Origin of the sequence: Segatella salivae F0493 (assembly GCF_000477535.1) — a bacterium.
GTDB classification, from domain to species: Bacteria; Bacteroidota; Bacteroidia; order Bacteroidales; family Bacteroidaceae; genus Prevotella; species Prevotella salivae.
The window spans coordinates 1-112,855 of sequence record NZ_AWGW01000019.1 but is presented as its reverse complement, the minus strand read 5'-3'; the positions used below and the strand labels follow the sequence as shown (position 1 = coordinate 112,855).

Here is a 112,855-nt window from a genome sequence, read left to right as displayed (position 1 = left end):
AGAGAGAGAGAGAGAGTAGCAAATTATTTGGAACTACCAAATAATTTGATGACTTTTTTGCAAAAAAGTCACTCTTTTTTTGAGCCATAAATCCACGCTCAAAATGAGCATTAGATTGCTGCAAAATAATATGATTCTCTGTTAATCTCAACTTCTTATCTGTTTAGAAACTGGCGCAAAGGTAGAGATAATTTTCTAAATGCCCAAAATTAAATAGGAAAAATAGAAAAACAGGGGTAAAAAATAAAGAACCAAACCGAAAAATTGGCGGTTTGGTTCTCTTTCGTTAACGATTTATTGCCGTTATTTATCTTGATTCATCAGGAAATGTTTGAATGTTTTGAAGTCATTTTGCATTTCAACACTTTTCTTTTTCCCTTTCATGAATGCCTGTAAGCACTGTGGAATTGCAATGTTTGTGGAAAGGATTTCGTCAACTCTCTCTTTGAATTTTGCAGGATGAGCCGTCTCAAAGAATAGTCCTGTTTCGTTGGGTTGCAGTTGTTCTTTCAGTGCCTTGTAGCCACACGCACCATGCGGATCGAGGACATAGCCTGTGGTTTCGTAACATTGACGCATGATGTTTTGAATTTGATTGTCCGTGTAAGTGGCTCCACTGATATGCTGCTTGATGTTGTCGTAGCTTTCATGATAGAGCGCATAAATGCGTGCGAAGTTCGAGGGGTCGCCCACATCCATTGCGTTGGCAATAGTTTGTTTGCTGGGCTGAGGATGATAGAGCCCTGTTTTTAGAAAGTTGAAGAACACATCATTGGCATTGTTGGCAGCGATGAAGCTCTTGATTGGTAATCCCATTTCTTGTGCAAATAGGCCTGCGCAGAGATTGCCAAAGTTTCCACTGGGAACAGAAACCACTAAGTTGTTTGCCTTTCCTAACTTTTTGAGTTGGGCATAAGCATAGAAATAATAGAAAGATTGCGGGAGGAAACGTGCCACATTGATGCTGTTTGCTGACGTGAGTTTCAGTTGCGCATTGAGTTCATTGTCCATGAAAGCCTGTTTCACTAAAGCCTGGCAGTCATCGAAAACCCCATTGACTTCTATTGCAGTGACATTCTGACCTAACGTGGTAAACTGACTCTCTTGGATGTGGCTCACCTTGCCTTTGGGGTATAGCACATAAACGTGGATGCCCTCAACACCGAGAAAGCCGTTTGCAACTGCCGAGCCCGTGTCGCCGCTTGTTGCCACGAGGACATTGATTGGTTGCTGTCCTTTGCGTCGAATAAAATATTGCAGCAGGCGTGCCATAAAGCGTGCGCCAACATCTTTGAAAGCCAAGGTTGGGCCATGGAAAAGTTCGAGAGAATAAATATTGTCTTCAACATGCACTGCTGGTATATCAAAAGAAAATGTTTCTTGGATAATCGTTTGGAGGACATCAGCCTCTATATCCTGCCCAAAGAGCGAGTTGGCCACAGTAAAGCTTATCTCTTGGAGACTGAGCTGGTCTAACTGTTGGAAAAACTCGGCTGGCAATTTCTGAATTTCTTCTGGCATATATAGGCCGCGGTCGGGGGCTAACCCATGGATAACCGCGTCTTCAAGTGAAGCTTCAGGAGCTGTTTTATTTGTGCTGTAATATTTCATTGTCATTGAATTTTCATAAACGTTTCCATGAATTGTTGTAGAGAAAGCATTCCATAACCTCCCTCACGACAACTCACTTCGTCGTAGGTAGACACGTTGTCGGGCAGGATGTTCGGATGCCAGATGACGAAGGGAACAGGCTCTTTTACATGCGTTCGAATCTCAACAGGAGTAGGGTGGTCGGGAAGAAGGGCGATGCACACGGGCTCTTGCCATTTACTTATCGTTTCATACAAAGGCTTGACGACCCTTGTATCAAGATTTTCGATGGTTTTCAACTTCAAGTCTAAGTCACCATCATGTCCAGCTTCGTCGCTGGCTTCGATGTGAAGATAAACAAAGTCTTGTTTTTCCAAAGCCTCAATGGCTGCCTTAACCTTTCCTTCGTAATTAGTGTCTGCCAATCCAGTGGCTCCGTTGACCTTGATAACATCAAGCCCAGCATAATGGCCTATGCCGCGAATTAAATCGACCGCCGAGATGACACTACCGCTTTTTATTTCGGGATAAAGTTGCATTAGGGTAGACATTGATGGTCTGTAACCGCCACTCCAGGGCCAAATGCTGTTGGCTTTGGCCTTTCTGTGGAGGTTGAAAGGATGATTTGCAAGCAGCGTTTGGCTTTTAATGATTAACTCATTAAGAAGATTAGCCGTTGCTTGTGGACTCATTCTGTGGTCATCTTTCATGTGATACCCTTCTTCAGGTTGTACAAGAAGGGACTTCCATTCTTCATTAGGATGGTCGTGAGGAGGCGCACATGTAATATGTTTGTTTCCGCCTTTAATCACCAATAAGTGCCGATATTGTATACCAGTGATAAATTTTATCTGTTCGTTTCCTAACTTATCGTTTAAGAATTGAATGAGCATGTCGCCCTCTTCGGTAGTTAAATGTCCTCCGTGATGATTCTTAATGCAATCGTCTTCTAATTCAATAATATTACATCTTAATGCCAAATCATCGGGTTGCATGTCGTATTCAATCGATGCAGCCTCTAAAGGACCACGTCCTTCGTAGACTTTATTCAAATCATAACCAAGGATGGCTGTGTTAGCAACTTCTGAGCCGGGAAGGAATCCTTCGGGGATAGTGTTGAGCATTCCCGACCTTCCTTGTTTAGCCAATAAATCCATATAGGGAGTATTGGCATATTGAAGCAGCGTTTTATCTCCTAATCTCTTTACAGGATGATCGGCCATGCCGTCACCTAAAATGATGATATGTTTCATATAAAATCAGATGTTTGCCACTGACATTATATTGGCAAAGACACCTGCTGCGGTAACGCTTGCGCCGGCTCCATAGCCTTGTATCAACATAGGATACTCCTTATAACGTTCAGTTGTCAATAAAACAATGTTGTTGCTCCCTTCAAGATTATAGAAAGGATGATTTCGGTCAATAGCTTTTAAGCCTACGTTTACATGATGACCATCAAGTGTTGCCACGAAGCGCCAACGCTTGTTCGTCTTCTCTAATGCCTGTCGTTTGCGTTCAAAGTCTGTGTCTAAATGGGGTAATCGCTCCCAAAACTCTTCAACACTACCTTCGAAGTAGTCTTGGGGAACAAATAAATGTTTCTCTACATCGCTTTGTTCTATTTGATAACCAGCCTCACGGGCCAGGATAACTAATTTACGCACAACATCAGTTCCGCTAAGATCAATGCGGGGATCTGGCTCGCTATATCCTTCTTCTTTGGCCCTCTTTACAGCTTCAGAGAAGGGGACTTCAGCACTGATTTCGTTGAAAATAAAGTTAAGCGTACCACTTAACACAGCTTCAATCTTCAATATCTTGTCTCCTGAATTGCGTAGATCGTTAATGGTTCCAATGATTGGTAGTCCTGCACCAACATTGGTTTCAAATCTAAACTTGACACCACGATAGAGTGCAGTCTTCTTTAGTTGTATATATTTCTCGTATGGGCCACTTGCTGCAATCTTATTCGCAGCTATGACACTGATGTTATGGTTGAGAAAGCTTTGATATAATGCAGCGATTTCTTTGCTTGCCGTACAATCAACAAACACGCTGTTGAAGATATTCATCTCGATGATTTGGTCGCGCAATTTCTCTGGAGTACTGGGCTCAGAACTTTTTAATGCTTCACGATAGTCAGACAGATTGAGACCATCGCGGTTAAAGATAGCATTCTTCGAACTTGCGATTCCAACAACATTAAGTTTTAGTTGGTTGCGCTCTTTTAGTTCATGATACTGCTTGCGAATTTGTTCTATCAGCCTACCTCCAACAGTTCCTATACCACAAATGAATAGGTTGAGCACCTTATATTCAGAAAGGAAGAAGGAATCATGAAGCACATTGAGTGATTTTCTGAGTGAATCACTCTTGACAACAAAGGATATATTGGTCTCACTTGCACCCTGTGCACAAGCAATAACGCTAATACCACTGCGCCCTAATGTGCCAAAAAGTTTACCTGAAATACCAGCGGCGTGCTTCATTTTCTCACCAACAATGGCAACCGTTGCTAATCCTTTCTTTGCATGCATAGGGAACATTGCACCATCTTCTATCTCTGATGAGAACTCTTCGTTAAGCACTTTAACAGCTTCATCGGCATCTTCTTCTCTCACACCAATACTCGTTGAGTTCTCTGAAGAAGCTTGGGAAACCATAAAGACGCTAATGCCTTCGTTGGCAAGGGCTGTGAATATGCGTCGGTTAACGCCAATAACGCCGACCATAGAAAGGCCTGTTACTGTAATCAGTGCAGTTCCGTTGATAGAACTTATACCTTTAATGAGTTTGTTGTGATCCTCAATTTTATTCTTGATAATCGTGCCCGGTAGACTTGGATTGAATGTGTTTTTAACCCTAATGGGGATGTTCTTAACACATACAGGATAGATTGTCGGGGGATAAACAACCTTTGCTCCGAAGTTACAAAGCTCCATTGCTTCAATGTAACTAAGTTCGTTTATCGTATAAGCAGACTTGATAACGCGTGGATCTGCTGTCATAAAGCCATCTACATCGGTCCATATTTCAAGGACTTCTGCATTGAGTGCAGCTGCTAAAATGGCAGCAGTGTAGTCACTTCCGCCACGGCCAAGGTTTGTAATTTCATCTGTTTCACGATCTCTACTGATAAAACCTGGAACGAGAGAAATGCGTGGAAGGTCTGCGAAGGTATTGCAAACAAGTTGATTTGTCAATTCACTGTCGAGCGTGTTCTTGTGATTTATCCTTTCTGTTTTTATGAAATTGCGGCTGTCAAACCATTTAGCGCCACGGATTAATGTGGCTACAATGACACTTGAAAGTTGTTCTCCATAACTCACAATGGCATTTTCTGTTTTCTCGCTAAGGTCATGAATGAGATAAACTCCAAAATAAATACTTCGTAATTGGTCAAATAAAGCGTCTACTTTATTAAATAATGTAATACGCTTTTTGGCATCCGTGATAATGGTATCAATCATCTTGTAGTGACGCTCTACCATCAGATTAAACTCTGTCTTCCATTGTTCATCGTGTTGAAGTGCTAATTTTGCTGTGGCAATCAATTTGTCTGTAATGCCTCCAAGGGCACTAACAACAACGATGATACTGTCTTTTTTAGCCTCGTTTTCTACAATCTCTTTTAAGCTGAGGATGCTTTTTACAGAACCAACAGATGTTCCGCCGAATTTTAATACTTTCATTTTGTTGACAATTTTGGATTTAACCATCCACTCGACAATAGTGGCTTATCACAATAGATGAATTAAATGGTGAGATTTATAGCGTATCCCATTCTCTTCTTTCCACACGACAACAGAGGTAAATGAAAACAAAATGCGATATAAAACTTACGATTTAATCGAATCTTTAGGCAAAAATACGAAGATTTATTATCTTGACCAACAAAATAGAACATATTTTTCTGTTTATCAATTAAATTGGGTATCTTTGCGAATATGATACAAGAATACCAAATACGTGTAACGCCTCAGGAGGCTTTTACAGAAGAAAATATTAAAAGATACATTGCAACGGAGAAAGGACTTGACGTTAGAACACTAAATCAAGTGAGGGTGCTTAGGCGCAGTATTGATGCTCGTCAGCGACAGATTTACGTTAATTTAAGCGTTAGAGTCTATATAAACGAGTTTCCACAAGACGAACAATTCATCCGAACAGAATACCCAAATGTGGAAAATGGTAAAGAGGTCGTCGTCGTAGGAGAAGGACCTGGTGGACTCTTTGCTGCACTACGATTAATAGAGAAAGGTGTACGCCCCATTGTAATTGAGCGTGGTCGCAATGTGCGTGAACGCAAAAAAGATCTTGCTTTGATAAAAAAGACTCAGCAAGTAGATGAATTAAGCAATTATAGTTTTGGTGAAGGAGGTGCCGGAGCTTATAGCGATGGTAAATTATATACGCGTAGTAAGAAACGTGGTAATGTCGAAAAGATTCTGAATGTGTTTTGCCAGCATGGCGCATCTCCCTCTATTTTAGCTGATGCTCACCCACATATAGGGACAGATAAGCTTCCAAGGGTCATCGAAAATATGCGTAATACGATTATCCATTGTGGGGGAGAGGTTCACTTCTTGACAAAAATGACGGAGTTACTCATAAGGGAAAATCAGGTCATAGGAGTCAAAGCTGTAGATTTATCGACACAAAAAGAGTTGGAGTTCCATGGGCCTGTAATCCTCGCAACGGGTCATAGTGCCCGAGATGTTTATCGATATTTGAATGCAACAAAAGTTGAACTTGAGGCTAAAGGTATTGCAGTAGGTGTACGATTAGAGCATCCCAGTGAACTCATTGATAAGATACAATATCACAATAAGAATGGAAGAGGAAAGTATCTTCCTGCTGCAGAATATTCTTTTGTGACTCAAGTGGATGGGCGAGGAGTATATAGTTTCTGTATGTGTCCGGGTGGATTTGTTATACCGGCAGCAACAGATAAAGAGCAAATTGTAGTCAATGGAATGAGTCCAAGCAATCGAGGGACAGCATGGAGCAATAGTGGAATGGTTGTGGAAGTACGCCCTGAAGATTGTGTTCAAATGTCAACAGATAAACAAGATGACTTGTTGAGCGTTATGAGGTTTCAAGAACAATTGGAGAAAACCTGTTGGATGCAGGGGAATATGAAGCAAACTGCGCCTGCACAACGCATGGATGATTTCGTCAACAATCGTTTAAGTTACGATTTACCCCGTAGCTCTTATGCTCCAGGCTTAATTAGTAGTCCTCTTCATTTCTGGCTTCCTGACTTTATAAGTAAGCGATTGCAGGCTGCATTTAAGGTCTTTGGAAGAAATGCTCACGGCTTTCTCACAAATGAGGCAGTGATGATTGCTGCAGAAACCAGGACCTCCAGCCCTATAAGAATCATTAGAAACCGTGATACCTTGCAACATATTCGTTTGCAAGGGCTTTTCCCTTGTGGCGAAGGTGCTGGTTATGCTGGCGGTATAGTGTCTGCAGGTATTGATGGAGAGCGTTGCGCTGAGATGGCAGCCTCGTATGTGGAAAGCCTTAATGTGTAGCTTTCCACCATTCAGATTGCTGCTTTGTGTCATATACTGTGGAATTCCTTGTTGGATCACTGATGGTTATTCCACAGCATTTATTTATCTTAAAAGTGTTTTCTGAATTAGTAGTGTCACCATGTCGATAGTAGTTTTTATATATCGTATATATATAAGGTGTACATGCTTTATAGGGAACTAAAGCTTGTAGTGCCTGATTAAAAGTGACACTTAGAGGTGGAAGCACTCCTAATTCATCAATGTATGAGCTTAAATCAAAGAATACATGACTATCATATCCATCAAGGAATTGCAGATTGTTTAGCCTACTATTGTTGAAAGTATAACTTTGATTGATTGATTTCATGACAGAAGCCATCTCTTCGATATACTTTCCACATCGAATGGCAGAAAGCTCTCCATAGGGATATTTGTAGTTTATGTAGAATTGATAGAAGCCATCTACCCATTTCTCATAGTCTGTTTGACCTAAGATATAGCTAAAAACTTTGTCATAAGGAATACCTTCTGCCATGACTTCACTCGTTGAAGCGACCAACATTTCGGTTACATCCTTTAAGGCATATGCCGTTTCTACATTTGCCATATAGCAGTCATCGAAGCAGATAAAGCTTACTTTCTTCATCTGAGATTGTGCAATTGCATTGCGAAGATCGCTAATATTATATTGCATATCAATATCACTTCCACCAAAAGCTCTACTCATAGCCTTAGGCATAGTGCTGTCGCTACCTCGTGGAGTCCAGCCACTCCCATGACAACCAATAAGTAAACTATATTTACCTGTATTGCTATACGAAACAACCTGATTGAACAAATTTCTTAAATTAGATTCTGAAACACTCACAAAACCTGCATTTCGCTTTAAGGTATCAAGCTCACAACGTTGGCGAGTTGTGTTATACTTCATGCGGAAAATAACACTACGGGTTTGATTTTCTGCGACAAAGACGATAATATCTGTTTGTTTTACCCCTTTATTCTGGTCTATATTCTGGCGCATTGCAGCAATATTCTTATCGAAATAAGCTTTAAGATTATTCTCGGAAGTATTTTTTGTGCCCGTCCATGGCATATAAACAAAGAGTGTTTGGTTTGTATTCTCATATGCATCAATGATAGGAATTTCATCATGGCAGGACGAAAATAGCAATATAAAGAATGCAACTAAAGGGAGATTCCTTAAAAAATGGGTTGTTGAATCACACAAAAGGTTAGTTGTTATTTTGCGATTCTCTTCACAATTAGCCTTCACAAAGAAGCCAATTATATGTTGTAAATATGAAACTCTCTTTCTAAACATATTATCTTGTTATCCTATTTCTTGAAACAAATGAGTAAAAAACAACCCCATTCTCCCTCTGTTTATGTAAAAGGAAGAATGAGGTTACTTTGTGTTTATTTCTTCTTCAGTTCTTCAATTGTCTGTTTCAATGCTGCAATCTTCTCTACCGAGTCACTCTCTTTCTTACGTTCGCGAGCGACAACAGCCTCTGGTGCGTGTACAACGAAGTTCTCATTACCAAGTTTTTTGCGGATACCCATGAGGAAACCTTCCAAATGTTGCAGTTCTTTTTCAGCCTTTTCAATCTCTGCTGCAACATCTATCAAATCGCCAAGTGGCACTGCATATTCGTTGGTTCCTACCATAAAGTTGCTTGAGTCTGTACTCTTTTCAGCAACGACCTCAATAGATTTGAGATTGGCCATCTTCAAAATAATGCTGTTATAAGCACTCATTTCGTTCTCACCTATAGCCTGTAACACCAGCAACTCTTTGGGAGCGATGTTCTTTTGATTGCGAACAGTACGTATACTTCCAACAATTTGTTTAACAACCTCAATATCGTTGATGATTCTTTCTTCATTACTTTTCGGCGTCTCTAATTGCAGAGTTGCACGCATAATGCTCTCACCTTGCTTTCTTTCTGTGATATGTTGCCAAAGCTCTTCTGTGATAAATGGCATAAATGGGTGAAGCATCTTGAGTAGATTATCAAAGAATCCTATCGTTGCCTCATAGGTCTTATGATCTATAGGCTGTGCTTCGCCATTGAGATATGTTGGCTTTATCATTTCAAGATACCAGCTTGAGAACTCATCCCAGAATAGTTTATACACGGTCATCAGGGCTTCTGAGATGCGATATTGCTTGAATTGTTCCTGTAGTTCAACGTTTACCTGCTTCAGTTTTGCATCAAACCATTCTACTGCAAGCGCGTTACTTTCAGGTTGTTCGATATCTGCAGTCTTCCAACCTTTTACTAATCTAAACGCATTCCATATCTTATTGTTGAAGTTACGACCTTGTTCACACAATGTTTCATCAAACAAAATGTCGTTTCCTGCAGGTGCACTTAGCATCATACCCATGCGTACTCCGTCCGCGCCATACTTCTCAATGAGCATCAATGGGGCAGGAGAGTTGCCCAAACTCTTACTCATCTTGCGGCCCAACTTATCGCGAACAATACCTGTAAAGTATACATGTTTGAAAGGATAGGTCTTTCTATACTCATAGCCGGCCATGATCATGCGAGCTACCCAGAAGAAGATGATGTCAGGACCAGTAACAAGATCTGAAGTGGGGTAATAGTAATCAATTTCCTTGTTGTTAGGGTTGTTGATACCATCAAACACAGAAATAGGCCATAACCACGAAGAAAACCAAGTGTCAAGACAGTCACTTTCTTGCTCCAAGTCTTTGAGTTCAAGGTTACAATTCTTTGCTTTTGCTTTTTCCAATGCAGCTTCTTCTGTTTCTGCAACGACACAATCGCGCTTACCATCAGCATTCATAAAGTAGTAGGCTGGTATGCGGTGACCCCACCATAACTGTCGAGATATACACCAATCCTTGATGTTTTCAAGCCAGTGGCGATAGGTGTTCTTATATTTTTTAGGGTAGAACTCAATCTCATCGGACATCACAGGAGGAAGTGCCAAGTCTGCAAAATGTTGCATCTTCAAGAACCATTGCGTTGAAAGTTTAGGCTCAATAGGAACGTTTGTACGTTCAGAGAAGCCAACTTTGTTATCATAGTCCTCTATCTTTTCCATCAAACCAGCAACTTCTAAATCTTTAGCAATCTGTTTGCGCACGTCCATTCGGTCTTGACCTACATAGAGACCTGCTGCTTCACTGATAGTTCCATTATCGTTAAAGATGTCAATCGTCTCTAAACCATGTTTCAAACCAAGTGCATGGTCATTGATATCGTGGGCAGGAGTAACCTTCAAACAACCTGTACCAAATTGGATATCAACATACGTATCTTCTATAACTGGAATCTCACGGCCAACGAGTGGTACGATGACATGTTTGCCTTTGAGCCATGTGTTCTTTACATCTTCAGGATTGATACACATTGCGGTATCACCCATGATTGTTTCAGGACGAGTTGTTGCCACTACAGCATAGTAGCCTTTCTCATCTTTATGCATCACGTTTCCTTCGTCTACCTGCTTGCAATCGGTTTCAACAACACAATATTTCAAGTAATAGAGCTTTGAGTGCTCATCTTTATAGATTACTTCTTCATCAGAAAGAGCTGTCTGAGCTTGTGGATCCCAGTTCACCATTCGAACGCCACGATAAATCAATCCCTTATCATAAAGGTCACAAAAGACCTTAATAACACTCTTGCTTCGAGTCTCATCCATGGTGAAAGATGTGCGGTCCCAGTCACAAGAACAACCTAATTTACGAAGTTGTTTCAGTATAATTCCGCCGTGTTCGTGTGTCCAATCCCAAGCATGTTCAAGGAACTTCTCACGACTAAGATCAGTTTTTTTGATTCCTTTTTCAGCCAATTTGCCAACTACTTTCGCTTCGGTGGCAATGCTGGCATGGTCAGTTCCTGGCACCCAACAAGCGTTTTTACCTTCCATTCGGGCGCGTCTTACAAGGATATCCTGAATCGTATTGTTCAGCATATGACCCATATGAAGTACTCCTGTTACGTTTGGTGGAGGAATAACTACAGTATATGGTTCACGTCCATCAGGCTTACTGCTGAACAATTTATTATTGAGCCAATACTCATACCATTTTGACTCCACAGCCTGTGGGTCATACTTACTTGCAAGTTCCATTATTTTTAATCTTTTGTTTACTTTATATTAAACGTTGCAAAATTACAAATAATATTCGAAATTTCACTATCTTATAAGGTGGAATATAGTTTATGGATAAAAATCGTCACCAGACAGGCTGTGTGATTGATATATTGTTGTATTGTAATTTGCCTCATTTTGAGGTGTAATCTCTATTAGATTGTGTGGTCAAATAAAGCTCTTTATGGTTCGATTTCAAGCGTTTTGTTTTTAGATTTATAAGATTTTGTTTAATGCAATGATTATAAGTGTGTTATAATAATGCACTAAATAAAATATTTAATCTTATGAATACCTCAAATAATCATGTTGTTCTATGGTCTGTTTATAGTTTATTTGTTGTTGAAAAAGTGTTTTTTTATATCAGAATGCTTTTCAAATAAGAAAATAAAATAATGGTAAGATGATTGATTTTCCCTTCAACTTTTGTTTCGTTTAAGTATTGCAGAGTTCTTTAATCATAAGCCAAAGAAACATTTTTCATGAAGTGTAGGCCAAAGAAAAAGAGGATGAACGAATGTAGTCGCGCATCCTCTTGCTTATAAACGTATTCAAAAAGTTTGCTTAGTAACTTCTCGCAATGATAACACGATGTTTAGATGGTTTACCCGAAACCATGTCAATACCTTCTGTTTGCTCGTAGTCAAAAGGCACACAGCGGATGGTTGCCTGTGTATCTTCTTTGATTTTGGCTTCAGTTTCAGCTGTGCCATCCCAATGACAAAGGAAGAAACCACCATCTTTCACACGTTCCTTAAACTCGTCATAATTGTCACATTCGAAGATATGTGCATCGCGATAAGCGCGTGCTTTCTCAAATAAGTTGCGCTGAATATCGTCAAGTAGCGTTTGAACTTGCTCGACAATGCCATCAAAACTAACGTTCTCTTTCTCCAAAGTATCACGTCGCATGATTTCTATTGTGTTGTTTTCGAGGTCACGACCACCCATGACTAAGCGCACAGGTACACCTTTTAATTCATAGTCAGCGAACTTAAATCCTGGCCGCTTATTATCCGAATCATCGAATTTAACGCTAATACCTAACTCCTGCATCTTCGTGATAACAGGTTGCAATTTGTCGCTAATGGCTTTACGTTGTTCGTCACCTTTATATATAGGAACAATAACAACTTGGATAGGAGCAAGCTTTGGTGGAAGCACAAGTCCATTGTCGTCACTGTGTACCATGATAAGCGCCCCCATCAAACGTGTACTGACTCCCCATGAAGTTGCCCATACATAATCAGGCTTGTTCTCTTTGTTGAGGAACTGAACATCAAAACTTTTGGCAAAGTTCTGGCCCAAGAAGTGACTTGTTCCACTTTGTAATGCTTTACCATCTTGCATCATTGCCTCAATAGTATAGGTGTCAAGTGCGCCTGCAAATCGTTCAGTTTCGCTCTTAACGCCTTGCAAAACAGGTACAGCCATCCATTTTTCTGCAAAGTTGGCATATACCTTTAACATTGTTTGTGCTTCTTGTTCAGCTTCCTCTTTCGTTGCATGTGCAGTATGACCTTCCTGCCAAAGGAATTCAGAAGTACGCAAGAAAGGACGTGTACGCATTTCCCATCGCATCACGTTACACCATTGATTGCACATGATAGGGAGGTCTCTCCAAGAATGAATCCATCCTCTATAGGTGTTCCATATTATTGTTTCAGAAGTAGGACGGATAATTAACTCTTCGTCAAGTTTGGCTGCTGGGTCTACAACAACACTGTTTCCGTCTTCACTTGCTTTAAGACGATAGTGGGTAACTACGGCGCATTCTTTTGCAAATCCCTTTACATGCTCTGCCTCTTTACTAAGGAAGCTCTTTGGAATAAGCATTGGGAAATAAGCATTTTGCACCCCCGTCTTCTTAAATTCTTTATCAAGTTCAGCCTGCATCTTTTCCCAAATAGCATAGCCATAGGGTTTAATGACCATACAACCACGTACAGGTGACTGTTCTGCTAAATCTGTTTTAACTACCAAATCATTATACCATTGGCTGTAGTTTTCAGCCCTTTTGGTAAGTTGCTTTAGTTCTTTTGCCATTATATAGATATTTTATTATTTGTCGTTTTATTCCCCGATGTTTAGGGAATCCCCTATATTCAAATAGGTTTTTCCTTTTTCTTATGTTGTGAGAAACGTGTTATTTTGTGGCAAAATTACAAAAAATAAATGGTAATCTGCATATAATGATGGAAAAACGACTATCTTTGCAGAGAAATAATAAACGTATTTAAGAATAAAAATTATGAAGAATTTGAAAATGGCAACGATGGGATTGTGTGTTCTTTCAGTATGTAGTTGCGCAACAAAACAGGGTACAGGTACGTTGATTGGCGCTGGTGGTGGCAGCGTTTTAGGTGCAATCGTTGGTAAAATAGCAGGTAACACGGCTGTAGGCGCAGCCATTGGTGGTGCTGTAGGCGCAGGTGCAGGTGCACTGATTGGTCGTCATATGGATAAAGTTGCAGCTCAAGCAGCTCAGATTCGCAATGCAAAGGTTGAAGAAGTAACTGATGCCAATGGTTTGAAGGCAGTAAAAGTTACCTTTGATAGTGGTATTCTCTTTGCTACAAATCAAGCAACTTTGACAGCATCTTCTAAGAATGATTTAGTTAAATTCTCTAAGGTCTTGAAAGATAATTCAGATTGTCATGTTGACATCTATGGTCACACAGACAATACAGGCAATGATGCAATCAATATTCCATTGAGTAATCGTCGTGCAGAGAGTGTTGTAAACTATCTTAAATCTTGTGGTGTTTCGAGTTCACAATTCCAGAATGTTGTTGGAAAGGGTAGTTCAGAACCCGTTGCAGACAATTCAACAGCAGCCGGACGCAAGCAGAATCGTCGTGTGGAAGTATATCTATATGCTTCTCCCGCAATGGTTAACGCAGCAAAGTCAGGTACTCTTTCAGAGTAATTAAAAATAAACAAATTAAATTATGGGAGTGCACTGTGTAGGCAGTGTGCCCCCTTTTCCATTAATGAAAACCATAGTTTGGAAAGTTATCAGATGGGCTTTTGTGCTCTTTTTGGCTTCATCTGTCTTTGCGGTTGTACTCCTTCGGTTTGTGCCTGTATATTTTACACCGCTGATGTTCATTCGTTGTTTTCAACAGTTAGGCGCTGGTGAGAGTGTAACACTACATCATCATTGGATACCTTTGGATGAGATATCTCCTCATTTGCCTGTGGCGGTGATGGCGAGTGAAGATCAACGTTTCCTTTTGCATCATGGTTTTGATTATGATGCAATAGAAAAGGCAGCCAAACGGAATTTAAAAGGCGGGAAACGTAAGCTCGGAGCAAGCACTATAAGTCAGCAAACGGCAAAGAATGTATTTCTTTGGCCCGGGAGGTCTTGGACGAGAAAAGGTTTTGAAGTTTATTTCACGGCATTGATAGAACTGCTTTGGAGTAAGCAGAGAATAATGGAAGTGTATTTGAATTCCATTGAAATGGGAAATGGAATCTACGGCGCTGATGCTGTTGCTGAATATAATTTCGGGAAACAAGCTATCGATCTTTCACGTTCTGATTGCGCTACAATTGCAGCCACGTTGCCTAATCCTCGTGAGTTAAGTAGTAAGCATCCAGGACCTTATGTCATGCGACGTCGGAGACAAATTTTAGTCAATATGCGTTACATTCCGAGTTTTCCAAAGCCCGGAGAAGATTATGATCCACACACCGCTTCAGGCGGAGTATATGCCCATTGATTATTATGAATTTAGAGTTAAATGATGGACAGCGTGCTGCTGTGGAATATTGCGATGGACCTCAGCTGGTGATTGCTGGTGCAGGTTCGGGCAAAACGCGTGTACTTACGTATAAGATTGCCTATCTGATAGACGAAAAGCAGTATGAGCCTTGGAGTATTCTTGCGCTTACGTTCACAAATAAGGCCGCCAATGAGATGCGCAATCGTATCGCGAGAGTCGTGGGCCAAGATCGCACGCGCTACCTCTATATGGGAACATTCCACAGCATTTTCTCAAGAATTCTTCGTGTCGAAGCTGAGAAATTGGGCTATTCGAAGCAATTTACTATCTATGATGAGTCAGACAGCCGGTCGTTGTTGAAAAGTATCATCAAAGAAATGCAGCTTGATGATAAGGTTTATAAGTCGGCCAGCGTACATGCAAAGATTAGCATGGCAAAGAATCATCTTATCCTGCCGAATGCCTATGCAGTGGACCAGGCTACTTTGAAACGAGACGAACAAAGCCGCCAAGGGCAAATTTATCAAATCTACCAGACATATCAACAGCGTTTGCAGACAGCCAACGCAATGGACTTCGACGATTTATTGGTTCTCACATGGCGCCTCTTTAAGGAGCATGATGATATTCGAATCAAGTATGCGGAGCGATTTAAGTATGTGTTGGTTGATGAGTATCAAGATACAAACTACGTGCAGCAATGTATTGTTTTGCAGCTGACGCAAGAGCATCACCATGTGTGTGCGGTAGGAGATGACGCACAGAGTATTTATGGCTTTCGGGGTGCAAATATTGATAACATTCTTGATTTTCAGAAGATCTACCCTGAGACAAAGCTCTTCAAACTCGAACAAAACTATCGCTCGACGCAGAATATTGTACAAGCGGCCAATAGTTTGATTCTCCACAACAAGCGACAAATACACAAAGACGTTTACAGCCGAAATGCCAAGGGCGAAAAGCTGGTGCTCCGTCCGGTCTATAGTGATAAGGAGGAGGCTGCTGTCGTTTGCCGATATATCAAACAATTGCAGCTGAAAGAATACTTTAATTACAGCGATTTTGCCATTTTGTATCGCACCAATTCGCAGAGTAGAATCTTTGAGGAAGAGATGCGACGGCAGACCATCCCATATCGCATTTTTGGAGGAATGAGCTTCTATCAACGCAAAGAAATTAAGGATGTTCTGGCTTATTTTCGCGTTGTCGTAAACCCTGAAGACGAGGAGGCCATTCGCCGAATCATCAATTATCCCACACGCGGAATTGGTGCTTCGACGATTGAGAAGATTATCGCCTGTGCCCATTTAAATCATGAAAGCTTCTGGTCAATCCTCAATTCGCCCGTCAAATTTGGTCTGAAAGTTAATAATGGAACCCTAAATAAGCTCCGTTCTTTCACCGAACTGATGTCTTCGTTCATCGAAAAGGTCGAAACAATGGATGCCTATCAGTTGGGCGTCAAAATCATTCAAGAAAGTGAAATTAATAAAGATATTTTCTCCTCAACCGACCCCGAGGCTATTTCGCGCCAGGAGAATATTGAGGAATTTGTGAATGGTTTACAAGATTTTGTTGAAAGTCGATGCGAAGAAGGGCGTGAGGAATATTCGAAACTTACGGATTTCCTCCAAGAAGTTTCATTGCTGACCGATGTCGAAAGCGACGATGACAAAGAGGGCGAAAAAGTGAGCTTAATGACCATTCACGCTGCAAAAGGCTTGGAGTTTCCGACGGTTTTCATCGTCGGAATGGAAGAAAATATCTTTCCCAGCCCAATGTCTTCAAACAGCGCGCGCGAATTGGAAGAGGAGAGAAGATTGTTGTATGTTGCAATCACGCGTGCAGAACAATACTGCTTTCTGACCTGTGCTAAAAACAGATGGCGGTTCGGAAAATTGGAGTTCGGCACACCAAGTCGTTTCCTCAACGAGATTGACCCCGCTTTTATGGAGATTTTTAGTGACGATTTCGTTTCAGAGCGACCTTCGCGACCTGTTTCTCCGAAGCCTACTTTCACGGCTGCATCGATTCGTCCGGCGAAATTGAGACCAGTCAAAATTCCGCCTGTCGTCTCAAAGAATCATGCAGAACAATCCGCATCGCAAACAATTTCTACGGCCGACGGACTGAAAATAGGCAGTGTCATCGAGCACCAGCGGTTTGGAATCGGAACGGTGGTGAATATTGAAGGGATGGGAGAGAATCAGAAGGCAACTGTCAACTTTAAGAATACGGGGCAGAAGGTTCTTTTGTTAAAGTTCGCCCGATATAGCATTATAAAGTAGGCGATAAACACAAAAAAGGCAATATGTGATGTTTGGCGCATTCATATTGCCTTTTTTATGCCTTTTTCTGGCTGTTGGCCGTTGTCAACGCGCAGCGCCGACCGCTGTTCTGCTTTTTGCCAACAGCTTTTAATCAGTCCTTAAACAAATTCTATAATTTCGTCTAAGGTTTTTCTCTGTTTTTCCTTTCCGACACAATCTTGTGCCGCATATCCCATCGGAACAATGGCCACGGCTTCATATCCGGGTTGGCCGAAAAGCGCATTGAGCCGTTGAGGATCAAAATTACAAACCCAACAAGTCCCAATTCCACATTCGGCTGCACTCAAACAAAGATGTTCTATCGCAATGGCAAGGTCGATATCTCCGTGTGGCTTGTCATCAAACGCACGAACCCAATTATTTGTCGTATCCTTCATGCAAATGACATAAAGTGGAGCCGAGCGAAACCATTGTCTGTCGTAACATTGCACAAGTTTCTCTTTTGCTGATTCAGAACCCACGACAATAAACTTCCAAGGCTGTCGATTTACTGCCGATGGAGCTATTCTTACACACTCCATGATATGTTCTAATGTTTGCTTATCAATTTTCTGCGCGCTGAATTTGCGGGTGGAAAACCGCTTTTTACAAAGTTCTAAAAAATCCATAAGTTTATATTTTGTCCGCGTCAAAGATAACAAAATTTATTGATTTTGATAATGATTCCAAAGTTTTTATGTAAGTTTGCAATGAATTATGAGTATTAAAACATTAAGATTATGATTAAAATTTATGGAATGAAGTCCTGCCCCGATTGTTCGTTTGTAGACGAGCAGGTTAAGGGCAATGGCCGTTACGAAGTGATAGATATTGGTGAGCATGTGAGGAATTTAAAAGCTTTTTTGGCATTGCGAGACAACAATCCGGTGTTCGACGACGCTAAAAAACATGGTTATGCAGGCATTCCGTGCTTCGTCTTAGAAGACGGACGTGTGACGCTCTCACCGGAAGAAGCTGGCTTGAAATCTCGTCAGAATGAGGCTCCAAGCTGCAGTATTGACGGAAAGGGCTGTTAGTTTTAAGCGAAAAACTTCTTTTCGATTTTATTATTTTATCGGTTTTTCATGAAAAACTGCCTGGGAACGGGTGTAAATTTTCAGTTTTTCATGAAAAACTGCTCGGGGACGGGGTACATTCATCAGATTTCATGAAAAACTGCCTGGGAACGGGTGTAAATTTTCAGTTTTTCATGAAAAACTGCTCGGGGACGGGGTACATTCATCAGATTTTGTGAAAAACTGCTCGGGAACGGGGTACAATCATCAGATTTTGTGAAAAACTGCTCGGGAACGGGGTACAATTATCAAATTTCGTGAAAAACTGCTTGGAGACGGGTGTAAATCATCAGATTTTGTGAAAAACTGCTCGGGGACGGGTGTAAATCATCAGATTTTGTGAAAAACTGCTTGGGAACGAGTGTAAATTATCAGTCTTTGATGAAAAATGTTCATACACCCGGGGTAGATGAGCAGAAATTGCCAATTTTTGATAAAACACCCGGGGTAGATGAATAGAAATTGCTGATTTTTTATAAAACACCCGGGGGAGATGAACGAAAATTGCGTGATTTTGATAAAACACCCGGGGTAGATGAGCAGAAATTGCCGATTTTTGATAAAACACCCGGGGTAGATGAATAGAAATTGCTGATTTTTGATAAAACACCCGGGGTAGATGAGCAGAAATTGCGTGATTCTGACAAAACACCCGGGGTAGATGAACGAAAATTGCGTGATTCTGACAAAACACCCGGGGACAATTACTGAAAATTGTGTGATTCTGATAAAACACCTGGGGATATGGCCAGTTTTTTAATGAGAATTGAATAAAAAACTCGGTTTTTTGTTAAAATAGGGCTTCAAACAGAAGTTTGGCTGTGGTTTCTGTTCAGTTTTTTGTTTGTTTTTGAATATAAGAAAAGTCTCCTTTCCAAATCAGACTATTATTGTGATTGGAAAAGAGACTTTTTGTTCAGTTTATTTTGTGCGCCTGAGGTTTGTCTATCGACGACCGAACCGCAGGCTTATTGAGTTACGCTCTACTGCTGTTTACACCCAGAATGAGCGCCTTTTTTGCAGTCATTCTAACTCAGAATGAAATTGAGGAGGAACAAGACGGATAAAATCAGTAGCGTGGGATTAAGCACCTTGTATTGTTGGGTGCATAACTTGAGGATAACATAACTTAGGATGCCCATGTAGATTCCGTCCGCAATAGAATAACAAAGCACCATCGTAATCATGGTGATAAACGCGGGGAAAGCTTCACTTACTTCTGTCAGTTCGAGTTGTTTCACGCTGTCGAGCATGAGCACGCCGACAAGGACCAACGCGCCGCTTGTCGCTGCGCTGGGAATCAACATGAATAGGGGAGAAAGGAAGAGCGAAATGATGAACAGCAGTCCAACGACAGCAGAAGTCAGTCCACTTCGTCCGCCTTCGGCAATTCCTGACGCGCTCTCTACGTAGGTAGTCAGTGTGCTTGACCCGAGGAAGGCTCCGCATGTGGTTCCGATGGCATCGCTCATCATGGCTTCCTTAATATGGGGGATAGAACCATCTTTGCCAACGATTCCGGTCTTATACGCCAGTCCCACAAGAGTTCCGACCGTGTCGAAGATGTTTACCATGAGCAGAGAAATAACCACTAAGCCCGTTTTGAGCGTAAAGAGTCCGGTAAAGTCAAAATGAGCAAAGATTGGGCTGATATCCTGTGGCATATCAACAGGCAGCCAGCCAGTAGGGAACTTTGTTACGCCCATCGGAATGCCGATAAGCGTTGTGATGATGATGCTCAGGAACAATGCTCCCTTTACGCGGCGGGCCATTAAAACACCGCTGAGGATGATTCCAATGACACCTAAAATTGCAGTGGGCGTGAATTTTCCAAGCCCAACATAGGTCGCGCTGTTAGCGACAATGATTTCGGCGTTCTTTAATCCGATAAAAGCTATAAACATTCCGATGCCGGCGGATATCGCATAGCGTAGGTTTTGTGGGATTGCATTGAGAATATGCTCCCGTATGTTCAAGAATGTGATGAGCAGGAAGACAATACCCTCAGCGAGCATAATGGCTAAGGATTGCTGCCAGGTGTAGTGCATCGCTTGGCATAAAGTGAATGCGAAAAATGCGTTTAGACCCATACTCGGCGCTTGGGCGAAAGGAAGCTTCGCCATAAATGCAAGCAGCAGCGTAGCGATGGCAGAAGCAATTGCAGTTGCTGTAAAAAGCGCGCCTTTGTCCATTCCTGTCGTGCTCAGAATGTCAGGATTGACTGCAAGGATGTAACACATGGTGAGAAAAGTGGTAGCTCCGGCCACAATTTCTGTGCGAGCCTTCATCGTAGAGGAATTAAATCCTAAAGCTTTTTGTAAGAACATTGTTTTTTAGTTTGATTGCGACAAAATTACGAAATAACTATAAATTGATTAAAACATTTTACAAGAAAAATGAAAGAGAGCCTCACCTTTTTACAAGGAGAGGCTCAAAATGTGGATTTATTTATGATTAGAAAACACCTAATTTAGAGAAAAGAGCCAATGCACCGATGCCTAAAATCAAAGTGACGATACCGACTGACACTCCGACTTTGAGCATATCGTTCTGCTTGACTAATCCTGTTGAGAAAGCTATGGCATTTGGTGGCGTACTGATTGGGAGGCACATTGCTGCACTTGCAGCGATTGCAATACCGACTAAAACGGTTACTGTACCACCGATCATATTCAAACCATCGCCCATTCCTTTACATACAACGGCGAGGATAGGCACAAGTAGGGCTGCTGTTGCGGTATTGGAAATGAAGTTACTCAAAAGATAGCAAATGAGACATGCGATAACGAGGATTACGACCGGATTCCAAGCTCCGAATGGAATACTCTTAATGGCATTCTCTGCCAAACCTGTTCCGTTCATTGCATTACCCAAGGCAAAGCCTCCCGCAACCATCCAGATGACTGACCAATCTATTTCTTGCAAATCTTTTGCTGTGATTACGCCACAAAACGCAAATACAGCGATAGGAAGCATCGCCACCGTGTTTGCATTGATGCCAAATAAATCTTTTCCTTTAATCCATAAGAATATTGTGAGCAGGAAAGTGATAGCCACAACCACTGTGCGCCAATTGTGAGAGACTTCTCCTGCAATTTCAATCTTAATTGTCTTTTGTGTGAATGGGAAGAAATGAAGAATCAGTCGCCATGCAATAATAAGGAGGATAATAACTAAAGGAACCATTACCATCATCCAATGTGAGAATGTTATTCCAGTATTTAGTCCTGCTGGGTCGTTTAGATACTTCAGCGCAAATACATTAGGGGGCGTTCCGATTGGAGTACCCATACCACCGAGATTAGCACCAACAGGAATGGCCATCGTAAGCGCAATTCTTCCTTTCCCATTTGCAGGGAGTGCTTTGAACACGGGAGTTAAGAAGGTGAGCATCATGGCTGCCGTTGCCGTGTTGGAAATAAACATGGAGAATACTCCTGTAATGAGAAGGAAACCTAAAAGCACATATTCACTCTTCTGACCGAATGGTTTCATTAGTATTCTTGCCATAAGAACATCAAGCCCACTCTTTGTTGCTGCGATAGCTAATATAAAGCCTCCAAGGAACAAAATAATTGTAGGATCAGCAAAACATGCCATTACTCCTACATGATCAAGCATCGTTCCATATTGATCTTCTGTGCCTTGAAAGAAGGAGAACGACGAGTCACTGACGCAAAAGAGCAGTATGAAGATAATTGTAATAGACGTTGCCCATGCAGGGATAGCTTCTGTTATCCACAGCAAAACGGCCATAACAAAAATAGCAATGACACGTTGTTGGACAATAGTAAGGCCATCAATGTCAAAGAAACTACTTGGAAGATTCCACACGATTACGGTCAAGAGCGCCGTAATCAAACACATCAGGAATTTCTTTTTATTGAAATCACCCGATAAAACAGATTTGATTGAGTCTTGCATAAATTATTAATGTTTTTATGGTTATAAGAACTTTTTATATAAATTCGGTTGACAAAATTACATTAAAAATATGAATATAGCAAATAAGTAACTTTGTTTTTTCATATTAGATGCCTTCAATAGTTATAAATAATCGTCTGTTAGAAAATAAAAAAGAGATGCTGTTGCATCTCCTTTCGTACACCCTTAGGGATTCGAACCCTAGACCCACTGATTAAGAGTCAGTTGCTCTACCAACTGAGCTAAGGGTGCAATTTTAGTTTTTCTGCTTTTATCAACTGTACACCCTTAGGGATTCGAACCCTAGACCCACTGATTAAGAGTCAGTTGCTCTACCAACTGAGCTAAGGGTGCAATTGATATTTACAATGAGAATGTGCTCCCGAATTGCGTGTGCAAAGGTACATTCTTTTCATTAAACAACCAAATAAATGATAGTTTTTTTCAAAAAAAATAGTTTATGGATATTGGTGATGCACATTTGCTCTGTAGTTTCACAAACTTTATAATTGTATGTTAGTCTTGAATAAAATATATTCCAGTATTCAATTGACAGATATCAATATATGTAATGGGGAAAATAGGAATAATATCTTTGCGTTTATTATCAGAGATACATATATAATTAATAGGTGTATTAGGTTGGTCTCTGCAGACCAATGTCTCTTTATCATAAATTTTGCTAATCATACCGATGAGAGATTTGTCTAATCCTCCAATACAAGATAACTTAATCATGGATTTTTTTCATAGGTTAAGAATATATATTATGTGTACAATTGTACAATACAATAACAATATTAATAAGCATTGGATGCTAAATAAAAAGACTCGGATCGATTAACGATAATGTTTTCTTGGATTAAAGAGAAAGTCTATGAGCGGAATACGGGAGTCGAACCCGCCTTTCAAGCTTGGGAAGCTCGCGCACTACCGATGTGCTAATTCCGCAAAAGAGCCGATACCGGGACTCGAACCCGGGACCTACGCATTACGAATGCGTTGCTCTACCAACTGAGCCATATCGGCAATTCTACTTATGCTTTTCGATGTTTGCTGTGCAAAGGTATAGCATTTTTTTTGAAAAACCAAATTTATTCTTTCTTTTCTTTTGCATACAAAGCTTCGAATTTAGCACGTAAGATTGTTTTATTATCAATAGTTTCTTGTATATTCTTGAGCTTCTTTGCATTAGGACTTCCTGGAATCCATAAATGGATATAGCCGTTGCGTGAATATTTTTCATTCATGTGTGCTTCAAATCGTTTCCATTGTTGCTCTTTGTTTAATTCTGGATAATTTTCTAATCCATATTGAATAGCTCGACTAAACACAACATCGAGTTCTAAGTCTCTATCTGCTTCAGCAACAATCTTACCATATATTGTCCGCGGTGTATGACTGGAACTTGCGCGATGGTCTTCAACAGCCTCTTTCATAATTTTCAATTGATCGGTATTGAACCATCTTTTTAATCTGCTGTCATTACTTAAAATCTTGCCACCTGTAAGATGATGAATTGCGCGTGGTCCAGACATTCCTAAGTCATGATAGGCTGCTATAACATAAACCATGTTGATGTCTGCACCTGTATAATTGGCTAATTCTATCGAATTTTTTATCACTCGATTAACATGTTGTAGCCCATGACTTTTTCCAAACGCAGTATATTTGGGGAGAATATTATGTTCTATAAACTCCATTATCTCTAATGAAACTTGTTGCACCATTATATTAAAATTGAAACAATTGATAGAATGCCAAAAATCATAATGTTACGAGCTGTTATTCCCAATATGTAGTTAAGTTCTTTACCGCGTTTTATCTTTTGCATTTTTTCATACGTAATAAAATGTAGTAATAAATAAACCATCAAAAGAGTGGGGGAAAGCATATTTTCTGAATAGCTCTTAGAAACAAATAGCATTAAGAACTCTCCAACAAGACCTGATATAAGATAGAGTCTTAGCCCCCATTTCTCTCCAATGTATACCACAAGTGTTGTTTTTCCTGCTTTCTGATCGTTGTCTCTATCTCGATAATTATTAACAACAAGGAGGGTGTTGATAACAAATCCACATGCTAACGAAGCGATGAATACCTCAAGAGGTATGTTCCTTTCACTTCGGGGCATAGTGACATAATAAGATAAGCATGTAGGAACAATCCCAAAGAATATGAGTACTAATAGGTCACCTAAGCCTAAATAAGATAACTTAGTTGTATATAAGAAGCAGAAGGCCACACATAGAATTCCAACTAAAACCATTTCATATCCACCATATATTATAAGAGGTGAACCTATGGCGCATGCAAGAATTGTTGTGATAATAATAGCTTTTTTCATCGCAGAAGATGTAATCCATCCTTCTGTACATGCCCTTTTGGGGCCTAATCGAACTTCAGATTTATCATTACCCCTCTTATAATCAAAATAATCATTAATAAAGTTAGCATCTATTTGCATGATTGAAGCAAATAAAAGGCATAGTATTGCAGGAGTAAAAGAAAACAACTCAATGCCTGTTTGATTAAAGGCTAAGCTTACTCCAATAGCAACTGGCACTATAGCTCCAATCAATGTTTTCGGTCTGGATGCTAAGAACCAGGCCTTAAATGAGTTTATTTTAATATTGTTTTCGTCCATTTTAATTAAAGAAGTTCCAACTTAAGCCGAATCTTAGAATGCTTTGATTAAGTGGATAATGAGGAGTAAAGAAATAATTCTTCCTTCCTGTGCCAGCATTGAAGTGGCTTAGCATAATAAAAAAGCGAGTATGTTTAAGGTGGAAATTAGCATAAACATTCGCAACGGGATAATTTCCAATCTCTATACGATTATCATTTCCATTTGTATCTGTGTTTGTTTGTATTGCATATTGTCCTAAGATTGGAACATAATCAGGTGCATAATATTTTGTGAAATACCTCACATCAGCACCAAAATCACATCGCAATACATGAGCAATCTTAAATCGAAGATACAGATTACTATAAATATTGAGTGCAGGAACAGGTAAGACGGTCTTATTACTTGAATTCTGATAAGTAATCATATTTTCCCAATTTATGGGACCAAATGTGAAGTCTTGTGATATCGACGCCGTTAAAAGATGAATTAATCCATTGTTTTGTTTGACAACAATAGCATGATTTACGCGATTATCATTAACTGTATTATACGATGAAGCGAAGTAAGTATAGTTTTTAATCTCATCTATTTCGACACGTAAAGTGGTTCTCGTTTTCTGATAATTAAGTATCCCTTGTATCCTCGAATGAATGATTTTACTTAGGTTATCATTATCCCACCATGCATGACGACTATGGAAGTGGCGATAATAAAAAGTCGGATTAAGACGGTATAGAAAACCATTGGCAGACAGAGTCAACGTGTCTCCGAATAACTTAAAGTTGAGATCCGCATTCACATCGAGTTTCATTTGTCCTACATCACTACCAGTTAGCCAGGTTTCTGCTATTGCATCATAATGTAATAGCTTTCCTTGTGTTTTGCTTAATTGTGCTCCTATACTTAAATTATGCTCATTATAAGAATCAATTCCTGTAGTGTTAGGGAGTGTAAAATGTCTGAGATCTGATGTGATAAAAGCCTTAAGGCCTGCTTTTGCCCATTTATTAAATCCCTCTAATAATGATAAAGCAAACGTGTTTTTGAGACTATAATAACGCGTTTTATCATATATAGAATCGCCAGAGAGATACTCTTGAACATTATAATTGTTTGCATAATAGTTTGAAGGAGTATTATATGCTTGATAGATACGCCTATAATTGTCGAATTGTATGGTATGAATGAAACTTGTAACAGGAACAAATTCTTTTTTCATCCACATTGAATCTGCTTGTTTTTTGCTCTCTATCGATAGTAAACTATCAGCAGTATGTTTGTCCAAAGCCAATCGATCATTTGTTTTTTTCTGACCACCTGGTTCTGTTCCCATAATTTTTGCATTGTCAGGTCTACCTTCTATAGGCTCATCTTTTTTGTTATTTCGAGAAGTTTCTTTTTCCTGTTTAGAAGATTCATTATCTTTTTTTGATGCCATTGCAAACTTCTTAGCTTTTATTTCGTCGGCAGTCATAGGTACTTTTCGACTGAATCCCAAGTTATATCTGTGTGTAAAGAATATATGCTGGTTGTCGTTTCTATTCCAGTTTTGAGATAAAACAGTTGGAATTTCACTTGTAGTATACTTGTCACTATAACTTTCAGGATGGATGATATAGTTATCATTTGCAATACCTCCATTCTCTGTAACTTTCTGATGGTTTGTAGAAAGAAGTAAATGAGCTTGATAATGGTCTCCTATGTAAGAGCCATACATCGTATAATTGAAATGAGCCGTGCTTTGATCTTGATAATATCCCCTTCCATAAAGATAGTCAAATTTGAATCCTACGCCTAATTTCTTTCCGGCATTAACACCAAATTTTGTTGTTAAATGATCTTCACCATTCAGTCGATTGCCTGCAGTGTTGTAGGTAATATTGGTAAATGGCGATAATGTATTAGTGAAATGAAATTGTCCAATAGGTGTAATGAAGAAGTCAAATGGCTGTGTGAATATGAATTGCCCTTCATTTTGCCGGTCTGTAAAAATACGATTGATTCTTGGTGCACCTAAGTTTCCGGTTGTATTATACTCTCCACGTAAGCCTGTTGTAAAGACTGTGTTCATAAACATGTGTGAAAGTGTGTCGGGAACAGCAGCTTTTCGGTCACCAAAACGACTGTCTATCGTCCATACTTTGATTCCTTCTGGAATTTCTTTTTCGTTCTTTAATGAGTCTTTCCTATTTGTTTTATTGCGTGAGGTCATGTTGCCTTCTGCATCAATCTGATTGTAGTTGTCATCAAATTGTGCAAAGCTAATAGAAGGAAATATGAAGAAGAGAAGGGTGAATATCTTTGCTTTCATTATTTAAACATTCGTAAAGCAACTTCAATGAATTTCAAAACAACAGCAATAATCAAGATGATTGTTGCAATAATTCTATGTTCTGTTTGTGTAAAAATAACGACTCCTATAATTGCAAGTAACATAAACACAATATTAAGTATATTGCGGTATTTTAGCATATGATTGTCGTTATCAATCAATCTTTTTTGTTTGTGATGAGGCCTTACTGCATACTCTGTCTCGTTTGTATTTTTTTTGTCTTCTTGATTGATATCCATCATATTTTATTTTATATTTAATTCTTGTTTGATTTGATTAAAAATCTCATGTACTCGATCAACTGTTTTTATCCTGAATTTAGCGTTCATACGTTGTAATTTAGTACCAGTCTTGTTGAGAGAAGCCTTATCTGAGATTAATTCTTCGGCGTTAGCTTTAAATCCAGACGGGCGATTTTCCTCATAACTATAGTTTATTCGATTCAATGTTAAATCCAAAATACCATTATTACATTTTGCTACTATCGTATAATTAAACTTTGTTCGATCCAAAGAGAGAATGTTTTGTGAGAAAACCAACCATTCTTCATAACGTGCAGCAATGGTATGTTCAGCTTCGTTCACTAAAACAATCCTACTATTTCCTGCTTGATGATCATCATGTGCCAATCGATCTAAGATGGCATAAACGCGTTTGTATAATTCGTTTGCATTAATATCACTAATCGGTTCCTTAAGTTCAAATACCACTTTTCCATCCTTTTCGGGTACAGCACCTGCCAAATAACCTTCATACGGATTGTTGTTTTTTGTTGTTGAAGGCTTCTGTTCTGGTTTTGTTTGTTGTGGTATTGTCCAACTATCTTTTTGTGGTTGCGATGTTTGTGTTGCTTGTTCTGCAGCTTCTGCGGCTTTCAAGGCTTCTTCTGCTGCCTGTTTTGCTTTCTCCGCAGCTTCCTTTGCTTCTTTAGCTTTCTTAGCTGCTTCAGCCTTTAAGATTTCGACTTGTGTTGCAGGAACAGTGCCAACAGTTTGTGCATTGACAGACCATGGCAATAAAAAAAGTATTGAAAAGAGTAGATGTTTCATAAGTTTATCAAATATATTATGACAAAATTAATAAAAAATTCTGAGAGTTCCTGTTTCAACATGTTTGATTTTTCAAACTTAACGATAATTAATAAAAAGGACTTCTCATTGAATTTTATCCTTCATTTAATATTTCTTCTCTTTCAATTGGTTTTGTAAACGTATAATTTCATCACGATATTGGGCCGCTTGTATAAAGTCTAAGTCCTTCGCCGCTTGCTTCATTAGGGCTGTTGTGTTAGCAATGCTCTTCTCTAATTCGGCTTTTGACATGCGTTTAACAATTGGATCTGCTGCAAAAGCACCAGCTTCCGGTTCCAAATAAACATCCTTGTATTTGCTGTTTTGACGGATATCTTCTTTCCCATTATTGTTTGTTTGTGAAGAAACTGCCAATGTAGAACCAATTTTTTTCTCTATTTGCTTTGGAATTATATGGTGTTCTTCGTTATATTTCAACTGAATACTGCGCCTTCTTGCAGTCTCATCAATTGTTTTTTGCATACTTTCTGTTATGGTGTCTGCATACATAATAACTTTTCCATTGACATTTCTTGCAGCACGTCCTGCCGTTTGTGTCAGGCTTCTATGACTACGTAAAAAGCCTTCTTTGTCTGCATCGAGAATAGCAACCAAGGATACTTCGGGCAAGTCGAGCCCCTCACGAAGGAGGTTTACGCCAACAAGCACATCATAAACTCCTGCTCTTAAATCATTCATTATTTTCACTCGGTCAAGTGTTGCCACATCACTGTGAATATAATTTGCTTTTATTTCATGGTTTAGGAGATACTCAGTGAGTTCCTCTGCCATGCGCTTTGTCAAAGTCGTAACCAACACTCTTTCATGCCGATTGATGCGCGTTAGAATCTCATCCATGAGATCGTCTATTTGATTTTCAGAGGGTCTGACCTCTATTTCAGGGTCCAATAGTCCCGTAGGACGAATAATTTGTTCAACCACTACACCTTCTGCTTCTTCTATCTCATAGTTGGCTGGAGTTGCACTGATATATATCACTTGGTGCATGAGGTCATGAAATTCTTCAAATTTCAATGGTCGGTTGTCAAAAGCTGCAGGTAATCGGAAGCCATATTCCACAAGATTCTGTTTTCTTGCACGGTCTCCACCATACATTGCATTAATCTGTGGTACACTAACGTGGCTTTCATCTATCACCATTAGATAATCTTTGGGAAAGAAATCAAGTAGACAGTAAGGACGTTCTCCTGGATTTCTGCCGTCAAAATAACGTGAATAGTTCTCTATTCCGCTACAATGTCCGAGCTCTTTTATCATTTCCATGTCATACTCAACGCGTTCTTTAATTCGCTGAGCTTTAATAGAATCACCAATTTCATTAAAGTAGTTCACGCGGTCGACTAAGTCGTCTTGTATCATGCGTATAGCCTGTTCTGTTTGCTCTTTGGATGTTACAAAAAGGTTTGCAGGGTAGATTTCGTAAGTTTCAAAACGTTCGATAGTATGAAAAGTGATATTATCAACCTCTTCAATACTATCAATTTCATCATCCCACCACGTCACTCTTAGGATGTTATCACTATACGCCATCGATATATCTATCGTGTCTCCTTTTACTCTGAAGGTCCCCCTTTGCAGGTCAATATCATTTCTTACATAAAGTGCATCAACGAGTTTACGCAAGAAAACGTTTCTATCAATGGACTGGCCACGTTTGATTTTGATGATGCTTTCTTGCATAGCAACCGGTCCTCCCATACCATAAATACATGAAACTGACGACACAACAATGACGTCTTTGCGTCCAGAGAGTAGGGCAGATACCGCTCCAAGTCTCAGCTTGTCAATCTCATCATTTATTGCAAGGTCTTTTTCTATGTAGGTATCTGAGGTTGGTAGGTAAGCTTCTGGCTGATAGTAATCATAATAAGAAACATAATATTCTACTGCATTATTAGGGAAAAAGCCTTTCATTTCTTCGTAGAGCTGAGCGGCTAATGTCTTATTATGGCTCAAAATTAGCGTTGGCTTATTCACATTTGCAATAACATTCGCTACCGTGAATGTCTTTCCCGACCCTGTAACTCCTAACAGCACTTGAGCCGGAACCCCATCTATGATACCTTCAGTTAGTTCTTTGATGGCTTCAGGTTGATCCCCTGTAGGTTTATATTTCGATGTAAGTTTGAAATCCATTTATTTATATTATCCTTTCTTTTCGCTGCAAATTTACAAAATCTAATGTGAATCTGCAACGTTCATTTAGAATAAAACCTCTTATTTCTTATGTGATTTCAACCATAGTTCCTTGTTGAAGTTTTGATTATGACCAACTTTCTCTCTGCATATAACTATATTCTTATTGCATTAATGATGTTTTTTAGGATTCTCAAAGAACATAATTTGTCTTTTGAATCATAATATTTAATTTTTCGTTTTTATTCAACCGTTATAAAGATTAATATTTTACGAAAAAGTGTATCATTTACTTTGTAAATCATAGAAAAGTCAGTATCTTTGCAAATCAAATGTTTGATATGAAGAAAAAGATTTTGATTCCTATATGCGTTACATTGCTTTTCACAAGTTGTGCGCAAGAATTCAATAAAGTATATAAGACTGATAATTATCAGTATAAATACGAATTCGCCAAAGAATGTTATGCAGAAGGGAAATATACTCAGGCAATTACGTTGCTGACCGACCTCATTAATATTGAGAAAGGAACAGACAACGCTCAGGAAAGTCTTTATATGTTGGCCATGGCTGAATATGGAAGCATGGACTATGAGGGCGCATCTCAGGCTTTCAAACGTTACTATCAATCTTATCCAAAAGGCTATCTTGCAGAGATGGCTCATTATTATGAGGGGCTTGCTTTATATAAAAGCACACCTGAACCTCGATTGGATCAGTCTATGACGATTTCTGCAATTAACGCTTTTCAAACGTTCCTTGATCTTTATCCTGATGCTAAATTAAGGCCCGAAGCACAGAAATATTTGTTTGAATTACAAGATAAACTTGTTTTGAAAGAGTTGTACTCAGCTCGTCTTTATTATAATCTCGGCCCTTATTTTGGCAATTGTTCTGATGGTGGAAATAACTATGAGGCTTGTATTGTCACCTGTCAGAATGCATTAAAAGATTATCCTTACACTTCTTTGAGAGAAGAGTTTTCTCTACTTTTGATGAAAAGCAAGTTTGAACTTGCCGAACAAAGTGTTGAGTCAAAGCGTTTGGAACGTTATCAGGATGCAGAAGATGAGTGCTATGGCTTTATGAACCAGTATCCCGATTCAAAGGATAAGGCTTTAGCTGAGAAATATATCAAGCGCTGTAAAAAGTTCACTGGGGAGAATTCTTCTGACGATCAGTCTACAGAAAACAATAATAAATAAATATAATTAAACGTATAATGGATTACAAGAAATCAAAAGCGCCGGTAAACACCGTTACCCGTGATATCATGGAGCTTTGTCAAGAGACTGGAAACATCTATGAAAGTGTTGCAATTATTGCAAAGCGTTCTAACCAGATTTCTGTTGAAATTAAGCAGGATTTGAATAAGAAGCTTGCAGAATTTGCTTCATATAACGATTCACTTGAGGAGGTTTTCGAGAATCGCGAGCAGATAGAGATCTCACGTTACTATGAGAAGTTGCCGAAACCAACATTGCTTGCAACAGAAGAATTTGTTGAAGGTAATGTTTATTGGCGTGACCCTTCAAGAGAATCTAATATCGACGACTAATGATACAGCGTAAACAAACTCTGTATTTACTTGCTGCACTGATTGTAACGATTGTGTGTCTCTGTCTTCCGATAGCATCATTAAAGGCATCGGGAATGGAGATTGATAGTATTGTTACTAATCTTTGGATTCATGACAATACGGGTTATTCTTTCAAAACCAGTCCTTTGTTCGTACTGCTTCTTTTGACATGCCCACTCACTTTGTTATCAATCTTCAAGTATCATCAACGTTTGTTCCAGGCAAAGTTATGTGTAATCAATGCTGTGCTTATCATACTTTGGAGCGCTTATTACGCCTTTTTCTATGCTACTTCAGCTGTAAACATCACGCCGCATTTTGCTACTTGTTTGCCTGTTATAGCCTTGATTCTTCATCTTATGGCGCGTCATGCCATTCTTGCAGATGAAAAATTGGTAAGGGCTGCTGACAGAATACGATAAAAATAAACTTAAAGTCCCACTCTTTCCCTTTTATATCATGGAGAGAGTGGGACTTTTTCTGTACTTCAGCAACGAAAGATTCCTCTAAGAAATCTCTGTTTTCTTCAAAAGATTTAGTTTCTGTAACATCATGAAGAAACTATATTTAGTTGCCAACACCAGCTAATTTGTCTCCAAAAACTTGCCAACGAAAGATCTTATATGGGCTTTGCATGAGTGTCTGTCGTTGCATATCACCATTCACACACACATAGTTTATAATATTGTTTAGATATTCTTCTTGAACTGATGGCAGGCTTTCAGAATGGATACTCTGTGAACTTCTTATGTGCTTTAATGCGGTCTATCCCACACATCGAACGGATTAACATCGCGACTTTACCTCCATAGAACTTCTTTGCATAGGCAATGTTGGCATCATATTATTATTTTGCAATTTAACTTCGCACATTATGTGTTCGTATTTCGTCTGAAGTTAAAATAGTTTGTTAAAGGTAATACAAATGTTTGAATGCGAAGAGAAACATCAAAAATATATACTTGTGCTATTGTTTTTGCCAAAATAGAATTGGGAAAAGTATTTCTGGGGGATAAAAGAATAGCGCGTGAATTTATAAGAAAATGTGAAAGTGAAGATTAAAGTAGGGGGAACTATTTTGTGATGTAGAATAGGAAGGCGTATGATTTGAGTTAAAACGCATTACGTTTTGTAGCGAATTGGTCTGTGAAGTGTGTCATTCTGCATGGTAAAAGCATAGGGTTTACGCTGCGAAACGAGGTATTTGATGTAAGCAGAAAAAAGAGAAGCTTTTATGATATATCATAAGTTTATCTCTTATTTCGTCATATTTTTGAGATGAATATAAAATGTCGGAAACAAAAAAAGACGCACAATATTGTGCGTCTTCTTTTTATTTAGGATTCAATTTTAATCAATTGTCTCACTCCAATCTTCCTTACTCTTACGTTGGTAGGTCTGATAACGGAGCTTAGCCATCTTTTCTGCCTCTGTGAAGAGCTCTTCTGCCTCAGCAGGATAAGCCTTAGCTACAGAAGAGTAGCGTACCTCACCCATGAGGAACTCACGGAAGTCAGCGAAGTTAGGAGCCTTAGAGTCCAACTGGAATGGGTTCTTTCCTTCGTCTGCCAAACGTGGATCGTAGCGCCACAAGTGCCAGTAACCGCAGTCAACAGCAAGTTTTTCCTCATTCTGGCTACGTCCCATGCTACGTTTCATGTTCTTAGTTCCCTTGATACCATGGTTGATACATGGAGCATAAGCAATGATAAGAGATGGTCCTGGATAAGCTTCAGCTTCACGGATAGCCTTTAATGTCTGTGCATTATCAGCACCCATTGCAATCTGAGCTACGTATACATAGCCGTAAGTGGTTTGCATAAGACCGAGGTCTTTCTTGCGTATGCGCTTACCTTGAGCAGCAAATTGTGCAATGGCACCAAGCGGAGTAGCTTTTGAACTCTGACCACCAGTGTTAGAATATACCTCAGTATCGAGTACGAGGATATTTACATCTTCACCAGTAGAGAGTACATGGTCGAGACCACCATAGCCAATATCATAAGAAGCACCATCACCACCAATAATCCACTGGCTGCGCTTTACGAGATAATGGTCAAGTGTTTGCAACTCCTTGCATACGTCACAACCAGATTTTGCTCCTTCTTCGATGAGTGGTTTTAAGGCAGCTGTTGCCGTCTTTGAAGCGTCTGCATCGTCTTTATTGTCAAGCCAGTTCTGAGCAGCTTCCTTGAATTGTGCTGGAACCTTATCGTCGGCAATTTGTTGTTTCAGTAGAACAGAGATACGTTCTCTCATCTTCTTGTTGCCCATTGCCATTCCAAGACCGAACTCACAGAAGTCTTCGAACAATGAATTGTCAAAAGCTGGGCCCTGACCCTTATCATTTGTGGTGTAAGGTGTTGATGGAATAGAAGCAGAGTAGATAGAAGAGCAACCTGTAGCGTTAGCAATCATTTCACGATCTCCGAAGAGTTGAGAAATCAATCTAACGTAAGGAGTCTCACCACAGCCTGAACATGCACCAGAGAACTCAAACAAAGGTTTTGCAAACTGGCTGTTCTTTGGATTTGACTTGAGGTCAACGAGATCCTGTTTAGAAGCTACTTGCTTCATCATGTATTCCCAGTTCTTTGTCTCTTTAACTGTTTCAGGAGCATCAACATTGAATGGAGTCATGACAAGAGCCTTCTCACCCTTCTTTCCTGGGCAGACATCTGCACAGTTTCCACAACCAAGACAGTCAAGAACATCAACCTGAATGCGGAATTGCATGCCTTTAAGTTGCTTTGGTGCAAGGATATCTAACGTTGTATCCTCAAAGCCAGCCTTTTCCTTTTCGTCAAGAACGAACGGACGAATAGTTGCGTGAGGACAGCAATATGCACACTTGTTACATTGTATACAGTTTTCGGCTTTCCATACAGGAACAAAGGCTGCTACACCACGCTTCTCATAAGCTGCGGTACCATTATGCCAAGTACCATCGATAGTGCCATGTTTAACAAAGTCAGAAACTTTGAGTAAGTCACCAGACTGTGCGTTGATAGGACGAACAATCTCTTTGATGAATGCTGGAACATCGCCATCTTTGTCTTCATCAGCAGGGAGATTAGCCCATGCTGGGTCAACAGCGAGCTCCTTGTATTCGCCACCACGGTCAACAGCTGCATAGTTCTTGTCAACAATATCTTGTCCCTTGAGGCCGTAAGACTTCACGATGAATGCCTTCATCTGCTCTACAGCAAGTTCTGTTGGGATAACCTTTGTGATGCGGAAGAAAGCAGACTGGAGGATGGTGTTTGTGCGGTTGCCGAGTCCAATCTCTTGAGCAATCTTCGTAGCATTGATATAATAAACCTTGATGTTATGCTTAGCAAAGTACTTCTTAACCTTATTTGGGATGAAGTTTACAAGCTCATCACCTTCGAAGATGGTATTCAAAAGGAAGGTACCATTATCGCGAAGACCACGTGTTACATCATACATGTGGAGGTAAGCCTGTACATGGCATGCCACGAAGTTAGGCGTATTAACCTGGTAAGCAGAGTGGATTGGCTCGTCACCAAAGCGGAGGTGTGAGCAAGTGAAACCACCTGACTTCTTTGAGTCATAGCTAAAGTAAGCCTGACAATACTTGTTTGTGTTGTTACCGATAATCTGAACAGAGTTCTTATTAGCACCAACCGTACCATCTGCACCTAAACCATAGAACTTAGCTTCATACAAACCATCGCCACCCATAGGCACTTCTTCAACTTCAGGAAGTGATGTGAAGGTTACATCATCAACGATTCCCACTGTGAAGTGATTCTTTGGCATTGGCAACTCAAGGTTGTTGAAAACAGAAATAATCTTAGAAGGTGTTGTGTCTGAAGAACCAAGACCATAACGACCACCAACAATCAGTGGCTTGCGTGGGTCTTCATAAAGGGCACTCTTTACATCAAGATATAGTGGTTCGCCTTCAGCACCTGGCTCTTTAGTACGATCAAGTACTGCAATACGCTTAACTGTATCAGGAATAGCCTTGCGGATAGCCTCAACAGAGAATGGGCGATAGAGGTGAACTGCAACCATACCAACCTTCTTTCCTTGCTTAACGAGGAAGTCAATCGCTTCACGAGCGGGTTCAGTTGCAGAGCCCATAAGGATAATAATGTTCTCAGCGTCCTTAGCACCATAGTAATTAAAGAGGTGATACTCACGTCCGGTAATCTTAGAAATCTCACCCAAATACTTCTCAACAATCTCTGGAATGCGATCATAGTATTGGTTGCATGCTTCACGATGTGTAAAGAATGTCTCTGGGTTTTCAGCTGTACCGCGTGTTACTGGGCGCTCAGGTGTGAGGGCACGATCACGGAAGTTCTTTACGAACTCTTGATTTACAAGAGGACGAATGTCTTCCATATCCATCTCTTCAATCTTATGGTACTCGTGAGATGTACGGAAACCATCGAAGAAGTTGATGAAAGGAACTGATGATTCAAGTGTAGCCAGGTGTGGAACTGCAGAAAGGTCCATAACCTCTTGTACTGAACCAGAGCAGAACATCGCAAAACCTGTCTGGCGACATGCCATTACATCTTGGTGATCACCAAAGATACAAAGCGCATGAGAAGCCAGTGTACGTGCTGAAACATTAAACACACAAGGGAGCAATTCACCTGCAATCTTGTACATGTTTGGAATCATCAGCAACAAACCCTGTGATGCAGTGTAAGTTGATGTGAGGGCACCTGCCTGCAAAGAACCATGAACAGCACCTGCAGCACCAGCCTCAGATTCCATTTCTTGGATAGAAACAGTCTGACCAAACAGGTTCTTACGACCTTTAGCAGCCCATTCATCTACATGCTCTGCCATTGGAGATGACGGAGTGATAGGGTAGATTGCTGCAACCTCTGTAAACATATAGCTTACATGAGCGGCAGCTGTGTTACCATCACAAGTGATAAACTTTTTTTCTTTAGCCATTTTATGTCTGATAAATATTAATGAATGTTTTTGTATATATGTTATATTTCTTTTCTCGTTTTGAAAGACTTAATGTCTTGTTTGTGCTTCAACTTTGTTGCTATTCCCTTTAATACAGGAAACCTAACAGCCAAAGAGGGATGAGATTATCTTTTCCTACTTCCGTATTATAGCGTGCATAGATGGTGTCAGGGTTGCATCGTTGCTTGTGTTCGCTTAATGCATCAGTAATCTTAAACTTACGATTTCCATCAATAGTAAAGTAATGATCCTTTGAAGCTTGATTGACTTGATGATCTTTCCACAAAGAATTGACGAAGAATGTCTCCATAACCTCTTGCTCGTTTACTTGAATCGGGTAGATGGCATACATCAAATTGGAGTTGTGCATCATTACTTTGGTTGGCTTTTTAGGAAATTCATGTCCGACGGGATAAATGATATTAATGAGTCGAGCGTCTGCAAGATACTTGATATAGTTCATTACTGTTGCACGACTTGTTTGTATTTCATGCGCCAAATTACTGATGTTCGGAGCTTTTGGGCCTTCAACTGCCAATAAATAAAAGAGCTTTTTAATCTTGGTCAGATACTTTAAGTCTATTTGTTTGATGAGCAGAATGTCGACTTCTGTCATCATGTTCATTGTCTTCAGTAAGTTTTCGGAGAAGTTTGCGTGTTCTAAGAAGAAAGGATAAAAGCCGTGATGAATGTAATCAGAGAAGTATTTCATCGGACTAATCAATGGGAGGATATCTTTAATAATGTGCTCGTGATTATGTAAAATCTCATCTAAGGTGTAAGCATGGAAGTTATTTCCCGTCATTAAATTAAGATATTCTCGAAAGGAAAATCCACGAAGATTATAGCTTTCAACTATGCTATGGAGTTCAGGATTCTCTTCTTTGAGTCTCATAACGCTACTACCCGTGAAGACAATCTTTAGATTTGGATAAGAGTCATAGCATTTACGAAGTTCTGTACTCCAATTAGGTTGTTTGAACACTTGGTCAATCAAAAGAACTTTTCCTCCATTGTTGACAAAGTCTCCGGCAAAATCTGCAATACCTTTACCCTGAAAATAAAAGTTATTCATATTGACATAGAGACATCTCTTGTCGTGTGCACCAAACTTTTCTTTCGCGTATTGCAATAAGAAAGTAGTCTTTCCAACACCACGCGTGCCTTTAATGCCAATCATACGATCGTCCCAATTAATCTCATCCATTAGGGTGCGACGTACAGGTGCGTTTGTATGTTCAACAAGATAAGCGTGTGTACGAAAGAAAGCTTCCATTATCTATGAGTTATATTATATATAAATACAATGCAAAGATAATACTTATTTCCTTATTTGCAAACTGTAGATTGCAAAAAATGGGATTTTTTTCATATTTTAGCACATTATCAAATATCACAAACAGAAATAGGAATTGTGCAGAGCTTTGTCGTCAGTGTTTATTTTGTTGGATATGATAAGTTTTGTTTAATCGTCAAAATCATCATCATCGTCGAAGCCGAACATAAGCGGATCAACAAAAGAATCAATAGCGCGACGATCTTTTTTGGTGGGTCTTCCTGTTCCTCGTGCACGATCAACAAAACCACTGATACGACTCATTTCAAGCAACTCATATTGCTTTGGAGAAGTAACATTCTCATAAACTTCGGGGATTAATTTCGCTCCAACACGTTGTTCGATACATTTTAACACCTTATAAGAATAGGTGATAGGTGGCTTCTTAATGTTAACTACTTCGCCTACCTTAATGAGGTGGCTGGGTTTGACGTTTACTCCGCCCTTTGTTACACGCCCATTCTTACATGCATCTGCAGCAATAGAGCGTGTCTTGAATATGCGAGCGGCCCAAAGCCATTTATCTATTCTTGCGGTTTCCTGCATATTTATTTCTTCCCGAGTTTATTAAATTGGTTCATTGTGATATCAATTCCTGCTAAAGCAAAGCTTTTAATGATATCGCAAGCAATATTGATGCTGGGTTGCAGTATGGTCTTGTCATTGTCATCGTATTTCCCCAAGACCCAATCAACTTGGCCTCCTTTGGGGTAATCATTTCCGATTCCCATTCGTAAACGGGCGTAGTTTGTGCCAATTAGTTGTTGAATATGCCCCAATCCATTGTGCCCTCCATTATTACCATTTGCTTTAAGACGGAACGCTCCAAGAGGTAAAGCGATATCATCGCTAATGACAAGAAGCCGACTTTGGTCAATGTTTTCTTTGTTAAGCCAATACCTTACAGCGTTACCACTTAGATTCATAAAAGTTGTTGGCTTCAATAAAATCAATTTACGACCTTTGAGAGTGGTTTCTGCAATGAACCCATATCGCTTGTCTTCAAAATGAATATTGGACGCTTTTGCAAAAGCGTCCAATACCATGAATCCTGTATTGTGGCGGGTTTCTTGATATTCATCACCAGGATTCCCTAAACCACAAATTAGAAATTTATCCATTGTAATTATTCAGCAGCAGATGAATCTTCCGCACTTGCAGCTGCAGCTTGTTGTGCTTGTCTTGTCATCTTAACAGAACATACAACAACATCTTTGCTGGTTGTAATCTCAAGACCTTCGAAAGAAAGCTCTCCAACCTTAATGCTCTTACCAATCTTCAATGCAGTAACATCAATGTCAAGATGCTCAGGAATCTGCTGATAAGGTGCAGTTACGTTAATCTTACGAATAGAAAGGTTCATACGTCCACCATCACGAACACCTTGTGCAAGACCTGTCAGCTTGACAGGGATACCGATATTAATTGGTTTTTGATCGTTTACTTCATAGAAATCAACGTGAAGAGGTGCGTCTGTTACTGGGTGAAATTGAATCTCTTTCAAGATTGCTGTGTGATGCTCACCTTCAATATTCAAATTGATAACGTAGATGTGGGGAGTATAGATGATCTTACGAAGTTCGCTGAATGCAATTGTGAATGCGTGTGCTTCTGGCTTACCATCAGCGTTTTTCTTCTCTCCATAAAGGTTACAAGGAATAAAACCTTGTTTACGAAGTTCTTTAGAAGCTTTTTTACCAAGGTCTGTTCGCTTCTGACCTGCAACATTAATCTCTTTCATAATTTGTGTTACTCTAAATTAAATTGTTATGAATTAATTCGCCATCACACGAGATTGCTCTCGGAAAAGCGTTGCAAAGGTAGTCTATTTTTGGGTTCTATGCAAATTTCTTCTAAAAAATATTGAAAATGAGAGCTTTGATTTGCATATTCAGTTGAAATCATCTACTTTTGTGGTTAATATAATCAACGATATAGGAATCCATAAATTATTAGAGGATGATTAATAGGGAACTTATAAGGATCAAGGTAGTTCAGTTAACCTATGCATACTATCAAAACGGTAACAAAAATATTGATACTGCTGAAAAGGAATTGTTTTTCAGTCTTTCAAAAGCGTATGACTTATATAATACGTTGCTTTTGTTGATAGTTGCCATAACACGTGAAGAACGTCATCGGGTTGAAATAGCAACACAAAGAACACAACGCGAGGGAACAGACGCACCATCTCAGAAATTTGCTTATAACAAATTTGCAGTTCAATTAGAAGAGAACAAGATGCTTCAAGATTTTGTTGAAGCACAAAAGTTATCTTGGGCTGATGATATTGAGTTCTTGCGCAAGATGTGTAACCTAATAGAAAGTAGTTCGATTTATACAGACTACATGTCTTCTGAAGAGGATAGTTATGAAGCTGATCGCGAAGTATGGCGCAAGATTTATAAACAGCTTATCCAGAATAATGAAGATCTCGATGCATTGCTTGAAGAGAAAAGTCTTTATTGGAACGACGACCGCGAAATTGTTGATACGTTTGTGTTGAAGACTATTAAGCGTTTCGAACAAGCTAATGGTAGTGAACAGGAACTTCTTCCTGAATATAAAGATGACGAAGATAAAGAGTTTGCACGTAAGCTTTTTAGAGCTACAATCATCAATGCAGACCAATATCAGCACTATATGAGTGAGGCAAGTCGCAATTGGGACTTTGGACGTTTAGCTTATATGGATATCGTTATCATGCAAATTGCAATTGCCGAAATGCTCACATTCCCTAATATCCCCGTGAGTGTCACTATAAATGAATATGTGGATTTAGCTAAATTATATAGCACATCGAAGAGTGCTGGCTATATAAATGGAATGTTAGACTCGATTGCTCGTTTTCTGGTAGACAATGGAATGATGCTGAAAACATTAAGAGAGCATGTAAATAAAGGAAAAACTAATTAATATCTAACTAAAATGAATATAATGTTATTATCTGCGCAGGCAGCTCAAGGTGGAGGAATGGGAGTTTTTGTAATGATGGGTGCCATTCTTATCATTTTTTGGTTGTTCATGGTTCGTCCACAACAAAAGAAACAGAAGAAGATTCGTAATTTCCAGAACTCTCTTCAGGAAGGTTCTAAAGTCGTAACTGGTGGTGGTATCTATGGAACAATAAAGCGTGTAGATATTCAAGCAAACACTGTTGATGTTGAAATTGCGCGTGGCGTAGTTATAACAGTTAATAAGGGTTACGTCTTTGAAGACGCATCATCTCAAATGCCTAATGCATAAACTTCTCACATTAGCTAAGAATGTCAGAAACTTTTTGTTTAGTTCGCTGAATAGAGAGTTTCTGATTTTTTTGTTTTTCCTCGGATTGAGTGGAACATTCTGGCTTCTTATGGCTCTCAATGAGACGTATGATGAAGACATTCATATCCCTGTGAAATTAGTCAATGTGCCCAAAAATGTCGTTATTACGCAAAATGTGAGTGACACTATTGATGTTACTGTCCGTGATAAAGGGTTCACTTTACTTGCTTATACCTATGGAAATAAGGTGCAACCCGTTCTCATTGATTTCGAAACTTTTGCTAATAGGAGTACAGGAACAGGCAAGATTACGTTGTCTGATTTGCAGCGTCTGATTTATCTTCGACTCTTCAGTTCTTCAAAAATATCTGCTATTAAGTCCGATTTACAAACTTTTTATTTCAATTATGGCCAGTCTCGGCAGTATCCTGTTCGTATTTCGGGAGTTGTAGAGGCAGGGAAAAGTTATTATATCTCTCAGATAAAGTTCTATCCGTCTGAGGTAACCGTTTATGCAGACAGACACACGCTCGATAGCATTCGTAAGATTTCGACAGAACTTTTGTCCATACGTCAGATTGAAGACACGATAACGCGAGAGGTTACTTTGCGTGGTATAAAGGGAGCGAAGATTGTTCCGCAAAAGGTGAGAATGACAATATACCCTGATATCTTGACTGAAGAGAGCGTTGAGGTTCCTATCGTGGCTATCAACATGCCGACAGGTAAGGTGTTGCGCACTTTCCCCTCAAAGGTAAGAGTTTCATTTGCCGTAGGCGGAAGCAGATTCAGATCAATTCATTCAGACCAGTTTATTGTGGCGGTCGATTATAATGATATCGTAGGTCAGCCTTCCGATAAGTGCCCCATAAGGCTTCGTCAATATCCTAAGGATATCATTCATCCCCGATTGCAAATGACTCAGGTTGATTATCTGATTGAACAGCAATAAAAGGTTTATACATGAACGTTATGTCTCAAAAGATTGCTATTACGGGTGGTATAGGTTCGGGAAAAACTTTCATTTGTCATTTATTGACTGCTCGTGGCATTAAGATTTATGATTGCGACAAGGCAGCCAAACGTCTTATGCGTGAGAATGATGCCCTAAAATGCAAATTGACAAATCTTATCGGAGATGATGTTTATCAAAATGGCATGGTGGTAAAAAGTGTTTTAGCTTCTTTTCTGTTAAAAAGCAATGAAAACAAGCAAGCGGTCAACAATATCATTCATCCATTTGTAGCAGAAGACTTTCTCTTAAGTGGCTTTGATTGGTTAGAAAGCGCAATCCTTTTTGAGAGCGGTTTTAATCATCGTGTGCATTTTGACCATATTGTTTGTGTTTCAGCACCCATACAAATCAGGGAAAAACGCATAATGGCGCGCGACAACATTAGTCAGATGCAGGCATTGCAATGGATAAACTGCCAAATGCCGCAATCGGATATAGAACGGCAGTCTGATTTTGTGTTGCTCAATGATGAACGCGAAGATTTAGATTCGCAAATAGAGAAGATGCTTGAAGTATTTCAATATAAGGTATAATTAAATCAAAATAATAATCAAATCAATTAAGAAAATGGAAACAATCCTTTCAATTGCAGGCAAACCTGGCCTTTACAAATTGGTTTCTCGTGGGAAAATGAATCTCATTGTAGAAGCACTTGACGATACGCACAAACGTGTTCCTGCCTTTGCCTCTGATCGTGTGACAAGTCTTGGAGATATCGCTATCTATACCACAGGAGAAGATATTCCTTTGTGGAAAGTTTTGGATAGTGTATCTAAAAAGGAGGCCGGCAAAGAGGTTTCTGTCAATTATAAGAAAATGAGCGGCAAAGAACTTCGCGCATATTTTGCTGAAATCCTGCCTGAGTTCGATGAAGATCGCGTGCATGACAGCGACATCAAGAAATTGCTCCAATGGTATAACCTGTTGGTTAAAGCTGGAATCACAGACTTTGAAGCAACAATGGCTCCTACGCAGGGAGATAATATTGATGACCGAAAAACAGAAGAGTAAAATAGAAACAACACCACATTTTATGTCTTAATAGCATAAGAATGTGAATGATATAAGCCTCGCAGATTAATATTAGCGGGGCTTTCTTTTATCATCTCTTTTAAATCGTTTCCGCGCCACGCGGAAGCATGAAAAATTGCTTTTTGGCGTTAGATACGTTGTATCTACGATGAAAAATTGCTTTTTGGTGTTAGATACGTTGTATCTGCGATGAAAATTTGCTTTTTGGTATTAGATACGTTGTATTTACGATGAAAAATTGTTTTTTGGTGTTAGATACGTTGTATCTACGATGAAAAATTGCTTTTTGGTGTTAGATACGTTGTATCTGCGATGAAAATTTGCTTTTTAAAGGCTCTGATAACCTGATAGTAATTTTTTGTTAATATACAAAACATTATCATAAGCTAAACAGTTTGAATGTTATTTTTTGTATTATTCAACAGCAATCCTCGTATAAGATTTGCTATTATCAATATTTTTTCGTATCTTCGCATCAGAGTTTAGTTAGCTTATGTGACAAAGGTTACCAAAATAAGCATACTTTTACTACATAAACCTTGTATTTTATAACATAATTAAAACAGAAAAACTATGTCAAAAATTGGAAGCATTTTATTAGGAGTAGCAGCTGGAACAGTTGCAGGTATAGGTGTACTTTTTGTACTTGATAAAGATAAAACCTTATGTAAAAAGAATTCTATAGGCGATAAAATTGATGACTTAAAAGATCAGTTTGATAGCCTTACAAGAAAAATGCGTGATAAATCAATGGAGTTAAAAGGCACTTTAGAAGAAAAGGTTGACAATCTTTTATCAGATTCAGACAGTAAACCAGAAGACCTTGTTAAGCTATTAGAAAAGAAATTAGCGTCATTGAAAGAAAAAGTTAAGAAATAACTTAGCTGATTAGTAACCCTTAAAATAAAATTATTTATGAAAAAAATCTTCAGTTTAGCTACTTTGATTTGTTTATTCATTGTAGCTCTTACCTCAATCTCTTGTAGCAAGACAGATGACCCTGCAGACAATGATATCTTTGTAGGAACATACAAAGGAAGAATCTCTTATTCAGGTGATAAAATAAAGAAAAGTGCCGATAACGGTTCTATAACCGTCATTAAAGCAGCAGGTAGTTACTATTTTAGATTTTCAGATGGAATCCCTGACCTTAAAGGCGTAACCTTTAAGAAGGAAGGTGACCACACTTTAGTAAATATCGACTTGAAAGAAGGTGTAAAAATAATTAGAATCAATGCTTCATCATTGAATATTCTATACACTAAAGATGGGAAAATATGGACTGCTAACGGAAAGAGATAGTAGAGAAAAAACATAATAGTAAGAGGGTGTGTCAAAATTGATACATCCTCTTTTTTACTCTTCCTTTACCTTGTCGACCACACAATTCATTATTTACTGTAGCTATGCTGCTAATTTCATATAAAATGATTTATTAGGCTTTAAATAGCCTATATAAACTTGTATAGAGCAGCTGAAGGTTACTAAAAGTACCTCCATTACGCCTGTATTGATAGCATAAGAATGTGAATGATATAAGCCTCGCAGATTAATATTTGCGGGGCTTTCTTTTATCATCTCTTTTAAATCGTTTCCGCGCCACACAGAAGCATGAAAATTGGCTTTTTGGCGTTTCCGCGCCACGCGGAAGCATGAAAAATTGCTTTTTGGCGTTTCTGCGCCACGCGGAAGTATGAAAAAATGTTTTTTGGCGTTTCCGCGCCACGCGGAAGCATGGGAAATTGCTTTTTGGCGTTTCTGCGCCACGCGGAAGTATGAAAAATTACTTTTTGGTGTTAGATACGTTGTATCTGCGATGAAAATTTGCTTTTTGGTGTTGGATACGTTGTATCTGCGATGAAAATTTGCTTTTTGGTGTTAGATACGTTGTATCTAATCATAAAATGCCCTTTGTGAACTTGTGGTACTCCTTAGCGGCATGAAAAACTTTGTTTTAAATTCTTTTTTCTCCCGATATAACATTACCTTTGTGATGGTTAATCGGTGGATAGCTACTGATTTTTAAGTTTCAAAGTTTCTTAGTTAAAAAGATATCACGATGAGAAAAGCTTTTGTTCACTTTCTATGGGGGACATTGATTATATTGGTGTGCGGAGCAGCGCTTGCCTTTACAGCCATTTGGAATGGTTGGATTGGCTATATGCCTCCTGTAGAAGATTTGCAAAATCCTATTAATCGGTTTGCATCGCAGGTTTATTCTTCAGATGGGAGGGTGATTGGTACATACAACCTCAATAAAGAGAACAGAATTATCATTCCTTATAGCCGCATCTCAAAACATTTGGTTGATGCTTTGGTGGCAACAGAAGATGAACGCTTTTATGAGCATAGCGGAATTGATTTTATTGCTTTGGGGCGTGCCATTGTCAAGAGAGGAATGCTGGGCCAGGCTTCAGCAGGTGGCGGTTCGACCATCACTCAGCAGCTTGCGAAACAATTGTATTCTGCGCAGGTGCACAATACGTTGGAACGTATGTTACAGAAGCCCATAGAGTGGGTGATAGCTGTGAAACTTGAACGTAATTATACAAAGGAAGAGATTATCGCTTTGTATTTGAATTATTTTGATTTCTTGCATAATGCGGTAGGTATTAAGACGGCAGCAAATACTTATTTCAATAAGGAAGCCAAGGATTTGGATGTTGATGAGTCGGCTATGCTTATAGGTCTTTGTAAGAATCCGTCACTTTTTAATCCTGTGAGATTCCCAGAGCGCGCGCGTGATCGTCGGAATGTTGTTTTAGGTCAGATGTTGAAAGCTGGTTATTTGTCAAGGTCACAATATGATGAGTATTGCGCTAAGCCAATAGCTTTGAACTTCCGTCGAATCGATCATAAGGATGGAGAGGCAACATATTTCAGAGAGTTCCTTCGTCAGTATATGATGGCCGAAAAGCCTGATAGGTCGAACTATCCGTCTTGGAATAAGGTGCAATATACTTTGGACTCAATTGCCTGGGTTAGTGACCCCTTGTATGGTTGGTGTAACAAGAATTTCAAGAAAGATGGTACACCTTATAATATTTACACCGATGGTTTGAAGATTACAACGACAATCGATAGCCACATGCAACAATTTGCAGAAGAATCAGTATATGGGCATGTGACGAAATTCTTGCAGCCAGCCTTTAATAAGGCTAATCGAAGTAAGAAGAATGCTCCGTTTACATCTTCGTTGACTTTAGCTCAGTTGCGTTCGATTTTGAATCGAAATATGTATCAGAGTGAGCGCTATCGCAATATGAAAGCCCAAGGTGCAAGTGAGCAAGAGATTCGTGCAGCCTTTCATCGTCCGGTTGAGATGACCATTTTCACCTATCATGGTGACATTGACACGGTGATGACTCCAATGGACTCAATCAAATATTATAAGAGTTTCTTGCGTGCTGGCTTTATGAGCATGGACCCCAAAACAGGTGCAGTGAAAGCCTATGTGGGAGGTTTGGATTACACACATTTCATGTATGATATGGTTACGGGAGGTCGCCGACAGGTTGGTTCTACGATTAAACCATTCTTGTATGCACTTGCTATGGAAAATGGTTTTTCTCCATGTGACATGGCTCCTAATGTACAAAAAACCTATATGGTAGCAGGCAGACCATGGACTCCGCGCAATGGTTCGCATGCGCGTTATGGGCAGATGGTGACGCTTCAGTGGGGCTTGGCAAATAGTAATAACTGGATTTCAGCCTATTTGATGAGCAAGCTGAACCCTCAGCAGTTTGTAACAACACTTCATGAATTTGGCATCAACAATCCTGATATTCATCCTTCAATGTCACTTTGTCTCGGTCCGTGCGACGTGAGTGTGGCTGAAATGGTAAGTGCCTATTCTGCATTTGCCAATCATGGAATACGAACGGCGCCAATGTTTGTTAGCAAGATTGAGGATAACGAAGGAAATGTTATTGCAACATTCCAGCCGCGTATGAATGAAGTGATTAGTGCCGAGAGTGCAAACAAGATGCTTGTCTTGTTACAAGGCGTTGTTGATGGCGGTACAGCAAGTCGACTTCGCTATAAATATCACATGGAAGGACAAATCTGTGGTAAGACAGGTACAACGAATAATAACAGTGATGCTTGGTTCATAGGCTTTACTCCTCAATTAGTTACTGGTATTTGGGTAGGCGGAGAAGACCGTGATATCCATTTCGATAACATGTCAATGGGGCAGGGTGCAACGATGGCCTTGCCGATTTGGGCGTATTATATGAAGAAGATTTATCGTGATTCTTCATTGGGTTATAGCAGTAAAGCTACGTTTGGGTTGCCTGAAGGCTTTAATCCTTGCGGGAAACAAGATAAAGAAGATGATGATTTCCAAATTGATGATATTTATGAATAGATGTCTCGTCTTGGCTTTGATGTGGATGATTTCAACGGGAATCGCAGTGGCGCAGAATTCAAATGCAATGCGTGATAGCCTAAAAGCAGCATCCGATTCGTTGGCTTTTCATCCGGAAAGTATTGCATTGCGACTGCAAAAGGCTTCATGGAACGTTCGTCTGCATGAATGGGAGTATGCTAAGGAGGAATACGATAGAGTATTAGCGAAGGATGAAAATAATCCAACTGCGCTTTACTTTCGTGCGTATGTGAATGAGAAATTGTCGCGATATAACTTTGCAAGACAAGATTATGAGCACCTATTATATATAGTGCCTGGTAATTTTGAAGCGCAATTGGGGCTGGCGTTACTGAATGAAAAGGATAAACATTATACGGAGGCATTTGATGGTATAAATCGTTTAATCAATCAATATCCAGATAGTGCTGTGGCTTATGCCGCAAGAGCCAACATGGAGCGAGAACGAAAGATGTATAGTTTGGCTGAGTTTGACTACTCAGAAGCTATCAAGCGATGCCCTAATGAACAAGATTATCTTCTTTCACGGGCATTTGTTAGAATACAATTAAAGAAGAAAGAAGAAGCTTTAGAAGATTTACGAAGTCTTGAAAAGCTCGGAGTTTCAAGAGTGGCTTTGAAAGAGTTCTATGATAAATTAAAATAATAATCCGATTGGAGTAATGATAAATATAATATTAAAGATATGAAGATAATTCATCCATCCTATGAAATATGGGCTCAAGAAAAGGGACTTAATGGAATTTATAAACAAATAGAACGAGCCGGAAGAGTTTGTTACAAGAGTGAGAAGAATGCTTCTGAAGATTCTGCAAAACCATTTGTTGAAAAGATGATTGCATCCGATCATACGGCGATGCTTGAACATGGTACGGTATATTTGAAGTCAGATTCGGAGTCGCTCATTAATCGATATGCTAACAATCGATTCTCGCATGTGAATCTGAAAGATGGGGTGGCATATATAACCACTAATTTGAGAGTGCTGGCTGAAAACAAATGGTTGGATGATTTGCAGTTTGTGTGCGATCCTCTTCCCCTACATGAGCTTCGCATCACTGTTCATTTCACCACTCAAGTTGGTGTTACGCGTGAGTTTAACAGGCATCGTGCCAACTCTATGGCTGAGCAATCAACACGCTATTGCAATTATAGTAAAGAAAAGTTTGGTGGAGAGATTGCTGTGAATCTTCCTGAATGGGTGATGAAAGAGAGTGAGTTTAGTGAGGGAGAAGACATTGTTAATGCTGAATCTCTAACGAAATATTGTGCAGATATTCTTGATTCAAAGGCCCAAGAGCATTGGAGTGCGTTTGATTTGTGGCTTTTTGCTAACCTTGCCTGTGAATTTTCATATATGAATTTGATTTCAAAGGGAAAGAAACCTCAAGAAGCTCGTGTTGTATTGCCATTAGATACGAATACAGAATTAGTACATACCGCGTTAGTAAGCGATTGGAAACATTTCTTTGATTTGCGCGCTTTAGGTACGACGGGAGCCCCTCATCCTGATGCAAAGGCAATAGCCTTACCACTCTTTGAGGAGTTTAAGCGTCTAAAACTATTGTAATTACGCGGTCATTTGCATCAAAACATCTCTCGTTTAGATAGCTTTTATAAAGTATTTACATAGGAATGAGTTTCCTAAATGGCTTTGTGGAGTAGATATTAGATAATGATAGATAAAGAAAAATGGAGAAAGTGTTGGCTTTCTCCATTTTCTTTTAATTACTTATTTGAAATAGTAAAGGAAGGTAGCTTCGCCTTCAAGGGCAGGCTTTTTCTCGTTTTCTATTTCAATTTTGAATCCAATTTGTGCTTTGCAGATTCCTCTTAGGTTCTCAATTTGATTGAGCGTTGTTGATAATCTGACACTATTCCCTGTGAGAACAGGTTTACCAAAGCGCATTTTATCCATGCCATAGTTGACCATCATCTTGAGATTGTTCACCTCAATGATTTGATTCCACATGTAGGGAAGCAATGACAGAGTCAAATAGCCATGTGCAATAGTACTCTTATATGGGCTTTCTTTCTTTGCACGTTCTTCATCAACATGAATCCATTGATGGTCTAATGTTGCATCAGCAAAGTCATTAATACGTTTCTGATCAACTTTAAGCCATTCTGAAACGCCTAAATGTTGGCCTAAATGTGATGCAAACTCTTCGTATGAATTAATTACTAACTTACTCATCTTAATCTTTGTCAAGTCCTAAACTCTTTTTTATTGCGTTGATTTTCTCCATTCCTTGCAGTTCAAGGGCAGCATATTCAGAAGCCTTCTTGATGTCACCTTTCACTTCAAGATAGAACTTAATTTTCGGTTCTGTGCCTGAAGGTCTTACACTAACTTTAGTCCCGTCGTTGCAGAACCATTGCAGAACATTACTTGTTGCAGGCATGTCGAGCTTTGTTTTCGAACCATCTTCATGAGTTGTTTCAAGTGTTTGATAGTCTTTCCACAATACAACTTTACTACCACCAAGGTCTTTAGGAGGATTATTTCTGAAGTTTGTCATCATCTGTTTAATCTCTTCTGCTCCTGTCTTTCCTGGTCGAACAACGTTTACAGTGAACTCTTTTGAGAATCCATATTCCAGATATATATCCATGAGGACATCGTAGAGGGTCTTTCCTTTATCTTTTGCCCAAGCGCAAATCTCTGCCAAAAGGCTAATAGCTGAAACGGAGTCTTTATCTCGAACAAAATCTTCTGCAAGGAAACCATAGCTTTCTTCGCCTCCACCAATATATTTCTGCTTTCCTTCAGAGAGTCGAATTTCACGTGCAATCCACTTGAATCCTGTATAGCAGTCACGCATTTCTATTCCTGCTTTGTCGGCAACCTTTTTAATAACTTCGGTTGTAACGATGGTCTTAACGATGAAATCAGTTGGTTTTAGCAAACCTTTCGCCTGACGATTCGTAATGATGTAATAAAGGAAAATCAAACAAGTTTGGTTACCATTAATCAAAACCCATTCGCCCTTGTCATTCTTACAAGCCATTCCTACACGATCTGCGTCTGGGTCAGATGCCATTACAATATCTGCATCTAAAGCCTTTGCATCACGTATCGCCAAAGCTAATGCTTCGCCGTTTTCTGGGTTTGGACTAACAACGGTTGGGAAATCACCACTTCTTTGCATTTGTTCTTTGACACAATGTACATTGTCAAATCCCCATAGTTTGAGGCTTTGTGGGATTGCCATCATGCCAGTTCCATGCAAAGGTGTATAGACAATTTTCAAGTCATGATGACGTTTGATGACTTCAGGATCTATACTTAGTGTGTGGATTTCTTTCAAATAAGGTTCATCAATGTCTTTTCCAATGCTCTGAATCAATGAAGGATTACCTTTGAATTTTACGTCTTCAACCTTTACTTTGTTAACCTCGTCAATGATACCTGTGTCATGAGGCGCAAGTACTTGTGCTCCATCTTCCCAATAAGCCTTATAACCATTATACTCTTTTGGGTTGTGGCTGGCAGTGATATTTACGCCGGCTTGACAATGTAAGTGTCGAATTGCGTAAGAACATTCAGGAGTTGGGCGCATGTCATCAAACAAATAAGCCTTTATTCCATTAGCAGAAAAGATGTTAGCAACCGTCTCTGCAAACTTCCGACTGTTGTTTCTGCAGTCATGACAAACAACAACTGCTATGTCTTTCTTACCTTCGAAATTCTTCTTTAGATAGTTAGCGAAGCCCTGAGTTGCCATTCCAACCGTGTAGATATTCATGCGGTTAGAACCAGCTCCCATTATACCGCGGAGACCACCTGTTCCAAATTCAAGATCTTTATAAAAGCTTTCAACCAATTCTGTTTTGTCTTCTGCCTTTAATTTTGCTTCAACTTCTTTTCTGGTCTCTTCGTCAAAGGCCGGTGATAACCATTGTTTGGCTTTTGCTTCACACTGTGAAATTAGTTCTGTGTTATTTGCCATAGTCTTAAAGTATGAATTATTTTATAAAATTGTTCTCACGCAAAGTTACACATTTTTAATCAAAAAACATCGATTAATATATAATTTTTTTGTAACTTAGCGGCCTAAAAGCTATAACATTATGTATTTCACTGGTATAATAATTGCAATTTCTACATTCTTGATAATAGGCTTATTTCATCCTATTGTCATTAAAACAGAATATTATTTTGGTACAAAACCATGGATTCTATTCCTTATTTCGGGCATCGTTTGTGTGCTTTGTTCAATGTGTATCTCACATATCATTTGGTCATCTATATTCGGTGTGCTCGGCGCTTCATTACTTTGGTCGATTGGTGAACTTTTTGAGCAAAAGAAAAGAGTTGAAAAAGGTTGGTTTCCTCGCAGAGAAAAGAATAAGGTTAAATGAAAACACTTCTTATTTTAGTGGGGAAAACCATTAATAAACATTTTATTGCAGGCATCAATGATTATCGAGAACGCATCGAACATTACATGCCTTTTGATATCACGGTTATCCCTGAGTTGAAGAATACGAAGAAACTCAGCAATGAACAACAAAAGGAACGCGAGGGAGAGTTAATCTTATCATGCCTGAAACCTACTGATACGGTTGTACTGCTTGATGAGCATGGTAAAGAGTTTCGCTCTATTGAATTTGCTGAATGGTTACAAAAAGAACAGCATACAGCCCGCCGTCTTATTTTCGTAATAGGTGGTCCGTATGGGTTTTCAGCAGCAATGTATCAACGGGCGAATGAAAAACTCTCCTTGTCGCGCATGACATTTAGCCACCAAATGGTTCGTCTCATCTTCACAGAACAACTTTATCGTGCATGTACTATCATCAAAGGTGAACCTTATCACCATGAATAGCGTTTTCGAACGCTATTGTTCTTTCGATAAAGAGGGTAGTGAGTTGATGTGCATTGAATAGTGCCCTGCCTGAAAACTCATGCGCATGACACGCGGAACTTCAACCTTTTGCGTTAGCGCTAAGGCCACATGTCCCATAGTTTGGCGCAGGTTTAGTTCCACACATGGATGTATATATCCATTGTTAAGAATCATCATATCAACTCCAAAGGGACCTGTATAGACATCTTTGAGGGCTGAAGACATAATGTTTTTAATGATATCACGGATATTTTTCAAGCATGCTGTCGAGACATATCTTGATAATATTTTCTTTTTTTGAGTTTCATCTGCCAACACATTACCGGTATACGCACCATTTGTTGTGTTGAATACTGATAAGCCAAGATAGTCAATAGTCCCATCTTTGTGTGCATAAAACTCCATTCCAAAGTCATATACCTTACTATAATATGGCTCTGCTGTGATATATTTCTGTTTGTCTATCACATTCTTAATCCATCCTTTAAGATGGGATGAAATGCCTTCGTGATTCATGTCGGCAAATCTCAGTCCCCGACCACTACTGCTCCATGGTGCCTTTAATACGTATTGATAGGCTAAACCATTTTCTTTCGGTTGCAAATATTGTGTTAATGAAGTGTAGTCTTCAAAGATTTCAACTTCACCTATTGTCTTGTCAACCGATGATGTCAAGCGGGGTAGGAGGTGTAGTGCACTCCAACCTCTTCCACTTATATTTCGAATACCTTCTAATTGCTTTTCTGACGGAAGAAAATCTTCAATTAATCCTTGTGTTTTATCAATTAATTGTTGGCGTAAAGCTAAATCCCATCCCCAAGGAATAAATTCAATTTCTTCTTTAATATGATTCGCTAAGTCATTGAAATCAATGAAGTTCACGTGTGAAGTATATTGCTTAAGATAGGTAGGTACTTTCACATGATTCTTATCTTCCACAAGGACATAGCTTCCTTCTGTAGCCCATAAAGCTGGAAGAAAAGCCAAGTCGGTTTGTAATTGGCGTGCAGCATGAGGTAGCGTGACATATTTTTGATGTGCTGCTAATGCTATATCGTGACCAGGATTGAATAGAAAAACTTTCATGTTAGCCTGATAATTTAAAATCCTTCGGGAAGTTTCATCACAACTTTATCATCTACCCATGTGCCATTTCTTTTCTCTGCCATCATTTTTCTGTATTTGTCTTCATGATGTTTAGCTTTTTCTGCTGCAGCTTGGGCATAAGGATTGGTTTCAAATTCTTCGGGATAGATGCGTAGAGTATTAGCTTTTTTTACAAGATCTTTAACCACTTCACCTCCAATAATCAGTCCAGCTGCAGCTGGAACCCAGGCATTACTTGCAGGAATGTCACGTCTGTCAGTACATTTTCGCATGTCTTTATCTGGACAAATGCAATGAAATCTACAACTGATATTTGGGTCATCAATCTGTTTGATGGGCTCTTCTTCGCTATAAACTACTTTCAAGCGCGGGATATTCAACTTGCGTAGTTTCTTTCTTATTACCTTTGCAAGCGGATCCATCTTTGTTTTATTGATGTCAGCAACCTTAAATGATGTTGCATCTAACTTGTTTGCAGCTCCCATACAAGAGATTATTGGGATATGTAGTCGGTGACATCGCTTAATAAGTTCAAGTTTTGCACTAACCGTATCAATGCAATCTACAACATAATCAAACTGTTTTAGATCGATTGCATCGGCATTCTCGGGGAGGTAAAACATCTGATATTTATGTACGATACAATGACGATTGATATCGTGTATGCGTTCTTCTGCAACGTCAACTTTATGTTTTCCTACAGTGGATAGTAGCGCATAAAGTTGTCTATTGACATTGGTTAGACAGACACGATCATCATCAAAGATGTCGAGTTCACCAACACCGCTACGTGCCAACACTTCGGTTACGTAACTACCGACTCCACCTATACCGAAAACGGCAACGCGCGCACCAGACAAAGTGTCCATGGCTGGCTTACCAATCAGTAATTGTGTGCGTGAAAATTGATTCTGCATAACAGCTAATAACCTATTTTTTGGCTGCAAAGGTAAGGAAAAAGAAAGAAAAAGCAAAGTTAAAACAATATAAAGAATAGTGTATTTTAGTTTGCTAAGGCTATTGACCTTTTGCAGTCTTATTCGGTTATCATGATATTAGAAAAGTGGGGCAGTAGTTGGTACTATGGTTTTTTATCGAGTAAAATGAAGCATATTCTGTCGTTGTTTGATTCATTTTGCAGTGTAAAGTAGGTCATTTTGTCAACTAATATCAGCCATTTTGTCACGGATAATCAATGGGTTTATAAGATGAGTTGATAATCAATGATTTATAAATGATTGAAGACAAGAGAATAAACGCGTGGTTATGATGAAAGCCATTGTGTTTGTCGAACATAAAATTTGAATTCCTTCTTTATAGAATTGGGACGTTATTTAACGCAGAATTATTTTCATTGTTATTCAGTTTTACCCCATAAAGTAATGGAGTTGGGCATGCTTTTTGCTATTGTTCAACTGAGTAAAAATTATAAATATAAACAAAACGAAATAAAATTATGGCTTTTATAGACTATTATAAAATTTTAGGTGTCGACCGAAATATTCCACAAAAGGATGTAAGAGCAGCTTACAGGAAGCGTGCAAAGCTTTTTCATCCAGACCTACATCCTAATGATCCAAAAGCAAAGGCAAAGTTTCAAGCGCTTAATGAGGCTTATGATGTCATCAATGATCCCGAGAAACGTGCGAAGTATGATAAGTATGGAGAGCAATGGAAGCAGGCTGATGCATTCCAAGGTAATTCATCTGGGGCATATAGTGGAGGTGGAAATCCTTTTGAAGGCTTTGATTTTAATAGCTATGGAGGTGAGGGTGGTGGCTTCTCAAGCTTTTTCCAAGATCTCTTTGGAGGTGGACATTTCCGTTCATCAGGCTTTGGTGGCCAGCAACAACAGCATAGTGGCCAGATGGAAGCAAAGGTAAGTTTGGATATGTATACGGCACTTCTGGGTGGCGAAATCATCATACAACTTAACAACGGGCAAAAAGTGAAGTTAAAAGTAAAGCCTGAAACTCAGAATGGTACAAAGGTTCGGCTTCGTGGTCGCGGTTATAATCGTGGCGATGGAACCTATGGTGACTTGATTATCGTTTATGAAGTGAAGTTGCCAACAGGGCTAAGTGAGCGACAGAAACAGCTGTTACAGGAAATGAAAAACAGCTAATGTTGGTCAGATTTAATTGTATAGAAAAGGAGAATAGATGAAGATATGGCATCGCTATAAAGTAGGAGATGCCATATTTCGTTATTCTCAAAGTAGAATGTAGAGTAGAGGTAAATTAAGAGAAGAAAAGAATTACAGGATAGTAGTTTATTCTTTGATTTCTGAAAAAGGAATAAAACAAGTGGCAAAAGCTTTGTTTTATGCGATATTTGCACTAACTTTGTAGGAAAATTTAAGCCAACAATATGAAACAGACAAAAATAATAGCTTCAATTAGTGACCGAAGATGCGACCAAAGCTTTATTCGTAAGCTATTCTTTGCAGGTATGAACGTTGTTCGAATGAATACCGCTCATGCCACTCCTGAAGGTATTCGGACTATCGTAAAGAATGTGCGTGCCGTATCTCCACATATAGGGATCATGATTGATACAAAAGGACCTGAGGTTAGAACGACTGGTGTGGAGTCGCCTTTAGAGTTTAAGATTGGCGATATGGTAAAGGTGTTTGGGCGTCCAGAGATGGATTCTACACACGATACTATTAATCTTTCTTATCGAGATATTACCAAAGATGTAAAGGTGGGTGACGATTTGCTGTTTGATGATGGTGAACTCGATATGCGTATTGTAGAGAATAATGGTCCAATGCTTGTAGCTCAGGTTCAGAATGATGGTGTTTTAGGAGCTCACAAGAGTGTAAATATTCCGGGTGAACATATTGATCTTCCTGCACTTACAGAGAAAGATAAACAGAATATCCTTTTAGCGATAGAGTTGGATATAGACTTTATTGCTCACTCTTTTGTCAGAAATGCGGCTGATATAAAGGAAGTTCAGGATATATTGGATGAGCATGGCAGCGACATTAAAATCATTTCGAAGATAGAAAACCAAGAAGGTGTCGACAATATTGATGAGATTATAGATGCTTCTTATGGTATAATGATTGCACGAGGTGACTTGGGGATAGAGGTGCCAATAGAGAGAATTCCTGGCATTCAACGGAATATCATTCGGAAATGTGTGGCATGTCGTAAGCCTGTAATTGTGGCAACACAGATGCTTCACACAATGATTAATAATCCACGTCCTACGCGTGCTGAGGTAACTGATATTGCAAATGCAATCTATTATCGTACAGATGCGCTCATGTTGAGTGGCGAAACTGCAAGTGGAAAATATCCTCTTGAGGCTGTACAGACCATGGCTCGCATTGCAGAACAGGCCGAAAAAGATAAGTGTCTCAATGATGATATTGAGGTTCCATTGTCAAGCGAGGACTTGGATCAGCGTGCATTCTTAGCACATGCCGCTATAGATGCAACGCGAAAGTTAGGAGTTGCCGGTATTATTACAGACAGTGAGACAGGACAAACAGCGCGTAATTTGGCTGCATTTCGTGGCCCAGTGCCAGTCTTAGCCATTTGTTATAATGAGAAAACTCAACGTTGGCTGAATCTCAGTTATGGTGTAATTCCAATTTATCAGCGTGAACAGGTGAGCTCACAATACATGTTCTTTGCTGCATTACGTATGTTGAGGCAGAAAGGTTACATTAAAGATGAGGATAAGATAGCCTATCTTAGTGGTAGTTTTGGTGAAGGAGGCGGTACTACTTTCTTAGAAATTAATAAGGTAGAAGAAGTCTTTAACAGAAGCTATCAATTCCACCTTCCAGAAAACTTAGACCGAAGCGTTGATGAACAGGAGGATAAATGTAACGAATAGTAGTTCAAATAATAATATAAATAAAGGGGAAAGTTCTAATGGACTTTCCCCTTTATTTTATTTCTTAAGTTTTTATTGTGCTATCTTTTTAACGCGACGTTCATGACGTCCACCTTCAAATGTAGCACTAAAGAATGCATCTAAGATTTTTTCTGCTGTCTTATTGTCAATAAAACGACCTGGCAAGACAATAGCATTTGCATCGTTATGCTGACGGATTAGTTGTGCAATGTCCTTGTTCCATGCTAATCCTGCACGAACACCTTGATGCTTATTGAGTGTAATAGCCATTCCTTCTCCGCTACCACATATGCCAATTCCTGGATAGACTTCACCCTGTTCAATAGCTTCTGCTAAAGGATGTGCAAAATCAGGATAGTCAACACTCTCACTACTATATGTGCCAAAGTCTTTCACTGGGTAACCTTTTTTCTCAAGATACTCAAGCACAAACTGTTTCAAAGGGAAGCCCGCATGGTCGCAGGCGATACCAACTGTCTTTACTTCCATAAGCAATTCTGTGTTATAGGTTAAAAGGATAGGGAAAAAGTCTATTGACTTTTTCCCATATAATGTTTATTCTAACGATTCTGTAAGAAATGATTTAACTTGCTCATAAACGTTCTTCCCTGTGTAGCCCAGCTTCTCATCAAGTACCTTATAAGGTGCAGAGAAACCAAAACTCTGTAGACCAAAGACCTTACTATAAGGACCTATGCCGACAAGTCCTTCAAGTGTGACAGGTAGACCAGCTGTTAATCCGAACTTTTTTACGTTGTAGGGTAGAACTTTGTTTTGGTATTCTTTACTTTGTTCACGGAATAAGCCTTCAGAAGGTGCGCTGACTATGCGTACTTTCACACCATCTTTACGTAGTAGTTCGCTTCCAGACATAAGGGTAGATATCTCTGATCCACTTGCAACTAAAATGACATCAGGGTTCTCATCAGAGCCTTTTATAATATAGGCACCTTTAGTTACTTGCTCATAGTCATTTCCTTCTGGTAGATTTTCGATTCCCTGACGCGACAAGATAAGAGCAGATGGTGTTGCTGTATTGGCCATAGCCAGTTTCCAACAAATAGTAGTTTCATGTGAATCTGCCGGTCTGAATACGCGTACACTATCTTTTCCTGAATGGTTTTTAAGCTTTTCCATGAGACGTATTTGTGCTTCTTGCTCAACAGGCTCATGTGTAGGGCCATCTTCTCCAACGCGGAATGCGTCATGTGACCAAATGAACTTGACAGGAGTTTGCATTAATGCTGCCATTCGAATGGCTGGTTTCATATAGTCAGAAAAGACAAAGAAAGTTCCCATTGCAGCAATAACACCCCCGTGAAGCATCATACCAATACACATATCTGCCATTGTAAGCTCTGCCACACCTGCCTGGAAAAAGGCTCCACTGAAGTCTTTGCGAACGAAACTCTTAGTTTTCTTTAAGAAGCCATCAGTCTTATCAGAGTTACTAAGGTCTGCAGATGCGCAAATCATATTAGGGACTTGTTCTGCTAAGACACTTAAACATTCTGCACTGGCAACGCGAGTGGCAATGCCTTCTTTTTGATTAACTTTACTCCAATCTATTTCAGGAGCTTCTCCACTGAACCATTTACTCATGAGAGTAGCCTTTTCAGGGTTTGCTTTTTTCCATTCTTCTTCAGCAGTTCGGCGTTTATGAACAATGTTGTTCAATTCTTCCTCGCGTTTTGAATATAGGGCTTTAACATCTTCGAAGATGATAAATGCATCCTCAGGATTACCTCCTAAATTCTTAATAGTATTTGTATAAGCATTTCCTCCAAGTGGTGCGCCATGTGTTTTTACATTGCGTTCGTATGAAGAACCATCTTCTTTCAATGCACCTTTGCCCATAATGGTTTTACCAATAATAAGGGTAGGGCGGTCTTCTTCTTTTATTGCTGCGTTTAACGCTTGTCGAATTTCTGATACATCATTACCATTAATGGTGATAACATTCCATCCCCAAGCTTTATATTTCATTTCAGTATTCTCTGATATAACGACCCCACATTCAGTAGAAAGCTGGATATCATTAGAATCATAGAACATAATGAGATTGTTGAGTCCTAAGTTTCCTGCAATTCTTCCAACGCCTTGAGAAATCTCTTCCTGTATACCTCCATCACTGATATATGCATAAATTTTATGCTGCATCATTGTTTTACTAAGGCGAGCCTCAAGAAACTTCTCTGCAACAGCTGCACCTGCAGCCATAGCATGCCCTTGGCCAAGTGGCCCAGAAGAGTTTTCAATACCACGATATATATCAAGTTCTGGATGACCAGGAGTTACTGAGCCCCACTGACGGAATTGTTTTAAATCATCAAGTGTGAAGAAGCCTCTTAATGTTAGACCTGCATATAGCATTGGACTCATGTGCCCAGGGTCAAGGAAAAAGCGATCTCTTCCTGTCCATGTAGGATCTTTAGGATCATAAATCAAAAATTCGGAGAATAGTACATTAATAAAGTCTGCACCTCCCATGGCTCCCCCAGGATGTCCAGAGTTTGCTTTCTCTACCATAGCAGCCGAAAGTATACGGATGTTATCTGCTGCATGGTTCATAACTTTAATATCGTTCATGATAGTGTTTTTTATACTTTACAAATATACTATTTTATATTTAAAACGACAATAGACTTTGCTGGAATTTTTATTTTTATTATATTTTTCTTTATTTTCATATCTTTGAAAACGTGAGGAGCAATAGTTTGAGGATGCTCAAAGTCGTTATAATCAGAAATATTCTTGCATTTTAGGATTTCTCCTGTGATATTATTAATTGTTGATAGGTCTGAAACAATATCAATATCTTGTGATTTGTCGAGACTAATGTTTGCCAATGAAACGACAATAGAATTATCTTTGGTCTTTGCTGCACTTGAAAAGATGGTTGGAATTGTTTGATTTTCTCTCACTTTTATAGAGTCGCAACTGATCTCTAAAGGTAATGCTGTTGCATCTTGGAATGGTTGATACATCCGGAAAACGTGATAAGTGGGTGTTAAAACCATATGACCATTGCCTTTCATATCCGTTAAAATCATGCTTTGTAGAACGTTTACTACCTGTGCAATATTAGCCATCTTGACACGATCAACATGACGATGAAAGATGTTTAGGGTTAAAGCGGCAACAAAAGCATCGCGCATAGTGTTTTGTTGATATAGATGTCCGCGGATAGTTCCTGGTTCTTCGTCCCACCAGGTTCCCCATTCGTCAACAAGAAGGCCAATCCTTTTTTGTGGATCTCTTTTGTCCATGATACTACAATGCTTTTTGATCACATCTTCGATCTCTAAACATTTTCCAATCGTCCAATAATACTCATCATTCAAAAATTTTGTAGCGGAACCTTTACTTCCACTCCAACCTTTTACTGTATAATAGTGAAGAGAAAGTCCATCCATGCGATTGCCAACATTATCCATTAGAACTTTTGTCCAATTGTAATCGTAATCACTTGCTCCAGAAGCTATTTTGTAAAGCCTATTTGTATCATAGTTGCGGCAATAAACAGAGTATCTGCGAAATAGATCACTATAATATTCGGGGCGCATATTGCCTCCACATCCCCAACTTTCATTTCCTACGCCAAGATATTTAACTTTCCAAGCCTTTTGTCTTCCATTCTTTCTGCGTAGATTTGCCATTGGAGTATCGCCGTCGCTTGTCATATATTCGACCCACTTAGCTAATTCCTCAACAGTTCCAGAGCCTACATTACCGCTAATATATGGTTCTGCCCCTAATAATTCACATAAATTTAAGAATTCATGGGTTCCAAACGAGTTGTCTTCAATAGTCCCTCCCCAGTTATTATTCTGCATTTTAGGGCGTTTATCTTGGGGACCTATCCCATCCATCCAATGATATTCATCAGCAAAACAACCTCCCGGCCATCTCAATACTGGTACTTTTAAGTCTTGTAATGCATGTAAAACGTCCTTTCGATAGCCATTAATGTTAGGGATAGAAGAGTTATTTCCGACCCACAATCCACCATAAATACATGTTCCTAAGTGTTCTGCGAATTGCCCATATAACTCTTTATGGATTGTTCCTGCATTTTGTTTAGTATGTAGAATAATCTTTGTATCTTCAGCAAAGCTAATTAATGTATTGCTCAGAATAAAAAGAACAATAGTTAAGACTTTCTTTTTCATTTCGTTTTTGATTTTTAGTGAGTTTAAAAATAAACAGAGAGTAGCTCCCTCTGTTTATTTAAAAATCAGGTTGTTGAAAAGTAGTTGTTGAACTTTTACATTATTTTTTAAATTTAATGGCTGCTTGCTCAATTGATAACCCAAGTTTATAATTCTCTGCATAAGCATTAAATCCGTCAATCTCATCATCGTTTGCAGTGACTTCTATCCCTGCATTTCCAGCGAAGACCTTATGGTTTAGGTATTCATCAAGAGTTTGGTTCGTTTCTCTATTGACAAGAAAGCTTGCAAGTAATGCTATTCCCCAGGCACCTCCTTCACCTGCTGTTTCCATAACAGAGATTGGAGTCTTTAAGGCAGCAGCAAGGATACGTTGTACAACATTTTTTGTTTTGAATAGTCCTCCGTGTGCAGTGATTCTGTCAACCATTACCTTTTCGTCATTAAACAATATATCATTGCCAATCTTTAGCACGCAAATGGTAGCATACAATTGCGATTTAATGAAATTAGATAAGTTAAATTTGTCGTTTACAGAACGTACAAAGAGTGGACGACCTTTGGTCAAACCAGTAACTGGTTCGCCTGAGATATAATTATAGTATATTAGTCCTCCACAATCATTATCACCTTCGAGAGCATGTGAGAAAAGTTTTTCGTAGATCTCACTTTCATCAATCTTGGCCCCAATAAGATATTGATATTCTTTGAAAATGTTTATCCATGAATTCAAATCTGACGTACAATTATTACAATGTACCATTGCTACAGGAGCGCCATCTGGGGTTGTAACCATGTCAATTACTTCGTAAGCTTTAGATAGTTCTCGTTCTAACACAATCATAGAAAAAGAAGATGTTCCAGCTGATACATTGCCTGTTCGTGGTCTTATGGCATTAGTTGCTACCATTCCTGTACCAGCATCACCTTCAGGTGGACATAAAGGACAGCCTGATTGCAATTGACCAGAACAATCAAGTAGAGCAGCTCCTTCTTTTGTTAGAGTTCCTCCACTTTCACCAGCTAATAGAATTGAAGGAAGAAGATCTTGAAGTTTCCATGAAAAATGATAAGGGGCAATTAGTTCTTCAAACTTTCTTATCATCTCTGCATCATAATTCTTTGTTGTAGAATCAATGGGGAACATACCTGATGCATCTCCAATTCCTAAAACCTTTTTCCCTGTCAGTTGCCAATGTACATAGCCTGCAAGAGTTGTTATGAATTTAACTTCTTGCAAATGTCTTTCTTTGTCGAGAACACATTGATATAAATGGGAAATGCTCCAACGTAGAGGAATATTGAAATTAAACAGGGATGAGAGCTCTGTTGCGGCCTTAACAGTGTTGGTATTACGCCAAGTGCGGAATGGAATTAATAGTTTTTGGTCTTCATTAAACGCCATATAGCCATGCATCATTGCACTAATTCCTATCGCAGCCAATACTTTTATATCTGTATTATACTTCGATTTAACGTTTTCGCGCAAAGCCATATAACATTCTTGTAAGCCATTCCAAATGTCATCAACACCATAAGTCCATAGTCTATCGACTATTTTATTTTCCCATGTAAAGCTACCTTGTGCAATAGGTTGGTTGTTAGGAGCCACAAGAATAGCTTTTATTCGGGTTGAACCAAATTCTATACCAAGTACAGCTTTACCTGTTTCTATTATATTTTTTGCATCCATGGTTATCAAAATTATTTATAAATTCAACGAAGAGCTTTATTCAACATGTAGTAAATTTCATTGAATTTCAGTTCTTTTCGAAATTGCTCGTAGTCTGTATCCTTATTAATAATACAAACTTCTATATCTGCTATTTCTGCGAAATCACGCCAGTATTCATCTGTTAGACCGAAACTGAAGCATGAATGATGTGTACCGCCAGCATTTAACCAGCAACCTACGCCAACTTCAAATGATGGTTCTGGCACCCAAAGAGCTGAAGCCACAGGAAGTTTTGGTAGTGGTTTTGATTTAATCAAGTTGACATCATTTGCAATAAGGCGGAAACGATTCCCCATATCAACAATAGTTGCAGTAACACCATGGCCTTGTTTACTTGTGAAAACCAATCTTGCCGTTTTACTTTTTCTATAACCTATGCCAAGGAAATGAACTTCTAAGCGAGGCTTTTCTTCTGCAATATCTGGATTAATTTCTAACATGTGTGCTTCAAGAATAGATGTATTCTCTCCATCAAAATTAAGGGTATAATCTTCGAGGAATGAAGTTCCACCCTCCAATCCTTGACTCATAAACCATGTTGTACGATACAATGCAGCCGACTTCCAGTCACCTTCCGCACCAAATCCGATTCCTTCGCTCATTAAACGCTGTGATGCTAAGCCCGGAATTTGGTCAAAACCATGACCAGTTTGCTCTATTTCGACATCGCCTAAATCGTCAAAATTCGTAGTAAAGCCTTTTGCGCCATAAGCTTCTAATACTTTTCGTATCGCAATTTCTGCCTTAGCTGAATTCCAAATCTTTTTATATTCTTCCGTATTTTTATCTTCAAGCTTCGCATTATGCTCGTAATCTTTGAAGTATATAGTTACTAAGTTATCGACATCAGTGTCAGGAATCTTATCAAAATAAGACAAAACTTCTGAGAATGGACAATAATCTACATGATAACCCATAACCTGTTCGAAAGCAACTTTATCTCCATCGGTTACAGCAACGTTATTCATTTGGTCACCAAATCGTAGTATTAAGCAATCTTGAGCATCCGCCCAACCTGCACATACGCGCTCCCATATGGCGATATGCTTTTGAGTTTTCTCGTCTTTCCAATATCCTATCACGGTCTTGCGATTCTTGCGGAGCCTTGAAAGGATATGAGCATATTCTCGATCTCCATGAGCACTCTGATTAAGATTCATGAAATCCATATCCATAGTGTCCCAAGGTATCTGTTGATTATATTGAGTATGTAGGTGGAGCAATGGTTTATTGAGTAGTTGTAACCCTTTAATCCACATCTTAGCTGGTGAGAATGTATGCATCCATGTAATCACTCCGATACATTTTTTCTCATTATTTGCACGTAACATAACATCAACAATCTCTTTCGAAGAGTTTGCTGTGCCTGCATATATTACTTTAATTGGAAGTAAACCAGAGTTGTTTAGACCATCAACCATTTCTTTAGAGTGTCCATCTACTTGCTTTACAGCATCACCTCCATATAATAATTGTGCTCCGGTTATAAACCAAACTTCAAATTGTTCAAAAGCTTTAATCATGATTTTAAGTTTTTAGTTATTTACTTTTATTATTTATTTTTCTGTCCATAATAGGCATTTGGCCCATGTTTTCTATTGAAATGTTTCTCTATTAAGAGAGGATTCATGGTTGTTTGTGGATTGATATTGAATGAGATAAAGGCCATCTTGGCTACTTGTTCCATCACAACTGCGTTATAAACAGCATTATCTGGGCTCTTTCCCCAAGTGAAAGGACCATGATTTTTAACGAGTACTCCTGGTGTATGTTGATAGTCGATATGCTCTTTTTTGAATTTATCTACAATGACAACACCTGTGTTTAACTCATATTCATCCATTTGCTTCTTTACCATATCTTCGGTGCATGGAATCGCATCATGAAAGTAATCGGCATGTGTGGTGCCAATATTGGGTATGCAACATCCTGCTTGCGACCATGCTGTTGCATAGGTTGAATGAGTGTGTACGATGCCACCTATCTTCGTAAAATTACGATATAATTCTAAGTGTGTAGGCGTATCGGATGAAGGGTTGAGGTCCCCTTCAACGACATTTCCTGTAAATAAGTCTACAATTACCATATCAGATGCAGACATTTCATCATAACTAACTCCCGAAGGCTTAATGACTACTAATCCTTTCTCACGGTCAATGCCTGACACATTACCCCATGTAAAGATGACAAGGCCATGTTTCACAAGGTCAAGGTTGGCCTTATAGACTTTTCTTTTTAGTTCTTCCAACATTTTGGTTGTCTTTTATCATGAAATGTTATAACTTGAAATACGGATCATCTTCATAGGCACGTTTATTAAAACGATATAATGCTGCACCACGTTTTGATGTCACTTTGTCTATCAATTCAGTTTTTTCGATGAAGTCGATTTGCTTAATTCGTTTTCTAAAGTTACGTTTATCGATTTCTTCTCCCAATATCGCTTCGTAGACATGTTGCAACTGAGTGAGTGTAAATAAGTCAGGAAGTAAATTGAAACTCAAGGGTTCTGTATTAATGCGACGACGCAACATTGTAATTGCTTTGCTGACCATGATATTATGATCTGAATAGAGTTTCGGCATCTCTTCTAAGTTCACCCACTCTAAGCCATGCTGAATCCGAAGCTTATCATCATAGTCTTTAACGTTGATAAGTGCGCAATATGCAATTGAAATAACGCGTTCTCCCGGATCACGATCTATATTTCCAAAGGCACTAACTTGCTTCATATAAAGGTTTCCAAGGCCAGTGAGGTCTTTCAGAACTCTATTTGCGGCATCTGTTAAGCTTTCTTTTGCACCCACGAAGCCGCCATAAAGCGATAAATCCCCACGTCCTGGATCCATTTTCCTTTTACCAAGCAGAAGTTTTAATTTACCTTTCTCGAAACCAAAGATAATACAATCTACTGATACGTATAGTTTGGTATGTTCACCATAAAAGTTTGTCATATCTAATTAATTTTTTATGTTAGAAAATATAGTTCATGTTTCATCATTTCTAAATGTTGTTTATATTTTAGTTACAATCTATCTTTATGTTTATTCTTACCATAACAAAGCATAAAGTAAGAAAGTAATCAATACAATTCCACAGGTGCCAATCGTATATCCGCGGTCTGTTGCAAATAGTTTTAAGTTGATTGGGAGTGCCTTTACATCTTGAACTCTGTCTTTAGAATTACTATATAGCCATATTGCTGATGAGCCTGTGAGCATCCCAAAGAAATAGAATGCTTGGAAACCGATATCATTTAAATAGGCAATAACACTTGTATCAGGATTCCCTCCAGGGTGTATCGTGCCCAGAATAGTTACAATAGCTGCTGCAAGAATCATTAGGATACCAGCGGAGCCTAATATTTTTGCCCAAAGTAACATTTGTTTTTGATCGGTTTCAGAAGGCTGTTCACAACGCACATACTTCTTATCGAAATAAGAAACCACAACGAAAAATACAAAGAGAAGGATGAAAATATATCCCGCACGGAATTGAAAAGCAACATTAGGTAACATTATTTTAAATAATATTCCCATAGGAATTGTGAGTATAGCTGTCCATACTGCAGCAGTAGAAGAGGCTCTTTTCCAGAGTAATCCTAAGCCAAACACAACGATGATTCCTGGGTAAATGAAGCCAGAATACTCTTGAATATATTGAAAAGCTTGGTCTAAACCACCCAATAACGGCTCTACAGCAATCAAGGCAATGATGAGTGCTCCCACTGCAACTAAGCGTCCTACGCTAACCAATGCCTTATCTTTCGCATCTTTGTTGATATATTTTTTGTATATATCCATAGTGAAAAGAGTAGAGGTAGAGTTAAACATTGAGGCCAAAGAAGAAATGATTGCAGCAGCTAAAGCCGCGAAACTCAAGCCTTTTATACCTGTTGGTGTGAAGTTTCTAATGAGCCATGGATAGGCATCATCGGCTCTTTCAATATGCCCAACAAGGTGAATATTAGAAAAGGCTTGTGGATCTTGCATGATGTAATAGGCACAAATACCTGGTAATACGACGATAAACGGAATTAAAATCTTTAAGAAACCTGCAAAGACAAGGCCTTTTTTAGCTTCACTAATGCTTTTTGCAGCAAGACCTTTCTGTATGATATACTGATTGAATCCCCAGTAACCTAAGTTCGTAAGCCATACACCTCCAACAACAGCTGCTATTCCTGGCACATTCTCAAAAGCGCTTACGTTATGGCTTTCTTGGATAACGAGATGGAAATGTACATCATTGATATGAGAGCCTGTGGTCAAATCTGTATATACTCTGCTTAATGCACCAATAGCATCTGTACCAAACACCTTTCCCATTTCGGTCAATGCAATAAAGGCTGTGATTAAACCTCCACCAACAAGGAAGGTAACTTGCATCACATCTGTCCATGCAACAGACGCTAAACCGCCATAGATTGAATATAAGCCTGCAATAATAAAGAGTGCAAGGATAATCAGCATACGCATTGAAATGGTAAATCCTAAGATGTTAACAGATAATCCTTGTAAACCAAGTATCTGTTCAATGGCTAATGCTCCCAGCCAAGCAACAGAAGTTAGATTAACAAAAACATAGAGGAAAAGCCACAAAATAGAGAATGCAAGCCCTACGCCATCATTATAACGCTCACGTAGAAACTGTGGTATAGTAAAGATTTTGCGGTCAAGCATCACGGGAAGGAGGAACTTACCGATAACAACTAAGGTCACAGCTGCCATGACTTCATAAGCTGCTATGGCTATACCATCGCGGAATCCGGTGCCCGACATGCCAATAAATTGCTCTGCAGAGATATTTGCTGCAATCAAAGAGGCACCTACGGCCCACCATGTTAGGGTGTTGCCTGCCAGAAAGTAATCGTTAGCACTTTTCTCTTTACCTGCTTTGTTACGGCTAAGAAAGAGCCCAAGTCCTACGAGTAACACAAGGTAAATAATGAGAATAATTAAGTCAATAGTCTTAAAGCCCGACTGACTGATAGCTTCTATAATCTTATTCATTGTTTAGTTATTAGATTAGAGTTTTTAGTTTATTTCTTATTCTGATTCTCAATAGAGAACTTGTAGACTAAATGACTATAGTATTTTTCGCCTGGTTTGAGTATTGGATTTGAGATTTCCCAACCCTTTGTCTTGTTGTTTATCTTCGTTGGTGAATCAGGATATTTCTGACTCTCAAAGCATACGCTTACATGTTTGGGATATTTAATACCATGTTTGCAGGTGATTCCCGTTCCTTGAAAGTTTCCTGTATAAACTTGAAGGCCTGGTTCATTGGTGTAAACCGATAGCTTAATACCTGTCTTTGGGGAATAAAGGCTCGCTGCAATGGCTTGGTCGTTGCCTTTACCATGCTGATATGTGTTCAAACACCAATTGTGATCATATCCTGTTGCATTTTTAATTTGGTCATAAGTCATATCTATTTTTTTACCAATCACAGCCGCTTTTCTAAAGTCCATTGGTGTCCCCGTAACATCTTTTATTTCTCCTGTTGGGATATAATATTTGTCGCTGGGGGTAAATTTGTCTGCGTTGATATACATTATTTGGTCAAAACCATCTTTCGAGAGGTCACCATTGAGATTGAAATAACAATGGTTTGTCATGTTTATCACTGTTTTTTTATCGGTCGTTGCTTCGAAAACAATGTCCAATGAGTTATTATTCCTCACCGTATATGTGGCAGTTGCTTCCACTGTTCCAGGGAAACCATTCTCTCCATCTTTTGCTTTTATGGCAAAAACTACTGATGAATCGGTCTTCGCTTTTATATCATAAACTTGATTCATCCAGCCACTATTGCCACCTCCATGAAGGCAATTACTGTTGTCATTGACTTTAAGTTGGTAACTTTTCCCATCAATGATGAGTTTAGAGTCTTTGATTCGGTTAGCATATCGCCCAACAGATGACCCATAATCTGAAGGGGAATGTAAGGTGTCGGCATATTGTGTAATGTTATCATAGCCTAAAACGACATCAGTAGGTTTGTTGTTTTTGTCGGGCACACAAATTGAAACCACACGTCCTCCATAATTTGTTAGACAGACTTCCATTCCTTTTTGATTAGTGAGTGTAAGCAATTCAGTCTTCTTTCCGTTAATTGTTGAATCAAAGGCTGACGGATTTAAGCCAGAAACGGTTGTGTGAATACCTTCTTTGTTGACGCAAGAAGAGATCATAAGGCTTGCCATTCCGGCTCCCAATAAAATAGTCTTTAAGTTTCTCATAAACATGAGTGATTATTTAGGTGAATAAATTTTTATGGTGTAAAAATACTACTTTTTTTAATAACTTGTATCTCTACAAGATATATTTTTTTTGTTGTTAGTGTTTAATTAACACTTTTATATATTTCGTTGCCTATTTTGTTGGGTACTACATCCATACTTTATATGAATAAACGGCTATCCAAATTGATTCTCTTTTGCTTGGAAAGGGTTAATTTATAAAGGTGTTTATTCAACTTAATAGTGCATAGTCTCTGCAAGTTTTTATTTGTATTGATGAATGTTTAATTTGTCTTTAAGTTTGCATGGTGTTTATTTCACCTTAATATATAAGGTGTAAGTATAGAAAGAAAATCATCGCCCTCAAAATATTTTGTATCTATTGTGTATTTAATTAATATGTATAGTCAGCGCACTTTTATTCTTAAATTAATACATTTATTATTTAATAATAAACCACTTGTAATCAATAATATAAACAAATGATATTAAAGAAAATAATTACATGAAATCTTTTATATAATGGTTTCAGTCAAATCGTTGATTAATCTCAATCACTTCGTCGAATGATTTGAGTCTTTTCGTAGGATGGTTTCAGCCAGTTTAGAAATTAGAATTACACATGCTATGATGCAACTACTTTCGAGGATATAACAGGTAGTACAGGTTTGGTAATACAAGCAGATATAAATAATCGGTGCATAACATATCCAATATTATGCACCGATTATGTTTTGATTGAAAATGCAATGTTGAATTTGTAGCGTCTTCCTTTTAGATAGTTAAGACAAGGCAAGCCCATTCCCCCTCATTTTTACGTCCATATTCTTCTAACCCCAGTTGTTTCGCATGATTAAGAATCATAGGAACATCTGTCATATAGAAGCCACTAAGAATCAAAAGGCTACCTTTGTGCATCACGCTCTTTAGCGTTGAGATATCATTAAGAATGATATTGCGATTAATATTGGCTAAAACAATGTCGAAAACTCCTGAAATGTGGTTCAACACATTGGCGTCTCCTTGATAGATTTCAATGTTTTCTACGTTGTTGATTTCCGCATTGTGTTTCGCGTTTTCTACGCTCCATTCATCTATGTCGTAGCCAACAACAGACTTTGCACCATATTTTAATGCTACGATACCTAATATTCCTGTACCGCAACCACAGTCAAGTACCCGTTTGTCTGTTAGGTTAAGATGCAATAAAGTGGATACAATCATTCGGGTAGTCTCGTGATTTCCTGTTCCAAATGCTAACTTTGCATCAATGAAAATATGGTCAATATTATCATCTTTTATATCAGGAAGGCTCTTCTTTGCATCACAAATCAAGAGCTTGTTATCTATGTTTATGGGGGCAAAACCTTGCTCTTCCCACTCTTTATTCCAATCAATGTCATCTGCATCACTAACAGAATATTGAATATTCACATTAGCAATGGGGAAATCATTAATGGCTTCTTTCATTGCATTTTCATTCCAAAGGTCTGTTTGAACATAAGCTCTTAGCCCATTAGGTGTGTCTTCAAATGATTCACATCCAGCTTCTCCGGCTGCATCTGCAAGCAGAGCACGAACATCTTCCGCTACATTTGTATTGCAATCAATAGAGAACTCTATTTCAAGATACTTCATAATGAATTTTAATTTTACTGCAAATATATATAAAAATAGGGAAAAACCTATCACGGATTAGGGAATTTCCTTACTTTTGTAGTATATATCTATATAATTTTGTAGGTGAAAAAGAATATAAACTTAAAATCAAAGTAATGATATGAAGAAATTGGTTCTCATGACAGTCCTTGCTGGAGTATTGCCACTTTCATTAATGGCACAGGATGACGACCTCTATTTCACACCGAAAAAGAGTTCGGAATACAACTCCGTTACAGAGAAGTCTACGTATTATTCGGGTAGTGATAGAAACGTAGATGAATATAATCATCGTGGAAAATATTGGAGTCACTATCAGAAAATTGGTACAGACAAAAAGGGAAATGACATCATTCAGTTCACAAAAGGTGTAGGTGTCTATCCTGACTCAGTATATATTGACACGACTTTTGTTGGTAAGTACTACGATACTATTGTTGATAATGATGATTATCGCTATACACGTAGGATGAGCCGATGGGATGGTTACTATGATCCTTGGTATTATAGTTATAGTTGGGGCTTTGGTCCTTATTGGGGATATGGTCCACGTTGGCGTTATGGTTATTATGATCCATTCTATGACCCCTTCTATGATCCATGGTATTATAGCGGATATTATGGCTATGGATATCCCTATTATGGTTATGCTGGCTGGTATGGCGGTTGGTATAGCCCATGGTATTACGGCGGCTATTATGGCTATCCATATTATGGTGGCTATGTAAGTTATAATCGTCCTGCAGGCACAATGAATCACAGTTATAGTTCAGAGACAGCATCATTTCCACGTGGTTCATTTGGAGGTTCACGCATGAGTGCAGGTGCAAGCCGTGCAGCTGCAATGCAAGATGCTGGTGTTCGGGTTGGAAACAGAGGCCTTTTTGGAGGTTCTCGTAGTATAGATGATCGTCGTTCGTATGATAATGGCGACAATAGAATACCTTCTCGCTCTTATAATAACTATCCTTCACGTGATAACTACAATCAAGTGCCGACACGTTCTTACAATTCAGGAGGTTTTAACTCAGGCTCTTCATTTGGTGGTAGCGTTCATTCAGGTGGCGGATTCTCTGGTGGAGGCTTCTCAGGCGGTGGCGCTGGAGGCGGCGGTTTCCATTCCGGTGGTTCGTTTGGAGGTCGTAGATAGAAATTAAAAACGCTTAAAATATAACGAATATGAAGAAATTATATATGTCTGTTGTAGTGCTTTCCCTTTTTGGAATGCCTACAATGGCTCAGGAAACCTATGAGAATACAAAGCTCGTTGATAACGATTTGAATGGTACAGCCCGTTATGTGAGTATGGGAGGTGCTATGGAAGCACTCGGTGCAGATATATCAACAATGAGTTCAAACCCTGCTGGTATCGGCTTGTTCCGTAAGTCAAAGATTGATATGTCCTTAGGCCTTGTCAGCCAACAAGATGCTGTTAAGTTCAATTCGCTTGGCAAAACAAATGCAAGTTTCGATCAGTTGGGATTTGTGTATGTATTGAATAAATCGCCGAAAACTGGGTTTAATATAGGTTTCAATTATCATAAGAGCCGTAACTTTGACCAGATTTTAAGTGCAGCGAATACGTTGTCAAATGCTTCACAGAATAAGTTGACCTATGAGAAGTACCGCAATGGAATCTTCAAGGATAAGAAAAGCATGACTTATAGTCAAGTAGATGGTCTTTATATGGATAATCTTCTCTACAATAATGTTAGCCGACAATATAATTATTATCCTGCAACGGGTTACTTATACAATGGAGAAAGTAAAGGTTATATAGGAGAATACGATGTAAACTTGAGTGGAAACATCAACAACCGCATCTATCTTGGTTTGACTTTTGGTCTTCATGATGTGCATTATCGTAACTATTCAGAATATACGGAGAACTTTGCAACGAATGCAGATCATATTCCTGGTTTGACTTTGAATGATAATCGGGAGATAACAGGAACAGGATATGATGTAAAGTTAGGTGCTGTTTTCCGTCCATTTGATGCGAGTGCATTCCGTGTCGGTGTATATGTAAACACACCAACATGGTATGATTTGACCACAGCCAATTACTCAACAATGACTGATGGTACTAAAGTTGTACCAACAAATGAATCTTATGATTTCAGAGTTGATACGCCTTGGAAGTTTGGTTTGAGCCTTGGTCACACCATAAATAATGTAGTTGCGTTGGGTGCTACGTATGAATATGCTGATTATGGAGCGACAAGCACACGCATAAAAGATGGCAGTTACTATGATTATTGGTATGGAGACTATTATGAAACCAGCCATAAAGATGCTGCAATGAATAAACAAACAGAGGCAACTTTGAAAGGAGTTCATACTTTAAAGTTAGGTGCTGAGTTCAAGGTTATGCCTGAATTGTCTTTGCGTTTGGGTTATAATTATCTCAGTGCAATGTTTAATGAGAAAGGAGCAAAGAATGGTTCAGTTTCTTCTCCAGGTTCTTACTATGCAAGTTCAACAAGTTTTGTGAACTGGAAAGATACAAATCGTTTCACATGTGGACTTGGATATGCACATAAGAACTTTAATGTAGACCTTGCATATCAATATAGTGCTCAGAAAGGAGAGTTCTTCCCATTCATGAACTACTATGAAGGCAGTGGAACTTCTGTAGAAGACAACATTGCAACTGCAACAAAAGTAAATAACAAGCGTCATCAGTTATTGTTGACATTAGGCTATCGCTTCTAAATTATTATAGATGAAATTCTGAATCCATCAGTTCGATTTTGAGAATGTTAGACTTGCTTTAATGCAAGGAAAACAATTAAAAGATGCGGTGAACTGAATAAGAATAAACATAAAATAGAGCATTCATTTAAGCGATTAACATGGTTTAAATTAAAATTTTGAAAGGAGTTTGTCGTGAGACAAGCTCCTTTTTCTTTTGTTTCCTTTGTTTTCTTTCTTTTTTATACTACTTTTGTAGTTATGAATTTGATAGATAATTCAATCTTGAAATTGGCGCTTCCGTCAATCATTTCCAATATAACTGTTCCGCTGTTAGGTCTTGTCGACCTTGCAATTGTTGGTCATATTGGGTCTGAAACCTATATTGGTTCCATTGCGGTTGGGTCGATGATATTTAATGTTATCTATTGGATTTTTGGTTTCTTGCGTATGGGAAACAGCGGAATGACTTCTCAAGCATTGGGAAAGAAGGATTATAAGGCTGTGCTTCAAGTACTTAAAAGGTCGATGATAGTAGCCCTTTCTATAAGCCTTTTGTTTCTCATCTTACAACTTCCTCTTTGTAAACTCTCATTGTGGATAATGCATCCATCTGACGCCGTGAGTGAACTTACTCGCATTTATTTCTTTATTTGCATCTGGGGAGCCCCTGCAATGCTGATGCTTTATGCATTAAATGGATGGTTTATCGGTCTACAAAACACTCGCATTCCTATGATGATAGCTCTATTTCAGAATGTTGTAAACATCATCTTGAGCCTTTTCTTTGTTATAGTTTTAGGGATGAAAATAGAAGGAGTGGCTTTAGGTACCGTAATAGCACAATGGAGTGGCGCATTCATTGGATTATGGTTTGCTTATAGAAACATGGAGAAACTACGCAAGAAGTCAACGTCTTTGCATACTCCTATTCAATGGATTAGCTTGTTTTTAGTAAATAGAGATATCTTTATCCGTACGCTCTTCTTGGTTTCAGTGAACCTTTCTTTTACTGCATTTGGAGCCAGACAAGGAGATCTTATCCTATCTGCTAATACCTTGTTGATGACATTTTTCTCAATCTTCTCCTACGTTCTTGACGGCTTTGCCTTTGCTGCCGAAGCATTATGTGGAAAAGCTTTTGGGGCAAAAGATTTATGTTCATTCAAAAACTACACTTCTCAGTTGTTGCGTTGGGGGGTAGGGCTGGCGCTTGTCGGTACCTTATTATATATAGGTGGAGGACATTTCTTCTTGACACTAATCACAAATAGCAAGGAGGTTCTATCTGTCTCAAGTGATTACTTCTATTGGGTTGTGTTGATTCCTCTTTCTGGTTATCTCGCATTTGTGCTTGATGGGGTCTTCATTGGAGCCACGATGACACGCTATATGTTGGTGTCTTCGTTCTTGGCAGCGATGTGTTTCTTCGCCATTTATTTCTTATTTTCATCTCTGCTGGGTAATCATGCATTGTGGTTGGCATTTATTTTGTTCCTCTTTGTACGAGGCATTGTGGAAAAGGTGCTGTTAAATCGTGTTCAATTAAAACTTATTAATAAATGATAGTTGTATATATTTTAGTAGGAATTCTTGTAGGAGGCCTTGCTTCTTATATCTTTTTTAATGGAAAACTGAATGAGAGTAAGTTGGCTGTTGGTACACTTCATACTCTGTTGGAGGCAGAAAGAGCGCAACATCAAAAAGAGATTGAGAGCTTAAAAGATAGGTTTGAACATGAAACAGAATTGCGTAATCAGCAAAGTTCAAATGAACAACAACTTCGACAAAAGCAGTTTGATCAACAGTTAGAGACCATTCAAGAGCAATTCCAAAATCTTGCATCAAAGATTTTAGATCAAACCACACAGAAGTTGAAGTCTGAGAATGTTGAGTCTATGAGTCATATAACACAACCTCTCAAACAAAACATAGAACAGTTACAACAGGCTATTGACAAGACGAATCATGAAACGGCTAAGAGTACGGCCTCTCTTTCAGAACAATTGAAGTCGATGGCAGAGCAAACTGCAAAGATAGATGCTTCTGCCACACGTCTAACGAACGTTATGCGAGGCGCAAACAAGGTGCAAGGAAATTGGGGAGAACTCACCTTGATGAACTTGCTTGACAGTCAAGGTTTACGCTTAGGAGTGGATTATGACGTTCAACAAACCTTGTCGGATGATAGAGGTAATGTTCTTACGAATGAGGAAAGTGGAAAGAGAATGATTCCCGATGTAATTCTTCATTATCCCAATAATGAGGATATTATTATTGATTCGAAGATGACAATCGATGCCTATGCAAACTATATGAATGCAGAAGATGAGATTGTTAAAAAGAAATATGCTGACGATGTGGTGAAAAGCATTCGCACGCAATTTACTTCTTTATCTAAGAAAGATTACACATCATATATCAAAGCACCTCGCCGTGCGATTGATTTTGTGATTATGTATGTTCCATACGAAGGCGCTTTGCAACTCGCTTTACTTACCGATCCGAAGTTGTGGCATGATGCTTTTGAGAAGAAAGTCTTTATAACCAGTCAACAAAATCTTATGGCTATTTTGAAGATTATACAAATAGCATGGCGTCAATATGCTCAAACAGAGAATCAAAAGCGTGTCTATGACTTAGCCGATGAAATGCTTCGGCGTGTGGGCGACTTCATTAAGCGTTTCGATAAGGTTGGAAAGGATATAGAAACACTGCATAAAGATTATGATGAGGCTTATAAAAAAGCATATACCGGTCGGCAAAGTATTGTTCAAAAAGCAAATGATTTAAAGGTTTTGGGAGTAAAAGAGAGTGCAAATGCACCAATCCCAGAGACACAGATGCGGTTGGATGAAGCCTGAAAAGCAATGAAATGACAAACAGGAATGGGTGCAAGCAAATCTCCTTTGCACTTATTCCTGTTTGTTTTTAGCTTATAAATCAATTGTAATTCGTGTGTTTAGCTGCCTTCCTGTGAGATAATTTGGGACGGCATATTGCACATTCCTCACATCCGTTATCCAATGATAACTGTTCACATTGCTTATACCAAACAAGTTTAAGCATTCAATGCCTAACCAAATGTTTTTGACTACAGCCGACGTTTTCTTTGTGTTGTCAATTAGTCTATAGCTCATGCCAAGGTCAACGCGTTTGTAGGCAGGTGCGCGAAAGGCACTTCTTTTGAGTTCATTATGTGGAGTAGAGAATGGCAAACCATCTGCAAAGGTCATCGCCAATGATAGTTTCCACCTTTCAGTACCAGGGAAATAGTCGGTAAAGAACATGTTAAAGGCATAACGTTGGTCTGTAGGCAGAGGCATGTTTATGCCATGGTGTTGCATAGAAGTATTCATCAGCGAGAGGCTAATCCATGAGTTTGTGTTCGGAACAAACTCTCCATACAACTTAAAGTCTATGCCGGCAGTGTGTCCTTTAGCGTCATTTGCCCCATAATAAATCACTTTCACGTTGTTGATAGAGTAGGGAATGAGGTTACTTAGCATCTTGTAATAAGCCTCAGCAGTAAACTTGAAGGGACGCTTGCCCACAAAGAATCGATAGTCGAAGCCTGCAATGAAGTGAATAGAACGCTGACTTCTAATCTTCTCATTAAGCTTTGCTGTTGTGATATGGTTCGTTGTTGTCGTATCAAGGAGTTCTTTGAAGAAAGGAGCCTGATAATATAATCCTGTCGCAAGGCGGAATGTGACATTCGAATTGAAGGCAGGGATAATGCCTAATGACAAACGTGGTGAGACGATGGTCTCTTGATTAAAACTCCAGTGGCTCATTCTCAGTCCCATGTTCAATGTGAAATGCGTATGTTCACCTTTGCTTGTAAAGTTCCAAGTGTCTTGGATGTAGCCTTCGATGCGTGTTGCATTGATTGTGTTTTGTGCACGAAGTGAATAAATAAGATTAAGAATCTGGGGATTGTGAGGAATGTTATATCCGCTCGAATCACGCATCTCATATTCACTACTACGCTCTTCAATATGTTCTTTCTTTAGGCTTGCGGCTGCTTCTACCTGATGTTTATTTGCCCTATGCTGTAGCATCAGCTTCAATGTTCCTACATTTGCATTAAGATAATTGCGTGCATGTTCAAAATAAGTCCCTACACCAAGGTTCTCACTTGTTTCTGTTTGGGTGAGCCAATATTGGCCTTGTATGTCATATTGTTCCTTTTCATGTGTGCTGAATGCCGCACCATTGAGCAATAATCTTGTGTTTTTTCCGAGGTGACGAGTGATAGATGCCGAAACATAATAAGTTTTAAATACATCTTTTTCCTGTCCATCGAAATATACACGGAACGACTTAACATTCTGTGAAGTGCCGAAGCTTGTCTCCCGAGATACAGGAAGGAAGTTGTAACTATTGAGGTTTATATTCCCAATAACGTCTATTGTCCAACGATCATTGGGGGTATAACTCAAATAGGTTTGATAGTCCATGAAACGTGGTCTATATTCTCCCGTAGTTTCTAATGTGCCCAAAAGATTATGAGTAGACTTGTAACGAATGCTGTTAGACCACGAAAACTTTGAGTTGCCAATACCCACATAGGCATCGGCTGACATCAAACTTGCACTTATCTTGGCTTCAAAGTCCTTGGGCTTCTTATAGATAATATCTAATGCAGAAGACATCTTATCTCCATATTTGGCTGCAAATCCACCCGTAGAGAAGTCGATTTTATCAACCATATAAGGATTAATGACCGACAATCCCTCTTGTTGTCCGCTTCTGACCAAATAGGGTCTATAGATTTCATTGCCGTTGATGTAGACGCTATTTTCATCAAAGGCGCCACCGCGAACGTTATATTGTGAAGAAAGTTCATTGTGAGTAGACACACCGGCTTGCAGTTGAACAAGTTTTTCGACACTATTTCCGTTGGCGGCATGTACATTGTCCAAATCTTCTTGCTTTAATTGTTGGTTTTGTCCCGTTTGAATTTTCTGCCCATTGACGTCAACAGTACCTAACGTGTTTTGGCTTTCAGTGAGTGTAATCATCAATTTCTGAGTACCTTTAGGCTTTCTCAAAATGCGTGTTTTTGTTTTGAAACCAATAGATGAGAACTTTACGACAACTGAATCTGCACTTTGCAATGTGAGAGAAAACGTGCCTTTAAGAGATGAAAACGTCACTTTTCCTTGACTGCTAATGGTGGCAAACTCAAGAGGTTTGCCCGAACTATCCAGTACGGTGCCGTGAAGCATGAAACTCTGCGCTTGCATGTGAAGCACAAAAGCAATGAAAAGGATGATTAAAGAGAATCTTGTTTTCATATCTATTTCATAAACGTAAATATAGAAAGCTTATTGTATAGCAAACCATCATGTGCTGTTGATATTTTGAAGAATCATCATCTGCCTTTTAAAACATAAAATATTAAAAGCATTATGAACTCATCTTGCTTTTTCATGCTTCTGCACACGACAGAAACACCAAATGAAACTTTTTTGTGCTTCTGCACACGACAGAAACACCAAATGAAACTTTTTCACGCTTCTGCACGCGACAGAAACACTAAATGAAACTTTTTCACGCTTCTGCACACGTCAGAAACGTCAAATGAAACTTTTTCATGCTTTTGCACACGACAGAAACACCAAATGAAACTTTTTCACGCTTCTGCACACTGCAGAAAGGCCAAAAAGAAGAATTTCATGCTTCTGCACACTGCAGAAACACCAAATGAAACTTTTTCATGCTTCTGCACACGACAGAAACACCAAATGAAACTTTTTTATGCTTCTGCACACTGCAGAAAGGCCAAAAAGAATTTTTTCATGCTTCTGCACACTGCAGAAAGGCCAAAAAGAAGTTTTTCACGCTTCTGCACACTGCAGAAACACCAAATGAAACTTTTTCATGCTTCTGCACACTGCAGAAAGGCCAAAAAGAAGTTTTTCATGCTTCTGCACACTGCAGAAAGGCCAAAAAGAAGATTTCCGCTGTCGGCGAAAGTCATTTCCCGAAAGGTTTGGCGTTTCCGCGCATGGCGAAAGTCGTTTCTCGAATGGTTTGGCATTTCCGCGCTTGGCGAAAGTCGTTTCCGTGACAATTTACTTAAGATTGTAATGATTAAAATTCACAAATGAAAACGATGGAGTTCTTAGAAACAAAAAGTGCCAGACAAAATGAATGTCTGGCACTATAGTTTTAGAGAGTTAAGGAAAAGCCTCTACTCTGCTTTCCTTTCAAAGATATGTAAATTGTCTTTGATGTCTTTGATATACAATTTATCTCCGCTCATATACAAAGGCTTGGAAGGCACTAAGTGGTTACGTGTTTGTTCGTATTCATCTATGCTGATGAGTTCATATTCCCAAACCAGCTTGCGAGCTTTATAATCGAAAATGCCGATCCGACGCATGTTGCTACCGAAGTCCTCCTCTTTCTCACCCAAAAAGGTAAAATAGTCTCCTTGAAGCATCGGACTGAATACTCTTCGGTATGTTCCTATACCCGTGGGATCAGTTTCAAGGAAATCATACCGTTCTATAACTGCTAACTTTTCCGTGTCGATTATCGTAATCACATTTGATGAAATTGCAAATATGTTGTTTGTTCTTTTGTCTAAATAGACACCAAAGCAATCAAATGAATATACTTTGTTTCCCGTTTCCAAGTCCAAAGCTACCAATCTATAAAAATCTGTATAAAACCAGATATTCCCATGGATAACTCCCAATATCTTGTCTATTTTGTCGGTTCCGTCAGGTTCATATTCCGTCCCTCCCAATGAAGAAAGAGGAAATTGCCAGAGAGTTTCGGTTTGAGTATTTATTCGTTTGAACTCTCCGCTAAAATTATCATAGGCAATAATTGTATCATCTTCCACATACAGCATGTAGGGAATAAACTCAGGCAATATCAGTTGTCCATCAATTGGAGAGGCGAAATTGTACCCCCTTCTATATGTATCTAATTCCAAAAAATGTTTGCCGATATATTGTGTTTGCTCATTTAGTAAATGAGTATTACTTTCTATACTATTCAAAAGTGTATGCCCCTCGTATAGTTCAAATTTACCTGAACTGTACCATACGTACATATACTTCCCTCTAAGAGAAAGCTCTAAAGGAGCTTTTTCTTTTTCTAAAAGTACCCCATTGATACACAAATAACCTTTCTGCCCTTTGGTATAGGCATAGTCCCCATTACTGGGACAGAAACTTTTGACTTTTTCTATTGTTCTTGACTCAATATATCTCATGCTTGAAACTATTTTGTTGTTAATATCATATTTCTAAATGGTTCGTGTTCCCGAGTCTCTCTGATTGGAACTGCTGGAAAAAGTCCATTCATATTCATCTGCCCCATAACTCTCATTTTTCAATTGGATAGTTACAGGAGAGATTTTGTCTTATGACAATTCTATTGAGAATACAGACTCGATTGGAACAGCAGTCTCTTTGAAACAAGACGATAGCAAAACTATAAAAAGCAATATCGCTATTGAGCGATATGGAATCTTTGCTATTATGATTTTATTTTTATCTTATTCAATATCATTATTTCAATACATTTTCAAAGTTAGTTTCTTTTAGAATCATAGTCACAAAAGGTTTGTATCCTCTCATGTATTGGAGGATGCCCCATGCACATAAACCATCTGTAGTCATAATATCACGTATTGTCAATTCCTAATTCTTTTCGCTTCTTTTTCCAGAAGTCATTTATATTATCAAAATCTTCTCCATACTCAAAATCTTCATAAGGAGGTTCAAACCAATGAAAAACGATAGACTGCTTGGCGATACTACAAACATAAAATCCTGTTTTATCCTCTCGGCAAAAAAAACATACCTCTCCTAATCTATCTTCTAGATGATTTCTCCAGTCCATTGTATTATCCCAGCTACTAAATTCCGGATTATATTGCCCCCCTTCTTTAAAATCTTTAGTGAGATATTTTGTCTCCCTATAAAACCTATAACCATACATAGAGTTATATCTATTTATTGTATCCAGTGTTATATTTTTCCAAAAGAAAGTTTCTAAGTTTCTCTTTAATGAGTTCTTTAGGCAAGGAGCATTCGCCACAAGGATAATACTTGCTGCATATATCTTTTTCTCATTGTCATTACCAGTATTACCAGTACGATATTCAAGGACATAATAACTGCTTTTGTCAATCATATTGCATCTTGATATAAAAAAGATAAGACTTCCAAGGCAAAATACTAATCCTCCTAAAAAGAACTTTCTCATATTCATAATCTTCCCTCCATTTCAATTTCTTTTGACATCATTGTTACGAATGGCTTATATCCTCTCTTATATTGCAAAATGAACCATGAACAGAATCCGTCAGCACAGCCTGTTGATAAATAGAATTTAGAGCAACGGGAGCAAATTTGTAGACTATTTTTTTTTCATACTTTTTTATTCCCAATAATAGAATCTTTGTTTCTGGGCCTCTAGAATAATCACCTGCCATAAGTCCAAAATAGAAGACGTATTTACACATCAAAATAACGAAAGGCGTTATTATCTCATTAGCAATCTTCAATCGGAATGCAGTATATCCCGTTTTGGGATATATATATTTTTTTAGTATATTTAGTTTATTTGCGATAGACTCAATTTCCTCTAATGAAATCCCTCTATTATTAGGATATACTAATCCAAAGGCTGTAAATCCCTCTGATTTGTTTTCTTTATATACATATACATGCTCTACAACACTATGAAGTTTTATACAAATAAAATCTTCTCGATGAAAAGTTTGTGGTTGATTTAACTCTAAAACACTTTTTTCGTTTATTGAAATTTCCATTACTTTATTTCCTTTAAATTGCGAATTTCTATTTTCCCCTCCTTAATCAGTTCTTCAATATCTTCAGAGAACATAATTTGACTACCTTGTCCAGGTTGATTAAACCAAGGTGTAATAGAACCTTGTTCTACAGAAATATCTTTCAGAATGGAAAAAATCGTTGAAACTATCCCCATGTAATCTTCGAAACTGACCCTATGTAGTTATTTTGTAACTTTTGTTTTTATCGTTCATCTTTTTGGCTTCTCAATCGTATTATCTTTTGCCTGTTATTACTATTATTTATTTTGCAAAAATAGATATAACGTCTTTACATTACAAATGATTTTGCACTTTTGTTCGTTTTACTATAGTTTTCAGATTTTCATTTTGTATAGAAGTCAATGATTTTTGTAAGTGCTCTTCGACAAACATCACAAAATTCGGGGTTTTCATTGGTTCTCATTCGGCAATCCTGCATAGGCCTATATACTCCTTTAACAGAATAGCCTGCACCTTCATATACTCCAACCTTATTTTTATTTGCAGGGGTTGTTGGGGTGGGGATGAGAGTGTTTTTCTTAATTAAATCATTCCATTTCGATTTGAAATCAACCAAAGTCGTAATGTTTTCCTCCCATGGTTCAATATCATGAGGATACATAGGAATTTGTTCTGCTTCGTATGCATATTCGTCGGCGAGTCCTGCAAAACTATGGCCAAACTCATGAACTACCACAGGGCGCGTGAGGCGATGATGGGCCATTGACAGGTTATAGGAATTGAGAATGCCTCCACCACCATAATGATTTGTGTTCACTAAGACGATGATATGCTCATAGGGAATCCCAGCAAGCCAATCGTGCAAGTCTTTCAGGTTGAGCGTAGTCAGATATCTATCACTGTAGAAAGTATCAAAATGACTGCTTAGTGCTGTATTCTTCCATATTCCCTTTGAAGGTTCGCTGGTTCCACTATCTTTTGATGGTGCTTCAACAGCGACAATTGAAAAGCGGTCTTTCATGCTTTTAAAAGGTTCATGTGCAAACAAAGCTTCCATTGTGTTTTTAACATCATTGATAAATGTCGGCATTTCTGAAGTTTGATATCCTTCTGCAATATAGGCAATGTGAATGCAGTTGGTAGAATCTTTCGGAGTAAGCATTTGTACAAATGGAGTACGATTGTTGTATCCAATTTTACGAATGAGGATGTCTCCTGGCGTAACTTGGTGAGTAAAGCTCACCTGTGTTTCTCGTCTGTTGTTCTTTAGTTCTATCGTAATGTCTACAGTGTCTTTTGGCATAGGGACAAGAAACACATTTTCAAAACTACGTGAAGTTTTCTTTGCCTCATCGTATGATAGCCATTCCTGGAAAAGCGTGGAGAAAGAATTGCGATAGATAACAGCATTTGATTTATGGTCGCGAACTGTAATTTGTCCATTGCCTTCAACAGGAAGTTCACTCAGTCGCTTATGCTTTCCATACCAGTGGGGCGAACAATTGAGCTTGTCTAATGCAATCTGTTGATGATTAACATCACCTGAAAAGATATAATCAATTCTAAGTGTGTTATCAGTAAAATACTCGTCAAAGGATTGTGCTTTGAGTTGTAAACTTGTAAAAATAACAATGAGAAGGCAGATCTTTTTCATATCAGATTCATTTCTTTAAGGAGTTGCTGGATATATGGGCGTTGCCAATCATCTATGTGCATTTTCTTATCGCCATATTTTAAGATATCAATGTCAATAACAACTATCCCTTGTCTTCTCAATCGATCTGTGTTACCACATGTTTGTTCCATTTGTTTGATGTCTTTGAGAATCATGTCAAGTGGTTTGACCGTAGAACACAGTGCAATACGATTGATGAAATCGGAAGAAACAATACCAATTGGAGTTGTATGCATCGGCTTAGAGAAAATGATATTAGGGAAATGTTTCCTCAAAATCATTTCTGCATGCGATAGATTATGCCGTGGATTGTAATTAGACCCTATGGCTATGATGATTTGTTTTTCGTCAGCCATGTTGCAAAAGTACTAATAATTAATAAAAGCCATCATAAAATCTTGTAGTTTTTTATTTGTTTTTGTAAATTTGCCGGCATGGTAAAGAAATTGTCCCTTTTCTTGTTTGCAAGTTTGCTTAATGTATCCAATGTGTCGGCACAGATGCGTTGGAATTCTACTTATCAAAGCTATATTGATCAATATAAAAACTTAGCCATTGAAGAAATGCTCCGATATAATATTCCTGCGAGCATAACATTGGCACAGGGTATTTTTGAAAGTAGTGCTGGTCGAAGCGAACTCACAGTAAAAGGCAATAATCACTTTGGAATCAAATGTCATGGCTGGGGTGGTAATACAATTTATCATGATGATGATGAACGCAATGAATGTTTTCGAGCTTATGACAATGCGAAACAAAGCTATGAAGATCATAGTAAATTTTTAAGTCAAAACACACGTTATCGTAGTTTATTCTCTCTTCAACGTACAGATTACCGTAGTTGGGCTCGCGGTCTGAAGGCTTGTGGATATGCAACTAATCCTGTTTATGCAGATAAGCTGATAGAGCTGATAGAACTTTATAAATTATATGAACTTGATTGTGCTGAGCATTACGATAAGTTCATGGCTAAACGAGGAGGATATGATAAGCCCATTACGCAGGGCATGACGCTTCACCCTATAAAGATTTATAATAAGAACTATTATATCATTGCTCGTGCAGGTGATACGTTCAAAAAGATTGGGCAAGAGGTGGATCTCTCTTATCGAAAGATTGCAAAATATAATGAACGCAATAAGAATGATGTTCTGCAGCCAGGAGAAGTTATTTATCTCAAGAAGAAACAAAAGCATGCTGATAAAGCCTATAAAGGACGTCCCCACATAGTGAAACCTAATGATAGCATGTATAGCATTGCGCAATTCTATGGCATTAGATTAAAGAGTTTGTATAAGATGAATCATCTTTCACCCGATTATCAACTTCGTGTTGGTGATGTGTTGAGAGTTTATTGATAAACGTTTAGTTATTAATGCCATAACCGAAGAGAGCAAAGTCGCCTTTTAATGGGTCTTCGGGGAAAATTTTGCACAACTTTTCTGTAAGTTCGCACGCAACTTTCATACTTGTTGATTTTGTCTTTATCAATCCCAATCGATTTGCCTCTTGAATAACATGTGTATCAAGGGGCATGATTAATGTTCTCTGGTCAATGATATCATTCCATAAGCCTAAGTCAACGGGAGAATCTTTTCTAACCATCCATCGTAAGAACATGCAAAGTCTTTTGCAGCTTGATTGAGTGTTTTGGGGAATGATATGTGTTTGTCCTATTTCGTTAAAATAAGAACAAAATGCTTTAATAAGTGTGATTGCTTTGTGATCAGGGGCATGATAGGCTGCAAACTTCTCTAAAGAACCATAGGCGATGAGTAGTTGCTTTAGTCTATATAAAAAGTGATTCATTATATGGTTTGTATATAGCCTGTAAAAACTTTGTTCATTGTCTGGGATATCGTGCTCATAATTTCCTGAAAGAATCCATTGAAAAAGTTTTGTTTTCGAGCAGTCAAGGATATACTGAATCTTAGGGAAAAATAATTCTCGTCTACCATAACTCATACATGATGCAATAAAGGCCATAACTTCTTTGTCGTGTTTCTCTTTGGGGATATGCATGAACAAAGCGGGATCTTTTAAGAGAAAGTCCTTTGTTTCATACTGAAGAGCTGCTTCCTTTAGTATTCTAATGGTCTTATTGTTCATGTATGATTCTGATAGTTTAGAGTTAAGCACTATTATGGTAGTGCTACAATCCATCTCAAAGGATGGATTGTAAAGCTTCAAGCATACCTTTAGTTTGAATGAGATCAAGATATTCTTTAACCATATCGGTTAGTCCTGGTATGGTTTTATTCAAATCTTCATGCCACACATAGTCGAAGGCAAGCACTCCTTCAGCTACCTTTCTCGTGTCTCTTGTGCTCCATAGCTCTTCCAATTTCTCGATGATTTTTGGATCATCCTTAGGGAGGATAGGCGTCCCGTCCAGTCGTTTTCCACCTTTATAATAAGTGATGATGGCTGCTAAACCCATTACAAGCCCTTGTGGAAGTGAGCCTTTCCTTTCCAAATATATTTTGAGTCCAGGTAAATCTCGTGTTTCAAACTTCGGGAAAGCATTAAGCATAATAGAGGTAAGCTGGTGGTCTACAAATGGGTTTTCAAACCTCTCAAGTACATCTGTTGCAAATTTGTTTAGTTCTTCTTCAGATAAATCCAATGTCTGCATGAGTTCATCAAATTGTACCTTGCGGATGTATCTCCCAACTAATGGATGCTCACATGCATCACGTACAATGTTTATGCCACCTAAAAAAGCTACGGGAGAAAGTACGGTGTGTGGTCCATTAAGCAAAGTTACCTTACGCATGTGGTAGGGCTTTTCATTATCTGTAATGAGGACGTGCAAACCGGCTCTGTGTGCAGGAAATTCTTCTTGTAATTGGGCAACAGTCATATTTTCAGCTTTTTCAATTACCCATAAATGGAAATTCTCTGCCTTTACCACAAGATTGTCCTTATAACAAATCTTCTGTTGTATTTCATCAATGTTTTCGCGTGGAAATCCTGGAACAATTCTGTCTACAAGGGTAGCACATACATAGCAATCTGCTGTAAACCATTCCTTAAAACCTTCATAATCACTTCCAAAGTCTTCTTTCCATAGTTCAATATACTGATAAATACATTCTTTTAATCGATGGCCATTAAGGAAGATCAATTCACATGGCATGATAATCATTCCTTTGTCATGAGCACCATTAAAATATTGATAGCGATGGAATAAAAGCTGAACCAATCTACCTGGATAGCTTGATGCTGGTTGATCTGTAAATTTACAAGTCGCATCAAAGGCAATACCTGCTTCGGTGGTATTTGAAATAACAAAACGCATGTCAGGTTGCTCTGATAGTGCCATAAAGGCTTCGAATTGTGTATACGGATTGAGTGCGCGGCTGATAACATCAATACGTGTAGTTGTATCAACAGGTTTTCCTTCCTCTTTGCCTTGAAGATTCACATGGTAAAGACAGTCTTGACCATTCAATCGGTCTATCATACCATGTTCTAAAGGTTGTACAACTACAACCGAAGAGTTGAAGTCTGTTTTTTGATTCATGTTGAAAACAATCCAATCAACAAAGGCGCGTAGAAAATTACCTTCTCCAAACTGGATGATTCTCTCTGGCATTACACTCTTTGGTGCTGTACGACAATTCAGTGATTTTAATTCTTTCATGATTTGTTTTTAGTTTGGTTACATGCTATTTTTGTTTGCAAAGATAATCATTTTGTAAAGAAGTGCATTGGTGTCCAAATAAAAAACAACGTAAAGGTTTACGCTTTATTTCTATCAAAATATAAAATCAACAATAATGTAGATTTTAATAAGAAAATACATTCATAAACATTAAATGCCAGGCTGTTGAATGGCATGGATAAGCTTTTGGGATATTAACTTTATAAAAAATGTTAATGAATTAGGTGTTATTAATATAATTCATATATCTTTGTTTTCAAATGAAACAAATAGTCTTATCTGTGTAAGCGAATAACTTTCAAATTATTCCGAAATGAAACTAATAATGCTATGAGACAAGAAATTGTCTGCCTTAAACAATACTTGGTAAAACCAAATAAAGCGAATGGCTCAAAGATCAGTGGCTGATGAGTAAGCAATGCCTTGTCGAAGGGAGAACAAATCTTCCTAAAATGTCGTCCGCTAAATAGAATATTGTCGGCTAAAGTTAAGAATAAAATATAATAAAACCAAATACAATAACAATCGATTATGTGGAAACTGTTAACCCCACCGGCCTATAAAGCAGAACAGACCGGCCCAGAAGCTGACGCAAGGTACAAGAAACTGCGCTGGCAAGTCTTTTTAGGTATATTCATTGGATATGCTGGATTTTACATTGTTCGCAAGAATTTCTCAATGGCAATCCCTATGCTTGCCAACTTTGGATTTGAGAAAGGTGAACTTGGTATCGTACTTTCTATGAATGCCATCGCCTATGGTTTTTCAAAGTTTATTATGGCAAGCATTTCCGACCGTAGTAATGCACGTACATTCCTTCCATTAGGTTTGATAATGGCTGCAATCTCGATGCTCTTTATGATTGTTCCTATTCAGTGGATAGGTTCCGATCATAAGTCATTTGCAATCCTGTTTATGGCAGCGTTGAACTTCCTTGTGGGTTGGTTCAATGGAATGGGGTGGCCTCCCTGCGGACGTGTAATGACTCACTGGTTCTCTATTAAAGAACGTGGAACCTGGATGTCGTTCTGGAATTGTGCCCATAACGTGGGTGGTGCATTGGTAGGTCCAATGGCCGTTTATGGTGCACTCTGGTTTGGTTCGTGGTTCTATGGTGCCGACGAACAACGTTATTTCCTCATCGGAACTTATGCATTCCCAGCTGCAGTAGCTATCTTGATAGCGCTGATGGCTTATAGTATGATTCGCGATACACCACAATCTTGCGGTTTACCTTCAATTGAAAAGTGGAGTGGCTCGGCTTCAAAGAACTATTCAGAGAAAGCTGAAGAGGTGCTCTCAACCAAGGAAATCTTCAAGATAGTGTTGACTAACAAGTTCCTATGGTATATTGCTTTTGCCAATGCTTTCGTTTATATGGTGCGCTATGGTTGTTTAGACTGGGCACCAACTATTCTTACCGAGCGTGGTATTGATATTAAGAGTGCTGGCTGGGCATACTTTGCTTATGAGATGGCTGCCATTCCTGGAACTATTATTTGTGGTTGGCTTTCAGATAAAGTGTTCCAAGGTCGCCGCGCGCTTCCTACGATTTTGTTCATGATACTCGTGGCTATAGCTATCGTTGTCTATTGGCAGAATATTGATAATGTGAATGTTGTTATAGGCTGTTTGATAGCCATTGGCTTCCTGATTTATGGTCCAGTGATGCTTATTGGTGTACAGGCGCTTGACCTGGCTCCCAAGAATGCAGCTGGAACTGCAGCAGGACTGACCGGTTTCATGGGTTATGTGCTTGGAACTGCATTGTTGGCTAACATTGTTATTGGCTATGTAGCTGAAGCAGCCGGATGGAACTGGACTTTTATCCTTCTGATAATTGCTTGCCTATTCTCTATCCTTTTCATGGGTTTAACCTATCGCGAGGAGCAGTATTTGGCAAAGAAAGCACAAGAAGAAAAGTAAGAGATATTAAAATAAATCATAAACAACTAAAACCAAAAGAAAGATGAAGACTCTTTACAGATTAGGACTCTTGGGGTTAGCAGCCGTATCAGTCCTGTCCTCTTGTTCTGATGAGCAGGAGTTCACCAACGAGAACACAGATGCAAAGCGTATTGCAGTGCAGCAGATTTCTCCAGAGATGGCTAAAGTTCGTGACTATGTGCCTTTGTATGCTTGCATGGCACACCGTGGTTCAACCTATTGGGCTCCAGAAGAGACCGAAGCTGCATGGCGATGGGCACGAAACATGGGCGCAGACTATTTGGAAAGTGACCTCCAGGTAACAAAAGATGGTGTGGTATTGGCCAACCATGATGAAAATCTGAAGCGCACAACGAATATCGAAGATGTATTCTCTGATGAAGTTCCAACTGTACGTAAGGATTTCTATCGTAGTTTCCGTAATGCCGATGGCAGCCAGCATTTCACAGAGGCTGATATCGAGGCACAATATGACCGCGACAAAAAAGATTTCCGTTCAAATTACACCTTGTCTTATTACTATGCCGAGTTGTTGATGCTTGACGCTGGTAAGTGGTTTAATGATGCTACACCAGAACAGGAGCGTGCTTCTTTCGCAGCAAGACACAACGGTAAAGTGGTATATAGTGCCAGTGGTGTGCCTTCTATTCAATATTCAGATGGCTTGTATGTTTCTGCTCTTCAGGATCAGATTAACTATGCTATGGGTAAGATGCTCAACCGCGATGCTAATGGTCGCCGTGTTCTTACCTACAAGATTAAGCCTGAATATCAGAACATGACTTTGGCTGAAATCTACAAGGCTGCAAAGGCTGCAGTAAAAGTTGACGAGCCAAGTGTAGTAGGAAGCAAGGCTGCTAAATACATGGACTTCGTTGAATATAGCTTCGGCGACAAGAACGGTTCTACGGCTTATGTCAATGACCCAGCCGACAATGGCAACCGTCCTGGCATTTATCCAGAGTTTAAGGAGTCATGGTTGAACCCAAAAGACATCGAGATTCGTGTTTATAACATTCTTGATGAATGGGGTTGGAACATTATTACAAAGCCTGAGAGCGCAAGCAGTCCTTTCTATAAGAATGGTAAGGTGAACGTGGGTAACACCAATGGTAAGGTTGTTCTCCAAACCTTCTCTTTTGATGCTTTGCATCGTGCTTATGGTGTGTTTAAGGGTAAGGTGCCAATGTGCTACTTGTTGTGGATTACTAAACCTACCCCTTATGCTACAGATATTGCTTTCGATACACCTTCTGGTTATGCAAGTATTATCAAATATGCACAAGACAATGGTGCACACATCATTGGCCCATCTATCGCCGGTGCTCCAAACAACTATCCTGAAATGAACAAGCCTTGGCAAGCTTATATGATTCGCAAGGCGGGTATGCTTAACCATCCATATTCATTCGATTCTGATGCTCAGATGAAGAGAAACATGGGTTACTATGTAAACTTCTGGGGACAGAACCCAACAGAGTTTGATGATGTTCTCAATGTAACTGTACAGCCTACTGCTTACACAACATTCAAGGAACCAGACACACATCCTGTTTACATGGATGGATATTTCACCAATCGTTCGGAGATTTCTCTCCATTATATGATTGAAAACGGATTCCGTTGCAATGCTAAGCTCGCTAATCCTTTCCATCCCGGACAGCTCTATGATAACTCTCAGGCACCTTCTAAGGTACCTAATGCCGACGCTGTTCTCGATGCTTTAGGCTATTAATCAGGAACAAAATACCATCAAACAATCAAAGTAAGAAACGAATATGAAGAAATATATGTTGATGCCTCTGCTGGCTCTCACTGCATTGTCAGCAAACGCACAGGACTTCGACTCTAAACCGACTGTAACTATCGACAACAAGGCCGAAGACCTTCATTTCACCGTAGGAGCTCGCTTCATGGCTGATGCAGCCTACTATCATACAGACTTCACTCCAATGCAGAGTGGTGCAGCAATTTCAGATGCACGTATCCGTACCTCATTGACCTATCAGAATTGGTATTTCTATGCTGATTTTGGCTTCGGTGGCGGTAAGTTCAGTCAAAAGAACATCTTCTTGCAATATGCTCAGGAAGACAGCAAGGGTGGCCGTCATGCCATCAAAGGTGGTTATTATAACGATGCCGCCGGTTCTATGGCTCGCAACACCTCGTTAGGTAGCTATCACTTCATCTCACGTGCAGGTGCTGCAAATGCCCTCGGTGAAGGTCGTGAGTTGGGTATTACCTACAAATATACCAATGATCACTTCTTGGCTTACCAGGGTGTGTTCACCGAAAATCAATACAACAAGATTGAGGCTGGTTATAATGGTCTTGTATTCTCAGGACGTTATCTCTATCGACCAATCATCGACGAGAATCAAACCTTGGCTATTGGTGGAAACGTTCGCTTCCAGCATGTTGGTGGCGGTGTTACCGAAGACAATGTGTTGAAAAAGACGGTGAAACTCGGTCAGAGCATGGAAACCTTCGTGGATGAAGACGAGCAGTTTGTATCTTGCGAACTTCCTTGGGCTGAAAACGTCTTTGACGCTGGTGCAGAAGTACTCTATCACAACCAGAAGATGTTTGTTCGTGGTGAATATCTTTACAAGCATGTCACCAAGAAACGCGACTCAAAGACTCTCTTTGATGCCAGCAACAACAACATCGATACCTGGGGTACACTTGATGCATGGGTTGCTGCCAATCCATTGCGCTCAAACAATTTCCATGGTGGATATATCGAAGCAGGTTATATGATTTTCGGTAATCCTTATAGCTACGACAAGAACGAAGGTGTGCTTCGTGGTTTGAGTGGTCGTTCATTGGAAATCGTTGGCCGTTTTAACTACACAGGTTTGAACGACATCGTGAAGGGTGAATACTTCTCTGTAGCTCGTAACCAGTATTATCCTGATGGCTACATGGCTGACTGGCCTTACAAATCAACAAGTGTTGGCGGTGGTGCCGTTCGTTCTTATACGCTCGGTTTGAACTACAGCTTCAACAAGTTTGCACAGGTGATGGTTGATTATACTTATCACCATCTGACAAAGGATTTCTTGCCTTACGACAAGAACTTCCATGAGGTTCAGGCTCGTTTGCAGTTCGTATTCTAAAGTTCTATCTCTATAGATTAGCCTCCTCTAAACTTACGTCTTGATGACGAAAGCAGAGTAGAGGCTTTTTCTTAACTCTCTAAAAACTATAGTGCCAGACATTCATTTTGTCTGGCACTTTTTGTTTTCAAGAACACTATCGTTTACATTTGTGAATGTTAATCGTTACAATCTTAAGTAAGTTATTGCGGAAAGGTTTTCGCCAAGCGCGGAAATGCTAAACCATTCGGGAAATGACTTTCGCCAGCCGCGGAAATGCCAAACCATTCGGGAAACGACTTTCGCCGAGCGCGGAAATGCCAAACCTTTTGGGAAATGACTTTCGCCAAGCGCGGAAATGCCAAACCACTTGGGAAATGACTTTCGCCAGCCGCGGAAATGCCAAACCTTTTAAAAAGTGATTTGCGGGAGGCCCGCAAGCTCCAAAACTTTTAAAAAGTGATTTGCGGGAGGCCCGCAAGCTCCAAAACCTTTAAAAAGTGATTTGCGGGAGGCCCGCAAGCATCAAAACTTTTAAAAAGAGGTTTGCGGGAGGCCCGCAAGCACTAAAACTTTAAAAAAGTGGTTTGCGGGAGGCCCGCAAACCTTATATCAGAGGATGATGAAAGATTGTATGATGGAAAGGAGTTGATTAGCTCTTATGAAGCCAGTTCGGCCAATTCTAACCAGCGCATACTCTTTTCGTCTAATTGTGCTTTTAAGATAGGCAGTTGTTTGCTCTTTTCGGTGAGTTCTTCAACAGAAAGATTGCCAGAACACAGCGATTCTTCAATGTTCTTGCATTGTGTTTCAAGTTGTTCGATTTCTTTTTCCAACTGCTCAAACTCCCTTTTTTCCTTGAAACTCATCTTTCGGCGACTCTCATGATGATAGTCTGCCTTGGGTTTAGTTTCTTTGGGTTTGTTTGTTTTCTCCGCCTCTTCTTTTGATTTCAGATGCGACCACTCGCGATATTGCGTATAATTGCCAGGGAAATCGGTGATTTTTCCTTCGCCTTCGAACACTAACAGGTGGTCGATTACCTTATCCATGAAATAGCGGTCGTGGCTCACGATAATCACGCAGCCGGGGAAGTCTTGCAGATATTCTTCCAACACTTGCAGTGTTTGAATATCGAGGTCATTCGTAGGCTCATCCAAGACCAAAAAATTCGGGTTTTTCATTAAGATGGTGCAAAGGTAAAGTTTGCGCCGTTCGCCTCCACTTAGTTTATAAACGTAGTTGTGTTGTTGCTCGGGCGTAAACAAAAAGTATTGCAGAAACTGACTTGCTGTCATGTGACGGCCCCCTCCAAGGTCAATGTATTCAGCAATATCTGTAATCACATCAATAACCTTTTGTTGCTCATCAAACTGCAGTCCCTCTTGTGAGAAATATCCAAAGCGCACGGTTTCTCCGATATCAAATTTGCCACTATCGGGTTTTTCTAAGCCCAAGAGCATTTTGATGAATGTTGATTTTCCCGTACCATTGTTGCCCACAATGCCCATTTTTTCGAAACGTGCGAAGTTATAATAAAAGTCTTTCAGAATGATTTTATCTGGGCTCCATGCCTTGCTGACATACTGGCATTCGAAGATTTTAGAACCAATATACACGTTGTTGGCCTTCAATCGCAATTGGCGTTCTTCGATGCGCTGCTTGGCCTTTGCTTCTAAATCATAGAAGGCATCTTCGCGATAACGTGCTTTGTGGCCTCGCGCCTGTGGCATGCGTCTCATCCAATCTAATTCTTTTCGATAAAGATTGTTTGCACGTGCAATCTCAGCCCTTGCATTGTCGATGCGCTCTTGTCTCTTTTCCAAATAATAGCTGTAATTGCCTCTATAGGTATAGATGGTGTGATTGTCGAGTTCAAGAATGACATTGCACACTCGGTCGAGGAAAAAGCGGTCGTGTGTCACCATGAACAAGGTTTTGTTGCCTCGGTTGAGATAGCCTTCAAGCCACTCAATCATCTCCAAATCCAAATGGTTTGTAGGTTCGTCTAAAATGATAAAATCGGGTTCGGTGATGAGAACGTTGGCCAAGGCAACGCGCTTTTGCTGACCGCCACTAAGCTGCCCCATAGGCTGCTGCAAGTCTGTAATCTTCAGTTGGGTGAGGATTTGTTTCGCTTTGATGATTTTTTCAGGACTTCCTTCGTGGTTGAAGCACGCATCGAGCACGCTTTCTTGCATGTCGAATTGAGGACTTTGCTCAAGATATCCTATGCGAAGGTCGTTGCGATAGATACATTCTCCGCTATCTTTTCCTTCTTTGCCAGTGAGAATAGAAAGCAAGGTTGATTTTCCCGTGCCATTCTGTGCCACAAGTCCGACCTTTTGTCCCTCGGCAATGGAGAACGAAATATTTTCAAAGAGAACTTGTGCGCCAAAATGTTTCGTTAGTCCTTGAACGTCTAAATAGGGTGTTTGTGCCATTATAACGTTTTATTTATTTCGTCAATATAATCAAGAAGCTCGTCACGTCCAAGTTTCTTTTCAGATGAAGTGATGAAGTAGGGGGGCAGAGTTTCCCATCTATCTTTCAGCTGATTCATCCACTTTTGGGCATTTTGTTTAGCCTTTCCAGCTCCTAATTTGTCGGCCTTCGTGAACACAATCGTAAACGGAACATTGCTTTCGCCAAGCCAATCAATAAATTCGCGGTCAATCTTTTGCTGTTCATGGCGTATGTCAATGAGGACAAAGACATTGACCATTTGCTTGCGCTGTAAGATATATGATGTAATCATTTGCTCTAACTTCTGCTGAACAGTCTTTGAACGTTTGGCAAAACCATAGCCGGGAAGGTCTACCAAATACCATTCATTGTTGATGATAAAATGATTGATTAGAAGTGTTTTCCCTGGAGTTGCCGAAGTCTTTGCCAATCCTTTATGGTTGCAAAGCATATTGATTAAGCTTGATTTTCCAACGTTAGAACGGCCGATAAAAGCATATTCCGGCTTGTCATCCTTGGGACACATACTAACTGTTGGCGCTGAAATAACAAATTCCGACTTTTTGATTTCCATATAATATATATTTTTTATTTGCAAAGATAACAAAAAATATTATCTTTGCAGTAAAAGAATGACAATATGAAACTAATCAGTTGGGGTTTTATTGGTTGTGGAGAAGTGACGGAAAAGAAGTCTGGTCCAGCTTTCAATGAAGTCGAAGGCTCTCATGTTGAAGCCGTGATGAGTCGTAGTGAGACCAAAGCCCGTTCGTATGCAGAACGTCATCATATTCGTAAATGGTATACAGATGCACAGGAGTTGATAGACGATCCTGACGTTAATGCTATATATATTGCGACACCTCCGTCAAGCCATGCTACGTTTGCCATTATGGCAATGAAAGCAGGGAAGCCTGTTTATGTTGAGAAACCCTTGGCTGCAAGTTATGAAGATTGTGCTCGAATCAATCGTATTAGCGAGCAAACAGGTGTGCCATGTTTTGTCGCTTACTATCGCAGATACTTGCCTTATTTTCAGGAAGTGCATAGAATATTGAATCAAAATTTGATTGGCAATGTGACAAATGTTCAGATTAGATTCTCTGTTCCTCCTCGCGATCTTGATTATAAAAGCACTGAAAACCTTCCTTGGCGTTTGCAACCGGATATTGCGGGCGGTGGATATTTCTATGATCTTGCTCCACATCAGTTGGATATTCTGCAAGAATTATTTGGGGTTATCACTCGGGCACATGGCTATTGTGCTAATCGTGCACATCTGTATAAGGCTGAAGATACTATCAGTGCGTGTTTTCTTTTTGAGAATGGACTACCTGGAAGTGCTTCATGGTGCTTCGTTGGACATCAAAGTGCAAAAGAAGATTGCATAGAAATCATTGGCGAAAAGGGTTCGCTTTCATTCTCAGTGTTCAACTATGACCCTATACGTCTCGTGACAAGTGAGGGAACTGAGAATATTGTTGTGCCTAATCCACCCTATGTTCAGTTGCCAATTATAAAATCAGTGATAGAAGATTTACAGGGATTTGGACTTTGTACATGTACGTCGGTCAGTGCGACTCCTGTGAATTGGGTTATGGATCGTATTCTGGGTAAATTCTGATAATCCGATGAGAAATAGGAAAATCTTTGGTATAGTCATCTTTGTCGGACTATCAATGCATGTTAACGCTGATGAACAACATAAGAAAAACTCTTTCTTTAATAAACTTTATAATATAGCGAAAGAGTTTACTCGTGTTGACTCGAACTATATAGAAGCACAAAAATACAATTATGCGGCCATGCTTCAAAATACCAATACTTACGAGATGTATCGCATATCGAATAGTAAACATCAAACAGTAGACTTAGCTCCAGATCCCAGTTATAAGGTAGGACCATATTTCGGATGGCGATGGATCTTTTTAGGTTATACCTTAGATGTTACGCACTTGTCAAGTAAAAACAAGCGAAAAGGAATTGATCTAAGCCTATATAGTAATCAGTTGGGTATTGATTTATTCTATCGCACAACAGGAACCGACTACCATATTCGCAGGATAAATCTCAATGATGACCAGAAAATAGATGTCAGTCCATTGAAGGGAGTTAACTTTTCAGGTTTGCATGCAGAGATTCGTGGCTTCAATTTATATTATATTACGAATCATAAAAAGTTCTCATATCCGGCAGCTTTCAGTCAAAGTACATGTCAAATAAAGAGTGCAGGTTCACCGATTCTTGGTATAGGATATACACATCAGAAACTTTCTATGGATTGGAATGCATTCTGTGATGTTGTAACAGACCACATCGGGCCAGTCGCAGGACTTAATAAAGCCGAACTTGATAGCGCAGGCTTATCCGTCAGCCGTGTTAAATATGACAACTATTCAGTTATGGGAGGCTATGGATATAATTGGGTCTTTGCTCGACATTGGTTGTTTGATGCTTCTTTATCGGCTTCTTTGGCCTATTTACATACAATCAGTGAAGCCGAGAAACAGCAGAACTTCTTCCGTCTTAATAAGTTTACTATTGATGGAATTGTACGATTAGGAATAGTTTATAATAACTCAAAATGGTTTGCTGGAGCAAGCTCTATCTTCCATACGTATAACTATCATGAAAAAGAATTTTCGACGAATAGTGTCTTTGGAAGTGTAAATTTCTATGTAGGTTTCAATTTTGGAAAGAAGAAATAGAAACTATTTCTCTTTCCCAACCCTGATGATTCGTATACCTGTCTGCATCGGATGCTTTGCCATGTAGGTGCGAAGTAACATCGGCTCTTCCACAACCTTGTGTCTAACTTGGCTTGCATTGAGCATGTGTAACCCATCTTTATGCCATACTGCAATGCCTATATGACTTGTATCTAATCCTTTTTTCGAAGTAATAATGGCGATGATATCACCATCTTTGATAGCATTTCGGCATTGTATGGTATTTGTAATCATATCCTTTGGAATGTAGTTGAACTGTTTGCCAGTTAAGCTTTGTTCCATTTTTCTAATCTCTTTAACCCATTCGGGGTGAGCCTTGAGCATAGGATAGTTCTCAACATGACTACTCATATAGTCTGTTTTTACAGTTTGTATCTTTGTGAAAGGCGCTTTCTTCGACTTCATTTCATAAACAAACCCAAGTTTATTGTTGTTGCTAATCCAGTGCGTAAAGTAGTGTAATCTCGTGGGATAACCTACTTTTCCATCTTCATACCTAAGCATTCGGAGGTAATAACAAAAGTCTAAGAAGGTGGGTTGCTTCTTGTTTTCTGTACATAGTGTTAATGCAAGCACATTTTCTACATAGGTTGTACAATCCAATTGATGCAGATTGACAATCAATTGTTCTTCTTTATTGACTTCTAATGTTTGTGCTACATAAGGGATTCCTATTAGTTGACGCGCATAAAAGAGGATAAGATTTTTGTCTTTTGCAAGTTTTTTCCCCTTATTTAGTAGTTGCATTACTTTAATGCTGTCTGATTTTGTATATTTGATAGCAGCATACGATGGCATTGTAATGATGATAAGTAATGCCAATAAGATTTTCTTCATTTTTATATTTTATGTCTAAATCCTTATAATTTGTTTTACCCCTTTTACCGTTTTCAGTTTCTTGATGAGTTGATTCAGCTTACTATTGTCTTCAATCATCAACACCACATTACCACTAAAAAGTCCATCGTGCGAATCAATATTAATAGAACGCATCGTAAGCTTATCCTCTTTAGAGATAATGTTCGTGATATTGCTTACAATTCCAATATCATCATTGCCAATAATTCGAAGTGTAATGGCATATTGACTCGTTCCTTTTCCACTCCATTTTGCCTTTACTATGCGATAGCCAAAGCGTTTCCTAAGTTCTGGAGCATTAGGACAATTATTGCGATGGATAGTGATACCGCCATTAACCGTAACGAAACCAAAAACATCATCACCATAAATTGGATGACAACATTGTGCTAATTTGTAATCGATTCCTTTCAGATTACGGTCTATAACAAGCACGTCATCGTTCTTATATGCAAACTTTTCGTTGGGATTTTCATATTCAAAGTTCTCTGCACTCTCTGCTTGTCTTGTCCCATTATCGTGGTCTCTAAGTTCCAAGTAGCGTTCAATGACTGTATTTGCATCAAGCTTTTCATCAGCAATATCTTTATAGAAGTCAGATGTTTCTTTATATCCCATCTTCTTGATGACATGGGACATCATACTTTCTTCTATTTCAATTTTTTTATTTTTGAATCGTCTTTCTAAGAGTTCTTTTGCATACAATCCGTCTTTGGCTTGTGTTTCTTTCAATGCAAGCCTTATCTTTGCTTTTGCTTTTGAACTTTTTACAATGTTAAGCCAATCTCGTTTGGGCTTTTGGCTGCTTTGCGTTTGTATTTCAACTGTATCGCCTGAATGCAGCTTTTCTCTGAAACCAACAGCCTTACCATTGATTTTTCCTCCCGTACAAGTGTTTCCTATGTTCGAATGTATATGGTAAGCAAAGTCCAAAATTGTAGCACCCTTTGGGAATTTCAGTAAGTCTCCCTTCGGTGTGAATACATAAACTTCATCTTCATAGAGGTCCATTTTGAACTGATCCATAAGTTGGAGGTCATCATTATTCTCTAAAGCAGATCGTATATTGGCTAACCATTCATCGATTCCCCCTTCACTTTTAATGCCTTTATAACGCCAGTGAGCTGCCAAACCATGTTCTGCAATCTCGTCCATGCGTTCTGTTCTGATTTGCACTTCTACCCATTTGTTCTCTGGACCAAGTACTGTGATGTGTAAACTCTCATATCCATTGCTCTTAGGAACGCTCAACCAATCGCGCAATCGCTTGGGATTAGGTTGATACATATCTGTAATGATAGAGTAGGCTTGCCAACATTGCATCTTTTCTTTCTCCAAAGGAGCATCAATAATGATTCGAATGGCAAAGAGATCATATATTCCTTCGAACTTACATTTCTGTTTTTTCATCTTCTGCCAGATGGAATGTATGCTTTTCGTTCGGCCTTTCATGTGGAATTTTAGACCAGCCGATGCAAGCTGTTTCTCAATTGGTTCAATGAAACGTTTAATGTAAGCATCGCGTGAAGACTTAGTAGCGTTTAGAGAATCCTTTATCATATAGTATACATCATGCTCAAGATACTTTAAGCTAAGGTCCTCTAATTCACTCTTAAGTTTATACAAACCAAGTTTATGAGCGAGTGGAGCATAGAGATAGTTTGCCTCTTCACTCACTTCTTTTTGCGCGTCTTTTGCCTGCGTGTCACGTATCTGACGCATGAGATTAACTCTGTCTGCAATCATGATAAGTATTACACGCATGTCTTCAGAGAATGAAATCAGTAGGTTTCTAAAGTTTTCACTCTCAATAACGGGATTCTTCTTGTATAGATTATGAATTTTAACTAAGCCAAGAACGATTCGGGCAACTCCTTCACCAAACTTACTTTTTATGTTGTCTATGGTCAAATGACCATTTAAGATAAGTGGAAAAAGCATGGTGGCAAGTACACCTTCTCGTTTTAATCCAATCTCATCAACTGCAATTTGAGCCGTACGAAGTGCCTGCAATATTGGATTTAATCCGAAGATATCGCGTTGTACATGCCCTTCATCAATAGCTGTTATCAGCTGTTCTCGTAGTTGTTGTTCGTCATCTTCCTTTAAGGAGGTGCCTATAATTTGCCGAAGATGAAAGAGTATCTCCTTTGTTTCTTCAAGTTCCGGCTTAGTAAATTCAAATTTATCCATATTTATTGATGTTGTTGCCTCAAAAGATCATTCACCGTTTTTACGGGATTAAATGTTTCAAGAGGCACTTCTACAAAAATGGTATTCCAATTACTCATCGCACCATTCCACAGGCCTGGTAACTCTTGTGCTTTTAGTTCGCGCCCGTCTTTACTTTTGTTTGTGACAAATCCTGTAGAATGGTCAACATAATTAGGTAGAGTAAAAGAATTACCTTGGTAGTCTTTAATCGCACAAACCAAATCAACGGGATTGAAATGTGTACCATTTCTAAACATCTCTACATAGGCTTTGTTGCTCTTGTCTATTTGACTACTCTCCAAGATTTGCGGACTTATTGTTCCATCTTCATTGTATGTTAGGAATGGACCTCCTCCTGGTTCGCCTATATTCTTTACGACTCCACAAACTCGTATGGGACGATTTAGTTTTTCTTTAAGATATTCTTTTAAATCATTATCATTCAGTTTATTGATATCTTTCTTGTGGCAGCATAATACTGTTTGTACGAATTGCTTAATTTCTTCCAGCTTTTCGTGATTGCAATCTTTGACTTCTAATTGTTTAATATAATCGAAAACCTTTTGTTGTGTATCAACTAATATTCCAGCAAGTAGCTGTTTATAGGTAACCGTTGAGGATTTAAGTCTGTCGGGAACAACGTTGTCGATATTTTTGATGAATACAATGTCTGCGTCAATTTCATTGAGATTTTCAATCAATGCACCATGGCCTGCAGGGCGGAATAGCAAACTTCCATCTGCATTTCGGAAAGGAGTATTATCTGGATTGACAGCAATTGTATCAGTACTTGGCTTTTGTTCTGAAAAACTAATATGATATGTTACACCAAATTGCTTGGCTAAATGGTCTGCTTTTTCTTTAACTTTAGTCTTGAATAATTCTAAATGGTCATGACTAACGGTGAAATGAATGTTTGCTTCACCATTACAATCAGCGTAAAGTGCAGCCTCTACCAAATGTTCTTCCATCGGTGTACGAGGGCCATCAACATAGTTGTGAAACAAAAGTAAGCCTTTGGGCAGGTTACCATAGTTCAGTCCGTTGCTTTGTAATAACTGACTTACGATATCTTTATATCTATTTTCAGCAAGCAAAGTAGGGATATCTTTCTTTAGATACTGCAGACAAGCTTCGTTTAGTGCGTCATAGAAGGCAAACTTCTTTAATCCTTCAAAGAATGTTTTCTCAAATTCTGTTGTTGGAACCTCATAAGAAGCCGAAAGAAATGCAAACAAATCTTTGAACATTCTGCTTGCCGCACCGCTTGCGGGGACAAATTTTACTATCTTATGGGATTGTTTTTTATATTCTTCCCAAAGCTTAATATAGTTGGCTTGCACTTCGTTTGATGGTGCGATAATCCCATTTCCTACTGCAGCAGCAGCTTCAAGATGCAAAAAAGGAAAGCCCTTTGCAAAATGATTTAATTGTACTTCAATCTGTTGTTCACTGATTCCGTGTGATGCTATTTGCTTGAAATCTTGCTCTGTTAGTGCCATATTTCTTTCGATTAGATTAAAATTTTCGTTATACAACGACAAATTTACAATAATTTTCTGTTATTTTCTATAAAACAAAATGAAATCTATATTAAATTAATCTATTTCTCTTTGTTTGATGTTTCTTTTTCAATATATCTTTAATCTATATCTTCTTCTGACCTGAAACATTATATACAGATGTTCATAGATAGAGATTTTATTTAATGAACCAGTATAATATGTTTAACCAAGCCATTCAACTCCTCTTATCAGGTTATTTGTTATGAATTTCAAAATGTATCATTTTACGTTCCCATCTGCGTCATATTGCGCTCTAAAATCAATGATATTACAGCCTAATATGGCTTGTTTTGCAACTTGTTTTTGCATGTCTTTTTATATGAGGAGGTATATTCCTTGTGTTTCTTGCAGTTTTTAAAGCTGTTTTTTTGTTGCTAATACTCACAAAGATGCATATTTGAAATAATGTGATGGCTTAATAATGCCATTTTGTTGTGTAATAAATAATCATATAGTAGGTGATAAAACATTATTTGTTTTCTTAAAAATAAAATAAAAAAACATCAGTTATTTGCATTCTAAAAAATAATTGTTAACTTTGCCTTTCGAAATACCAAACGTTGTATAGACAAATATTCTTAGGAATAATATAAAAAGGTTATCTTTTAATTATGGCAAAGATTAAAACAATAGGTATCTTAACATCGGGCGGAGATGCACCGGGTATGAATGCTGCAATACGTGCGGTTACACGTGCAGGCATTTATAATGGTTTCAACATAAAGGCAATCTATCGTGGATATGATGGTCTTATTAATGGCGAAATCGTTGATTTCACGACAGAAAACGTTAGTGGTATCATCAATCAGGGGGGCACAATGCTGAAAACTGCGCGTTCTTCGGAGTTCAAAACTCCTGAGGGTCAGCAGAAGGCCTATGATAATATTGCCAAACATGGCATTGATGCTTTGGTGGTCATCGGTGGTAATGGTTCGCTGACGGGTGCGATGAAGTTTGCTCAAGAGTTTGATATCTGTTGCATAGGTTTGCCTGGAACAATTGATAATGATCTTTATGGAACGGATAGTACGATAGGATATGACACAACAATGAACACGATTGTTGAGTGTGTTGACCGCATACGAGACACTGCACAGAGTCATGAACGAATCTTCTTTGTTGAAGTTATGGGACGTGATGCAGGCTTTTTGGCACAGAATTCTGCCATAGCTTCAGGTGCAGAAGCAGCCATTATACCAGAGGATAGCACTGATGTTGACCAGTTGGCACAATTCATGGAGCGTGGAATTCGCAAGAGTAAACGTAGCTGTATTGTTATCGTTAGCGAGAGTCCTAAATGCGGAGCAATCTATTATGCAGACCGAGTAAAGAAGGAATTTCCTCAATTTGATGTTCGCATCTCAATTTTAGGACACCTCCAAAGAGGTGGTCGTCCTACGGCGCGTGACCGCATATTAGCAAGTTGTACGGGTGTAGGGGCAATAGAAGCTATTATGCAAGGACAACGTAATATTATGGTAGGAGTGCGTAATAATGAAGTGGTTTATGTACCTTTAAGTGAGGCTATCCGAAGTGATAAACCTTTTGATAGAAACTTAATTAAAGTACTTAACGAGCTAAGTATATAGTTCTAAAAAGGTATAAAAAAACGAGTTGTATCAATTAAAAAGTTAGAATTCCTTTGCATTTTAGTTATAATATTGGTACTTTTGCTCAATAATATATTAATAGAATCAAAATATTAAAAAATAAAAGCTTATGTCACAGATTATAGGACATATCTCTCAGATCATCGGTCCGGTTATTGATGTGTACTTTGATACACAAGGTCAGGATACCGAAAAGGTGCTACCAAAAATTTATGAGGCACTAAAGTTGAAGCGTGCTGATGGTAGTGACTTGGTCATAGAAGTCCAACAACACATTGGTGAGGATACCGTTAGATGCGTTGCTATGGATAATACGGATGGTCTTAGACGCGGATTGGAAGTTGTTCGTACGGGAAGTCCTATCACAATGCCTGCCGGAGAACAAATCAAAGGACGTATGATGAACGTCATTGGTAAACCAATTGACGGCATGGCTGAACTCAATATGGAGGGTGCTTATCCTATTCATAGACCTGCACCAACCTTTGATCAACTCTCTACGCATAAAGAAATGTTGGCTACTGGTATTAAAGTCATCGATTTGTTAGAGCCATACATGAAAGGTGGAAAGATTGGTCTGTTCGGTGGAGCCGGTGTGGGAAAGACGGTTCTCATTATGGAGCTAATTAACAATATTGCCAAAGGACATAATGGTTATTCTGTATTTGCTGGAGTAGGAGAGCGTACGCGTGAAGGAAATGATTTACTTCGAGATATGCTTGATAGTGGTGTTATCAAGTATGGTGATGCATTCAAAAAGGCGATGGAAGAAGGACGATGGGATTTGTCATTAGTGGATAAGAAGGAATTGTCTGAAAGTCAGGCTACCCTTGTTTATGGACAGATGAATGAACCACCTGGGGCACGTGCATCTGTAGCATTGTCTGGACTTACTGTTGCAGAGGAATTCCGTGATCATGGAGGAAAAGATGGAGAGTCTGCTGATATCATGTTCTTTATCGATAATATCTTCCGATTCACTCAAGCTGGTTCAGAAGTTTCAGCTTTATTAGGTCGTATGCCTTCAGCTGTAGGTTATCAACCAACATTGGCCAGTGAGATGGGAGCCATGCAAGAGCGAATTACCTCAACGAAAAATGGTTCTATTACTTCTGTTCAGGCTGTTTATGTACCAGCTGATGACTTGACTGACCCTGCACCGGCAACGACTTTCTCTCACTTGGACGCTACGACTGAGCTCTCAAGAAAGATTGCCGAGTTGGGTATTTACCCAGCAGTAGATCCTTTAGGTAGTACATCTCGAATCCTTGATCCATTGATTGTTGGTAAAGAGCATTATAATTGTGCTCAAAGAGTAAAGCAATTGCTTCAACGATATAATGAGCTTCAAGATATCATTGCTATTTTAGGTATGGATGAATTGTCTGATGAAGATAAGTTAACTGTAAATCGCGCTCGTCGTGTTCAACGTTTCTTGTCTCAGCCATTCACGGTTGCAGAGCAGTTCACTGGCTTAAAGGGTGTTATGGTTCCTATTGAAGAAACGATAAAAGGTTTCAATGCCATACTGGATGGCGAGGTAGATGATCTTCCGGAACAAGCCTTTATTAACGTTGGAACGATAGACGATGTAAGAGAGAAGGCAAAGCGTCTGTTAGAGGCAGCTAAGGCATAATTATTCAAAAGTAAAGAGTTAGTTTTATTATTCAACTTAAAGCTTAAATAGCTATGCTAAATTTGCGTATTGTTTCTCCCGAAAAAGTAGTCTATGATGGTAGGGTATTACGGGTCGTTGTGCCAGGAACATTAGGGGAATTTGAAATATTGGAGAATCATGCTCCTATTATATCTTCCTTGGAAAAAGGGCTTGTAACCTATCAACCTTATGAAGGTAAGAATGAAATACTTGACATTCTCGGTGGTTTTGTAGAAGTACAAAAGAACGAGATTCGTATGTGTGTTGAACTATAGAGAAGTAAATGGCAATTCAAACAAATCGTAAATCGGCAAGCAAGAGATACATTCTTCAAGCATTGCAAATAGTATTTGCATTGTTCTTGATGGAATTATTGGCTGTACAATTATTAAAAATAAGGTTGCAGTTAACTCCGATGCTTGTGAGTTTTGGCTTTGCTTTGTTGGTTGAAATTTGCGATGCATTGATATGGAAACGCCTTGAAAGCAAGGAGGATGAAACGAAAGCTTCTTTCTTTATGGCTGTATCGGGATTTCGTTTTCTATTAGCTTGTTTAGTGTTATTCATTTATTATATGAGCACTACTCATGAGGGAATGGTAACATTCGTTGTAATGTTTGCTCCATATTATTTAGCTTTACTTGTTCATCATTCGCTTTTTTTCTCACGTTATCGTGTTAATAAGGAGACTCATCGTTAATGACAATTGATTAAAAAGATGAAACAAAGAAAATCATTACTTCTTCTCTTAATGATGGTTTGGTTGCCATTACAGCTGTTTGCAAGTCATGGCACAGAGGAAGGTAAATTAAATATTTCCGAAATAGTGCTTGGTCACCTCTCTGATGACTATGAATGGCACATAGCTTCTTACGAAGGAAAGTCGATAAGTATACCGCTTCCAATTATTGTCAGAAGTTCATCTACAGGGCAATGGACATTTTGTTTGCCAGAGGATTTACCTTCAAATTATTTCTTTGATGAGGCACATCATGGCAAGATTTACGAGAAGTTACCTGACGGAAGCACAATACGTCCTCTTGATTTGAGTATTACAAAGACTGTAGCTCAAATCTGGATAGTTGTCATTGTACTGATACTTGTCTTTTCATGTTGTTCTCGTTGGTATCGTCATCACGATTCAAAAAGTGAGGCTCCACGTGGTTTTGTTGGTGCAATGGAAATGATAGTGATGACCATTAATGACGATGTTGTAAAGTCTTCGATAGGAGAAAAGCATTATAAACCTTATGCTCCTTTCTTATTAACGATATTTTTTTTCATCCTAACTGCAAACTTAATAGGATTGATTCCAATATTCCCTGGTGGAGCAAATGTAACAGGTAACATTAACATAACATTATTCTTGGCCATTTGTTCAATGATAGTCATTAATCTTTTTGCTAATAAAGAATATTGGAAAGATATCTTTTGGCCTCATGTTCCAGTATTGCTGAAAGCACCGATTCCATTGATGCCAGTCATAGAACTGTTTGGAGTTTTCACGAAACCTTTTGCTCTAATGATTCGTCTTTTTGCCAATATGATGGCTGGACACGCTGTAATCTTGAGCTTTACTTGTGTGATATTCCTTGGCTGGTCTATGGGAGTAGGTTTTGGTATTGGTCTGAATATATTCAGTGTACTGATGCTTATCTTCATGAATTTCCTTGAGTTGTTAGTAGCTTTTGTACAGGCCTACGTGTTCACGCTATTAAGTGCTGTGTTCATTGGTATGGCGCATAAGGAAGAAGAAGTAGAATAAGAAAGAAAATAAAAATCAGTTTAAGAAATAAGAATAAAATATTAATAACAAAAAACATTAGAATTATGATGATTTCAACTTTATTGGCTGCTACTGGTCTGGCTCAGCTGGGCTGCGGTCTTGGTGCAGGTATTGCAACAATTGGTGCAGGTTTGGGTATTGGTAAGATTGGCGGTAGTGCTATGGATGCAATTGCTCGTCAACCAGAGGCATCAGGTAAGATCATGACAAATATGATTTTGACATCAGCATTTGTTGAGGGTTGTGCATTGTTTGCTATTGCAGCTTGTGCATTTATTATTAAATAAGAAATAGAAATCGATTCGAATGGAGAATTTGCCATCAATATTGACGCCTGATTTGGGTCTTCTTATTTGGATGCTCGCAGCGTTCTTGGTGGTCTTTTTCTTTCTTGCTCGCTTTGGCTTTCCCGTCATCATCAAGATGGTGGATGAGAGAAAACGATACATTGACGATAGCTTAAGCAAGGCCCATGAGGCTGCAGAGCGTTTGCTAAACATCAAGCAAGAAGGTGAAGCCCTTATACAAGAAGCCCGAGAACAACAGGCTAAGATAATGAAGGATGCGGCTACAACCCGTGATGCCATTATCGAGCAGGCACAGGAAAAGGCTCGCGATGAGGGCGCACGAATCATCTCTGAAGCAAAAAAGCAGATAGAGGTGGAGAAACAAAGTGCTATTCGCGATATTCGTTCACAGGTGGCTGAACTCAGTATTCAAGTAGCTGAAAAGATCCTTCGAGAGAAGTTGTCAACAGACAAGTCACAAATGGAAATGATAGATAGGCTGTTAGATAACGTTTCTAAAAAAGAAAGTAAAGATTAAAAATTGTAGTTTATGGATTTAGGTGTTATATCTGTTCGATATGCCCGGGCTCTTTTGAAAGGTGCTCTTGCAGAAAAGCAAGAAGATGAGCTATATAAAGAAATGCAAATTCTTTATAAAAGCTATCTTGAGGTACCCGAATTGAGAACTACTATTGATAACCCTATGCTTGCGAAAGAAAAAAAACAGAAGGTTCTTGAAATCGCTTGTGGTGATGATATTACTAATCTCACAAAGCGTTTTATTGATCTTGTGTTAAAGAAGGATAGGGAATTTGCACTGCAATTCATGGCTGCATCTTATATTACGCTTTACAGAAAGTTTAAGAATATCACTCGTGGTAAATTGATCACAGCGGCAGATGTCAGTCTTGAAACTGTTGAAAAGATGAAGCGAATGGTTGAAAACAGAACTCGAGGAACTGTAGAATTCAATACAGAAGTCGACAAAGAACTCATTGGAGGGTTTGTTCTTGAATACGATGACTATCGTATGAATGCCAGCGTTAAGAGTAAACTTCGTCGTATTCTATCAGATCTTAAGAAATAATAATTCAGTTTAATAGAAAGAAAAGATGTCAGATAAAATTAAACCAAGTGAGGTCTCTGAAGTACTTCTCAAAGAGTTGGAGGGCATCAACAGCGGAGAGCAGTTCGACGAAATAGGTACAGTACTTACTGTTGCAGATGGCGTTGCACGTGTTTATGGACTTCGTAATGTTGAAGCCAGTGAACTTCTTGAGTTTGAAAATGGTACAATGGCCATTGTAATGAACTTGGAAGAAGACAATATCGGATGTATACTCTTAGGTCCAACGTCTGGAATTAAGGAGGGAGAGACTGTAAAGCGTACACATCGTATTGCTTCTATTATGGTCAATGACAATTTCCTTGGGCGTGTTGTCAATCCTCTTGGCCAGGCCATTGATGGTCTTGGCGATATTGATTTGACGGATGCCTTTGAGATGCCATTGGACCGTAAGGCGCCAGGTGTTATCTATAGACAACCTGTAAAGGAACCTTTACAGACTGGTTTGAAAGCCGTTGACTCTATGATTCCAATTGGTAGAGGACAACGTGAGCTTATTATTGGCGACCGACAGACCGGAAAGACTGCAATTGCTATAGATACAATTCTAAACCAGAAGAGTTTCTATGATGCAGGGAAACCTGTTTATTGTATTTATGTTGCTATTGGGCAGAAGGCGTCAACTGTTGCTACACTTGTGCAAACGCTAAAGGATCGTGGTGCTTTACCTTATACAATTATTGTTAGTGCGACGGCGGCTGATCCTGCAGCCATGCAATATTATGCTCCTTTTGCCGGTGCTGCTATTGGTGAATATTTCCGTGATCGCGGACTCAGTGCGCTTGTTGTATATGATGATTTGTCAAAGCAGGCTGTTGCATATCGTGAGGTTTCTTTGATTCTTCGTCGTCCTTCAGGTCGTGAAGCCTATCCTGGTGATGTGTTCTATCTTCACTCTCGTTTATTGGAACGTGCTGCGCGCATTAACAATCAGCAAGAGATAGCAGAACAAATGAATGATCTTCCTGAGAGCATGAAAGGACATGTTCGTGGTGGCGGCTCATTAACAGCTTTACCAATTGTTGAGACTCAGGCCGGAGACGTATCTGCTTATATTCCTACAAACGTTATTTCTATCACTGACGGACAGATATATTTGGAGACAAACTTATTTAATCAAGGATTCCGTCCGGCCATTAACGTGGGTATCTCTGTGTCTCGTGTGGGTGGTTCTGCACAGATAAAGAGTATGAAAAAGGTTGCAGGTACATTAAAACTTGATATGGCTCAATATCGTGAATTGGAAGCTTTCTCAAAGTTCTCCAGTGATATGGATGCCGTAACAGCTATGACTCTGGATCGTGGCCGCAAGAATAATCAGTTGCTTATTCAACCACAATACAGTCCAATGCCTGTTGGAGAGCAGATTGCAATCCTTTATTGTGGAGTACATGGATTATTGCACGATGTTCCGGTTGAGCAGGTTCGTGATTGTCAAGACCAGTTCTTGGATGCAATGCGTTCTTCACACCGTGATGTCATCAGTAGCTTGGCAGATGGTCAATTGACTGATGAGGATATAAAAGCGATTGAAGAAACTATGGCAAGTATAGCTGGCCAATACAAAAAGTAATCATTAAACACGCATTGAGATGCCTTCATTAAAGGAAATAAAGACACGCATAGCTTCTGTCAGTAACACGCGTAAGATTACAAGTGCCATGAAGATGGTGGCATCAAGTAAACTTCATCATGCGCAAACTGCCATTCAGAATATGTTGCCTTATGAGACTTTATTAGAGCATGTTATGAAGTCTTTTCTCGTTACAATTCCTGAAGTTCAGAATGAATTTGAGGCAATACGTGATGTGAAAAGGGTAGCACTTGTAGTTTTTACCAGTAATAGCTCATTGTGTGGTGGCTTCAATAACAATATTCTTAAGATGTTTCAACAGGCTGTTGATAATTATAAGGTCCAGGGGATTGACGATATTCTTGTCTATCCAATCGGTCGAAAGATTGAAGACTATTGTGTGAAGCGAGGAATAAAGATTGCTGGGAGTTTTCTTGAATTGGCTGAAAAGCCTAAAGCCTCTGATTGTGCAGACATTTCAAAAGAGCTTCAATCGAAGTTTCTTGCGCACGAAATTGACAAAGTAGAGTTGATTTACCATCATTTCAAATCTGCTGGAAGTCAGATTCTAACGCGTAAGATGTTCCTGCCGATAGACTTGTCTACGGAAAAGATTGGCCTCGAAAATGATCGCGATTTGTCAAGCAATGTTGCTACGGCAAAGGCACAAGAATATCTCAGAAAGCGTAAAGAAGCTAAGGAAGCCAAGGAAAAGGCCGAATCAAAAGCACTGAATGATAATTTCATTGTAGAGCCGAGTCTTGACGCTGTGCTTGAAACGTTGATTCCAAAAGAACTCAATCTTCAAGTGTTTACTGCTTTGCTCGATAGTAATGCCAGTGAGCATGCTGCACGAATGGTTGCGATGCAGACGGCTACGGATAATGCAAATGAACTACTTCGTATGCTCAGTTTGCAATATAACAAGAGTCGTCAGCAGGCCATCACAAACGAATTGCTTGATATTGTTGGAGGAACAGTCAATAATTGATAGTTCTCTCTTTAATTTAATCATAATAAAAAGGATATTGTATCAAGACAATATCCTTTTTGTTTTATATTCATACAATCTTTTAACTTGTTAGAATATTCCTTTCAGTGCGATTCACATTGTGTGGCGATATTGCTACAAACAGGCATTAATTGCATATAAAACCATGGGGTTTGAATTTTATTTCTTTAATTTTTTGGTCAATTCGAAATAATATTCTACCTTTGCGCCAGTTTCTAAACAAATAAGGAGTTGAGATTAACAGAGAATCATATCGTTTTGCGGCAATCTAATGCTCGTTTGGAGCATGGATTTATGGCTCAAAAAAAGAGTGACTTTTTTGCAAAAAAGTCATCAAATTATTTGGTAGTTCCAAATAATTTGCTACTCTCTCTCTCTCTCTCTCTCTCTCTC

At 38.9% G+C, this 112,855-nt stretch carries 93 protein-coding genes and 4 tRNA genes; 43 read left to right on the top strand and 54 right to left on the bottom strand.

The genetic code is table 11. The features are described 5' to 3' along the window. Positions 1 to 303: 303 nt before the first annotated feature. Genes thrC through thrA form a run of 3 tightly spaced genes read right to left on the bottom strand, consistent with a single transcriptional unit; the run spans position 304 to position 5,285 of the window. Complete coding sequence (thrC, locus tag HMPREF9145_RS06360) at positions 304 to 1,611, bottom strand: threonine synthase (protein WP_036906868.1); 1,308 nt, start codon at positions 1,609 to 1,611, stop codon at positions 304 to 306. A 2-nt stretch (positions 1,612 to 1,613) separates the two neighbouring features. Continuing rightward, the gene (locus HMPREF9145_RS06355) at positions 1,614 to 2,843 is read right to left on the bottom strand and encodes a cofactor-independent phosphoglycerate mutase (protein WP_021825479.1); all 1,230 of its coding nucleotides are present in this window, start codon (positions 2,841 to 2,843) and stop codon (positions 1,614 to 1,616) included. Positions 2,844 to 2,849: 6 nt separating this feature from the next. Then, positions 2,850 to 5,285 (bottom strand): bifunctional aspartate kinase/homoserine dehydrogenase I, encoded by a 2,436-nt coding sequence (gene thrA / locus HMPREF9145_RS06350; protein WP_021825452.1) that lies wholly within the window; start codon positions 5,283 to 5,285, stop codon positions 2,850 to 2,852. Between the two features lie 255 nt (positions 5,286 to 5,540). On the opposite strand from thrA, the gene HMPREF9145_RS06345 reads away from it, so the two are divergent. After that, positions 5,541 to 7,133: an NAD(P)/FAD-dependent oxidoreductase gene (locus HMPREF9145_RS06345; protein ID WP_021825504.1), complete on the top strand. Its 1,593-nt coding sequence runs from the start codon at positions 5,541 to 5,543 to the stop codon at positions 7,131 to 7,133. On the opposite strand, the gene HMPREF9145_RS06340 is transcribed toward HMPREF9145_RS06345, so the two are convergent. The 3 genes from HMPREF9145_RS06340 to proS form a co-directional block, all read right to left on the bottom strand. Further along, positions 7,123 to 8,289 (bottom strand): clostripain-related cysteine peptidase, encoded by a 1,167-nt coding sequence (locus HMPREF9145_RS06340; protein ID WP_262502501.1) that lies wholly within the window; start codon positions 8,287 to 8,289, stop codon positions 7,123 to 7,125. The two genes, HMPREF9145_RS06345 and HMPREF9145_RS06340, sit on opposite strands and share 11 nt — an antisense overlap. Positions 8,290 to 8,534: 245 nt before the next feature. Then, positions 8,535 to 11,231, bottom strand: a complete 2,697-nt coding sequence (locus tag HMPREF9145_RS06335) for a valine--tRNA ligase (protein WP_021825466.1) — start codon at positions 11,229 to 11,231, stop codon at positions 8,535 to 8,537. 585 nt (positions 11,232 to 11,816) lie between these two features. Continuing rightward, a complete protein-coding gene (proS, locus tag HMPREF9145_RS06330; RefSeq protein ID WP_021825513.1) occupies positions 11,817 to 13,298 on the bottom strand; it encodes a proline--tRNA ligase in 1,482 nt (493 codons plus the stop codon). Between the two features lie 205 nt (positions 13,299 to 13,503). On the opposite strand from proS, the gene HMPREF9145_RS06325 reads away from it, so the two are divergent. From HMPREF9145_RS06325 to HMPREF9145_RS06315, 3 genes are all read left to right on the top strand, one after another. Further along, positions 13,504 to 14,181 carry an OmpA family protein gene (locus HMPREF9145_RS06325; protein ID WP_007133409.1) on the top strand — a complete coding sequence of 226 codons (678 nt, stop codon included), beginning with the start codon at positions 13,504 to 13,506 and terminating at the stop codon, positions 14,179 to 14,181. Positions 14,182 to 14,245: 64 nt separating this feature from the next. Next, entirely contained in the window at positions 14,246 to 14,980 is a 735-nt protein-coding gene (mtgA, locus tag HMPREF9145_RS06320; protein ID WP_036906851.1) for a monofunctional biosynthetic peptidoglycan transglycosylase, read from the top strand. A gap of 5 nt (positions 14,981 to 14,985) precedes the next feature. Continuing rightward, entirely contained in the window at positions 14,986 to 17,271 is a 2,286-nt protein-coding gene (locus HMPREF9145_RS06315; RefSeq protein WP_021825457.1) for an ATP-dependent helicase, read from the top strand. Between the two features lie 140 nt (positions 17,272 to 17,411). On the opposite strand, the gene HMPREF9145_RS06310 is transcribed toward HMPREF9145_RS06315, so the two are convergent. Then, positions 17,412 to 17,921, bottom strand: a complete 510-nt coding sequence (locus HMPREF9145_RS06310) for a nitroreductase family protein (RefSeq protein ID WP_021825509.1) — start codon at positions 17,919 to 17,921, stop codon at positions 17,412 to 17,414. A 111-nt stretch (positions 17,922 to 18,032) separates the two neighbouring features. Here HMPREF9145_RS06310 and HMPREF9145_RS06305 point away from each other — a divergent pair, with 111 nt between their 5' ends. Next, entirely contained in the window at positions 18,033 to 18,329 is a 297-nt protein-coding gene (locus HMPREF9145_RS06305) for a hypothetical protein (protein WP_021825453.1), read from the top strand. A 1,067-nt stretch (positions 18,330 to 19,396) separates the two neighbouring features. Here the strand turns inward: HMPREF9145_RS06305 and HMPREF9145_RS06300 are convergent. The 12 genes from HMPREF9145_RS06300 to uvrB form a co-directional block, all read right to left on the bottom strand. After that, entirely contained in the window at positions 19,397 to 20,695 is a 1,299-nt protein-coding gene (locus HMPREF9145_RS06300; protein ID WP_007133416.1) for an NCS2 family permease, read from the bottom strand. Between the two features lie 127 nt (positions 20,696 to 20,822). After that, complete coding sequence (locus HMPREF9145_RS06295) at positions 20,823 to 22,292, bottom strand: SLC13 family permease (RefSeq protein ID WP_007133417.1); 1,470 nt, start codon at positions 22,290 to 22,292, stop codon at positions 20,823 to 20,825. A gap of 179 nt (positions 22,293 to 22,471) precedes the next feature. Next, a tRNA-Lys gene (locus HMPREF9145_RS06290) sits at positions 22,472 to 22,544 on the bottom strand. Positions 22,545 to 22,573: 29 nt separating this feature from the next. Next, positions 22,574 to 22,646, bottom strand: a tRNA-Lys gene (locus HMPREF9145_RS06285). Between the two features lie 526 nt (positions 22,647 to 23,172). Next, a tRNA-Gly gene (locus HMPREF9145_RS06280) sits at positions 23,173 to 23,243 on the bottom strand. A 5-nt stretch (positions 23,244 to 23,248) separates the two neighbouring features. Next, positions 23,249 to 23,321, bottom strand: a tRNA-Thr gene (locus HMPREF9145_RS06275). A gap of 65 nt (positions 23,322 to 23,386) precedes the next feature. After that, positions 23,387 to 24,019: an HD domain-containing protein gene (locus HMPREF9145_RS06270; RefSeq protein WP_036906863.1), complete on the bottom strand. Its 633-nt coding sequence runs from the start codon at positions 24,017 to 24,019 to the stop codon at positions 23,387 to 23,389. A gap of 2 nt (positions 24,020 to 24,021) precedes the next feature. Further along, positions 24,022 to 24,939, bottom strand: coding sequence for a 1,4-dihydroxy-2-naphthoate octaprenyltransferase (menA, locus tag HMPREF9145_RS06265; protein WP_021825526.1), 918 nt, complete (start codon positions 24,937 to 24,939; stop codon positions 24,022 to 24,024). 1 nt (position 24,940) lies between these two features. Further along, a complete protein-coding gene (locus HMPREF9145_RS06260) occupies positions 24,941 to 27,235 on the bottom strand; it encodes a putative porin (protein ID WP_021825485.1) in 2,295 nt (764 codons plus the stop codon). Continuing rightward, positions 27,235 to 27,489, bottom strand: coding sequence for a mechanosensitive ion channel protein MscS (locus tag HMPREF9145_RS06255; protein ID WP_036906861.1), 255 nt, complete (start codon positions 27,487 to 27,489; stop codon positions 27,235 to 27,237). The genes HMPREF9145_RS06260 and HMPREF9145_RS06255 overlap by 1 nt, the downstream gene beginning before the upstream one ends. 12 nt (positions 27,490 to 27,501) lie before the next feature. Next, on the bottom strand, positions 27,502 to 28,305 hold the full coding sequence (locus HMPREF9145_RS06250; protein ID WP_036906849.1) for a DUF4468 domain-containing protein: 804 nt from the start codon (positions 28,303 to 28,305) through the stop codon (positions 27,502 to 27,504). Positions 28,306 to 28,431: 126 nt separating this feature from the next. Continuing rightward, complete coding sequence (uvrB, locus tag HMPREF9145_RS06245; RefSeq protein ID WP_021825447.1) at positions 28,432 to 30,483, bottom strand: excinuclease ABC subunit UvrB; 2,052 nt, start codon at positions 30,481 to 30,483, stop codon at positions 28,432 to 28,434. A 332-nt stretch (positions 30,484 to 30,815) separates the two neighbouring features. On the opposite strand from uvrB, the gene HMPREF9145_RS06240 reads away from it, so the two are divergent. From HMPREF9145_RS06240 to HMPREF9145_RS06230, 3 genes are read left to right on the top strand one after another with little or no spacing between them, the layout of a single operon-like run. After that, the gene (locus tag HMPREF9145_RS06240; protein ID WP_036906846.1) at positions 30,816 to 31,688 is read left to right on the top strand and encodes an outer membrane protein assembly factor BamD; all 873 of its coding nucleotides are present in this window, start codon (positions 30,816 to 30,818) and stop codon (positions 31,686 to 31,688) included. Positions 31,689 to 31,705: 17 nt separating this feature from the next. Next, the gene (locus HMPREF9145_RS06235) at positions 31,706 to 32,041 is read left to right on the top strand and encodes a DNA-directed RNA polymerase subunit omega (RefSeq protein ID WP_007133428.1); all 336 of its coding nucleotides are present in this window, start codon (positions 31,706 to 31,708) and stop codon (positions 32,039 to 32,041) included. Then, positions 32,041 to 32,484, top strand: a complete 444-nt coding sequence (locus HMPREF9145_RS06230) for a DUF4293 domain-containing protein (RefSeq protein ID WP_036906841.1) — start codon at positions 32,041 to 32,043, stop codon at positions 32,482 to 32,484. Before HMPREF9145_RS06235 ends, HMPREF9145_RS06230 begins: the two co-directional genes overlap by 1 nt. Before the next feature lie 928 nt (positions 32,485 to 33,412). On the opposite strand, the gene nifJ is transcribed toward HMPREF9145_RS06230, so the two are convergent. The 5 genes from nifJ to HMPREF9145_RS06205 form a co-directional block, all read right to left on the bottom strand. Next, on the bottom strand, positions 33,413 to 37,003 hold the full coding sequence (gene nifJ, locus HMPREF9145_RS06225) for a pyruvate:ferredoxin (flavodoxin) oxidoreductase (protein WP_021825451.1): 3,591 nt from the start codon (positions 37,001 to 37,003) through the stop codon (positions 33,413 to 33,415). 109 nt (positions 37,004 to 37,112) lie between these two features. Further along, positions 37,113 to 38,300, bottom strand: coding sequence for an ATP-binding protein (locus tag HMPREF9145_RS06220; protein WP_021825492.1), 1,188 nt, complete (start codon positions 38,298 to 38,300; stop codon positions 37,113 to 37,115). Positions 38,301 to 38,489: 189 nt separating this feature from the next. Beyond that, positions 38,490 to 38,906, bottom strand: coding sequence for an RNA-binding S4 domain-containing protein (locus tag HMPREF9145_RS06215; protein WP_021825498.1), 417 nt, complete (start codon positions 38,904 to 38,906; stop codon positions 38,490 to 38,492). A 2-nt stretch (positions 38,907 to 38,908) separates the two neighbouring features. Further along, the gene (gene pth, locus HMPREF9145_RS06210) at positions 38,909 to 39,481 is read right to left on the bottom strand and encodes an aminoacyl-tRNA hydrolase (RefSeq protein WP_007133434.1); all 573 of its coding nucleotides are present in this window, start codon (positions 39,479 to 39,481) and stop codon (positions 38,909 to 38,911) included. A 5-nt stretch (positions 39,482 to 39,486) separates the two neighbouring features. Continuing rightward, on the bottom strand, positions 39,487 to 40,101 hold the full coding sequence (locus HMPREF9145_RS06205; protein ID WP_007133435.1) for a 50S ribosomal protein L25/general stress protein Ctc: 615 nt from the start codon (positions 40,099 to 40,101) through the stop codon (positions 39,487 to 39,489). A gap of 218 nt (positions 40,102 to 40,319) precedes the next feature. Between HMPREF9145_RS06205 and nusB the strand changes: the two genes are divergently transcribed. The 7 genes from nusB to HMPREF9145_RS06170 all read left to right on the top strand — a co-directional run bounded on the left by nusB (position 40,320) and on the right by HMPREF9145_RS06170 (position 44,976). Continuing rightward, positions 40,320 to 41,276 (top strand): transcription antitermination factor NusB, encoded by a 957-nt coding sequence (gene nusB / locus HMPREF9145_RS06200; RefSeq protein WP_021825488.1) that lies wholly within the window; start codon positions 40,320 to 40,322, stop codon positions 41,274 to 41,276. 12 nt (positions 41,277 to 41,288) lie between these two features. Continuing rightward, positions 41,289 to 41,606: a preprotein translocase subunit YajC gene (gene yajC / locus HMPREF9145_RS06195; RefSeq protein ID WP_007133438.1), complete on the top strand. Its 318-nt coding sequence runs from the start codon at positions 41,289 to 41,291 to the stop codon at positions 41,604 to 41,606. Next, positions 41,599 to 42,579, top strand: a complete 981-nt coding sequence (locus tag HMPREF9145_RS06190; protein WP_036906837.1) for a CdaR family protein — start codon at positions 41,599 to 41,601, stop codon at positions 42,577 to 42,579. The genes yajC and HMPREF9145_RS06190 overlap by 8 nt, the downstream gene beginning before the upstream one ends. Positions 42,580 to 42,590: 11 nt before the next feature. Continuing rightward, positions 42,591 to 43,175 carry a dephospho-CoA kinase gene (gene coaE, locus HMPREF9145_RS13705; protein WP_036906836.1) on the top strand — a complete coding sequence of 195 codons (585 nt, stop codon included), beginning with the start codon at positions 42,591 to 42,593 and terminating at the stop codon, positions 43,173 to 43,175. A 34-nt stretch (positions 43,176 to 43,209) separates the two neighbouring features. Beyond that, positions 43,210 to 43,653, top strand: coding sequence for a DUF5606 family protein (locus HMPREF9145_RS13700; protein WP_021825472.1), 444 nt, complete (start codon positions 43,210 to 43,212; stop codon positions 43,651 to 43,653). A gap of 594 nt (positions 43,654 to 44,247) precedes the next feature. Continuing rightward, positions 44,248 to 44,553, top strand: coding sequence for a YtxH domain-containing protein (locus tag HMPREF9145_RS06175; protein WP_007133446.1), 306 nt, complete (start codon positions 44,248 to 44,250; stop codon positions 44,551 to 44,553). Between the two features lie 36 nt (positions 44,554 to 44,589). After that, a complete protein-coding gene (locus tag HMPREF9145_RS06170; protein ID WP_007133447.1) occupies positions 44,590 to 44,976 on the top strand; it encodes a hypothetical protein in 387 nt (128 codons plus the stop codon). A 102-nt stretch (positions 44,977 to 45,078) separates the two neighbouring features. Here HMPREF9145_RS06170 and HMPREF9145_RS13935 read toward each other — a convergent pair whose 3' ends face one another. Further along, complete coding sequence (locus tag HMPREF9145_RS13935) at positions 45,079 to 45,441, bottom strand: hypothetical protein (protein WP_036906833.1); 363 nt, start codon at positions 45,439 to 45,441, stop codon at positions 45,079 to 45,081. A gap of 292 nt (positions 45,442 to 45,733) precedes the next feature. Here HMPREF9145_RS13935 and HMPREF9145_RS06160 point away from each other — a divergent pair, with 292 nt between their 5' ends. From HMPREF9145_RS06160 to HMPREF9145_RS06150, 3 genes are read left to right on the top strand one after another with little or no spacing between them, the layout of a single operon-like run. Then, on the top strand, positions 45,734 to 48,046 hold the full coding sequence (locus HMPREF9145_RS06160) for a transglycosylase domain-containing protein (protein WP_021825516.1): 2,313 nt from the start codon (positions 45,734 to 45,736) through the stop codon (positions 48,044 to 48,046). Next, on the top strand, positions 48,039 to 48,713 hold the full coding sequence (locus HMPREF9145_RS06155; RefSeq protein WP_036906857.1) for a tetratricopeptide repeat protein: 675 nt from the start codon (positions 48,039 to 48,041) through the stop codon (positions 48,711 to 48,713). Before HMPREF9145_RS06160 ends, HMPREF9145_RS06155 begins: the two co-directional genes overlap by 8 nt. A 39-nt stretch (positions 48,714 to 48,752) precedes the next feature. After that, a complete protein-coding gene (locus HMPREF9145_RS06150; protein ID WP_021825495.1) occupies positions 48,753 to 49,637 on the top strand; it encodes an FAD-dependent thymidylate synthase in 885 nt (294 codons plus the stop codon). Between the two features lie 162 nt (positions 49,638 to 49,799). On the opposite strand, the gene HMPREF9145_RS06145 is transcribed toward HMPREF9145_RS06150, so the two are convergent. Together HMPREF9145_RS06145 and HMPREF9145_RS06140 are read right to left on the bottom strand one after the other, a co-directional pair. Continuing rightward, positions 49,800 to 50,264, bottom strand: a complete 465-nt coding sequence (locus HMPREF9145_RS06145; protein ID WP_021825487.1) for a MaoC family dehydratase — start codon at positions 50,262 to 50,264, stop codon at positions 49,800 to 49,802. A gap of 1 nt (position 50,265) precedes the next feature. Next, a complete protein-coding gene (locus tag HMPREF9145_RS06140; protein WP_007133453.1) occupies positions 50,266 to 52,020 on the bottom strand; it encodes a phospho-sugar mutase in 1,755 nt (584 codons plus the stop codon). 121 nt (positions 52,021 to 52,141) lie between these two features. Between HMPREF9145_RS06140 and HMPREF9145_RS06135 the strand changes: the two genes are divergently transcribed. After that, positions 52,142 to 52,432: a DUF4491 family protein gene (locus HMPREF9145_RS06135; protein ID WP_021825473.1), complete on the top strand. Its 291-nt coding sequence runs from the start codon at positions 52,142 to 52,144 to the stop codon at positions 52,430 to 52,432. After that, positions 52,429 to 52,899, top strand: a complete 471-nt coding sequence (rlmH, locus tag HMPREF9145_RS06130; RefSeq protein WP_021825478.1) for a 23S rRNA (pseudouridine(1915)-N(3))-methyltransferase RlmH — start codon at positions 52,429 to 52,431, stop codon at positions 52,897 to 52,899. Before HMPREF9145_RS06135 ends, rlmH begins: the two co-directional genes overlap by 4 nt. 12 nt (positions 52,900 to 52,911) lie before the next feature. Here rlmH and HMPREF9145_RS06125 read toward each other — a convergent pair whose 3' ends face one another. Beyond that, complete coding sequence (locus HMPREF9145_RS06125; protein ID WP_021825482.1) at positions 52,912 to 54,006, bottom strand: hypothetical protein; 1,095 nt, start codon at positions 54,004 to 54,006, stop codon at positions 52,912 to 52,914. 14 nt (positions 54,007 to 54,020) lie between these two features. Continuing rightward, entirely contained in the window at positions 54,021 to 54,944 is a 924-nt protein-coding gene (locus tag HMPREF9145_RS06120) for a tRNA threonylcarbamoyladenosine dehydratase (protein ID WP_021825497.1), read from the bottom strand. A 539-nt stretch (positions 54,945 to 55,483) separates the two neighbouring features. Between HMPREF9145_RS06120 and HMPREF9145_RS06115 the strand changes: the two genes are divergently transcribed. Continuing rightward, positions 55,484 to 56,152: a DnaJ domain-containing protein gene (locus tag HMPREF9145_RS06115; protein ID WP_007133477.1), complete on the top strand. Its 669-nt coding sequence runs from the start codon at positions 55,484 to 55,486 to the stop codon at positions 56,150 to 56,152. 245 nt (positions 56,153 to 56,397) lie between these two features. Further along, positions 56,398 to 57,882, top strand: coding sequence for a pyruvate kinase (gene pyk, locus HMPREF9145_RS06110; RefSeq protein WP_021825471.1), 1,485 nt, complete (start codon positions 56,398 to 56,400; stop codon positions 57,880 to 57,882). A gap of 72 nt (positions 57,883 to 57,954) precedes the next feature. Here pyk and rpiB read toward each other — a convergent pair whose 3' ends face one another. From rpiB to prmA, 10 genes are all read right to left on the bottom strand, one after another. Continuing rightward, positions 57,955 to 58,392, bottom strand: a complete 438-nt coding sequence (gene rpiB / locus HMPREF9145_RS06105) for a ribose 5-phosphate isomerase B (RefSeq protein WP_021825446.1) — start codon at positions 58,390 to 58,392, stop codon at positions 57,955 to 57,957. Between the two features lie 66 nt (positions 58,393 to 58,458). After that, positions 58,459 to 60,492: a transketolase family protein gene (locus HMPREF9145_RS06100; RefSeq protein WP_021825521.1), complete on the bottom strand. Its 2,034-nt coding sequence runs from the start codon at positions 60,490 to 60,492 to the stop codon at positions 58,459 to 58,461. Positions 60,493 to 60,521: 29 nt separating this feature from the next. Continuing rightward, entirely contained in the window at positions 60,522 to 62,075 is a 1,554-nt protein-coding gene (locus HMPREF9145_RS06095; protein ID WP_021825490.1) for an alpha-N-arabinofuranosidase, read from the bottom strand. 100 nt (positions 62,076 to 62,175) lie between these two features. Next, the gene (locus HMPREF9145_RS06090; protein WP_021825469.1) at positions 62,176 to 63,768 is read right to left on the bottom strand and encodes a xylulokinase; all 1,593 of its coding nucleotides are present in this window, start codon (positions 63,766 to 63,768) and stop codon (positions 62,176 to 62,178) included. A 23-nt stretch (positions 63,769 to 63,791) separates the two neighbouring features. Further along, positions 63,792 to 65,333: an L-arabinose isomerase gene (gene araA, locus HMPREF9145_RS06085; RefSeq protein ID WP_021825511.1), complete on the bottom strand. Its 1,542-nt coding sequence runs from the start codon at positions 65,331 to 65,333 to the stop codon at positions 63,792 to 63,794. Between the two features lie 29 nt (positions 65,334 to 65,362). After that, positions 65,363 to 66,061 carry an L-ribulose-5-phosphate 4-epimerase gene (locus tag HMPREF9145_RS06080; protein ID WP_021825475.1) on the bottom strand — a complete coding sequence of 233 codons (699 nt, stop codon included), beginning with the start codon at positions 66,059 to 66,061 and terminating at the stop codon, positions 65,363 to 65,365. A 25-nt stretch (positions 66,062 to 66,086) separates the two neighbouring features. Beyond that, positions 66,087 to 66,764 carry an NUDIX hydrolase gene (locus HMPREF9145_RS06075; protein WP_021825515.1) on the bottom strand — a complete coding sequence of 226 codons (678 nt, stop codon included), beginning with the start codon at positions 66,762 to 66,764 and terminating at the stop codon, positions 66,087 to 66,089. 96 nt (positions 66,765 to 66,860) lie between these two features. Further along, complete coding sequence (locus HMPREF9145_RS06070) at positions 66,861 to 68,822, bottom strand: sodium:solute symporter family transporter (RefSeq protein ID WP_021825494.1); 1,962 nt, start codon at positions 68,820 to 68,822, stop codon at positions 66,861 to 66,863. A 29-nt stretch (positions 68,823 to 68,851) separates the two neighbouring features. After that, a complete protein-coding gene (locus HMPREF9145_RS06065) occupies positions 68,852 to 70,054 on the bottom strand; it encodes an aldose epimerase family protein (protein ID WP_036906855.1) in 1,203 nt (400 codons plus the stop codon). Positions 70,055 to 70,828: 774 nt separating this feature from the next. Further along, the gene (gene prmA / locus HMPREF9145_RS06060) at positions 70,829 to 71,692 is read right to left on the bottom strand and encodes a 50S ribosomal protein L11 methyltransferase (protein ID WP_021825500.1); all 864 of its coding nucleotides are present in this window, start codon (positions 71,690 to 71,692) and stop codon (positions 70,829 to 70,831) included. 142 nt (positions 71,693 to 71,834) lie between these two features. On the opposite strand from prmA, the gene HMPREF9145_RS06055 reads away from it, so the two are divergent. The 4 genes from HMPREF9145_RS06055 (at position 71,835) to HMPREF9145_RS06040 (ending at position 77,271) form a co-directional block, all read left to right on the top strand. Beyond that, entirely contained in the window at positions 71,835 to 72,863 is a 1,029-nt protein-coding gene (locus HMPREF9145_RS06055) for a hypothetical protein (protein WP_021825445.1), read from the top strand. 29 nt (positions 72,864 to 72,892) lie between these two features. After that, a complete protein-coding gene (locus tag HMPREF9145_RS06050; protein WP_021825456.1) occupies positions 72,893 to 74,428 on the top strand; it encodes an OmpP1/FadL family transporter in 1,536 nt (511 codons plus the stop codon). Between the two features lie 240 nt (positions 74,429 to 74,668). Then, the gene (locus tag HMPREF9145_RS06045; protein ID WP_021825448.1) at positions 74,669 to 75,973 is read left to right on the top strand and encodes an MATE family efflux transporter; all 1,305 of its coding nucleotides are present in this window, start codon (positions 74,669 to 74,671) and stop codon (positions 75,971 to 75,973) included. After that, complete coding sequence (locus HMPREF9145_RS06040; protein ID WP_021825464.1) at positions 75,970 to 77,271, top strand: DNA recombination protein RmuC; 1,302 nt, start codon at positions 75,970 to 75,972, stop codon at positions 77,269 to 77,271. Before HMPREF9145_RS06045 ends, HMPREF9145_RS06040 begins: the two co-directional genes overlap by 4 nt. 72 nt (positions 77,272 to 77,343) lie before the next feature. Here the strand turns inward: HMPREF9145_RS06040 and HMPREF9145_RS06035 are convergent, their stop codons facing one another. Further along, entirely contained in the window at positions 77,344 to 79,710 is a 2,367-nt protein-coding gene (locus tag HMPREF9145_RS06035; protein ID WP_021825450.1) for a TonB-dependent receptor, read from the bottom strand. 627 nt (positions 79,711 to 80,337) lie between these two features. On the opposite strand from HMPREF9145_RS06035, the gene HMPREF9145_RS13440 reads away from it, so the two are divergent. Then, on the top strand, positions 80,338 to 80,526 hold the full coding sequence (locus tag HMPREF9145_RS13440) for a hypothetical protein (RefSeq protein ID WP_155945276.1): 189 nt from the start codon (positions 80,338 to 80,340) through the stop codon (positions 80,524 to 80,526). 83 nt (positions 80,527 to 80,609) lie between these two features. On the opposite strand, the gene HMPREF9145_RS06025 is transcribed toward HMPREF9145_RS13440, so the two are convergent. From HMPREF9145_RS06025 to HMPREF9145_RS06005, 6 genes are all read right to left on the bottom strand, one after another. After that, positions 80,610 to 81,644 carry a hypothetical protein gene (locus HMPREF9145_RS06025; protein WP_021825489.1) on the bottom strand — a complete coding sequence of 345 codons (1,035 nt, stop codon included), beginning with the start codon at positions 81,642 to 81,644 and terminating at the stop codon, positions 80,610 to 80,612. Positions 81,645 to 82,057: 413 nt separating this feature from the next. Further along, on the bottom strand, positions 82,058 to 82,570 hold the full coding sequence (locus tag HMPREF9145_RS06020) for a hypothetical protein (RefSeq protein WP_231369764.1): 513 nt from the start codon (positions 82,568 to 82,570) through the stop codon (positions 82,058 to 82,060). Positions 82,571 to 82,685: 115 nt separating this feature from the next. Next, entirely contained in the window at positions 82,686 to 83,210 is a 525-nt protein-coding gene (locus HMPREF9145_RS06015; RefSeq protein WP_021825459.1) for a hypothetical protein, read from the bottom strand. Beyond that, positions 83,210 to 83,386 carry a glycohydrolase toxin TNT-related protein gene (locus tag HMPREF9145_RS12795; protein ID WP_021825505.1) on the bottom strand — a complete coding sequence of 59 codons (177 nt, stop codon included), beginning with the start codon at positions 83,384 to 83,386 and terminating at the stop codon, positions 83,210 to 83,212. Before HMPREF9145_RS12795 ends, HMPREF9145_RS06015 begins: the two co-directional genes overlap by 1 nt. Before the next feature lie 188 nt (positions 83,387 to 83,574). Next, on the bottom strand, positions 83,575 to 84,846 hold the full coding sequence (locus HMPREF9145_RS06010) for a M64 family metallopeptidase (protein WP_021825470.1): 1,272 nt from the start codon (positions 84,844 to 84,846) through the stop codon (positions 83,575 to 83,577). Further along, on the bottom strand, positions 84,843 to 85,223 hold the full coding sequence (locus HMPREF9145_RS06005; protein WP_021825525.1) for a 2-amino-4-hydroxy-6-hydroxymethyldihydropteridine diphosphokinase: 381 nt from the start codon (positions 85,221 to 85,223) through the stop codon (positions 84,843 to 84,845). Before HMPREF9145_RS06005 ends, HMPREF9145_RS06010 begins: the two co-directional genes overlap by 4 nt. Positions 85,224 to 85,301: 78 nt before the next feature. Between HMPREF9145_RS06005 and HMPREF9145_RS06000 the strand changes: the two genes are divergently transcribed. Beyond that, positions 85,302 to 86,225: a glucosaminidase domain-containing protein gene (locus HMPREF9145_RS06000; RefSeq protein ID WP_021825455.1), complete on the top strand. Its 924-nt coding sequence runs from the start codon at positions 85,302 to 85,304 to the stop codon at positions 86,223 to 86,225. 7 nt (positions 86,226 to 86,232) lie between these two features. Here HMPREF9145_RS06000 and HMPREF9145_RS05995 read toward each other — a convergent pair whose 3' ends face one another. Together HMPREF9145_RS05995 and HMPREF9145_RS05990 are read right to left on the bottom strand one after the other, a co-directional pair. Continuing rightward, a complete protein-coding gene (locus tag HMPREF9145_RS05995; RefSeq protein WP_036906853.1) occupies positions 86,233 to 86,976 on the bottom strand; it encodes a TIGR02757 family protein in 744 nt (247 codons plus the stop codon). Between the two features lie 55 nt (positions 86,977 to 87,031). Further along, complete coding sequence (locus HMPREF9145_RS05990; RefSeq protein ID WP_021825493.1) at positions 87,032 to 88,513, bottom strand: tagaturonate reductase; 1,482 nt, start codon at positions 88,511 to 88,513, stop codon at positions 87,032 to 87,034. 552 nt (positions 88,514 to 89,065) lie between these two features. Here HMPREF9145_RS05990 and pgtP point away from each other — a divergent pair. The 3 genes from pgtP to HMPREF9145_RS05975 are packed head-to-tail and all read left to right on the top strand — an operon-like array spanning position 89,066 to position 93,600. Further along, entirely contained in the window at positions 89,066 to 90,460 is a 1,395-nt protein-coding gene (gene pgtP / locus HMPREF9145_RS05985) for a phosphoglycerate transporter protein PgtP (protein ID WP_021825474.1), read from the top strand. Between the two features lie 43 nt (positions 90,461 to 90,503). Continuing rightward, positions 90,504 to 92,216, top strand: coding sequence for a glycerophosphodiester phosphodiesterase family protein (locus HMPREF9145_RS05980; protein WP_021825461.1), 1,713 nt, complete (start codon positions 90,504 to 90,506; stop codon positions 92,214 to 92,216). A 43-nt stretch (positions 92,217 to 92,259) separates the two neighbouring features. Then, the gene (locus HMPREF9145_RS05975; RefSeq protein ID WP_007133513.1) at positions 92,260 to 93,600 is read left to right on the top strand and encodes a hypothetical protein; all 1,341 of its coding nucleotides are present in this window, start codon (positions 92,260 to 92,262) and stop codon (positions 93,598 to 93,600) included. A 182-nt stretch (positions 93,601 to 93,782) separates the two neighbouring features. On the opposite strand, the gene HMPREF9145_RS13435 is transcribed toward HMPREF9145_RS05975, so the two are convergent. The 3 genes from HMPREF9145_RS13435 to yihA form a co-directional block, all read right to left on the bottom strand. After that, a complete protein-coding gene (locus HMPREF9145_RS13435; protein WP_155945275.1) occupies positions 93,783 to 94,019 on the bottom strand; it encodes a hypothetical protein in 237 nt (78 codons plus the stop codon). A gap of 219 nt (positions 94,020 to 94,238) precedes the next feature. Continuing rightward, on the bottom strand, positions 94,239 to 96,023 hold the full coding sequence (locus HMPREF9145_RS05970) for an ABC-F family ATP-binding cassette domain-containing protein (protein WP_021825514.1): 1,785 nt from the start codon (positions 96,021 to 96,023) through the stop codon (positions 94,239 to 94,241). Continuing rightward, entirely contained in the window at positions 96,023 to 96,619 is a 597-nt protein-coding gene (gene yihA / locus HMPREF9145_RS05965) for a ribosome biogenesis GTP-binding protein YihA/YsxC (RefSeq protein WP_021825503.1), read from the bottom strand. Before yihA ends, HMPREF9145_RS05970 begins: the two co-directional genes overlap by 1 nt. A 66-nt stretch (positions 96,620 to 96,685) precedes the next feature. Here yihA and HMPREF9145_RS05960 point away from each other — a divergent pair, with 66 nt between their 5' ends. Next, entirely contained in the window at positions 96,686 to 97,669 is a 984-nt protein-coding gene (locus HMPREF9145_RS05960) for a Gfo/Idh/MocA family protein (protein ID WP_021825520.1), read from the top strand. Between the two features lie 7 nt (positions 97,670 to 97,676). After that, positions 97,677 to 98,753, top strand: a complete 1,077-nt coding sequence (locus HMPREF9145_RS05955) for a DUF4421 domain-containing protein (protein ID WP_021825484.1) — start codon at positions 97,677 to 97,679, stop codon at positions 98,751 to 98,753. A 3-nt stretch (positions 98,754 to 98,756) separates the two neighbouring features. On the opposite strand, the gene HMPREF9145_RS05950 is transcribed toward HMPREF9145_RS05955, so the two are convergent. From HMPREF9145_RS05950 to HMPREF9145_RS05940, 3 genes are read right to left on the bottom strand one after another with little or no spacing between them, the layout of a single operon-like run. After that, the gene (locus tag HMPREF9145_RS05950) at positions 98,757 to 99,611 is read right to left on the bottom strand and encodes an N-acetylmuramoyl-L-alanine amidase-like domain-containing protein (RefSeq protein WP_021825506.1); all 855 of its coding nucleotides are present in this window, start codon (positions 99,609 to 99,611) and stop codon (positions 98,757 to 98,759) included. A gap of 15 nt (positions 99,612 to 99,626) precedes the next feature. Continuing rightward, positions 99,627 to 101,825 carry a RelA/SpoT family protein gene (locus HMPREF9145_RS05945; protein WP_021825499.1) on the bottom strand — a complete coding sequence of 733 codons (2,199 nt, stop codon included), beginning with the start codon at positions 101,823 to 101,825 and terminating at the stop codon, positions 99,627 to 99,629. Between the two features lie 2 nt (positions 101,826 to 101,827). Further along, positions 101,828 to 103,348 carry a DUF4301 family protein gene (locus HMPREF9145_RS05940; RefSeq protein ID WP_021825460.1) on the bottom strand — a complete coding sequence of 507 codons (1,521 nt, stop codon included), beginning with the start codon at positions 103,346 to 103,348 and terminating at the stop codon, positions 101,828 to 101,830. Between the two features lie 674 nt (positions 103,349 to 104,022). Between HMPREF9145_RS05940 and pfkA the strand changes: the two genes are divergently transcribed. The 10 genes from pfkA to HMPREF9145_RS05890 all read left to right on the top strand — a co-directional run bounded on the left by pfkA (position 104,023) and on the right by HMPREF9145_RS05890 (position 112,441). Continuing rightward, positions 104,023 to 105,000 carry a 6-phosphofructokinase gene (pfkA, locus tag HMPREF9145_RS05935; RefSeq protein ID WP_021825510.1) on the top strand — a complete coding sequence of 326 codons (978 nt, stop codon included), beginning with the start codon at positions 104,023 to 104,025 and terminating at the stop codon, positions 104,998 to 105,000. A gap of 130 nt (positions 105,001 to 105,130) precedes the next feature. Beyond that, on the top strand, positions 105,131 to 106,657 hold the full coding sequence (atpD, locus tag HMPREF9145_RS05930) for a F0F1 ATP synthase subunit beta (RefSeq protein ID WP_021825486.1): 1,527 nt from the start codon (positions 105,131 to 105,133) through the stop codon (positions 106,655 to 106,657). A 53-nt stretch (positions 106,658 to 106,710) separates the two neighbouring features. Continuing rightward, entirely contained in the window at positions 106,711 to 106,953 is a 243-nt protein-coding gene (atpC, locus tag HMPREF9145_RS05925) for an ATP synthase F1 subunit epsilon (RefSeq protein WP_021825458.1), read from the top strand. An 8-nt stretch (positions 106,954 to 106,961) separates the two neighbouring features. Further along, complete coding sequence (locus HMPREF9145_RS05920) at positions 106,962 to 107,378, top strand: hypothetical protein (protein WP_036906829.1); 417 nt, start codon at positions 106,962 to 106,964, stop codon at positions 107,376 to 107,378. A gap of 18 nt (positions 107,379 to 107,396) precedes the next feature. Continuing rightward, a complete protein-coding gene (gene atpB, locus HMPREF9145_RS05915) occupies positions 107,397 to 108,443 on the top strand; it encodes a F0F1 ATP synthase subunit A (protein WP_036906827.1) in 1,047 nt (348 codons plus the stop codon). Positions 108,444 to 108,508: 65 nt separating this feature from the next. After that, positions 108,509 to 108,751 (top strand): ATP synthase F0 subunit C, encoded by a 243-nt coding sequence (atpE, locus tag HMPREF9145_RS05910; RefSeq protein ID WP_008564022.1) that lies wholly within the window; start codon positions 108,509 to 108,511, stop codon positions 108,749 to 108,751. Positions 108,752 to 108,770: 19 nt separating this feature from the next. After that, positions 108,771 to 109,289 carry a F0F1 ATP synthase subunit B gene (atpF, locus tag HMPREF9145_RS05905; protein WP_007133526.1) on the top strand — a complete coding sequence of 173 codons (519 nt, stop codon included), beginning with the start codon at positions 108,771 to 108,773 and terminating at the stop codon, positions 109,287 to 109,289. 12 nt (positions 109,290 to 109,301) lie between these two features. Next, on the top strand, positions 109,302 to 109,838 hold the full coding sequence (locus HMPREF9145_RS05900) for a F0F1 ATP synthase subunit delta (RefSeq protein WP_007133527.1): 537 nt from the start codon (positions 109,302 to 109,304) through the stop codon (positions 109,836 to 109,838). 25 nt (positions 109,839 to 109,863) lie between these two features. After that, entirely contained in the window at positions 109,864 to 111,450 is a 1,587-nt protein-coding gene (atpA, locus tag HMPREF9145_RS05895; RefSeq protein WP_021825522.1) for a F0F1 ATP synthase subunit alpha, read from the top strand. 19 nt (positions 111,451 to 111,469) lie between these two features. Then, the gene (locus HMPREF9145_RS05890) at positions 111,470 to 112,441 is read left to right on the top strand and encodes a F0F1 ATP synthase subunit gamma (protein WP_021825507.1); all 972 of its coding nucleotides are present in this window, start codon (positions 111,470 to 111,472) and stop codon (positions 112,439 to 112,441) included. Positions 112,442 to 112,855 lie beyond the last annotated feature (414 nt).

What these genes read in the sequence shown, in the direction of transcription:
- thrC (WP_036906868.1), bottom strand. Translation starts at nt 1,611, where the DNA reads ATGAAATATTACAGCACAAATAAAACAGCTCCTGAAGCTTCACTTGAA.
- HMPREF9145_RS06355 (WP_021825479.1), bottom strand. Translation starts at nt 2,843, where the DNA reads ATGAAACATATCATCATTTTAGGTGACGGCATGGCCGATCATCCTGTA.
- thrA (WP_021825452.1), bottom strand. Translation starts at nt 5,285, where the DNA reads ATGAAAGTATTAAAATTCGGCGGAACATCTGTTGGTTCTGTAAAAAGC.
- HMPREF9145_RS06345 (WP_021825504.1), top strand. Translation starts at nt 5,541, where the DNA reads ATGATACAAGAATACCAAATACGTGTAACGCCTCAGGAGGCTTTTACA.
- HMPREF9145_RS06335 (WP_021825466.1), bottom strand. Translation starts at nt 11,231, where the DNA reads ATGGAACTTGCAAGTAAGTATGACCCACAGGCTGTGGAGTCAAAATGG.
- proS (WP_021825513.1), bottom strand. Translation starts at nt 13,298, where the DNA reads ATGGCAAAAGAACTAAAGCAACTTACCAAAAGGGCTGAAAACTACAGC.
- HMPREF9145_RS06325 (WP_007133409.1), top strand. Translation starts at nt 13,504, where the DNA reads ATGAAGAATTTGAAAATGGCAACGATGGGATTGTGTGTTCTTTCAGTA.
- mtgA (WP_036906851.1), top strand. Translation starts at nt 14,246, where the DNA reads ATGAAAACCATAGTTTGGAAAGTTATCAGATGGGCTTTTGTGCTCTTT.
- HMPREF9145_RS06315 (WP_021825457.1), top strand. Translation starts at nt 14,986, where the DNA reads ATGAATTTAGAGTTAAATGATGGACAGCGTGCTGCTGTGGAATATTGC.
- HMPREF9145_RS06310 (WP_021825509.1), bottom strand. Translation starts at nt 17,921, where the DNA reads ATGGATTTTTTAGAACTTTGTAAAAAGCGGTTTTCCACCCGCAAATTC.
- HMPREF9145_RS06305 (WP_021825453.1), top strand. Translation starts at nt 18,033, where the DNA reads ATGATTAAAATTTATGGAATGAAGTCCTGCCCCGATTGTTCGTTTGTA.
- HMPREF9145_RS06300 (WP_007133416.1), bottom strand. Translation starts at nt 20,695, where the DNA reads ATGTTCTTACAAAAAGCTTTAGGATTTAATTCCTCTACGATGAAGGCT.
- HMPREF9145_RS06295 (WP_007133417.1), bottom strand. Translation starts at nt 22,292, where the DNA reads ATGCAAGACTCAATCAAATCTGTTTTATCGGGTGATTTCAATAAAAAG.
- menA (WP_021825526.1), bottom strand. Translation starts at nt 24,939, where the DNA reads ATGGACGAAAACAATATTAAAATAAACTCATTTAAGGCCTGGTTCTTA.
- HMPREF9145_RS06260 (WP_021825485.1), bottom strand. Translation starts at nt 27,235, where the DNA reads ATGAAAGCAAAGATATTCACCCTTCTCTTCTTCATATTTCCTTCTATT.
- HMPREF9145_RS06250 (WP_036906849.1), bottom strand. Translation starts at nt 28,305, where the DNA reads ATGAAACATCTACTCTTTTCAATACTTTTTTTATTGCCATGGTCTGTC.
- uvrB (WP_021825447.1), bottom strand. Translation starts at nt 30,483, where the DNA reads ATGGATTTCAAACTTACATCGAAATATAAACCTACAGGGGATCAACCT.
- HMPREF9145_RS06240 (WP_036906846.1), top strand. Translation starts at nt 30,816, where the DNA reads ATGTTTGATATGAAGAAAAAGATTTTGATTCCTATATGCGTTACATTG.
- HMPREF9145_RS06235 (WP_007133428.1), top strand. Translation starts at nt 31,706, where the DNA reads ATGGATTACAAGAAATCAAAAGCGCCGGTAAACACCGTTACCCGTGAT.
- HMPREF9145_RS06230 (WP_036906841.1), top strand. Translation starts at nt 32,041, where the DNA reads ATGATACAGCGTAAACAAACTCTGTATTTACTTGCTGCACTGATTGTA.
- nifJ (WP_021825451.1), bottom strand. Translation starts at nt 37,003, where the DNA reads ATGGCTAAAGAAAAAAAGTTTATCACTTGTGATGGTAACACAGCTGCC.
- HMPREF9145_RS06220 (WP_021825492.1), bottom strand. Translation starts at nt 38,300, where the DNA reads ATGGAAGCTTTCTTTCGTACACACGCTTATCTTGTTGAACATACAAAC.
- HMPREF9145_RS06215 (WP_021825498.1), bottom strand. Translation starts at nt 38,906, where the DNA reads ATGCAGGAAACCGCAAGAATAGATAAATGGCTTTGGGCCGCTCGCATA.
- pth (WP_007133434.1), bottom strand. Translation starts at nt 39,481, where the DNA reads ATGGATAAATTTCTAATTTGTGGTTTAGGGAATCCTGGTGATGAATAT.
- HMPREF9145_RS06205 (WP_007133435.1), bottom strand. Translation starts at nt 40,101, where the DNA reads ATGAAAGAGATTAATGTTGCAGGTCAGAAGCGAACAGACCTTGGTAAA.
- nusB (WP_021825488.1), top strand. Translation starts at nt 40,320, where the DNA reads ATGATTAATAGGGAACTTATAAGGATCAAGGTAGTTCAGTTAACCTAT.
- yajC (WP_007133438.1), top strand. Translation starts at nt 41,289, where the DNA reads ATGAATATAATGTTATTATCTGCGCAGGCAGCTCAAGGTGGAGGAATG.
- HMPREF9145_RS06190 (WP_036906837.1), top strand. Translation starts at nt 41,599, where the DNA reads ATGCATAAACTTCTCACATTAGCTAAGAATGTCAGAAACTTTTTGTTT.
- coaE (WP_036906836.1), top strand. Translation starts at nt 42,591, where the DNA reads ATGAACGTTATGTCTCAAAAGATTGCTATTACGGGTGGTATAGGTTCG.
- HMPREF9145_RS13700 (WP_021825472.1), top strand. Translation starts at nt 43,210, where the DNA reads ATGGAAACAATCCTTTCAATTGCAGGCAAACCTGGCCTTTACAAATTG.
- HMPREF9145_RS06175 (WP_007133446.1), top strand. Translation starts at nt 44,248, where the DNA reads ATGTCAAAAATTGGAAGCATTTTATTAGGAGTAGCAGCTGGAACAGTT.
- HMPREF9145_RS06170 (WP_007133447.1), top strand. Translation starts at nt 44,590, where the DNA reads ATGAAAAAAATCTTCAGTTTAGCTACTTTGATTTGTTTATTCATTGTA.
- HMPREF9145_RS06160 (WP_021825516.1), top strand. Translation starts at nt 45,734, where the DNA reads ATGAGAAAAGCTTTTGTTCACTTTCTATGGGGGACATTGATTATATTG.
- HMPREF9145_RS06155 (WP_036906857.1), top strand. Translation starts at nt 48,039, where the DNA reads ATGAATAGATGTCTCGTCTTGGCTTTGATGTGGATGATTTCAACGGGA.
- HMPREF9145_RS06150 (WP_021825495.1), top strand. Translation starts at nt 48,753, where the DNA reads ATGAAGATAATTCATCCATCCTATGAAATATGGGCTCAAGAAAAGGGA.
- HMPREF9145_RS06145 (WP_021825487.1), bottom strand. Translation starts at nt 50,264, where the DNA reads ATGAGTAAGTTAGTAATTAATTCATACGAAGAGTTTGCATCACATTTA.
- HMPREF9145_RS06140 (WP_007133453.1), bottom strand. Translation starts at nt 52,020, where the DNA reads ATGGCAAATAACACAGAACTAATTTCACAGTGTGAAGCAAAAGCCAAA.
- HMPREF9145_RS06135 (WP_021825473.1), top strand. Translation starts at nt 52,142, where the DNA reads ATGTATTTCACTGGTATAATAATTGCAATTTCTACATTCTTGATAATA.
- rlmH (WP_021825478.1), top strand. Translation starts at nt 52,429, where the DNA reads ATGAAAACACTTCTTATTTTAGTGGGGAAAACCATTAATAAACATTTT.
- HMPREF9145_RS06125 (WP_021825482.1), bottom strand. Translation starts at nt 54,006, where the DNA reads ATGAAAGTTTTTCTATTCAATCCTGGTCACGATATAGCATTAGCAGCA.
- HMPREF9145_RS06120 (WP_021825497.1), bottom strand. Translation starts at nt 54,944, where the DNA reads ATGCAGAATCAATTTTCACGCACACAATTACTGATTGGTAAGCCAGCC.
- HMPREF9145_RS06115 (WP_007133477.1), top strand. Translation starts at nt 55,484, where the DNA reads ATGGCTTTTATAGACTATTATAAAATTTTAGGTGTCGACCGAAATATT.
- pyk (WP_021825471.1), top strand. Translation starts at nt 56,398, where the DNA reads ATGAAACAGACAAAAATAATAGCTTCAATTAGTGACCGAAGATGCGAC.
- rpiB (WP_021825446.1), bottom strand. Translation starts at nt 58,392, where the DNA reads ATGGAAGTAAAGACAGTTGGTATCGCCTGCGACCATGCGGGCTTCCCT.
- HMPREF9145_RS06100 (WP_021825521.1), bottom strand. Translation starts at nt 60,492, where the DNA reads ATGAACGATATTAAAGTTATGAACCATGCAGCAGATAACATCCGTATA.
- HMPREF9145_RS06095 (WP_021825490.1), bottom strand. Translation starts at nt 62,075, where the DNA reads ATGAAAAAGAAAGTCTTAACTATTGTTCTTTTTATTCTGAGCAATACA.
- HMPREF9145_RS06090 (WP_021825469.1), bottom strand. Translation starts at nt 63,768, where the DNA reads ATGGATGCAAAAAATATAATAGAAACAGGTAAAGCTGTACTTGGTATA.
- araA (WP_021825511.1), bottom strand. Translation starts at nt 65,333, where the DNA reads ATGATTAAAGCTTTTGAACAATTTGAAGTTTGGTTTATAACCGGAGCA.
- HMPREF9145_RS06080 (WP_021825475.1), bottom strand. Translation starts at nt 66,061, where the DNA reads ATGTTGGAAGAACTAAAAAGAAAAGTCTATAAGGCCAACCTTGACCTT.
- HMPREF9145_RS06075 (WP_021825515.1), bottom strand. Translation starts at nt 66,764, where the DNA reads ATGACAAACTTTTATGGTGAACATACCAAACTATACGTATCAGTAGAT.
- HMPREF9145_RS06070 (WP_021825494.1), bottom strand. Translation starts at nt 68,822, where the DNA reads ATGAATAAGATTATAGAAGCTATCAGTCAGTCGGGCTTTAAGACTATT.
- HMPREF9145_RS06065 (WP_036906855.1), bottom strand. Translation starts at nt 70,054, where the DNA reads ATGAGAAACTTAAAGACTATTTTATTGGGAGCCGGAATGGCAAGCCTT.
- prmA (WP_021825500.1), bottom strand. Translation starts at nt 71,692, where the DNA reads ATGAAGTATCTTGAAATAGAGTTCTCTATTGATTGCAATACAAATGTA.
- HMPREF9145_RS06055 (WP_021825445.1), top strand. Translation starts at nt 71,835, where the DNA reads ATGAAGAAATTGGTTCTCATGACAGTCCTTGCTGGAGTATTGCCACTT.
- HMPREF9145_RS06050 (WP_021825456.1), top strand. Translation starts at nt 72,893, where the DNA reads ATGAAGAAATTATATATGTCTGTTGTAGTGCTTTCCCTTTTTGGAATG.
- HMPREF9145_RS06045 (WP_021825448.1), top strand. Translation starts at nt 74,669, where the DNA reads ATGAATTTGATAGATAATTCAATCTTGAAATTGGCGCTTCCGTCAATC.
- HMPREF9145_RS06040 (WP_021825464.1), top strand. Translation starts at nt 75,970, where the DNA reads ATGATAGTTGTATATATTTTAGTAGGAATTCTTGTAGGAGGCCTTGCT.
- HMPREF9145_RS06035 (WP_021825450.1), bottom strand. Translation starts at nt 79,710, where the DNA reads ATGAAAACAAGATTCTCTTTAATCATCCTTTTCATTGCTTTTGTGCTT.
- HMPREF9145_RS13440 (WP_155945276.1), top strand. Translation starts at nt 80,338, where the DNA reads ATGCTTCTGCACACTGCAGAAAGGCCAAAAAGAAGATTTCCGCTGTCG.
- HMPREF9145_RS06025 (WP_021825489.1), bottom strand. Translation starts at nt 81,644, where the DNA reads ATGAGATATATTGAGTCAAGAACAATAGAAAAAGTCAAAAGTTTCTGT.
- HMPREF9145_RS06020 (WP_231369764.1), bottom strand. Translation starts at nt 82,570, where the DNA reads ATGATTGACAAAAGCAGTTATTATGTCCTTGAATATCGTACTGGTAAT.
- HMPREF9145_RS06015 (WP_021825459.1), bottom strand. Translation starts at nt 83,210, where the DNA reads ATGGAAATTTCAATAAACGAAAAAAGTGTTTTAGAGTTAAATCAACCA.
- HMPREF9145_RS12795 (WP_021825505.1), bottom strand. Translation starts at nt 83,386, where the DNA reads ATGGGGATAGTTTCAACGATTTTTTCCATTCTGAAAGATATTTCTGTA.
- HMPREF9145_RS06010 (WP_021825470.1), bottom strand. Translation starts at nt 84,846, where the DNA reads ATGAAAAAGATCTGCCTTCTCATTGTTATTTTTACAAGTTTACAACTC.
- HMPREF9145_RS06005 (WP_021825525.1), bottom strand. Translation starts at nt 85,223, where the DNA reads ATGGCTGACGAAAAACAAATCATCATAGCCATAGGGTCTAATTACAAT.
- HMPREF9145_RS06000 (WP_021825455.1), top strand. Translation starts at nt 85,302, where the DNA reads ATGGTAAAGAAATTGTCCCTTTTCTTGTTTGCAAGTTTGCTTAATGTA.
- HMPREF9145_RS05995 (WP_036906853.1), bottom strand. Translation starts at nt 86,976, where the DNA reads ATGAACAATAAGACCATTAGAATACTAAAGGAAGCAGCTCTTCAGTAT.
- HMPREF9145_RS05990 (WP_021825493.1), bottom strand. Translation starts at nt 88,513, where the DNA reads ATGAAAGAATTAAAATCACTGAATTGTCGTACAGCACCAAAGAGTGTA.
- pgtP (WP_021825474.1), top strand. Translation starts at nt 89,066, where the DNA reads ATGTGGAAACTGTTAACCCCACCGGCCTATAAAGCAGAACAGACCGGC.
- HMPREF9145_RS05980 (WP_021825461.1), top strand. Translation starts at nt 90,504, where the DNA reads ATGAAGACTCTTTACAGATTAGGACTCTTGGGGTTAGCAGCCGTATCA.
- HMPREF9145_RS05975 (WP_007133513.1), top strand. Translation starts at nt 92,260, where the DNA reads ATGAAGAAATATATGTTGATGCCTCTGCTGGCTCTCACTGCATTGTCA.
- HMPREF9145_RS05970 (WP_021825514.1), bottom strand. Translation starts at nt 96,023, where the DNA reads ATGGCACAAACACCCTATTTAGACGTTCAAGGACTAACGAAACATTTT.
- yihA (WP_021825503.1), bottom strand. Translation starts at nt 96,619, where the DNA reads ATGGAAATCAAAAAGTCGGAATTTGTTATTTCAGCGCCAACAGTTAGT.
- HMPREF9145_RS05960 (WP_021825520.1), top strand. Translation starts at nt 96,686, where the DNA reads ATGAAACTAATCAGTTGGGGTTTTATTGGTTGTGGAGAAGTGACGGAA.
- HMPREF9145_RS05955 (WP_021825484.1), top strand. Translation starts at nt 97,677, where the DNA reads ATGAGAAATAGGAAAATCTTTGGTATAGTCATCTTTGTCGGACTATCA.
- HMPREF9145_RS05950 (WP_021825506.1), bottom strand. Translation starts at nt 99,611, where the DNA reads ATGAAGAAAATCTTATTGGCATTACTTATCATCATTACAATGCCATCG.
- HMPREF9145_RS05945 (WP_021825499.1), bottom strand. Translation starts at nt 101,825, where the DNA reads ATGGATAAATTTGAATTTACTAAGCCGGAACTTGAAGAAACAAAGGAG.
- HMPREF9145_RS05940 (WP_021825460.1), bottom strand. Translation starts at nt 103,348, where the DNA reads ATGGCACTAACAGAGCAAGATTTCAAGCAAATAGCATCACACGGAATC.
- pfkA (WP_021825510.1), top strand. Translation starts at nt 104,023, where the DNA reads ATGGCAAAGATTAAAACAATAGGTATCTTAACATCGGGCGGAGATGCA.
- atpD (WP_021825486.1), top strand. Translation starts at nt 105,131, where the DNA reads ATGTCACAGATTATAGGACATATCTCTCAGATCATCGGTCCGGTTATT.
- atpC (WP_021825458.1), top strand. Translation starts at nt 106,711, where the DNA reads ATGCTAAATTTGCGTATTGTTTCTCCCGAAAAAGTAGTCTATGATGGT.
- HMPREF9145_RS05920 (WP_036906829.1), top strand. Translation starts at nt 106,962, where the DNA reads ATGGCAATTCAAACAAATCGTAAATCGGCAAGCAAGAGATACATTCTT.
- atpB (WP_036906827.1), top strand. Translation starts at nt 107,397, where the DNA reads ATGAAACAAAGAAAATCATTACTTCTTCTCTTAATGATGGTTTGGTTG.
- atpE (WP_008564022.1), top strand. Translation starts at nt 108,509, where the DNA reads ATGATGATTTCAACTTTATTGGCTGCTACTGGTCTGGCTCAGCTGGGC.
- atpF (WP_007133526.1), top strand. Translation starts at nt 108,771, where the DNA reads ATGGAGAATTTGCCATCAATATTGACGCCTGATTTGGGTCTTCTTATT.
- HMPREF9145_RS05900 (WP_007133527.1), top strand. Translation starts at nt 109,302, where the DNA reads ATGGATTTAGGTGTTATATCTGTTCGATATGCCCGGGCTCTTTTGAAA.
- atpA (WP_021825522.1), top strand. Translation starts at nt 109,864, where the DNA reads ATGTCAGATAAAATTAAACCAAGTGAGGTCTCTGAAGTACTTCTCAAA.
- HMPREF9145_RS05890 (WP_021825507.1), top strand. Translation starts at nt 111,470, where the DNA reads ATGCCTTCATTAAAGGAAATAAAGACACGCATAGCTTCTGTCAGTAAC.